A 115,343-nucleotide genomic window follows, 5' to 3' on the forward strand; every position below is an offset into this window, starting at 1 on the left:
GAAGTGGGGCGAATTATAGACTTCCAGAATCTGCCGTCAACCCCTAACTTAAGCTTTATTCAGATTTGAGCGTAATACGCGCAAATGCCTTCTTTCCGGCCTGGCAAACATGGGTCGCGCCCAGCACGTATATAAAGGTGCGATCAACAACCTCTCCATCTATACGCACACCGCCGGAATTCAGCAGATCACGGGCCACCGCCGAGTTCTTCACCAGCCCTGCCTTATTAAGGACAGCAGCAATCGGCATGTCTTCAGTAGCCGTCAGCTCGATCTCCGGCAGATCGTCCGGCAACTCGCCATCCTTCATACGATTGCCCGCTGCACGGTGAGCATTGGCCGCGGCCTCTTCACCATGGAAACGCGCAACGATCTCTTCGGCCAGCTTGATCTTGATGTCACGAGGATTGGCGCCCGCCTCGACATCAGCACGGAATGCGTTGATTTCATCCATGGAACGGAAGCTGAGCAATTCGAAGTAGCGCCACATCAGCGCATCCGGAATAGAGACCAGCTTGCCATACATGACACCCGGCGCTTCCTGGATACCGACGTAGTTGCCCAAGGACTTGGACATCTTCTTCACACCATCCAGACCTTCGAGCAGCGGCATCGTCAGAATGCATTGAGCCTCCTGACCATAACCGCGCTGCAGTTCACGCCCCATCAGCAGATTGAACTTCTGATCGGTACCGCCCAACTCGACATCCGCGCGCAAAGCGACCGAGTCATACCCTTGAACCAGCGGATAGAGGAACTCGTGAATAGCGATTGGCTGGTTGGTCGTGTAGCGCTTGTCGAAGTCATCACGCTCAAGCATGCGAGCCACGGTGTACTGCGAAGTCAGACGAATGAAGTCCGCCGGCCCCATCTGGTCCATCCAGGTGGAGTTGAACGCCACCTCGGTTTTGGCCGGATCAAGAATCTTGAAGACTTGAGTCTTGTAGGTCTCGGCATTCTCGAGAACCTGCTCGCGGGTGAGCGGAGGACGCGTTGCGCTCTTGCCGCTCGGATCACCGATCATCCCGGTGAAGTCACCTATAAGGAAGATCACCTGGTGACCCAGTTCCTGGAACTGGCGCAGCTTATTAATAAGCACGGTATGACCCAGGTGCAAATCCGGCGCGGTCGGATCGAAGCCTGCCTTAATACGCAGCGGCTGGCCACGCTTGAGCTTTTCGATCAGCTCGGACTCGACCAACAGTTCTTCCGCACCACGTTTAATCAGCGCTAGCTGCTCTTCAACCGACTTCATAACAGACCCGCAAGGCTCGAATTCAAAGGGGACCAACCATACAAGATCACGCGTCAAATACAAAGTTTGGCCGGCGCAATGACGCCAATCCGCTGGCAGAGTGACCGCGGACTTGCTTCAGAGATGATTTGGTTATATTTTATACAGTTATTTCATCTTCATCATGTCATTCATCTTTTCCAATTCATCTATTTCAAAGTCAAAAATTACCTATGACCAAAGAATCGTCTAAAGCGCCACCGCTTTACCCGAAGACCCACCTGCTCGCAGCAAGTGGCATCGCCGCTCTTCTGAGCCTGGCGCTTCTGGTATTCCCTTCCAGTGATGTAGAAGCCAAAAAGACGACGCTGAGTCTTGAGCTGGAAAGCCCTGCTGAACAACTGACACAAGATCAAGACGCTGCTGAAGCCGTTCAAGCCACAAATGAACCGGCAGCCTCCCCTTTCGCGCAGATCGAAAACAGCGCTGAAGAGCCACAGGAAACCGCCCAGGCCGAGCCTGTACCTGCCCCGGTCACCGAAGAAAAGAAGACCCCAAACCACAGGGAAGTGATCGTTTCCAAAGGCGACACACTTTCCACGCTGTTCGAGAAAGTAGGCCTCCCCGCCACTTCGGTGCATGAAGTCATGGCCAGTGACAAGCAGGCCAAGCAATTCAGCCAGCTCAAACGCGGCCAGAAACTCGAATTCGAACTGACCCCCGACGGCCAGCTGAGCAACCTGCACAGCAAGCTCAGCGACGTCGAAAGTATTACCCTGACCAAGAATGACAAGGGTTATACGTTCAAACGCATTACCGCCAAGCCAACCGTGCGCTCCGCCTACGTTCATGGCGTGATCAACAGCTCGCTATCGCAGTCTGCCGCGCGTGCCGGGCTGTCCCACAGCCTCACCATGGACATGGCCAGCGTGTTTGGCTATGACGTCGACTTCGCCCAGGATATCCGCCAGGGTGACGAGTTCGATGTGATCTACGAGCAGAAAGTCGTCAACGGCAAGGCTGTCGGCAACGGCCCGATCCTGTCCGCACGCTTCACCAACCGCGGCAAGACCTACACCGCCGTGCGTTACACCAACAAGCAAGGCAACAGCAGCTACTACACCGCCGACGGCAACAGCATGCGCAAGGCGTTTATCCGCACGCCAGTGGACTTCGCCCGCATCAGCTCGAAATTCTCCATGGGTCGCAAACACCCGATCCTGAACAAGATCCGCGCTCACAAAGGTGTCGATTACGCAGCTCCACGCGGCACGCCGATCAAAGCGGCCGGTGACGGCAAAGTGTTGTTGGCCGGTCGCCGGGGCGGTTACGGCAATACCGTGATTATCCAGCACGGCAACACCTACCGTACGCTGTACGGCCATATGCAAGGCTTTGCCAAAGGCATCAAGACTGGCGGCAGCGTCAAGCAAGGCCAGGTAATCGGTTATATCGGCACAACCGGGCTCTCCACCGGCCCACACTTGCACTATGAGTTCCAGGTCAATGGCGTGCACGTCGACCCACTGGGCCAGAAAGTTGCGATGGCCGACCCTATTTCCAAAGGGGAACGCGCACGCTTCCTTTCGCAGAGTCAGCCGCTGATGGCGCGCATGGACCAAGAGAAAGCCACCATGCTGGCTTCGAAGCGCTAAATCATGACGCTCTATATCGGTGTGATGTCCGGAACCAGCCTCGATGGCCTGGACATTGCGCTAATCGAGCTGACCCCGGCGATCAACCTGATCGCCACGCACTACACCCCCATGCCTGACTCCCTGCGCGCCGAGCTGCTTGGCTTGTGCGCCAGCGGCGCGGACGAGATTGCCCGCTCCGCCATCGCCCAGCAGAACTGGGTGAAACTGGCGGCTCAGGGTATTAACACTCTCCTCCGCCAACACAACCTGAAACCCGAAGACATTCGTGCGATTGGCAGCCACGGCCAGACCATTCGCCACGAACCGGCGCGCGGCTTCACGGTACAGATCGGCAACCCGGCCCTGCTGACCGAGTTGACCGGCATCACTGTGGTCAGCGACTTCCGCAGCCGTGATGTGGCCGCTGGCGGGCAAGGCGCGCCTTTGGTGCCGGCCTTTCACGAAGCGTTGTTTGATGAACGTGCCGGCAATCGTGCGGTGTTGAATGTCGGCGGATTCAGCAACCTCAGCCTGATCGAGCCCGGCAAACCAGTCGCCGGTTTCGACTGCGGCCCGGGCAACGTCCTGCTGGATGCCTGGATTCATCAGCAACGCGGCGACAATTTTGATCGTGACGGCCAATGGGCTGCCAGTGGCAAGGTTGAACCGGTTCTGCTGAATGAATTGCTGAGTGATCCATTCTTCGTAACCAAAGGCCCGAAAAGCACCGGCCGCGAAGTGTTCAACCTGCCATGGCTGACACAGCATCTCTCGAAGCTCCCGCCCTTCGCCGCGGAAGATGTGCAAGCAACCCTGCTCGAACTGACCGCACTGACCATCGTCGAGTCATTGCAGCACGCCCAATCGGACACGCAGGAACTGCTGGTCTGCGGTGGTGGCGCGCACAACGCCACGCTGATGAGCCGTCTGGCCGCCCTGCTGCCGAACGCGAGTGTCAGCAGCACTGCCGCTTACGGTGTGGACCCGGACTGGGTCGAAGCCATGGCCTTCGCTTGGCTGGCTCATTGCTGCCTGGAAGGCATCGCCGCCAACCGCCCGAGCGTCACCGGCGCCCGCGGCCTGCGCGTACTCGGCGCCATCTACCCGGCATAAACGCCGCACAGCAAAACGCCGCAAAGCCCTGAAGCCATGCGGCGCTTGATACTGCGGTGAAGCGCGATCAGATCGAGAACGAAGAGCCGCAACCACACGTGGTGCTCGCGTTCGGGTTCTTGATCACAAAACGCGAACCTTCCAGACCTTCCTGATAATCCACCTCGGCACCGGCCAGGTACTGGAAGCTCATCGGGTCTACGACCAGACTCACACCTTCGCGCTCGACAATGGTGTCGTCATCGGCCACTTCTTCATCGAAGGTGAAGCCGTACTGAAAACCTGAACAACCGCCGCCCGTAACGAATACGCGCAGCTTCAAGCGATCATTCCCCTCTTCATCGACCAGGCTCTTCACCTTGTGCGCGGCACCGTGGGTGAATTGCAAAGCGGTGGGGGTGAAGGATTCGACGCTCATGCTGACTATCTCCCGGCGTTACGCCGCCATAATGCGTGATGACGCGCATTATCCGCTTCTCCTAGAAAATCGGTCAACTATTGTTATGGTATAGCAATAAAACCGATTGCCGGTTCGAAATGCAAAAAGGCCCGTCAGACGGGCCTTTTTGCTGAGCGGGATAAAGCCTTACGGCAGCATGCCGGCGTGGGACAGGCCCAGGCGCTCATCCAGCCCGAACAGAATGTTCAGGTTCTGCACCGCTTGACCCGACGCACCCTTGACCAGGTTATCGATTACCGACAGCACCACCACCAGATCGCCGTCCTGCGGACGATGCACGGCGATACGACAAACGTTGGCACCGCGAACACTGCGGGTTTCCGGGTGGCTGCCCGCCGGCATCACGTCGACGAACGGCTCGTTGGCGTAGCGCTTTTCAAACAACGCCTGCAGATCCACCGAGCGATCCACGACGGTCGCATACAGCGTCGAATGAATGCCGCGAATCATTGGTGTCAGGTGCGGAACGAAGGTCAGACCGACGTCCTTGCCCGCTGCACGACGCAGACCCTGGCGGATTTCCGGCAAGTGACGGTGACCTTTGACGGAGTAGGCTTTCATGCTTTCCGACGTCTCGGCGTACAGCGAACCGACCGAAGCGCCACGACCGGCACCGCTGACACCGGACTTGCAGTCAGCAATCAAACGCGTGGTATCGGCCAGGCCGGCTTCCAGCAATGGCAGGAAACCCAATTGCGTCGCCGTTGGATAGCAACCCGGCACCGCGATCAGGCGCGCATCCTTGATTTGCTCGCGATTGACTTCCGGCAAACCGTAGACCGCCTCCTCCAGCAACTCCGGCGCGCCGTGAGGCTGGCCGTACCACTTGGCCCACTCGGCAGCGTCTTGCAGACGGAAGTCAGCCGACAGGTCGATGACCTTGGTCCCCGCCGCGAGCAACTCACCGGCCAGTGCATGAGCAACACCATGAGGCGTGGCGAAGAACACCACATCGCAAGCGCCCAGCGTCTTGATGTCCGGAACACTAAAGGCCAGGCCGTCGTAGTGGCCTCGCAGGTTCGGGTACATGTCGGCCACGGCCAGACCGGCCTCGGATCGGGAAGTGATCACAACCACTTCAGCTTGCGGATGCTGTGCCAACAGACGCAGCAGTTCGACACCGGTGTAACCCGTGCCGCCGACGATACCGACCTTGACCATAAACCTGCCCTCAACGAACCCACTGGAAAGCCGTCGATAATAGGGGCCGCGCGGCCCTGCGACAACCGCTTAGGTGACGTGTGGCGGCTCATGTGTCCCTTCTCGGGCATATCGCCCAACTTTTGGCGAGTGGCTTTTGTGGCCTGGCAAGGCCCCGCGACGAGTCATAGCTCGCTATGGCGAGGAGCGGCAACGCAGTCTGGCCGCAAAAGACGCCGTCAAAATTGAACAGTTATGTCCGAGACGGGACACTTTCTCTACTATTCGGGCTACCGTGAACCTGGGAATAACTAAAAATGCTTTATCTATGGCTCAAAGCGCTTCATATCGTCAGCATGGTCTGCTGGTTTGCCGGCCTGTTTTACCTGCCCCGTCTGTTCGTTTATCACGCCCAAAGCGAAGACACCGTCAGCAAGGAACGCTTCAGCCTCATGGAGCGCAAGCTGTACCGCGGCATCATGGGCCCGGCGATGATCGCTACCCTGATATTCGGCATTGCACTGATCTGGCTTAACCCGAGCCTCTTCAGTCAAGGCGCGTGGATTCACGCCAAGCTGACCCTGGTGGTGATCCTGATCGGCTACCACCACATGTGCGGCGCACAGTTGAAACGTTTTGCCCGTGGCGAAAACACCCGCAGCCATGTCTTTTATCGCTGGTTCAATGAAGTGCCGGTTCTGATATTGCTGGCTATCGTAATTCTGGTCGTCGTTCGGCCGTTCTAATAAGCACAACTCACCGGGGTACTTCCAATGTCGCTGCCCGCTTTGCTCGAACAACGCTTGCGTCTGCCGGTAGTGGCAGCGCCGATGTTTCTGATTTCCAATCCGCAATTGGTGCTCGCCTGCTGCCGTAACGGCGTCGTCGGCAGCTTTCCTGCGCTGAACCAGCGCGAGAGCAGCGGCTTCAAGGCCTGGCTGGAAGAGATCGAAGCAGGGTTGGCGACACTGGAGAACCCGGCGCCTTACGCGGTCAACCTGATCGTTCACAACACTAACCCACGGCTGCAAGCTGACCTTGCAATCTGCATCGAGCATAAAGTACCGATCGTGATTACCAGTCTCGGTGCAGTGAAAGAAGTAGTCGATGCCGTTCACAGCTATGGCGGACTGGTGTTCCATGACGTGACGACGCGGCGCCATGCCGAGAAAGCCGCCGAGGCCGGTGTGGACGGCTTGATCGCCGTGGCAGCGGGTGCCGGTGGACACGCTGGAACCTGGAGCCCGTTCTCACTGATTGCCGAGATTCGCCAGTTTTTCGACAAGACCCTGTTGCTGGCAGGCTGCCTTAACCACGGCCACGAGATCCTTGCTGCGCAATTGCTCGGCGCGGATCTGGCCTATTTCGGTACGCGATTTATCGGCACCACCGAAAGTCATGCGCCTGACGCCTACAAAGAGATGCTGCTGACGTCCAGAGCCGCAGACATCGTCCATACGCCGGCAGTGTCAGGCGTACCGGCGAGTTTCATGCGTCAAAGCCTGGAGGCTGCCGGTTTCGACATGGCGGCACTGCAAGGCAAGGGCGAAGTCGACTTCGGCTCCAAACTCAAGCCGATCAGCGATGAAGCCAAAGCCTGGAAAACCGTGTGGTCTGCGGGCCAGGGTGTCGGGGAAATCGATGATTTGCCGAGCGTCGATCAATTGGTCGCTCGACTTGACGCGGAATACCGCAAGGCTCTGGAACTGGCGGCCGAGCTGCCCAAACGCTGGCCACGATGAGATGAAAGTTTGGCCAGCCCGCCCCGGCTGGCCTTACAATCCACGCTTGAAACACACCCTATTACAAATTCTCGCGACAAGGATGCCTCGCAATGAGCGACAACCGTTTCAAGATCGTGTTCGACGGCGCTCTGCTGCCAGGCGTTGACGCCGCCAGCGCCAGAGAGAACCTGGCTAAACTCTACAACAGCCAAGTCGCAGCCGTCGAACGGCTATTCACTGGCAAGACGGTTACGCTCAAGAAAGACCTGTCGCACGCCGACGCGCAAACCTACCTTCAGGCGCTGACGAAAACCGGCATCGATGCTCGCATCGAAAGCGAATCGTCCATTGAGCTGAACCTGGACGAAGCCCACGAGCACAGGCCTGTCGCTAGCCAACCGGCATTTGCCGACCCCGCATCCCCTTACGCACCACCCCGAGCCACTGTCGGCGAAAGCCTGCCAGCGTATGCTCCACTCAAGCCATTCAGCGTTGAAGGCCGCATCGGTCGTTTGCGCTATCTCGCCTGGACGATGGTCCTGACGCTGGTCACCCTGGCCGTCGGTTCGGTATTGGCCATTTTCGCCTTCGCCATAATCAGCGCCGATTCGACCGCAGGCCTGATACTCGGTGGCCTGGTTGCGTTCATGCTGTTCATTGCCATGGCGGTCGTGAGCATTCAGATCAGTGTCCAGCGCCTGCACGACATCGGCTGGTCCGGCTGGCTCTGGTTGCTGAACCTCGTACCCTTCGTAGGCAGCTTCTTCCCGTTCGTGATCATGATCGCCCCGGGCACCAACATCGCCAATCGCTATGGCGCGCCGCCTCCACCCAACACCACGGCTGTCAAAGTGTTGTCTTCGTTGTGGGTGGTGTTGATCGCCATCGTATTGGTTGGCGCGCTGGCCGGAGGCCTTACGGCGATCCAGGAAGAGTATGAAACTGCTGCCGAAACCAGCTATGACAGCAGCTCGGTGATCACTGAAGAAGTGGAAGTCGAGCCGGCCGCAGAGGCTGAGCAGGCACCCGATTCTGCAGACGATGAAGCCGAATAAGCCCCGGTCCCTGTAGACTCTGCGAAAGAATGAACAGCGCTCCCCGCCCGTGACACCCGCGTCGCCGGCGCGGAGCTGCTGCGATGGAGAACTGCATGACCCGTTACGCTCTGATCACTGGCGCTTCCAGTGGGATCGGCCTGGCGATGGCCGAAGCGCTGGCCCGCCGAGGCCGCAGCCTGATTCTGGTGGCCCGACAACGTGATCAGCTGGAAAGTATTGCCATTGAACTGACCCAACGCTTTGGCGTGGAAGTGCTGTTCCGCGCCTGTGACCTCGGCGAACCGCTACGGCTGTCCGGGTTCTTGCTGGAACTGGAAGAAGGTGACCGGCAAATCGATTTGCTGGTCAACTGCGCCGGCATCGGCACCTGCGGACCCTTTCTGGCCCAGGACTGGATGACCGAGCAAGACCTGATCGAAGTGAACATCCTGGCCCTCACTCGCTTGTGCCATGCCATCGGGAACAGCATGGCCTTGCAGGGGGGCGGACAAATTCTGAACGTCGCTTCAATGGCGGCATTCCAACCCGGCCCGTGGATGAGTACGTACTACGCCAGCAAAGCCTATGTGCTGCATTTTTCCGAAGGGTTGCGCGTCGAACTGAAGAAATGTGCGGTCAAGGTCTCGGTGCTGTGCCCCGGCCCGACCCGTACCGGGTTCTTCCGTACCGCTCAACTGGACACCGGCAAACTGGCCGACAGCAACATGCTCATGAGTCCCGAAGAGGTTGCGCTGTATACGGTGCGCGCCCTGGAGAAAAATCGAGCGATCATCATTCCCGGTCGAGGCAATCGCTGGCGCGCCCTCCTGCCACGGCTGGGCTCTCGCTGGCTCAATCGGACAATCGCTGGCATGGTCAACAAGGCCTACTGCCCGCGCTGACCCGGCCTCAAGGTAAAAGGCTGGGCTCGGGGATAACCCATGAGTACACTCAAGCCAGCCCAAACAACGGAGAAAACAGCTGTGGATACTCTGTTCACCAAGATCATCAACCGGGAAATCCCGGCGAAGATCATTTACGAGGACGACCAGGTACTGGCCTTCCACGACATCGCCCCACAGGCACCGGTGCATTTTCTGGTCATTCCGAAAAAAGCGGTGCGCACCCTCAACGACCTCACCGAGGAAGACAAGGCTTTGGCCGGACATATTCTGTTCACCGCCCAGCGCCTGGCCCTGGAACTGGGCTGCGAAGAAGGTTTCCGTGTGGTCATGAACTGCAATGAACTGGGCGGGCAGACTGTCTACCACATTCATATGCATGTGCTGGGTCAGCGCCAGATGCACTGGCCGCCGGGCTGATTGCAAAAAGCTTCGAGGGAGTGGCCAGCCACTCCCGTATGACCCAGCGCAAACCTTCCCCGGCCGATTGGGTTAAACTGGCCGCCGAGATTCCTCCCGGAGGTCAGCATGACTACCCAGCGTCACTACTCGCCGATTGACCGTCTTCTGCTGCAAGCCGATGCCGCGATGCGAACGTTGCTGCCTTTCAGTGGCCAGCCATACCGTCCGTCGCCAGCCATCGTGCAGCCGGATGCGCAAATGAGTGACGAAGACACCCGCCACGTTGCTGGCTTGATGCGCATCAACCATACCGGTGAAGTCTGCGCCCAGGCGCTGTATCAGGGTCAGGCCCTGACCGCCAAGCTGCCGCACGTGCGGGCCGCCATGGAACATGCTGCCGAAGAAGAAATCGATCACCTGGTCTGGTGCGAGCAACGCATCCAGCAACTGGGCAGCCACACCAGCATTCTCAACCCGCTGTTCTACGGCATGTCGTTCGGGATTGGCGCAGTGGCCGGATTGATCAGCGACAAGGTCAGCCTGGGTTTTGTCGCCGCCACCGAGCATCAGGTGTGCAAACACTTGAACGAGCACCTCGAGCAATTGCCGGCGGAAGATGAAAAGTCCCGGGCCATTCTCGAGCAGATGCGGATTGATGAAGAACATCATGCCGAGAGTGCGCTGGATGCCGGAGGTTTTCGTTTTCCGGCGCCGGTGAAGTTCGGGATGAGTCTGTTGGCCAAGGTAATGACCAAGAGTACTTACCGGATCTGATCGATACGTTGCCTGACAGGGCCTCTTCGCGAGCAGGCTCGCTCCCACAAGGTTCTGTATTCCAGACATGAAAAAGGCGACTGCCGTGAGGAAGTCGCCTTTTTTGTGCTTGAAATCTTAGTTCGGCATGTTGCGCGCGTAGAAGATTTCCAGCATTTCGTGTTTCACACGGTCAGTCACCTGAGCACGCTGCTCGGAAGACAGGTTGCTGGTGGCATCGCCGAACAGGTAGTTATCCAGTTCGAAGTTCTTCAGCAACATTTTGGTGTGGAACAGGTTTTCCTGGTACACGTTCACGTCGGTCATCTGGTACGCGCCGCGGGTGTCTTCGGACAAGTAGTTCTGGATCGAGTTGATCTCGTGGTCGATGAAGTGCTTTTTGCCTTCCACGTCACGGGTGAAGCCGCGCACGCGATAATCCACGGTCACGATGTCCGAATCGAACTGGTGAATCAGGAAGTTGAGCGCTTTAAGCGGTGAAATCACGCCACAGGTCGACACGTCAATGTCCACACGGAATGTCGCAATGCCGTCGTCCGGGTGGATCTCCGGGTAGGTGTGCACCGTGATGTGGCTCTTGTCGAGATGGGCCAGGATAATCTCGGGCAACGGGCCCGGCGATTCTTCGATCTGGCTGTCGGTCGGGGTTACCGGCTCTTCAGAGATCAGAATCGTGACGCTGGCGCCCTGGGGTTCATAGTCCTGACTGGCAATGTTCAGGATGTTGGCACCAATGATATCGACAACTTCCGTGAGGATCTGCGTCAGGCGTTTCGCGTTGTACTCTTTATTGATGTACTCGACGTAAGCCTGTTGGTCTTGCGGGGTTTCCGCGTAGCAGATGTCATAGATGTTGAAGCTCAAGGTCTTTGTCAGGTTATTGAACCCGTGGAGCTTGAGTTTGCTTTTCACCGTTAAAAACTCTCTATGTATTGCGGCCCGGGCCGCGTGATCAAGCATGCCCGTCAGATGCGAACAACGCAGCTGCGTAGGACGGTTAACACCTCTTCGCGATGGCGATTTTGGTTGTCTGTTCGGGTTCGCAGCCTGTCGATGACGAGGCCGTTACCCTGAAAAAAGTGGCGCATTATGCAGACGTCAGCTTGGGATCGCCAGAGTCTGCACTGCTTTTATGATAGTTGAATGTCGATTCAACCGAGTTCGATGATTTCGTAGTCGTGGGTAATGGCCACGCCAGCCGCGCCCAGCATGATCGAAGCCGAGCAATACTTCTCCGCCGACAGCTCGATGGCGCGTTTGACCTGGGCTTCTTTCAGCCCCCGGCCCTTGACCACGAAGTGCATGTGGATCTTGGTGAAGACTTTCGGATCCTCGGTCGCGCGCTCGGCTTCGAGAAAGGCTTCACAGCTTTCGACGGCCTGACGGGACTTCTTGAGGATGCTGACCACATCGAAATTGCTGCAACCGCCGACACCCAGCAGAAGCATTTCCATCGGCCGGACACCCAGGTTGCGACCACCTGCATCGGGCGGACCGTCCATGACCACGACGTGTCCACTGCCGGATTCACCGAGGAACATGGCTTCGCCAGCCCATTGGATGCGTGCCTTCATCGCCAGACTCCACTGCATAAAAAAGGGTCGCCAGCTTAGCACAGGGCCCCGGACTGACAGTGCCTTGCATTTGTAGGGCATAACCTTCTGAACCGTAGGTAAATTCTCGAATATTGCAGGAAGTGTCTGTTAAGCTGGCGCCAATTCGCTGGCGCATGGCCAGCCTTTGCGCAGCCGTCGTCTGCGACTCATAAAAAAACCAAACACACCGTGAAGTCTTTTCGGGATACAACCATGGTTGCTATTGCCCCACCCCCCAAAATCAAGAACCTCGACAAGCTGTTGATGCATTGCCAGCGCCGTCGTTATGCGGCCAAGAGCAACATCATTTGTGCCGGTGATCGCTCGGAAACGCTGTTCTTCATCATCAAGGGTTCGGTCACGATCCTGATCGAGGATGACGACGGCCGCGAAATGATCATCGCCTACCTGAACTCCGGGGACTTTTTCGGTGAGTTGGGTCTGTTTGAACAAGCGGGGCTTGAGCAGGAACGCAGCGCTTGGGTACGCGCGAAGATCGAGTGTGAAGTCGCAGAAATCAGCTATGCAAAATTCCGCGAGCTGTCCCAGCAAGATCCAGACATTCTTTACGTGCTCAGCGGACAAATCGCACAGCGTCTGCGCAATACCACGCGCAAGGTCGGCGACCTGGCCTTCTTCGACGTAACCGGTCGTGTCGCCCGCTGTCTGCTGGAACTGTGCAAACAGCCGGATGCCATGACCCACCCGGACGGCATGCAGATCAAAGTGACCCGCCAGGAAATCGGCCGGATTGTCGGTTGTTCACGGGAGATGGTCGGTCGCGTGCTCAAGGATCTGGAAGAACGCAACCTGGTGGACGTCAAAGGCAAGACCATGGTGGTCTTCGGTACACGCTAAGCCTTGAACATGTCTGCCAGCAACTGGCGATAAAGCGCATCAAGCCGCCCGAGCGCATCGGGTGCGGCAAATTTCTCATGCAGGGCAATGTGGCTTTCGGCGCGAACCCGCTGCTCCAGGCCGCAGGCTTCATTGAAGCGATTGACTGCGGCGACCATCGACTCACGTTCGTTATCCAGCAACAACGCACCGTGTACCAACCCGACCGGACGCGTGCCGCCCTTGCTCTGGCGCCAGCGCTGGGCAGTGCCGACCATCTTGCGGCCGTCGAGGTTAACGTTGAAACGGCCATCGCAGAATGCGCCGTCGACTTCGCCCAAGGACGAAACGCCGCCCAGCTCATCCAGTAACTGACAGATCGGGTCGCAGAGTCGGCGGTAAGCGGTTTCGATTCGATTTTGATCGCCTTCGCTACGCGGGGGGCGTAGACAAGGGCAATATTGATGGTGGACGCCGATTGCGGCACTGGCTCGCCGCCGGTTTCACGTAACAGCACCGGCCAACCGGCGGCGGCTGAGACTTCGCAGGCCGCTTCGAAGCCGGGTAGACGATTCAGGCGTCGGGGCATGACCAGTGCGCGGTCGCCGGGTTGCCAGAACAGCAGACCAAACTCAACATCACCGGCACAGACTGACGCCAGCAGATCCTGTTCGGCCTGTAAGCCGGCTTCGACAGTCAAAGAGACGATTGAGGTCATAAGGTATTCCGTTGGACATGAAGTCTGTGGTGCTACTTATGCCGCCATCGCGAGCAAGCTCGCTCCCACAAGGAGTTTGCTGACACCGCAGATCCAATGTGGGAGCGAGCTTGCTCGCGATGGGGTCGACTCGGCCGGAGCCTGATCAGTCGAGGGTCGAACCGCTGACCGGACCGCCGCGCTCAGGAAAGAACAGGCGCTGCAGTTCAGTGCCCGGGCTTTCAGCGCGCATGAATGCCTCGCCCACCAGGAACGCGTACACGTCGCTGATTTCCATCAGTTCCACATCCGCCCGGTTGAGAATGCCGCTCTCAGTAATCACCAGGCGATCACGCGGGATGCGTGGCAACAGGTCGAGCGTGGTTTCCAGGCTGACATCGAAGGTGTGCAGGTTGCGGTTGTTCACGCCGACCAGTGGCGTGTCGAGGGTTTTCAAGGCCCGCTCCAGCTCGTTGCCATCATGGACTTCTACCAGCACATCAAGGCCGACGCTTTTGGCCACGGCCGCCAGCTCGGCCATTTTCACGTCGTCCAGTGCGGAGACGATCAACAACACGCAGTCAGCGCCCAAGGCACGGGCTTCGACGATCTGGTACGGGTCGATCATGAAATCCTTGCGGATCACTGGCAGGTTGCACGCTGCCCGCGCCTGCTGCAGATACGCATCGGCACCCTGGAAGTAATCGATATCGGTCAGCACCGACAAGCACGTCGCGCCGCCCTTCTCGTAGCTTTTGGCGATGTCGGCGGGAACGAAGTGCTCGCGGATCACGCCTTTGCTTGGCGACGCTTTCTTGATTTCGGCAATGACGGCCGGTTGTTTCGACTTGGCCTGAGCAATCAATGCCTGGGCAAAACCACGGGGTGCATCGGCCGCCTTGGCCAGACTTTCCAGCTCCGCCAGACTCACACGGGCGCTACGCTCGGCGACTTCCTGGACTTTGCGGGCCAGAATGTTTTCCAGAACCGTCGGTACACTCATCCCTCATTCTCCACTTTGAATACCGCGGTAAATGCACCCAACTCCTCAAGTTTTTCCCGTGCGAGGCCTGTGTGCAGCGCATCGTGCGCCAGGGCAACGCCTTCTTTCAAACTGGTCGCCAGGTCGGCGGCGTACAGCGCCGCACCGGCATTGAGCACAATCATCTCGGCGGCTTTCTGACCGCTCTCGGTCTTGCGCTTGCCCAAAGCATCGCGAATCAGCTCAAGGGACGCCGCCGGACTTTCCACTGCCAGGCCGTGCAGGCTCTGGCTCTTCATGCCCAAGTCTTCTGGCTCGACCCAATATTCGGTGATCTGGTCATTCTTCAGTTCTGCCACATAGGTTGGCGCCGCCAGGCTGAACTCGTCCAGGCCATCCTTCGAGTGCACCACCAGCACGTGCTTGCTGCCCAGACGTTGCAAGACTTCGGCCAGTGGCCGGCACAACGCCTGACTGAACACGCCCACCACCTGATGTTTCACGCCGGCCGGATTCGTAAGCGGGCCAAGCATGTTGAACAAGGTACGCAGGCCGAGATCCTTGCGCGGGCCGGCGGCGTGCTTCATGGCACTGTGATGGGTCTGGGCAAACATGAAACCGATGCCGACGTTATCGATGCAGCGAGCCACCTGCACCGGGGTCAGGTTCAGGTAGATCCCGGCCGCCTCCAGCAGATCGGCGCTGCCGCTTTTGCCCGACACCGCACGGTTACCGTGCTTGGCTACGGTGCAACCGGCTGCAGCGACTACGAAGGAGGAAGCCGTCGAGACGTTGAAAATGTTCGCACCATCACCGCCGGTGCCGACCACATCGACGACGCCGTCGAGGGTCTTGAGTTCGACCTTGTCCGCCAACTCGCGCATGACAGAGACCGCGCCGACGATCTCGTCGATGCTTTCGCTCTTCATGCGCATGGCCATCATGAACGCGCCGATCTGCGCATCCGTGCATTGCCCGGTCATGATTTCGCGCATCACATCGCGCATTTCATCGGTGCTGAGGTCGAGCTGATCGACGATACGGCTCAGGGCTGTCTTGATATTCATGAAAAGTCCTTAGCGCGTGCCGCCGGTTTGTTTGAGGAAGTTTGCGAACAGCTCGTGGCCCTGCTCGGTGAGGATAGACTCGGGGTGGAACTGCACACCCTCGATGTTCAATGTCTTGTGGCGCAAGCCCATGATCTCGTCGACCGAGCCGTCTTCGAGCTGGGTCCAGGCGGTCAGCTCCAGGCAATCGGGCAGGGTTTCGCGCTTGACGATCAGCGAGTGATAACGCGTCACCGTCAGCGGATGATTCAGGCCTTCGAACACGCCCTTGTCCTCGTGGAATACCGGGCTAGTCTTACCGTGCATGACTTGGCGGGCGCGGACTACATCACCGCCAAAGGCCTGGCCGATGGACTGGTGGCCGAGGCAGACGCCGAGAATCGGCAGCTTGCCGGCGAAATGCTTGATCACGTCGAGCGAGATGCCGGCTTCGGTCGGTGTGCAAGGACCGGGGGACACGACGATGCGCTCAGGGTTGAGGGCTTCTATGTCGGCAATGGTGAGTTCATCGTTGCGCACGACTTTGACCTGGGAGCCGAGCTCACCGAGGTACTGCACAACGTTGTAGGTAAAAGAGTCGTAGTTATCGATCATCAGCAACATGGCGTTTGGAACCTCTTGAATTCACTGACTTTTAATACAGCCTTCGAATGATTACCCGCAGCGTCCTGCGCTTTTTCAGTCGCCGGGTGCGCCAGCAAAGCGGTATGTCATACGGGTGAAGAAGGCAAAGCGGTACAGGTCCGGCGGGGCCGGCAAAAGAATTCAGGCGCGCCAACGCCAGCGGGCGTGTGCCTTGATGACTTGATCCAGAAGTTTGCTGATGATCAACACGGGGAAGGTCTCATTCATACGTCTCGGCACAGTAACTTAGCTGGGCAGAGCGTGCAATATGGCCGTGGCGACTGGCTGCGAAACAATCGAAGGGTTCGCGACCGATGGCAAAAGGCCGGAAGTTTTTGGTACTGTCGTTTCGTTCACTACAACAATAAATAAACGGACTTGCTCATGATCAAACAGACGTTGTTTGTACCGCTCGCAGGATGCTTGCTCGCCGCAGCCTGCGCCCAGGCGATCGCCGCGCCTAACCCTTACTCCAATTTCGTCGTCTTCGGCGACAGTCTCAACGATGCCGGGACCTTTGCCGACACGGGCGGGCCTGCCGGCTCGACCCAGCGCTATACCAACCGCACGGGGCCGGTTTACCTGGATGGCAACGGTGAAGTCCGCTCGCTCAACTCCACACAGATCCTGGGGGGAAACTGGGGTTCTCGGCGGATCAGACCGCCTCATCGTCCTCGGCGGTACGTGCCAGCAATGGCCAGCCCGATGGCAACAACTGGGCCGTCGGCGGTTATCGTACCGACCAGATTCTCGACTCGATCACCAGCACCTCCGCCACGGGTGATCGCACCCGGGCAGGCTACCTGCCGTCGAACAATTTCCGCGCCGACCCGAATGCGCTGTATTACATTTCGGGCGGTGGTAATGACTTCCTTCAGGGGCGCGTGACCAGCCTGCCCCAGGCCAGCGCTGCCGCCGATCGTCTGGTCAGCAGCGTGCAAACCCTGCAACAGGCCGGTGCTCGCTACATCATGGTCTGGCTGCTGCCGGACATCGGCTTTACCCCGGCCTTCAACGGCACCCCGTTGCAAGCGTTCACATCCCAGCTCAGTTCTCAGTTCAACACCGAACTGGTGAGCCAACTGCAAAACGTCAATGCCAACGTCATCCCGCTCAACATTCCGGTGCTGCTCAAAGAGACGTTTTCCAACCCGGCGCAGTTCGGCCTGGCCACCGACCAGAACCTGAGCGCCACCTGTTTCAGCGGCAGCAGCTGTACCGAAAACGCCCGTTACGGCATCAACAGTGCGACGCCGGACCCGACCAAGCTGATCTACAACGACTCGGTGCACCCGACCGAAGCCGGGCAGCGTCTGATTGCCGATTACGCTTACTCGCTGCTGGCCGCGCCATGGGAAGCCACCCTGTTGCCACAAATGGCCCAGGGTACGCTGCGCTCTCATCAGGATGAGTTGCGCAACCAATGGCTGGCCGATTGGGAAAACTGGCAAGGCGTGGGCCAATGGCGAGCGATTGTCGCCGGCGGCGGCCAGCACCAGGATTTCGACAGCCAGCGCAGTGGTGCCAGTGCTGACGGCAATGGCGCCAACCTCAACATCGGTGGCAGCTACCGACTGAATGACGCGTGGCGTGTAGGTTTGGCGGCGGGCTTCTACAACCAGAAGCTCGAAGCCGGCGACAACGATTCGGACTACAAGCTCAATACCTACATGGGCACGGCGTTCGCCCAGTACCAGCAGAATCGCTGGTGGGGTGACGCGGCCGTGACGGCCGGGCATCTGGATTACGACAGCCTCAAACGCAAATTCCAGCTGGGGGTCAATGAACGCGGGGAGAAAGGCGATACCGACGGCTACCTGGTGGCTTTCAGCGGTCGCGTGGGGTACGACATCGCGCCGATGGCGAGCAGCCCGTGGCACTTGTCGCCATTCGTGAGCGCTGATTTCGCCAAAGTTGAAGTCGACGGTTACTCGGAGAATGGCGCCGACTCCACTGCGCTGACATTCGACGACCAATCGCGCATTTCCCGGCGTCTCGGCCTTGGCCTCCAGGGTAAGTACCAGATCACCTCACAGACCCAGGTCTTCGGCGAACTGGCTCACGAGCGTGAGTACAACGACGATACCCAGAATGTGACCATGAACCTCAACAGCCTGCCGAACAACCGCTACACCCTGGCCGGCTATACCCCACAGACCAACCTGAACCGCCTGAACCTGGGCGTGAGCCACAACCTCACCAAGGACCTGGCTTTGCGGGCGAGTTATGACATTCGCAAGGATGATGACTTTACCCAGCAAGGCATTAACGTAGGCGTTGCGCTGGACTTCTAAACATCAGGCAAAAAAAACGCGGCGCCCTCACAGACGCCGCGTTTTTTTATGCTGAACACTTATTGTGGCGAGCGATCTTGCTCGCGCTCGGCTGCGAAGCAGTCGTCGATTGGGCCTGCTTCGCAGGCCAACGGGAGCAAGCTCCCTCGCCACAAAGGCTCACTCCCACAGATGTTGCGTGAACTCAGGCGTCCGGGGTTTGTTCGGCCAGGGCTACGGCGCGGAACATCGCGCGGCGCTTGTTCAGGGTTTCTTCCCATTCCAGCGCCGGCACCGAATCGGCGACGATGCCGCCGCCGGCCTGCACGTGCAGCTCGCCGTCCTTGATCACGGCCGTGCGGATCGCAATGGCGGTGTCCATGTTGCCGTTCCAGGCGAAGTAGCCCACCGCCCCGCCGTAGACGCCACGCTTGACCGGTTCCAGTTCGTCGATGATTTCCATCGCCCGAATCTTCGGCGCGCCCGACAACGTGCCCGCCGGCAAAATCGCCCGCAGCGCGTCCATCGCCGTCAGCCCGGCTTTCAATTGGCCAGTGACGTTGGAGACGATGTGCATCACGTTGGAATAACGCTCGATGACCATCTTCTCGGTGAGCTTCACCGAACCGATTTCCGAGACCCGGCCGGTGTCGTTGCGGCCCAGGTCGATCAGCATCAAGTGCTCGGCGATTTCCTTGTCGTCCGACAGCAGGTCTTTTTCCAGCGCCAGATCGGCCTCTTCGTTAGCCCCGCGTGGGCGAGTGCCGGCAATCGGGCGCACGGTGATCAGGTTGTCTTCGACCCGCACCAGCACTTCCGGCGAACTGCCGACGACGTGGAAGTCGCCGAAGTTGAAGAAATACATATAAGGCGTCGGGTTGAAGCAACGCAGCGCCCGGTACAGATCGATCGGCGCAGCCTTGAAGTCGATCGACATACGCTGCGACGGCACGACCTGCATGCAGTCACCGGCCAGGATGTATTCCTTGATGGTGTCGACGGCTTTTTCGTAATCGCCCTGGGTGAAACTCGAACGGAATACCGGGTCAGCCGACTGTTGCTTGCTGAAATCCAGGCCGCGGCGTGGGGTGATCGGCTGACGGAGTTTTTCCAGCAGCTCTTCCAGTCGCGCCTGGCCTTGCTCGAATGCATCGTCCTGCGACGGATCGGCGAGCACAATGGCGTGCATCTTCCCGGCGAGGTTGTCGAACACCACCACCGCGTCGGAGACCATCAGCAGAATGTCCGGCACGCCCAGCGGATCCGGGTTCGGGCATTTGCCCAGACGTTTCTCCACATAGCGCACGCAGTCGTAACCGAAGTAACCCACCAGACCGCCATTGAAGCGCGGCAGGCCGGGAATGGTTGGCACGTTGTAGCGGGCTTTGAATGCTTCGACGAAGGCCAGCGGATCTTCGGCTTCATGGCTTTCGATCTCGACGCCGTCGTGGGTCACGCTGACGTGATGACCATGAACCCGCAGCACGGTGCGGCACGGCAGGCCAATGATCGAATAACGGCCCCACTTCTCCCCGCCCTGCACCGATTCCAGCAGGTAGGAATTTGGCTCGTCGGCCAGTTTCAGGTAGATCGACAGCGGCGTGTCGAAGTCGGCCAGGGTTTCGCAGGCCAACGGGATACGGTTATAGCCGGCAGCGGCCAAACGCAGGAATTCTTCGCGGATCATGGGGTAGCCTCGTGGCTTGAGGTGCTAACAGTCAGGTATGCAAACGCGCCGGAAAGCCGGCCAGAATCGAGTCAGGCGCGCCAACGCCAGCGGGCCAGGGCCTTGATGACTTTCATCCAGAGTTTGCGAGTGACCACCACGATGGCGTTTCCAGAAGGGGATTGAGCAACGTCGGGCAACGTTATCTCAGCGGCTGGATCCAGGCAACCGGGAATTAGCTTGCGCAGATCGTCGATCACCAGCGCCGGCGACTCTTCCGAAATCGGCCGACCGTGGTTGTAACCGTAGCTGAGGGCCACGCACTTGACCCCTGCCGCTTTCGCCGCCAGCACATCGCTGCGTGAGTCGCCGACAAACAGCGACTGCGAGGCCGGGATGTTGGCCATTTTCATCACGAAAAACAGCGCGGCCGGGTCAGGTTTCTTCTGCGGCAAGGTGTCGCCGCCGATGATCCATTTGAAGTAACGGCCGATTTTCATCTGATCCAGCAGTGGCGCGACGAAGCGCTCCGGCTTATTGGTGATCAGCGCCATTTCGACACCCTGCTTGTGCAGCCATTTCAGGGTGTCACGCACGCCGGGATAGACCACGGTCAGATCATGGCTCTCGCTGTAAGCCTCCATGAAGATATCCAGCGCGCCCTCGGCTTCGCCATCGTCGACCGCCGAATGGTCGATGCCGCCGGCCAGCGCACGGCGGACCAGCACCGGCGCGCCATTGCCGACCCATTCACGCACCGACTCGATGCCGGCGGGTTGACGCCCCAGTTTGAGCAGCATGTTATCCACGGCCACAGCGAGGTCCGGGACCGAGTCGACCAGCGTGCCATCCAGATCGAACATCACCAGCCGTGGCAGACGCCCCGGAAACAGCTGCTCAAAGCCACTCATGGACGAGCCAACGCCAGTTCGGAACGCATCTTTTCAATCACCTCTTGGTAGTTCGGTGCATTGAAGATCGCCGAACCGGCGACGAAGGTGTCCGCGCCAGCCGCAGCGATTTCACGGATGTTGTTCACGTTGACGCCGCCGTCGATTTCCAGGCGGATGTCACGGCCGGAGGCATCGATCAGCGCGCGTGCTTCACGCAGCTTGTCGAGGGTGCCGGGAATGAACTTCTGCCCGCCAAAGCCCGGGTTGACGCTCATCAGCAGAATCATGTCGACCTTGTCCATCACGTACTTGAGTACGTCCAGCGGCGTCGCCGGGTTGAACACCAGGCCGGACTTGCAGCCGCCCTCGCGGATCAGTTGCAGGGAACGGTCGACGTGCTGCGTGGCTTCGGGGTGGAAGGTGATGTAGGTCGCGCCGGCCTCGATGAAGTCACCGACAATGCGGTCCACCGGGCTGACCATCAGGTGCGCGTCAATCGGCGCGGTCACCCCGTATTTGCGCAGCGCGGCGCAAACCATCGGGCCGATGGTCAGGTTCGGTACGTAGTGGTTGTCCATGACATCGAAGTGCACGAAGTCGGCGCCGGCGGCCAGGACGTTGTCCACTTCTTCACCCAGGCGGGCGAAGTCGGCGGAGAGAATCGACGGAGCAATGACGAAGGGCTGCATGACGCACCTTTTTTGAGCAGAATCACGATGGCGCGCATTGTATACCTCATGCTTTGACGCGCGCGACGTGGCCGCGATGATCAGTACGCCGCTCGGTAGATCTTCTCGATATCGACGGCGCTCAATTTACGTGGATTGTTGCGCATCAGGCGCTCGATCCCCGCCGCTTCCACGGCCATGGCCGGGATCGCATCCTCCGGCACACCGAAACTGCGCAGCCCTGGCGGAATCTCTACCGCCGCGCACAATGCGGTCATTGCCTCGACGGCTTTGTCCGCTGCTTCGTTGGCGCTCAGATGGACAGTCCTCACCCCATGGCTTCGGCAATATCCTGCATACGCTCGACGCAGGCCATCTTGTTCCACGTCATGACATACGGCAGCAGCAAGGCGTTGCTGACGCCATGAGCGATGTTGAAACGCCCGCCCAGCGGATACGCCAGCGCATGCACCGCGCCGACCCCGGCATTACCGAAGGCCATGCCGGCCATCAGGCTGGCGGTGGCCATGTCTTCGCGGGCTTGCAGGTTGGACGGGTTGGCGTAGGCCTTGGGCAGCGCTTTGGCGATCAGCTTGATGGCGCCGATGGCCAGGGCATCGGTGATCGGCGAGGCGTTGACCGACAGGTAGGATTCGATGGCATGCACCAGCGCGTCGACACCACTGGCGGCGGTGACGCTGCGTGGGCAGGTCAGGGTCATTTGCGGACTGACCAGCGCCACGTCCGGCAATAGGTAGTCGCTGACAATCCCTTTCTTCAATTGCGCGACCTTGTCGGAGAGGATCGCCACATTGGTCACCTCCGAACCGGTGCCGGCCGTGGTCGGGATGGCGATCAGCGGCGGACCTTTGCGCGGTACCTGATCCACACCAAACAGATCCTCCAGCGCACCGTGGTAACCGGCGTAGGCCGCGACGCTTTTGGCGATGTCGATGGCGCTGCCGCCGCCGAGGCCAATCAGACCGTCATGCCCGCCCTCGCGGTAAACCCGCATGCAGTCTTCGACGATGGCGATTTCCGGGTCTGGCAGCACACGGTCGAAAATTTCGTAGGATCGATCGCCCAACTGCGCCAGCGCCAGCTCGACCGTGCCGGACTTGACCAGCGCCGCGTCGGTGACGATCAGCGGGTTGTCGATATCCAGGCGGGTGAGTTCGGCGGCCAACTGCTCAATGGCACCTGCGCCGGTGATCAGTTTGTGAGCGATCTTGAAAGAGGAAAGACTCATCGTGCGCAGCCTCTTATAAATAGGGGAGCTGGGCACAATAGTAGCTGGGGATTGGGGTTTGTCTGCTATTCAGGTTGTGAATGACCCAACATCCCGAAACACCTTGAACTCCTGTGGGAGCGAGCCTGCTGGCGATAGCGGAGTATCAGTCGACATCAAGATTGAATGTCAGTCCGTCATCGCGAGCAGGCTCGCCCCCACAGGGGATGGTGTGTGGGTTTAGACCTGGGCAGTGCGCAGTTTTTCGCTGCGGCCACGCAGCCACTCGAGGGTCAGCAACAGGATCACCGAGAAGGCGATCAGCAGGGTTGCTGCAGCGGCAATCGTCGGGCTGAGGTTTTCGCGGATACCGCTGAACATCTGCCGAGGCAACGTCGCTTGTTCGGGACCGGCGAGGAACAGCGTCACCACCACTTCATCGAACGACGTCGCGAAGGCAAACAGCGCACCCGAGATCACACCCGGCGCAATCAGCGGCAACGTCACCCGGCGGAACGCCGTCAGCGGCGAAGCTCCCAGACTGGCAGCGGCGCGCACCAGGTTATGGTTGAACCCCTGCAAGGTCGCCGAAACAGTAATGATCACGAACGGCACGCCCAGCACCGCATGCACCACGATCAGCGAGAAGAAGCTGTTGCCCAGGCCCAACGGCGCAAAGAACAGGTAGCTCGCCACACCGATGATCACTACCGGCACCACCATCGGCGAAATCACCAGGGCCATGACCAGCGCCTTGCCCGGGAAATCACCCCGAGTCAGGCCAATCGCCGCCAGCGTTCCGAAGATCATCGCCAGCACCGTCGCCGCCGGAGCGACGATGATGCTGTTCCTCAATGCCCGCATCCATTCCGCCGAGGCGAAGAAGTCCTGGTACCAGTGCAGCGAGAAGCCTTGCAGCGGATAGACCAGGAAACTGCCCGAGTTGAACGACAGCGGAATGATCACCAGCACCGGCAGAATCAGGAACAACAGAATCAAGCCGCAGAGAATCCGCAAGCTGTAGAACCACACCCGCTCAATGGGCGACATATAAGGACTCAGCATTTCATTCTCCCCTTAGCTCAGGCGCAGGCGACTGGCGCCCACCAGCCAGCTGTAAATCAGATAAAGCACCACGGTCGCCAACAGCAGCAGCCCACCGAGTGCGGTCGCCATGCCCCAGTTGATGCTGGTGTTGGTGTAGAAGGCGACGAAGTAGCTGACCATCTGATCGTTCGGGCTGCCCAGCAACGCCGGGGTGATGTAGTAGCCGATGGCGAGGATGAACACCAACAGGCAACCGGCGCCGACACCGGCATAGGTCTGCGGGAAGTACACCCGCCAGAAACTGGCGAACGGGTGGCAGCCGAGGGAAATCGCGGCGCGCATGTAGGTCGGCGAAATGCCTTTCATCACGCTGTAGATCGGCAGAATCATGAACGGCAGCAGGATGTGCACCATGGAGATGTAAACGCCTGTGCGGTTGAACACCAACTCCAGCGGTTTATCGATGATGCCCAGCGCCATCAGGCCGCTGTTGATCAAGCCACCCGATTGCAGTAACACGATCCACGCGGCCACCCGGACCAGGATCGAGGTCCAGAAAGGCAACAACACCAGAATCATCAGCAGATTACTTTGGCGTGACGGCAGGTTCGCCAGCAAGTAAGCCAAGGGATATGCCAGCAACAAGCAGATCACGGTGATGATCAGGCCCATCCAGAACGTGCGGGCGAAGATGTCGAGGTAGATCGCCTGGTCAGGCGTGGCCGGTGCGATTTCGCCGAGGTCGTCGATGCGATGATCGACAGCCGCCAGCAAATAGTACGGTGTGATGTTGCTGGTATTGCGGCGCACCGCTTGCCAATAGGCCGGGTCGCCCCAGCGTTCGTCGAGGCCTTCCAGCGCTTCTTTATAAGAGGCCGGTTCAGAGGCGAACGGCAAGGCGCGGGCGGTTTTGGTCAGCAGGCTGCGGTAGCCGGCCAACTCCATGTTCAAGCGCTTGGACAAGTCGCCCAGGGTCTGATTCTTGCGCGCTTCAGCGAGGTCTTCGCTGACCGCTTTGTACACCGGCTCGGCGGGCAGGCCGCGGCCGTCCCAACTGGCGATGGCCGCCACAGTGCGCGGCATGCCGCCGACCACTTCTGGGTTACCAACGCTTTTGTAGAGCAGCGCCACGATCGGCACCAGGAACACCAGCAACAGAAACAGCACCAGGGGCGCGATCAAGGCCTGGGCCTTCCAGCGGTTGATCCGCTCGGCGTGCTTGAGCCGCTGCTTCAAGGTGGGGTCAGTGCCCGCGTTCAGGGGAATGGCGGTGGCCATGGCGTACTCCGGAAATCTTTGATCGTTGCAGAGGCAGGCAAGCCACCTCTGTTCCTGATAACTACATATCACCCCTGTAGGAGCGAGGCTTGCCCGCGAAAACGTCAGCACATTCAACATTAATGCTGACTGACACGCCGCCTTCGCGGGCAAGCCTCGCTCCTACAGGGGACTGATCGTTCCCACGCTCTGCGTCACAGGGACGCGGAGCGTCCCGGGCGGCATTCCCACGCACAGCGTGGGAACGATCATCCGCAGAACCGTCGTCCTGTGTGACTTGCTTATTTGGCAGCCCAGGAATTGAAGCGCTGCTCCAGTTGCTCGCCGTTGTCAGCCCAGAAGCTGACGTCGATCTGCACCTGGTTGGCGATGTTTTCCGGGGTGGTCGGCATGTCTTTCAGGACATCCTTGGCCAACAACGGTACGGCTTGAATGTTGGCCGGGCCGTAAGCGATGTTTTCCGAGTAGGTCTTCTGCTGCTGCGGCGCCACCGAGAACGCGATGAATTTCTTCGCCGCTTCGGCGCGCTTGGCGTCCAGACCTTTCGGGATAGCCCATGCGTCGAAGTCGTAGATACCGCCGTTCCACACGACTTTCAGGTTGCTTTCTTTCTGCACGGCGGCGATCCGGCCGTTGTAGGCCGAGCTCATGACCACGTCACCGGACGCGAGGTATTGCGGCGGTTGTGCGCCGGCTTCCCACCACTGAATGCTTGGCTTGAGCTCATCGAGCTTCTTGAATGCGCGGTCCTGACCGTCTTTGCCGGCCAGCACTTTGTAGACGTCTTTCGGCGCAACGCCGTCGGCCATCAGCGCGAATTCCAGGGTGTACTTGGCGCCTTTACGCAGGCCGCGCTTGCCCGGGAATTTCTTGGTGTCCCAGAAATCCACCCAGCTGGTCGGTGCCGAGGCCAGTTTGTCGGCGTTGTAGGCCAACACGGTCGACCACACGAAGAAACCTACGCCGCAAGGCTGGATCGCGCCCTTGACGTAATCTTCGGATTTGCCGAACAGCGCAGGATCAAGTTGCTCGAACATGTCTTCGTCGCAACCGCGAGACAGTTCTGGCGACTCAACTTCCACCAGGTCCCAGGACACGCTCTTGGTGTCGACCATGGCTTTGACCTTGGCCATCTCACCGTTGTATTCGCCAGCCACGATCTTGCCGTTGCCTGCCGCTTCCCACGGTGCGTAGAAGGCCTTGACCTGCGCCGCCTTGTTCGCCCCGCCAAAGGACACCACGGTCAAATCCGGGCCCGCCGCCATCGCGTGTGCCGCACCGATCATGCCCATGACCAAAGCGGTGAATTTCAGGGATCTCAACATTTATTGTTCTCTCCACGTGCAGGGTTGGTGTTGGTGTAGCCGGGGCGATCAGTTCGCCTCTAGAAGGGGGTCGAGCGCGCGAACGTGTTCGACCTGCCAGCCAAGCGGTACCACGTCGCCGACAGCCAGCGCGGGATCGAGCTCGGCAATCGGTTGTTTCACGAAGAAGTCGGTCTTGCCGCAGACTTCCAGGCGAACCCGGACGTGGTCGCCCAGGTAGATGAATTCCGCCACACGCCCTGAGAAGCGGTTGACGCAGGATTCGCTGGAGCCGTTGAGGCTTACGCGTTCCGGGCGAATCGACAGCGTGACCGGTTCGCCGGTTTTGCCGACGTTGACCGCCAGGGCTTCAACCTTTTCACCGCGGCCGAGCTCGACGATGCAGCGGTCGCCGGTCTGGCTGTGCAAGCGGCCGTTGAGGCGGTTGTTCTCGCCGATGAAATTGGCGACGAAGGTGTTTTTCGGCTCTTCATAGAGGGTGCGCGGCGCGGCGATCTGCTGGATCTCGCCCTGATGGAACACCGCCACGCGGTCGGACATGGTCAGGGCTTCGCCCTGGTCGTGAGTCACGTAGACCACGGTCACGCCGAGGCGCTGGTGCAGGTGTTTGATTTCCATCTGCATGTGTTCACGCAGTTGTTTGTCCAGTGCGCCGAGGGGTTCGTCCATCAGCACCAGTTGCGGTTCGAACACCAATGCGCGGGCCAGGGCCACACGCTGTTGCTGACCGCCGGACAGTTGTGCCGGGTAGCGCTGGGCGAAGGCGTCGAGCTGAACCATGCTTAGCACACGCTTGACCCGGTCACTGACATCGCTCTTGTTCAAGCCGCGCACGGTCAGCGGGAACGCCAGGTTCTCGGCGACGGTCATGTGCGGGAACAACGCGTAGTTCTGGAACACCATGCCGATGTCCCGCTTGTGCGGCGGTACGTTGTTGATGGAGCGTCCGGCCAGCTGGATTTCGCCGGCGGTGGGTGTTTCGAAACCGGCGAGCATCATCAGGCTGGTGGTCTTGCCGGAGCCGGAAGGCCCGAGCAAGGTGAGGAACTCGCCTTTGCGAATCTCCAGGTTGAGGTCTTTGACGATCAGGTTCTCGCCGTCGTAGCTTTTTTGCACTCCACGAAAGCTGACCAGAATGTCACTGGCCCCTGCGTTTGAATCGACCTGGCTCATACCCACACCTTTTTTGTTGATGACTGCTGTGGACTAAGCCTAGTGGACGCTGCCGACCGCGCAAATCGGGGCGCAGGAGAGAATCGCCTCAGCGGGATGGAAGGTTGGGTGTAGGGATTGCCCTACAAGGATGGCGCGTTTTGGCAAACGCAGCGGCAAGTGGTCAGCTAAGGGCCGTAAGGACGGGCAAAAGCAGGTTTGCGGTGTGTCGCAAATGGATATGACGACGAGATTCCTGTAGGAGCGAGGCTTGCCCGCGAAGGCGCTGGCGCTAAAAGCTTCGCGGGCAAGCCTCGCGCCTACAGGGGATCGCATTCAGATCTAGAGGAGTTTGTGTTCCATCGCGTACTTCACCAGTTCCGCCAGTGAGGTGATGTTGAGCTTTTGCATCAGCCGCGCCTTATGGGTGCTGATGGTTTTGCTGCTCAGGGCCAGTTGCTGGGCGATATCGTTAACGTTGGCGCCCTGGGCCAGGCGTTCGAACACCGAGAACTCACGCTCCGAGAGCAATGAGTGCAACGGCCGCGAATCGGTCAGGCCGACTTCGAAGACCATGCGGTCCGCCAGGTCCGGGTCAATGTAGCGACCGCCCGCCGCGACCTTGCGGATCGCTGTCAGCAACAGCGCCGGATCGCTGTCCTTGGTCGCATAACCCGCGGCGCCGACCTTTAATGCCCGGGCAGCCATTTGTGCCTCGTCGTGCATCGACAACACCAGGATGGCCGGCGGATTGTTCAACGCACGAATCCTTGGAATCGCTTCCAGGCCATTGACGCCAGGCATGGAGATGTCCAGCAACACCACTTCGCAGGGCACATGCCGCAAGGTTTCGAGCAACTGCTCGCCATTGCTCGCCTCCCCTACCACCAGCAAGTCCTTGGCCAGGCCAATCAACTGCTTGATGCCTTCACGGACGATGGTGTGGTCTTCGGCTACCAGTACACGGATCACAGTCTTCTCCATTCTTTTTATGTAAGAGCCAAGATCATTCTCGGGCAAGCTCGCTCCTAAAGTGGACTGCGGGGTTATCAGCTATCTGCGCACCTGCCCGAATCCCTGTGGGAGCGAGCCTGCTCGCGATGACGAAAGCAAAGTCACCACGAAGACTTCAGCCCTCATCCACCGGCACTCGCACACTCAACGTGGTGCCCTCGCCCGGCTCACTCTCCAGCGACAACCGCCCGCCCATGATCAACACCCGCTCACGCATGCCGACCACACCGAAGGACGTTGCCCTGCCCGTGGCGGGGACAAATCCTACGCCATCATCGCTCACCGTCAGACACAACTCGTCACCTTCCAGCGTCAATGTCAGTTCGACAGTATGCGCCTGGGCATGCCGCATGACATTGGTCAGCGCTTCTTGAAGGATTCGGAACAGCCCAATGGCCTTGGCATCACTGAGCACCGGCAGGTTCTCCGGCACCTGCACCAGACATGGAATCTGCGTGCGCGCCTCGAAGCGCCGGGCCTGCCACTCGATCGCCGAGGCGATCCCGGCATCGAGAATCGGTGGTCGCAGCGCGGTCGCCACATCGCGCACCAGCTGGAACAGCTGCGCAATCAGGCGTTTCATGCTGTTCAAGCGCTCGTTCAGACCAGGGTCGAGCTGGGCGTAGGCCAATTCGCACATGGAGGTTTCCAGCTTCAGTACGGTGAGCATCTGACCCAGTTCATCGTGAACTTCCCGGGCGATGCGCGCTTTTTCCTCTTCCCGTACGCTCTCCAGGTGAGCCGACAGCTCACGCAGTTGCTCACGGGAACTGGCCAGTTCCAGCTCGATGCGCTTGCTCTCGCTGATGTCCCAAACAATCCCGTCCCAGACATAGGCGCCATCTTCGAGCCGACGAGTGATGGCCTTGATCTCGGCCCAGCGCTGCTCGCCCGAACGAGTAAGAATCCGCCCCTGCCACGACCAGTCACTGTCGGTGTCCAGCGCATGGTCCTGAGTCTGGTGATAGCTGGCCTTGTCGTCCGGATGCACCAGGCTGCGCAGGCCTTTGTCACGGTGGGCCAGGGTCGCCGGCGAATAACCCGACAGGCTCTCGCTGCCTTCGCTGATGTAGGCAAAGTCGATCTGCCCTGTCACCGGCGCCCGCTCAAGGCGGAAGACCAATCCCGGAACGTTGGCCGCAATCCCCTGCAACCGCGCTTCGCTTTCCTGCAACGCCGCCAGGGCGCGACGACGTTCGGTGACGTCGTTGAGGTAGACCACCAGGTATTCACCACCACGAAAGCGCATAAAGCTCAACGAAACATCGGTCGGCAGGATGCTGCCATCCGCTCGCACACAGTTGGTTTCGAAACTTTGCGGCCCTTCTTCGCTGGCCCGGGCACGCTTCCACAGGTTCAGCCAGCGGTCCATGTGCAGGCCCGGCTCAAAGTCGATCAGCGGCCGATCCATGATGCCGCCGACCGGATACCCGAGCATGGTTTCGGCCGCGCGGTTGGCGTAGCGCACGTGGCTGTCCCAATTGACCCAGAGGATGCCGACGGTGCTCTGATCGATGGAAAATTGCGTGAGGCGCAACGCCTCTTCGCTGGCCTCGCGCAGGGCGATGTCCTCGCGCGCCTCCAATAGTCGCTGTTCCAGACTGTGCTGCTGGCGGCGCTGCCAGAACACGATGGCCATGCTGCTCAACATCAACACCGCCATCAACAGGCTGAGGTTTTGCCAGAAGCCCGGAGTCTCGGTCAGGCGCGGGTATTTGGGTTGCAGCCATTGGTTGTGCAGCTGCTCCAGGTCCTTGGCCGGGATCGCCCGCAGCGCGCTTTCGACGATGCCGGCCAGTTCCGGTTGATCCCGCCGCGTGGCTACTCGCAGCAATTGCGGCAAGCCGATGTCACCCACCACGACCAGCCCGGCAAATTCAGGCTCGACGGACAGCCGCCCCAATTGCGCTTCATCGACCACGGCATAACCGGCCTGCTGACTCAGCAACAATTGCAATGCCTGGCGCTCGGTCGGTACGCCTTGCAGGTTCAGGTGGGGATAGTTGCCGCGCAGATAATCAGCCGTCGCACTGGGCATGCGCACAGCGACGCGGGTTTGGCTGTCGAGTTTTTCCAGCTCCACGGCACCGGTGCTTTTCTGGTCACTGACCACCAGTTGCGGCACCCGCATGTAGGGGTCGGAGAATTGCCAGAACCGCAGGCCGGCGGGGGTTTGGGTCAGCCCGGGAGCGATGTCGATTTCACCCTCGCGCGCGGCGGCTTCCAGTTGCGCAAGGTCGGGGAAATTACGCCAGCTCAGCTCGACCTTGAGCGCTTTGGCCAGCCATTTCATCAACTCGACGTTGACCCCCGACAGGCGCTGCAAGCGGCGATCGTATTGCGCGTAAGGCGCCTGCAGCACCAGCCCGACACGCAATTCTCCGTGCGCTGCCAGCCACTGTTGTTGCTGGAGCGACAGGGGCGCGACGTGCGTCGGTGGCGCGGAAGCCGCCCAACTCATCAAGGGAAACCACAAACAGCCGATAACCCACAGGCAGCGAAAACGCATCATCGAAGTCTCACACACTGACAAATACTGACCAACCCATTAGGCTGCCGGAATAACTTCTGGCCTGGAATATCCGATGCCCCCTGTCTACCGCCTGGCATTGCCAGCATTGTGCCTGTCGCTGATCCTGCCTTGCGCCTTTTCCGTCGAGGCGGCCGACCCGGCACCTGCCGCTGCGGAAAAACCCGCAGAAGAAAAACCGGTCGAACGCCAGCCACTGCTTGAGCGTAGTCAGGAAGAAGCGACAGCACTTGAGCGACAAATCCCCGCGCAGGAACAGCAACAGCTGCAAGCCGGCACCGACACCTTTCTTGCGCTGTGGAAACCGGCCAACACCGCCGAGCCCAAAGGCGCGGTGATTATCATCCCAGGCGCAGGTGAAACCGTTGACTGGCCGCAAGCAATCAGCCCGTTGCGTAACAAATTGCCCGACGCGAAGTGGAGCAGCCTGAGTATCACCTTGCCGGACGTGCAAAGCGACGCCATTGCACCACGCGTCATGGAAATGCCGCCAACGCTCAAGGCGCCGGAAACCGGCAGCAAGGACTCGACCACGGCAGCTCCCATTGAGCAAGCGGCAGGTGGTGAAGCGGAAGTTGCCGACAAGGCCATCGCCGAAACCACTGAGGAACAGTCAAAGGCCGCCGCCGAACGCATCTTTGCTCGAATTGATGCGGCCATTGCGTATGCCGAACAGCAAAGCGCTCGCAGCATCGTGGTGTTGGGCCATGGCACAGGTGCTTATTGGGCCGCGCGTTATTTGAGCGAGAAGCAGCCGTCGCAAGTGGAAAAATTTGTGATGGTCGCGGCACAGACGCCTGCCGCGGCGAAACCCGAACTGGTCGAACTGACGCCGACACTGAAGCTGCCGACGGCAGATATCTTCTACATGGATAAGCCGCTGGATCGCAACGCAGCACTGGCACGGATGCAGGCCAGCAAGCGCTTGAAGTCTTCAGCGTTCAGCCAGGTGTCGCTCAAGGCGTTGCCCGGTGACGCCAAGGCCGAGCAAGAGCAACTGGTGCGCCGGGTGCGCGGGTGGTTGAATCCGCAGAAGGCGGCGGACTGAAAGACCGCGTCGCCCCCATCGCGAGCAAGCCTAGCTCTTACAGGTTCTGTGCTGTATGACGCGAAACCTGTAGGAGCGAGGCTTGCCCGCGAAGACGGTATCCCTGGCGACACGAATCTTTCCAGCTACCGAAAATCCCGCCGCTCACGAATCAACGTATAAGCCGTATGCAGTTCGCGAGTCTTGTCCGTCGCCTCACGCACCTGCAACGCCGTCGCACCGCTGCCGGCAATCTTGTCCGGATGATGGCGACTGAGCAGGCGTCGATAGGCACGCTTGATCTGCGCCGGCTCGCTGGTCGCCGACACCCCCAACAGCTGCAAGGCATCCTGATAAGTCAGGGTGCTGCTGACCTGCGGGCGCTTGTGCTGATCGTAGTCAGCCGCCAGCGCCAGTACTTGTTGCGGCGTCCAGCCCAGCCACTTGCCCCACAGGGCCAGCAATTCACGTTCATTGTTCCCCGCACGCCCATCGGCCCAAACCATGCGCCAACAGGCGCGCAATACGCCTTCCGCGGCGTGGGGCTGAGCACTCAAGCGCCGCAGATACCCGCGCAACCGGTCACGGCCCGACTTGCCGCGATTGAACGCGGCAATAGCACGACGCTGCGCCGATTCGGTCATTTCCAGCGCACGCATTTCCTGGCGAGCCTGCTGGATGTGACCATCCACCACGCGTCCATCGCTCTTGGCCAACCGCCCCAGCAACACGAACAACAGTTCATCGTTGCGCAGCATCGGACGACCGCCGAGCTTTTCACGCAAATGCCCCCAGCTTTGCAGGTGCAAGCGCCGATCCAGCGCCTGTCCCAGCAAAGCACCGAGCATGGCCCCCGGAATGCTGGCTATGGCAAAGCCCGCTCCGGCTCCAATCAGAGTCCCTGGCCACAGCATCTCAGCGTCTCGCTTCTATCAGGGTTTCAACTTCAGCCAGGCGTTCATGCGTGCCGACATCCACCCAGTATCCGCTCAGGCGTTCGCCGGTAACCTGTCCATCCGCCATCGCTTTGCGCAGCAACGGCGCCAGTTTGAAGGCGCCGGCCGAGCAACCGTCGAACAGTTGCGGATGCAGCACGGCAATACCGCTGTAGGTCAGGGTGTCGGCGTCAGGCTGACCGTCGCGCACTTGCCCGTCGACCAGCGTGAAATCGCCGGTAGGGTGATGGGCTGGATTATCCGCCAGCACCAGGTGCGCCAACCCGGCGATGGGTTGATGCAGCACGCTGAAGTCGTAGTCAGTCCAGATGTCACCATTGACCACCAGGAATGCTTCATCGCCCAGCAGAGGCAATGCGCGGAAGATACCGCCGCCGGTTTCCAGTGGCTCCCCTTCCGGTGAGTACTGAATACGCAGGCCGTATTGCGAGCCGTCACCCAAGTAGCTTTCGATCTGCTGACCGAGCCAGGCGTGGTTGATCACAATCTCGGTAAACCCGGCGTTTGCCAGGGCTTTCAAGTGGTACTCGATCAGAGGCACGCCGCCAGCACGAACCAGCGGTTTGGGTGTGGTCAGGGTCAGCGGGCGCATGCGCTCGCCTTTGCCGGCCGCCAGAATCATCGCCTTCATGCAGGGGCTCCAGCACGCAGGCTCAGCAGCAACACATCCAGCTCGGCCAGCTCAGGACGGCGGGCGATCACTGCATCTATATAAGCAAAGAAGCGCGGCACATCGGCCAGGTAGCGCGGCTTGCCGTCGCGATGACAGATGCGGGCGAAAATGCCGATCACTTTCAGATGACGCTGCACGCCCATCAGGTCGCTGGCGCGCAGGAAGTCTTCAAAATCAGGCTGCACGGGAATGCCGAGCGCACCCGCTTGCTGCCAGTAATTTTCCAGCCAGGCTTGTACACGCTCCTCGGGCCAACTGAGGAAAGCGTCCTTGAACAGGCAAGTGACGTCATAGGTCACCGGGCCGTAGACCGCGTCCTGGAAATCCAGCACGCCGGGGTTCGGCTCGCTGAGCATCAGGTTGCGAGGCATATAGTCGCGATGCACCAGCACTTTAGGCTGGGCCAGGGCGCTGTCGATCAGCAGCTCAGTCACGTGCTGCCAGAGCGTTTGCTGCGCCGAGTCGAATTCGATGCCCAACTCGCGCTTCACGTACCACTCGGGGAACAGCTCCAGCTCACGACGCAGCAAAGCCACGTCGTAACTCGGCAACGGCGCGACCATCGGCAATTGCTGGAAAGCCAGCAATGCTTGCAGGGCATCCTTGAACAAATCGTCGGCGTTTTCGCTATCAATTACGTCCAGATAAGTCTTGTTGCCCAGGTCATTGAGCAAAAGAAATCCGCGTTCGAGGTCTTCGGCATAAATTTTCGGCACATTTATTCCGGACTTCGCCAACAAAAAAGCGATATCCACGAAGGGTTTGCAGTTTTCCTGGGGCGGTGGCGCGTCCATCACGACGAAACTTCTGCCTTCGCCTTCCCACCGGAAATAGCGCCGAAAACTCGCGTCACTACTGGCCGCGGTCAATGTGGCCGGGGGTACGACGCCCCAGCCCTGTTCTGCAAAGAGGATAGCCAACTGCTCATCGAGCCAAACTTTCAGGTGTTGCAAACGTACATCTTGGTCAGGCATTGCAAGGGTCTCCGACGGCGCTAGCCGTCAAGCGGGTCATGCTTTATTATCCAGCATCTTTTTCAGACCATCGAGAGGCGTGCGGCCCACACCGCGGGCAGATGGCACGCAGGAAGCCCGGACTAATAAGATGGCATTGAAATCCCCCGCGTTTCGTAAAAAATTTCCGTTGTTGGTTACCGGCAGTCTGCTGGCCCTGCAACCCCTAGCCACTTCTTTCGTGGTCGCCGCGGAACAGTATGACTGCTCAGTCTCTGCTTCGGGTGCCTGGGACTGTGCGCCAAAAGCGCCAGCGGCGGCATTGCCTCCGCGTCCCGTCCATGACGGCAGCGCAGTTTCCGCCACCGGCGAACCTGCGTCCGAAAGTGGCACCAGTGAAGACACTGGCGCCAAGCCTGTGCTGGTTACCGAGTCCAAAGGCCGCGGCCTGAAGTCGCGTAGTGCAGACTACAGTCACCTCGACTGGGTTCCGCGCGAGAACCTCACGGCAGCGCAACTGGCAGAGACCGGTCCTTACTGCTCTGGTTCCTATATCGAACCGATTCGTCCTGGCATGAATGACAAGACGAATAAAAGTGACGCTCCAACCTTTATCGGCGCGAAAGCCTCCCGCTATAAGCAGGAAGAGCAAGTCGCGACCCTGGCCGGTGACGTCGTCATGCGCCAGGGCAGCATGCAGGTTGAAGCCGACGAAGCGAATCTTTACCAGGCCGAGAGCCGTGGCGAACTGAGCGGCAACGTGCGCATTCGCGACAACGGCGCACTGATCGTGGGCGACCACGCCGACGTGCAGCTCGATACCGGTGAAGCCAAGGTCGATAACGCCGAATACGTGATGCACAAATCCCGTATCCGCGGTAACGCGCTGTACGCCAAACGTGCCGAAAACGCGATCATCCGCCTCAAGGATGGTACGTACACCACGTGCGAACCGAACAGCAACGCCTGGCAGCTCAAGGGCAACAACATCACCTTGAACCCGGCGACCGGCTTCGGTACCGCGACCAACGTGACACTGCGGGTCAAGGACATTCCTGTCCTGTACACGCCGTACATCTATTTCCCGATCGATGACCGTCGCCAGTCCGGCTTCCTGCCGCCGACTATCGGCACGGGCAGCGATACCGGCTTCATGCTGGTCACACCGTATTACTTCAACCTGGCACCGAACTACGATGCCACGTTGTATCCGCGCTACATGAGCAAGCGCGGCTTGTTGATGGAAGGCGAGTTCCGCTACCTGACCCCGTCCAGCGAAGGTCAGTTCGGTGCTGCGTACCTCAACGACGAAGATACCGATCGCAGCAAGCAGACCGACTACCAGAAAAACCGCTACATGTATAACTGGCAGCACAAGGGTGGTCTGGATTCGCGGGTCCTCACGCAGGTTGATTACACTAAGATCAGCGATCCGTATTACTTTCAAGACTTGCAGACTGATCAGATTGGTATAAAAAGCGCCGATTATGTTAACCAGCAAGGCTCCGTCACTTACCGTGGCGATAGTTACTACGCTCAACTGAATGCACAGGCCTATCAGCTTGCAACGGTGTCGAACATTACACCGTATAACCGCTTGCCACAGATTACGTTTGCGGGCCGGCTACCAACTCAACCGGCCGGCCTGAACTTTGATTACCAGACCGAGCTGGTACGGTTTGATCGCGACTTGAAAAACGGCACTTTCACCGACGAAGACGGGAACGTGACTCCGCGCCTAGACACGAACGTTGTTGGCTTGGCACGCGCTACAGGTGATCGTCTCAACCTTGCGCCAGCCGTCAGTCTGCCTCTGAACTGGACTTACGGCTTCCTGAAGCCGACGCTCAAGTACCAGTACACCCAATACAGCCTGGATCTGGACAACAGGGGCAAAACCTTTGTTTCCAACCAGACCGCAGAACAGGACAGGCTACTCGGAAAGTTTGACAGCAATCAGAACCGTGGCGTGCCGATCGCCAGTGTCGACAGCGGGCTTTACTTCGATCGCAATACGCAATGGTTTGGCAAGAACTACCGTCAGACTCTCGAACCGCGCCTGTTCTATCTGTACGTACCAGAGACCGATCAGGAAGACATTCCGGTATTTGATACCAGCGAATACACCTTCAACTATGCGTCGCTCTTCCGTGATAACCGTTTCTCCGGCTCCGACCGCGTCGGTGACGAGAACAAACTGTCGTTGGGCGTGACCAGCCGCTGGATCGAAGACAACGGCTTCGAACGTCAACGCATCAGTGTCGGCCAGGCCTTGTACTTCAAGGACCGCGAAGTTCAGTTGCCGGGTATCGATGCAAAGACCCGCGACGATGCGCACTCCAACGTGTCGCCTTATGCGCTGGAATACGAATACCGCTGGAACCGCGATTGGCGCACCACGGCCGATTACAACTGGGACCCGGACAGCCGCAGCCCTCGCTCGGGCAGCGCGATGTTCCACTACCAGCCTGAGGACAACCCGAACAAGGTCATCAACGCCGGTTATCGCTATCGCAATGACCAGGTCCGTTACGACCAGAACAGCGGTAAATGGTCGGTGGGCGGTGGTGATTACGGCACCCCAGGCCAACCTGGCTACGTGAAGGACTACTACAAAATCCAACAGCACGACTTCTCGGTGATCTGGCCAATCGTGCCGCAATGGAACGCCATCAGCCGCTGGCAGTATGACTACAACCGCAACCGTACCCTGGAAGCCTTCGGTGGTTTCGAGTACGACAACTGCTGCTGGAAACTGCGCCTGATCAACCGTTACTGGGTTTCCTATGACGAGTTCAGTCAAGATGCCCCGCAAAACGAAAAAGGCGACCACGGCGTCTTCCTACAAATCGTTCTGAAAGGTCTCGGCGGCCTCACCGGCGCCAAAGTAGAGAGCTTCCTCGACAAAGGCATCCAAGGTTATCGTGAACGTGAAGACCAAGCTTTCTGATTGTCTGCGCCCGCTAGTGCTGGGCGCGCTGTTCCTGGGTACTGCGGCGAACGCCGCGGTACAGTCCATCGATAAAGTGGTGGCCATTGTCGACAACGACGTGGTCATGCAAAGCCAACTGGACCAGCGTGTTCACGAAGTTCAGCAAACCATCGCCAAACGCGGTTCTGCGGTTCCGCCGGCCGGCGTGCTGGATCAGCAGGTGCTTGAGCGTCTGATCGTCGAAAACCTGCAATTGCAGATCGGCGAGCGTTCCGGCATCCGCATTACCGATGAAGAACTGAACCAGGCTGTCGGCACCATTGCCCAGCGCAATAACATGTCGATTGATCAGTTCCGTGCTGCCCTGACTCGTGACGGCCTCTCTTATGAGGACGCACGGGACCAGATTCGTCGCGAAATGATCATCAGCCGAGTGCGCCAGCGTCGTGTGGCCGAGCGCATTCAAGTGTCTGAACAGGAAGTGAAGAACTTCCTCGCTTCCGACCTCGGCAAAATGCAGCTGTCCGAAGAATTCCGTCTGGCCAACATCCTGATTCCTACGCCGGAAAGCGCCAACTCCGATGCAATTCAGAATGCAGCCAAGCAAGCGGACGCGGTTTACCAGCAACTCAAGCAAGGCGCTGACTTCGGTCAGTTGGCAATTGCCAAATCCGCCAGCGAAACCGCACTGGAAGGCGGCGACATGGGCTGGCGTAAAGCCGCTCAACTGCCACCTCCGTTCGATCGCATGTTGAGCACCATGACCGTTGGCGACATTACCCAGCCAATGCGCACGCCGGGGGGCTTCATCATCCTGAAGATCCTCGACAAGCGTGGCGGTGAGACCCAGACCCGTGACGAAGTGCACGTGCGTCACATCCTGGTCAAGCCGAGCCCGATTCGTGACGAAGCAAAAACCAAAGCCCTGGCTGAATCGCTCTACACCCGAATCGAAGCAGGCGAAGATTTCGGCGAACTGGCGAAAAGCTTCTCGGAAGACCCGGGTTCCGCCCTCAACGGTGGCGACCTGAACTGGATCGACCCGAACGCATTGGTGCCCGAGTTCCGCGAAGTGATGGCCAAGACCCCGCAAGGTCAACTGTCCAAGCCGTTCCAGACTCAATACGGCTGGCACGTTCTGGAAGTCCTTGGCCGCCGCGCCACCGACAGCACGACCCAGGCCCGTGAGCAGCAGGCGATGACCGTACTGCGTAACCGCAAATACGACGAAGAGCTGCAAACCTGGCTGCGTCAGATCCGTGACGAAGCGTATGTAGAGATCAAACTCCCTGGTGCAGACCAGGCAGCGCAGTGAAACCCAAGCGTTTCGCGCTGACACCCGGCGAACCGGCCGGCATAGGTCCTGACCTGTGCCTGCTGCTCGCCTCGCAAGCCCAGCCACATCCCCTGATTGCCATAACCAGCCGCGACCTGCTCCTTGAGCGGGCCGCGCAGCTGGGTGTGGTCGTCGATTTGCTGCCGGTAACACCGGACAGTTGGCCGGATGCCCCGGCACCCGCCAACAGCCTGTATGTCTGGGATACCCCGCTCAATGCACCGGTCATCGCCGGGCAACTGGACAAGGCCAATGCGGCTTTCGTTCTGGAAACCCTGACCCGTGCGGGCCAAGGCTGCCTCGACGGGCATTTCGCCGGCATGATCACCGCCCCCGTGCACAAGGGCGTGATCAATGAATCGGGCATTGCCTTCTCCGGGCACACCGAATTTCTCGCTGACCTGACCCATACCGCACAAGTGGTGATGATGCTTGCCACCCGCGGCTTGCGCGTGGCGCTGGTCACCACTCACCTGCCCCTTCGGGAGATTGCCGATGCAATCACCCCGGAGCGTCTGGAACGGGTCACACGCATTCTGTACTCCGACCTGCAACAAAAGTTCGGCATCGCCCGGCCACGCATCCTGGTCTGCGGGCTAAACCCGCACGCCGGTGAAGGCGGACATCTGGGCCATGAAGAAATCGACATCATCGAACCTACATTAGAGCGCCTGCGCGGCGAGGGCATGGACCTTCGCGGCCCCCTGCCCGCCGACACTCTGTTTACCCCCAAATATCTGGAGCACTGCGACGCGGTGCTGGCGATGTACCACGACCAGGGCCTGCCTGTGCTGAAATACAAAGGCTTCGGCGCGGCAGTCAACGTGACCCTGGGCTTGCCGATCATCCGCACATCGGTCGACCACGGCACTGCCCTGGATCTGGCCGGCAGCGGCAACATCGACACCGGCAGCCTGCAAGTCGCCCTGGAAACCGCCTACCAGATGGCCGAGACCCGTATATGACCGAGCATTACCAACACCGGGCGCGCAAGCGTTTCGGCCAGAACTTCCTGCACGATGCCGGCGTTATCGACCGCATCCTGCGCTCCATCCACGCCAAGCCTGAAGACCGCCTGCTGGAAATCGGCCCGGGCCAGGGTGCGTTGACCCAAGGCCTGCTGGGCAGTGGCGCGCAACTGGACGTGGTGGAACTGGACAAAGACCTGATCCCGATCCTCAATCAGCAGTTCGCTGGCAAGAGCAACTTCAACCTGCATCAGGGCGACGCGTTGAAGTTCGATTTCAACAGCCTGAACGCAGCACCGGGCAGCCTTCGGGTCGTCGGCAACCTGCCGTACAACATCTCTACGCCGCTGATTTTTCACTTGCTGCACAACGCCAGCCTGATTCGCGACATGCACTTCATGCTGCAAAAGGAAGTGGTCCAGCGTATGGCGGCGGGCCCTGGTGGCGGTGACTGGGGTCGTCTGTCGATCATGGTTCAGTATCACTGCCGGGTTGAGCATCTGTTCAACGTTGGCCCGGGTGCGTTCAATCCGCCACCGAAAGTCGATTCGGCCATCGTGCGCCTGGTGCCTCACGCGGTGCTGCCGCACCCGGCCAAGGATCACAAGCTGCTGGAGCGTGTTGTGCGCGAAGCCTTCAACCAGCGCCGCAAAACCCTGCGCAATACCCTCAAGTTGCTGCTGAGCAACGACGAAATCACGGCAGCCGGTGTCGACGGCAGCCTTCGTCCAGAGCAGCTCGACCTTGCCGCCTTCGTGCGCCTTGCCGACAAGCTCAGCGAACAAGTCCTGGCTACCCCCGCCGTCGACTGACAGCCGACGAGCGTTATCGGGTAGGACACCAGCGCCCATGTCTGGTTTACTACCCGATACTTGGCCTAGACTGAGCTCCATCAGCTACGCCCCGCGTCCCGCTTCGCTTTTAAGGCCTCTTGCATGTCCGATCCTCGTTATCAGGTCGACGTCAGCGTCGTCACCCGCTATCTGGCAGAACAATCGCAACCCGAGCACAACCGCTTCGCCTTTGCCTACACCATTACCGTGCACAACAATGGCAAGCTACCGGCCAAACTGCTGTCTCGGCACTGGGTCATCACCGATGGCGACGGGCATGTCGAAGAGGTTCGCGGTGCGGGCGTTGTCGGCCAACAACCGTTGATCGAACCAGGCAAGAGCCATACCTACAGCAGCGGCACCGTCATGACCTCCAAGGTCGGTACGATGCAGGGTACTTATGAAATGATCGCCGACGACGGCAAACACTTTGACGCCGTTATCGCGCCATTCCGCCTGGCGGTGCCCGGAGCCCTGCACTGATGGCGACGTATGCCGTCGGAGACCTTCAAGGCTGCCTTGAAGCCCTGCAATGCCTGCTCAAAAAAGTCGCTTTCGACCCTGCAAAGGATCGCCTGTGGCTGGTGGGCGATCTGGTCAACCGTGGCCCGCAGTCGCTGGAAACCCTGCGTTTTCTCTACAGCATCCGCGAATCGCTGGTGTGCGTGCTAGGCAACCATGACCTGCACCTGCTGGCCGCCGGTAAGAACATCGAACGCCTGAAGAAAACCGATACCCTACGCGAAATTATCGAAGCCCCCGATTGCGCCGAGCTGCTGGAATGGCTACGCCAGCAAAAACTCATGCATTACGACGAACAACGTAACGTTGCGCTGGTGCATGCCGGTATTCCCCCGCAATGGTCGCTGCGCAAAGCACTGAAGTACGCCGCCGAGGTCGAGACGGCGCTACGCGACGACAATCTGCTGCCGCCCTACCTCGACGGCATGTACGGCAACGATCCGGCGAAATGGGACAGCGACCTCAGAGGCGTCACGCGCCTTCGGGTGATCACCAACTATTTCACCCGCATGCGTTTCTGTACGGCCGAAGGCAAGCTGGACCTCAAGAGCAAGGAAGGCCTGGGCACTGCGCCACCCGGCTACAAACCCTGGTTCCAGCACAAGGAACGCAAGACCAAAGGCGTGAAAATCATTTTCGGGCACTGGGCCGCGCTTGAAGGCCAGTGCAACGAACCGGGCATCTCTGCGCTCGACACGGGTTGCGTCTGGGGCGGTGCCCTGACGATGATGAACGTCGACAGCGGCGAACGCCTGTCCTGCAAATGCGACGAGCATGGCCATGCCGCCGCGCCGCCAGTCGCCCCACGAACTAGCGAACAAACGCCAGCCAGCGCCCAGCGCTAGACTGCGCTTTCAGCCGAGCCACAGGAGCCCGCCATGAGCGAATTCAAACGTATCCCCCCAGAACAGGCACAGGCCCTGCGCGCACAAGGCGCCGTGGTGGTCGATGTCCGTGACCCCGCGACCTATGCCGCCCTGCACATCAGCGGCTCGAAGCATCTGGACAATCATTCCCTGCATGCCTTCATTCAGGCGGCCGATCTGGACGCACCGACCGTGGTGGTCTGCTATCACGGCAATTCCAGCCAGGGCGCCGCCGCATACCTGATCAGCCAGGGCTTTTCCGACGTGTACAGCATGGATGGCGGTTTTGAGCTGTGGCGTACGACTTATCCTGCGGAAACGGCGCAAGGCACTTCCGAATAATTTTTTTGTAACGTGCAAGCCCCGTCCCCTGTGGGCTCGCGCGGTGGCAGACGAACGGTCTGCCACAACTAATTACGTATCTCGCCTTTACCTCCTGAATAAGCAACTATCCTTAAGCGCAGGCCATCCAAAACAGGGGAGAGCCGGTACACCGGCGCGCGGGTCATCGGGAGTAGCTTTCGAGGTCGTCAGCTTCGAAAGAGTTCTGGGGGGTAAACAGCGACTGCATATCCGGTTGCTGCCAGCATCGACTGAATGATCCGGCGTCGGCTCCACGTATCGAGCGAGGTGACGTCATGAGTATCTTTAGCCACTTCCAACAACGCTTCGAGTCCACACGCCAGGAAGAACTCTCGCTGCAAGAGTATCTTGAGCTGTGCAAACAGGACCGCAGCGCCTACGCCTCCGCCGCCGAGCGTCTATTGCTGGCCATCGGAGAACCGGAGCTGCTCGACACCTCGACCAACTCGAGACTGTCGCGAATCTTTTCCAACAAGGTGATCCGCCGCTATCCGGCCTTTGAAGACTTCCACGGGATGGAAGAATGCATAGACCAGATCGTGTCGTATTTCCGCCATGCCGCTCAGGGCCTGGAAGAGAAGAAACAAATCCTCTATCTGCTCGGCCCCGTCGGTGGCGGTAAATCGTCCCTGGCCGAGAAGCTCAAACAACTGATCGAGAAAGTGCCCTTCTACGCCATCAAGGGCTCGCCGGTATTCGAGTCGCCGCTGGGTCTGTTCAACGCCACTGAAGATGGTGCGATCCTCGAAGAAGACTTCGGCATTCCGCGGCGCTACCTCAATACCATCATGTCTCCATGGGCCACCAAGCGCCTGGCCGAATTCGGCGGCGACATCAGCCAGTTCCGCGTGGTGAAACTCTATCCGTCGATCCTCAACCAGATCGCGGTGGCCAAAACCGAACCGGGCGATGAAAACAACCAGGACATCTCGGCGCTGGTGGGCAAGGTCGACATCCGCAAACTGGAGGAATACCCACAGAACGACGCTGATGCCTACAGCTATTCAGGCGCGCTGTGCCGGGCCAACCAGGGCCTGATGGAATTCGTCGAAATGTTCAAGGCGCCAATCAAGGTGCTGCACCCATTGCTGACCGCCACCCAGGAAGGCAACTACAACAGTACCGAAGGCCTCGGGGCGATTCCGTTTACCGGGATCCTGCTGGCTCACTCCAACGAGTCGGAATGGCACACCTTCCGCAACAACAAGAACAACGAAGCCTTCATCGACCGGATCTATATCGTCAAAGTGCCGTACTGCCTGCGGGTCAGCGACGAGGTGAAGATCTACGACAAGCTTCTGTTCAACAGCTCTCTGGCCAAGGCGCATTGCGCACCCGACACCCTGAAAATGCTCGCCCAGTTCACCGTGCTCTCACGCCTCAAGGAGCCGGAAAACTCCAACATCTATTCCAAGATGCGCGTGTATGACGGCGAGAACCTCAAAGACACGGATCCGAAAGCCAAGTCGATCCAGGAATACCGCGACAACGCCGGTGTCGACGAAGGCATGAACGGTCTGTCGACCCGGTTTGCGTTCAAGATCCTGTCCAAGGTCTTCAACTTTGATCCGCACGAAATCGCCGCCAACCCGGTGCATTTGCTCTATGTGCTGGAGCAACAGATCGAACAGGAACAATTCCAGGCCGAGACCCGTGAACGCTATCTGCGCTTCCTCAAGGAGTACCTGGCACCGCGTTATATCGAATTCATCGGCAAGGAGATCCAGACTGCCTACCTCGAGTCTTACAGCGAGTACGGCCAGAACATCTTCGATCGTTACGTGCTGTACGCAGACTTCTGGATCCAGGACCAGGAATACCGAGATCCGGAAACCGGCGAAATCCTCAACCGCGTCGCGCTGAACGAAGAGCTTGAGAAAATAGAAAAACCGGCCGGCATCAGCAATCCGAAGGATTTCCGCAACGAAATCGTCAACTTCGTCTTGCGCGCCCGGGCCAACAACAATGGCAAGAACCCGACCTGGCTCAGCTACGAAAAACTGCGGGTGGTCATCGAGAAGAAAATGTTCTCCAACACCGAGGACCTCCTGCCTGTCATCAGCTTCAATGCCAAGGCCAGCAAAGAGGACCAGCAGAAGCACAACGACTTCGTCACACGGATGGTCGAGCGGGGCTACACCGACAAACAGGTACGACTGCTGTCCGAGTGGTACCTGCGGGTCCGGAAATCGCAATGACGCAGCGGCAAGCCATAAGCTACAAGCGGCAAGAAAAAGCGCTTAAGCCCTGATATCCGGGCAGCTTCTACTTGCAGCTTGTAGCTCACAACTTGAAGCCGCCCGGAGGGGCCTATGAGCTATGTGATCGACCGACGTCTCAATGGCAAGAACAAGAGCACGGTGAACCGTCAGCGGTTTCTGCGGCGTTATCGTGATCACATCAAAAAGGCCGTCGAAGAGGCGGTCAGTCGGCGTTCCATTACCGATATGGAACACGGCGAACAGATCAGCATTCCCGGCCGCGACATCGACGAGCCGGTGCTTCACCATGGACGTGGTGGCAAGCAGACCGTCGTGCACCCCGGCAACAAGGAATTCACCAGCGGCGAACACATTGCCCGTCCGCCAGGCGGTGGTGGCGGCAGAGGCCCAGGCAAGGCGGGCAACTCGGGCGAAGGGATGGACGAGTTTGTCTTCCAGATCACCCAGGAGGAATTCCTCGAATTCATGTTCGAGGACCTCGAACTGCCGAACCTGGTCAAGCGCAACCTGACCGGCACCGACACCTTCAAGACCGTGCGCGCGGGTATCAGCAACGAAGGTAACCCGTCGCGAATCAACATCATCCGTACCCTGCGCTCGGCCCATGCCCGGCGAATCGCCCTGTCTGGCAGCAGCCGGGCAAAGTTACGGGAAGCCAAAGAAGAACTGCTGCGACTCAAGCGGGATGAACCGGATAACTTCGGCGATATTCAGGAGATCGAAGCAGAAATCGAAAAACTCAGTGCGCGCATCCATCGCGTTCCCTTTCTCGATACCTTCGACCTCAAGTACAACTTGCTCATCAAGCAGCCGAACCCCAGCTCCAAGGCGGTGATGTTCTGCCTGATGGACGTGTCCGGCTCAATGACCCAGGCGACCAAAGACATCGCCAAGCGCTTTTTCATCCTGCTGTACCTGTTTCTCAAGCGTAACTACGACAAGATCGACGTCGTCTTCATTCGCCACCACACCAGCGCCCGCGAAGTGGATGAGGAAGAGTTCTTCTACTCCCGGGAAACCGGCGGCACCATCGTCTCCAGCGCCTTGAAACTGATGCAGGAAATCATGGCCGAGCGTTATCCGAGCAATGAGTGGAACATCTACGCGGCCCAAGCCTCCGACGGTGACAACTGGAACGACGATTCGCCGATCTGCCGCGACATTCTGATCAACCAGATCATGCCGTTCGTGCAGTACTACACTTACGTTGAGATTACCCCGCGCGAACACCAGGCTTTGTGGTTCGAATACGAACGCATCGCTGAAGCCTTCTCTGACACTTTTGCCCAGCAGCAACTGGTCTCGGCCGGGGATATCTACCCGGTCTTCCGTGAACTCTTCCAGCGCAGGTTAGTGACATGACCGCCAAAGAGCAGAAGCGCCAACCCATTTCCACCGGCTCAGAATGGACATTCGAGCTGATCCAGGCCTATGACAAAGAAATCAGTCGCCTGGCGGCTCGTTATGCCCTGGATACGTACCCTAACCAGATCGAAGTGATCACCGCCGAGCAGATGATGGATGCCTACGCCTCCGTCGGCATGCCACTGGGTTATCACCATTGGTCCTATGGCAAACACTTCCTCAGCACCGAGAAGTCCTACAGCCGTGGGCAGATGGGGCTGGCCTACGAGATTGTGATTAACTCAGACCCATGCATCGCCTATCTGATGGAAGAAAACACCATCTGTATGCAGGCCCTGGTGGTCGCTCATGCCTGCTATGGCCACAACAGCTTCTTCAAGGGCAATTACCTGTTCCGCACCTGGACCGACGCCAGCTCGATCATCGATTACCTGGTTTTCGCCAAGCAGTACATCATGCAATGCGAAGAACGCCACGGCATCGATGCGGTGGAGGACCTGCTGGATTCCTGCCATGCGCTGATGAACTACGGGGTCGACCGCTACAAACGCCCGTATCCGATCTCGGCTGAAGAGGAACGCCGCCGGCAGAAGGATCGGGAAGAGCACTTGCAGAAACAGATCAACGATTTGTGGCGGACCATTCCAAAAGGGGCCGACAAGTACAGCGACAAGGACAACGCGCGCTTCCCCGCCGAACCTCAGGAAAACATCCTGTACTTCATCGAAAAACACGCGCCGCTGCTGGAGCCCTGGCAGCGGGAAATCGTGCGCATCGTGCGCAAGATCGCCCAATATTTCTACCCGCAACGCCAGACCCAGGTCATGAACGAAGGCTGGGCCACGTTCTGGCACTACACGCTGATGAACGACCTGTATGACGAAGGCCTCGTTACCGACGGCTTCATGATGGAGTTTCTGACGTCCCACACCAGCGTGGTCTACCAACCCGGCTTCGACAGCCCCTACTACAACGGTATCAACCCCTACACCTTGGGTTTTGCCATGTACCGGGACATCCGCCGCATGTGTGAACACCCTACCGAGGAAGATTACCGCTGGTTCCCTGAGATAGCCGGTACCGACTGGCTGTCGAGCATCAAGTTCGCCATGAGCAGCTTCAAGGACGAAAGCTTCATCCTGCAGTACCTGTCACCGCAGGTGATCCGCGACCTGAAGTTGTTCAGCATTCTCGATGACGACCAAAAGGACGACCTGCTGGTCCCGGCCATTCACGATGAAGGTGGCTACCGCACCATTCGCGAAACACTGGCCGCGCAGTACAACCTGGGTAATCGAGAGCCCAACATTCAGATCTACAGCATCGACCGGCGTGGCGACCGCTCCCTGACCTTGCGTCACCAGCAGCACGACCGCAAACCGCTGGGCGAGTCCACCGAGGAAGTGCTCAAGCACCTGCACCGGCTGTGGGGCTTCGACATTCACCTGGAAACGCTGCAAGGCGACCAGGTCATGAAAGTTCACCATGTGCCGCCCAGAAGCGAGCACAGCGAGGGGGATTACGGCCGGCTGGACTTGGCTGTCATTCATCTTTGATCCTGTTTCTGCCTCCGGAATTTCGACGCAAAGGTTATTCTGTCGAGCTAACGGAGGTTTTTTATGCGGATTTATAAAGTCGGCGGCGCGGTACGCGATCGCCTGCTGGGCAAACCTGTCACCGATATCGACTGGGTCGTGGTCGGTGCCACCACTAAAGAAATGCTCGCCCAGGGTTATCGCCCCGTGGGTGCTGACTTTCCGGTATTTCTTCACCCCAAGAGCGGTGAGGAATACGCCCTCGCCCGTACCGAACGCAAAAGCGGACGTGGTTACGGCGGTTTCACCTTTCATGCCAGCCCCGAAGTCACCCTCGAAGAAGACCTGATCCGTCGCGACCTGACAATCAACGCCATGGCCGAAGATGATCAGCAGAATCTGACCGATCCTTACCACGGCCAGCACGATCTCGAAGCCCGAGTGCTTCGTCACGTTTCCCCCGCGTTTGCCGAAGATCCGCTCCGTGTCCTGCGCGTTGCCCGCTTCGCAGCCCGATACGCAGGACTGGGCTTCACCGTTGCGCCTGAAACTTTGGAGCTGATGCGCCAACTCAGCGAATCAGGTGAACTGAAGGCGTTGACGGCGGAACGCAGCTGGAAAGAGATTTCCCGTGCACTGATGGAAGATCAGCCACGGGTGTTCATTGAGGTGCTGCGTGAATGTGGCGCGCTCAAAGTGTTAATGCCGGAAGTTGATGCTCTGTTCGGCGTGCCGCAACCGGCAGCCCATCACCCTGAGATAGACACGGGGGTGCACACCCTGAGCGTCCTTGAGCAAGCGGCGCAGCACAAACAGCCGCTGACCGTGCGCTGGGCATGCCTGCTGCATGATCTGGGCAAAGGGCTCACGCCCGTGGAAGAATGGCCACGCCACATTGCCCATGAGCACACGGGCCTGAAGCTGATCAAAGCGGTGAATGAACGGTTCAAGGCACCGAAAGATTGTCAGGAATTGGCATTGCTGGTGGGTCAGTACCACACCCACGGCCACCGCGCCCTGGAGCTGAAACCCTCGACGTTACTGGACCTGCTGCAGAGTTTTGACGTTTACCGTCGGCCGCAGCGGTTTGAAGAGTTCATTGCGGCGTGCGAGATGGACGCCCGCGGCCGCAAAGGGCTGGAGCAGAGAAGTTACCCACAGGCGGATTATTTACGCGGAGCGGCGACTGCGGCGCGGAACGTGGCGGTACAGCCGTTGCTGGAGAAGGGATTCAAGGGGCCGGAGCTGGGTGAGGCGATCAAGCGTGAGCGACTAAAAGCGCTGAAGGCCTACAAAGAGGCGGCGTCTGCCTGAAAAGCTTCGCGGGCAAGCCTCGCGCCTGCAAGATCCAAGTCGTTTGCGATGGGGCGAACGACGCAAAACTTGCAGGAGCGAGGCTTGCCCGCGAAGGCATCATCCGCCTCACAACAAATTCGAAGGTGTCAGCTGTTCACCGCGCCACTCAAACGCCACCGGCGCCAACACCTGATCAATCTGCGCCTCACGCCACAACGTCGCAAAGCTTTTGCCTACCCCCGGATGCACTCTGTCCGGCGCAATCAGGGACAACGGCCATAGCACAAAGGCATTTTTCAGAATCTCTGCCCGCGGCAGGATCAATCCATCGAAATTGCCCACCAGATCGCCGAACAGCAGCACGTCGATATCCAGCGGCAAACCCTTGCGGTCGGGCGCGTACCGGCCATTGTCCGCCTCGATGAATTTCAATCGACGGTCCAGCTCCATCAGCGGCAAATCGGTGTAAGCCGACACCACGAAATTGAAGAACGGGCCGCTCTTGATCCCCACTGGCTGGCTTTCGAACACCGCCGAGCAACGGATATCCACCAGGAAGCCTGCCAGGGCTTCCAGGCCCGCCTGCAAATGGGTTTCGCGCTCGATATTGCTACCGAGCCCGAGATACACCTGAGTCAGCGACATCCGCGCTCGATCTCCACGCCCACACCACCAGTGGCCGCCGGGACGGCGCCAGGCTTGGTCAGTTTGAGGCGCATCCAGGTGATCTTGAATTCGCCCATCAACACTTCAACCAGACGCTCGGCAAAGGTCTCGACCAGTTGGAACTGTGCCTGCTCGGCAAAGGCCTGGATGCGCGACGAAACGCTCGCGTAATCGAGCGCCAGGGTCAGGTCATCGCCTGCCGCTGCCGGGCGATTGTCCCAGGCGAAGCTCAGATCAAGTCGCAGGCACTGTCGGATGCCTCGTTCCCAGTCGTAGGCACCAATCACGGTGTCGACTTCCAGGCCCTCGATAAACACTCTGTCCAAGCACTTTTCTCCGCTGCACGACAAGGGCGCAATGCGCCGTTAGAATCAGGGCGTCCTCGCCCGGAATAGTTAGCATGTTTTGGTTACTGGCGACCCTCGCCTACCTGCTCGGCTCTCTGTCCTTCGCCATTTTGCTCAGCCGCCTGACCGGTAACCCCGATCCGCGAATGAGTGGCTCGGGCAATGCCGGCGCCACCAACATGTTGCGCCTGGCCGGCAAGAAACTCGCCATCCTGACCCTGATCGGCGACCTCTGCAAAGGCCTGTTGCCGGTGTTGATCGCCGGTGTTGCGGGTCTTTCGCTGCAAGAACAGGCCTGGATCGGCGTCTGTGCCGTCATCGGCCACCTGTTCCCGCTGTACTTTCGCTTTCGCGGTGGCAAGGGTGTCGCCACCGCGGCAGGAATGCTCCTGGGCCTGTATCCGCCAGCTGCATTGCTGGCGGTTTGCGCCTGGTTGCTGACGTTCTACCTGACCCGCACCAGCTCCCTCGCCGCATTGATCGCCACGCCGCTGACCCTACCGCTGCTGGCCTGGCAAGCACCTGCGGCATTGCTACCCATGAGCGCACTCACGGGGCTGATCGTCTGGCGTCATCGCGGCAATCTACGCGACCTGTTTGCCGGGCGCGAACGGCATTTTTAAATACTGGACATGAGCCCCGCTCATCACAGCGCCGACAGTTGCTCCATCGGCCAGCGCGCCTGCACGCTGATCGCCAGGCTTTCGTGCTGGCCGGCCTGCAAGCGCTGGCAACCGGCAAACGCAATCATCGCGCCGTTGTCGGTGCAGAACTCCGGACGGGCATAAAACACGTCGCCCTTCATGTCGCCGAGCATCTTTTCCAGGGAGGTGCGCAGCGCCTTGTTGGCGCTGACGCCCCCAGCGATCACCAGACGCTTCATGCCCGCTTGTTTCAGGGCGCGCTTGCACTTGATGGTCAAAGTCTCCACCACGGCCTGCTGGAACGCCAGCGAGATGTCGCAACGGGCTTGCTCGCTGTCGTCCCCGGCGCTGACGCTCTGCTGCCAAGTGTTCAGGGCGAAGGTTTTCAAGCCACTGAAGCTGAACGCCAGGCCCGGGCGGTCGCACATGGGACGCGGAAAAGTGAAACGTCCTGAAACGCCCCGCTCCGCCAGCTTGGCGATTTCCGGACCGCCCGGATAATTGAGGCCCATCATCTTCGCGGTCTTGTCGAATGCTTCACCGGCGGCGTCATCGAGGGTCTCGCCCAAGAGCGTGTAGTGACCGATACCGTCGACCTGAACCAGCTGCGTATGACCACCCGACACCAACAAAGCGACGAACGGGAATTGTGGCGGCTGCGGCTCCAGCATCGGCGCCAGCAAGTGGCCTTCCATGTGGTGCACACCCAAGGCCGGAATGCCCCAGGCAAAGGCCAGCGCCTGAGCGCAAGAGGCGCCCACCAGCAAGGCGCCGACCAGGCCAGGACCCGCGGTATAAGCGATGGCATCGATCTCGGTCGGCACACAGTCAGCTTCGGCCAACACCTGACGAATCAAGGGCAGCATGCGCTTGACGTGGTCGCGCGAGGCCAGCTCCGGCACTACACCGCCATAGGCGCGGTGCAGGTCGATCTGACTGAACAGCGCGTCGGCCAGCAGGCCGCGCTCACTGTCATATAATGCGACACCGGTTTCGTCGCAGGAGGTTTCTAATCCCAGTACTAGCATGGGTTTGCGCCTTGTTTAGGCTGAATTCGAAGGCGCGCATAATAGTCGCCATGGGATGCCCCGACTAGCGGTTTTCGATCAGAGGCTTTGCATTCCGGTCGATGAGGAGTTAACATCCGCAACCCTTAAAAACCGACGTCTTCAAGTGCTCTTTTGCCGCGAGGATGTTGACCCCGGTAATGAATGAAGGTAGCTCTGGATGCCAGCCGTCAAAGTAAAAGAGAACGAACCCTTCGACGTAGCTCTGCGTCGTTTCAAGCGCTCCTGCGAAAAAGCCGGTGTACTGGCTGAAGTTCGTAGCCGCGAATTCTACGAGAAGCCTACTTCTGAGCGTAAGCGCAAAGCAGCAGCCGCTGTTAAGCGTCACGCGAAGAAAGTTCAGCGCGAACAGCGCCGCGCCGTTCGTCTGTACTAATACACAGACGTTCGTAGCAAGCTTCTGCCAAGCCCGGCCCTCAGCCGGGCTAATGGCATTTGCGGAAAACGCTTGATGCTTCACCGTCAAAGCCGCAGACGCGACCGAGACAAACCTGCTTCGCAGCGTCAGACCTGGCTCTTTTGCCAGCGGTGCACGTCTTTTCTGACGAGCCTTCCAAGGCTACTGACGAGCACACCCACTGATTCCTCTTACGACGATCAGCCCAAGGCACCTTCTTGCGTGCCCGCTTATGAGCTATCCGAGGCCCTCGACTGGCCGCAGCGGATTTCAGCGAAATACTTTCATATAGTCGAATACTGATTGGTACTAACGTCAGTGGATTTTCGGCAGATACACTTCCCGACAGCGATTACGCAGACGACACCGGTCGAGCCGCACATTTTGCGCGCCTCAAACAACGACCCGCGTTCGGCCGCTCATCGTTTTGGGTCCATTTCAGCGCAGATGACGAGAACGCCATGGCCGGGCTAATTCCCCAGAGCTTCATTGACGACCTTCTGAACCGCACCGACATCGTCGATGTGGTCAGCTCGCGCCTGCAAATGAAAAAGGCCGGTAAAAACTACACCGCCTGCTGCCCTTTTCATAAAGAAAAAACCCCGTCCTTCAGCGTCAGCCCCGACAAGCAGTTCTATTACTGCTTCGGCTGCGGCGCGGGCGGCAACGCCCTCGGCTTCATGATGGACCACGACAACCTGGATTTCGTCCAGGCTGTCGAAGAACTGGCCAAAGCCGCGGGCATGGAAATCCCCCGCGAAGAAAGCGGTCGACCGCACAAACCGCGGCAACCGACTGATTCGCCGCTGTACCCGCTGCTGACTGCAGCCGCCGACTTCTACCGGCAAGCCCTGAAAAGCCATCCATCGCGCAAAGCGGCTGTGGATTATTTGAAAGGTCGCGGGCTGACCGGCGAAATCGCCCGGGACTTCGGCCTCGGCTTCGCGCCGCCCGGCTGGGACAATCTGTTCAAGCACTTGAGCAGCGACACCCTGCAACAAAAAGCCATGGTCGACGCCGGCCTGCTGATCGAGAACGCCGAAACCGGCAAACGCTATGACCGCTTTCGCGATCGCGTGATGTTCCCGATCCGCGACAGCCGCGGACGCATCATTGCTTTCGGCGGCAGGGTATTGGGCGACGACAAGCCGAAATACCTGAACTCACCGGAAACCCCCGTATTCCATAAAGGCCAGGAACTCTACGGCCTTTATGAAGCACGCAAGAACAACCGCAACCTCGACGAAATCATCGTCGTCGAAGGCTACATGGACGTCATTGCCCTCGCCCAACAAGGCTTGCGCAATGCCGTCGCGACCCTGGGCACCGCCACCAGCGAAGAACACTTGAAGCGGCTGTTTCGCGTCGTGCCGAACGTGCTTTTTTGCTTCGACGGCGACCAGGCCGGCCGCAACGCTGCGTGGCGCGCACTGGAAGCTGCCCTGCCGTGCCTGCAAGACGGGCGGCGCGCGCGCTTTCTGTTCCTGCCCGAAGGTGAAGACCCCGACACGCTGGTCCGCTCCGAAGGCACTGACGCTTTCCGCGCGCGAATCAACCAGCACGCCCAGCCGTTGGCGGATTATTTCTTTCAGCAACTGACCGAGGAATCGGACCCGCGCTCGCTCGAAGGCAAGGCCCACATGGCCACCCTCGCCGCGCCGCTGATCGACAAGGTCCCTGGCGCCAACCTGCGCATCTTGATGCGTCAGCGCCTGACCGAAATTACCGGCCTCAGCGGTGAAGCCGTGAGCCAACTGGTTCAAAGCGCACCTCAAGATGCGCCGCCTGCATACGACCCGGGCGTCGATTACGACGCCATGCCGGATTACAGCGACTACCATCAGCCGCAGGCACAAGAGATGTATGTGCCGCAGCAGGAATGGACGCCGAAGAAACCCGGAGCGGGCGGCAAGAAGTGGGACAAGAAGCCCTGGGACAAAAACGGCAAGCGAGGCGGCGATCGCGATCAACCGAGCGCCCCGCGCACACCGATTGCTGTGGAAGCCCCAACCCTGATCGCACTTCGCACGCTCATTCATCACCCCGATCTGGCTAGCAAGGTCGAAACCGCCAACCACTTCGCCAATGAGAGCAATACCTACGCCCAGTTGCTGGTAGCGCTGATCGAGGCCGTGCAAAAAAACCCTAAGCTAAACTCTATTCAGTTGATGGCCCGCTGGCACGGGACTGAACAGGGGCGTCTGCTCAAGGCTTTGGCGGAAAAGGAATGGCTGATTGACGGTGATAACCTTGAACAACAGTTTTTAGACACCATTACTAGGCTATCGGCAAGTCAACACACGGATAGCCTGGAAGTACTTATCAGGAAAGCAAGGCAGCCAGGATTGACCGCGGAGGAAGCAAATCAGATCGCAAATCAGATGCGCGACCTATTAAAACGCAATATGGCTGTATCAACCCCGACCTCAACTGGCGCGTGAGGTCATAGCTCAGGTATAATCCTCGGCTTGTTTTTTGCCCGCCAAGACCTTCAGTGGATAGGGTGTTATGTCCGGAAAAGCGCAACAGCAGTCTCGTATCAAAGAGTTGATCACACTTGGTCGTGAGCAGGGTTACCTGACTTACGCGGAGGTCAACGACCACCTGCCGGAGGATATTTCAGATCCGGAACAGGTGGAAGACATCATCCGCATGATTAACGACATGGGGATCAACGTATTCGAGGTTGCGCCAGATAAGGATTCCCTTATGCTGGCCGACGCCGATACTGACGAAGCCGCGGCCGAAGAGGCAGCAGCAGCGTTGGCAGCGGTCGAGACCGACATTGGTCGTACCACCGACCCAGTGCGCATGTACATGCGCGAAATGGGTACGGTAGAGCTCCTCACTCGTGAAGGCGAAATCGAAATCGCCAAACGTATTGAAGAGGGTATCCGTGAAGTGATGGGCGCAATCGCGCACTTCCCTGGTACGGTTGACCACATTCTCTCCGAGTACACTCGCGTTACCACCGAAGGTGGCCGCCTATCCGACGTCCTGAGCGGTTATATCGACCCGGACGACGGCATTGCGCCGCCTGCTGCCGAAGTGCCGCCGCCTGTCGATCCGAAAGCCGTTAAAGCGGACGACGATACCGACGACGAAGAAGCTGAAGCCAGCACCGACGACGAAGAAGAAGCCGAAAGCGGTCCGGATCCGGTCATCGCAGCACAGCGTTTTGGCGCTGTCTCCGATCAGATGGAAATCACCCGCAAGGCGCTGAAAAAGCACGGTCGTGGCAACAAGCTGGCAATCGCCGAGCTGGTGCTGCTGGCTGAGTTGTTCATGCCGATCAAACTGGTTCCGAAGCAATTCGAAGGCCTGGTCGAGCGTGTTCGCAGTGCCCTGGATCGTCTGCGTCAGCAAGAGCGCGCGATCATGCAACTTTGCGTTCGTGATGCCCGCATGCCGCGTGCCGACTTCCTGCGCCAGTTCCCGGGCAACGAAGTTGACGAAAGCTGGACCGATGCACTGGCCAAAGGCAAAAGCAAATACGCTGAAGCCATTGGCCGCCTGCAACCGGACATCATTCGTTGCCAGCAAAAGCTGACCGCGCTGCAAACCGAAACCGGTTTGACGATCGCCGAGATCAAGGACATCAACCGTCGCATGTCGATCGGTGAGGCCAAGGCCCGCCGCGCGAAGAAAGAGATGGTTGAAGCGAACTTGCGTCTGGTGATCTCCATCGCCAAGAAATACACCAACCGTGGCCTGCAATTCCTCGATCTGATCCAGGAAGGCAACATCGGTTTGATGAAAGCGGTAGACAAGTTCGAATACCGCCGCGGCTACAAATTCTCGACTTATGCCACCTGGTGGATCCGTCAGGCGATCACTCGCTCGATCGCCGACCAGGCCCGCACCATCCGTATTCCGGTGCACATGATCGAGACGATCAACAAGCTCAACCGCATTTCCCGGCAGATGTTGCAGGAAATGGGTCGCGAACCGACCCCGGAAGAGCTGGGCGAACGCATGGAAATGCCTGAGGACAAGATCCGCAAGGTATTGAAGATCGCTAAAGAGCCGATCTCCATGGAAACCCCGATCGGTGATGACGAAGACTCCCATCTGGGTGACTTCATCGAAGACTCGACCATGCAGTCGCCAATCGATGTCGCCACTGTTGAGAGCCTTAAAGAAGCGACTCGCGAAGTGCTGTCCGGCCTCACTGCCCGTGAAGCCAAGGTTCTGCGCATGCGCTTCGGTATCGACATGAATACCGACCACACCCTTGAGGAGGTTGGTAAGCAGTTCGACGTGACCCGTGAACGGATTCGTCAGATCGAAGCCAAGGCGCTGCGCAAGCTGCGCCACCCGACGAGAAGCGAGCATTTGCGCTCCTTCCTCGACGAGTGATCACAGAACCCCCGGCCCAGGCCGGGGGTTTTGCTTTCTACAGATAAAATCCCCCGTACCTCCCCCCGCCGAATTGCCCGTCTACACTCGAAACATTCCCCGAGCCATAACGAGACCGTTATGCCCAGACTGCCGACCGTGCTTTTTTTGCTGTCGCTGATGACCTGGACCGCAACGGCTGGCGCGCTGACTCTGACCGACGAAGAACGTAGCTGGCTGGCGGCTCACCCGGACTTGCGCCTGGGTGTCGACGCGTCCTGGCCGCCGTTCGAATTTCGTGACGACCAGGGCCGCTATCAGGGCCTGGCGGCGGACTACATCAACGTGATCCGTCAACGGCTGGCCGTCAAACTGACGCCCATCGAACCGATCAGCTGGACCGAAGTCCTGCAGCAGGCCAAGCAAGGCAAGCTGGACGTCTTGCCGGGCATCATGTCGACCCCGGAGCGCCAGTCGTACCTGTCATTCACTCGTCCCTACCTGGACTTTCCGATTGTCATCCTCGCCCATGTCGGAGGCCCCCAACCGCGCAAGCTCGAAGAGCTCTACGGGCTGAAGATCGCTGTGGTGGAAAACTATGCGCCCCATGAGCTGTTGCGCACGCACCACCCCGACCTGAATCTGGTGGCGATGCCCAATGTCAGCTCAGCCTTGCAGGCGTTGGCCACCGATGAAGTGGATGCGGTCGTGGGCGATCTCGCCTCCAGCGTCTGGAGCCTGCGTCAGCTCAAGCTCGACGGCCTGTATGTCAGCGGCGAAACGCCCTATCGCTATCAATTGGCGATGGCAGTGCCCCCGACAACAAGATACTGGTCGGGATTCTGGACAAAGTCCTGGCGGACATGACTTCAAGTGAAATCAGCGCCATTCAGGAACACTGGGTGGGCAATGTACTGGATCACCGAACCTTCTGGTCCGACTTGCTGGTTTACGGCCTGCCCGGATTGCTGTTTCTGATGATCACGCTGGCCGTGGTCATCCGGATTAACCGCCGGTTGAGTTCGGAAATCGCCCGGCGGGTCGACCTCGAACAAGAGCTGCGCAGCAGTGAATACCATTACCGCGGGCTGGTGGAGAGCCTTTCCGCAATTGCCTGGGAAGCACGGATCAGCGATTTCACCTACAGCTACGTGTCTCCGCATGCCGAAGAACTGCTTGGCTATCCCCTGTCCCATTGGCTCATTCCGGGGTTCTGGCGCAACATCATCCACCCTGCGGACCTGACCCGGGCCCAGACATTCTGCGATCACGAAGTGCTGGCCGGGCGCGATCATAGCGTCGATTACCGCGTTATCACCGCCGACGGCCGCTGCCTGTGGGTGCGCGATATCGTCAGCCTTATCGAGCATGGCCATGAGCCGGTTATGCGCGGATTGATGATCGACATCAGCGACGCCAAGCGCACGGAAGAAGCGTTGAGACTCTCCGAGCAAAAATTCGCCTCCGTGTTTCAGCAATGCCCGGACATCCTGGTGATTGCGCGGCTGTCCGACGGCTGCCTGCTCGAAGTCAACAACGCGTTCGAAGAACAAATTGGTCTCAAGGCCGAAGATGTCATTGGCCAGACCGCCACCGACCTCAACATCTGGGGCATCCCCGGCGTCGGGCCGGGCCTGCTGCAGCGCCTGCAAGCCGGCAGCATCCGCAACCTGGAGATGCCTTTTCGACGCAGCAATGGCCAGGTGTTTACCGGTCTGATTTCCGCCGAGCCCTTCGACCTCGATACGACCCCTGCGCTGGTCGTCGTGGTGCGCGATATCAGTCAGCTCAAGGAAACCCAGCAGCAACTGCAAACCTCCGAAGAAAAATTCGCCAAGGCCTTCCACGCCTCACCGGACGGCTTGTTGCTGTCGCGGCAGAGCGACGGGTTGCTAATGGAGGTCAATGAGGGTTTCAGCCGCATCACAGGCTTCAACAGCGCGATGTCCGTGGATCGCTCAGCCCTGGAGCTGGGGATCTGGGTCAATCTCAATGAACGCAAACAGATGCTCGACTTGCTGCACCGGGATGGCTTCGTTCGCGACTTCAGTTGCCACATCCGCCGCAGTGACGGGCAGATCCGCCTTTGCGAGGTTTCAAGCCGTCCGCTGCCGATCGGCGACGAAGACTGCATGCTGACCATCGCCCGGGACATCACCGAGCGGCACCTGATGCAGGAGAAACTGCAACAGGCCGCCACAGTGTTCGAGAGCACCGCCGAGGGCGTGTTGATCACTGACACCCAACAGCACATCAGCGCGGTCAACCGAGCGTTCACCGAGATCACCGGTTACAGCGAGAGCGAAGCACTCGGCCACACCCCTCGCTTGCTCGCCTCGGGGCTTCACGACAGCGCGTTCTATGCGGCGATGTGGCATCAGCTGACGGACGAAGGTCACTGGCAAGGCGAGATTTCCAACCGACGCAAGAATGGCGAGCTCTACCCGAGCTGGCTGACCATCAGCGCCGTGCGTAACCGGGAAAAATTCATCACCCACTTCGTGGCGGTGTTCGCGGACATTTCCAGCCTCAAACACGCGCAGGCCAAACTCGACTACCAAGCGCACCACGATCCGCTGACCGGCCTGCCAAACCGCACGCTGTTCGAGAGCCGACTGCTGACCGCACTCAATACCCAACAGGAAAACGGTGGCCAGGGCGCGGTGCTATTCCTCGACCTGGATCGCTTTAAACACATCAACGACAGCCTTGGCCATCCGGTGGGCGACCTGCTGCTCAAAGGCATTGCCGTGCGCCTCAAAGAGCAGCTGCGCGACATCGATACCGTCGCGCGCCTGGGGGGCGACGAATTCATCATCCTGCTGCCCGGCCTGCAACAATCCAGTGACGCCGACAACATTGCCACCAAACTGCTCAATTGCTTCGCCGCCCCTTTTCAGGCCGGCGAGCACGAGTTTTTCATCAGCGCCAGCATCGGCACCAGCCTGTACCCCAAGGACGGCTGCGATGTCGCCACGCTGGTCAAAAACGCCGATGCGGCGATGTATCGCTCCAAGGCCAAGGGCCGCAACCGGGTGGAAAGCTACACCCGCGACCTCACCGCCCAGGCCAGCGAACGCGTGGCGCTGGAACATGAATTGCGCCGCGCCATCGAGCGCAATGAGCTGTTTCTCTATTACCAACCGAAAATCAGCCTCGCCGACCATCGACTCGTCGGCGCCGAAGCGCTCATCCGCTGGCAACATCCGACCTTCGGCTCGGTGCCGCCGGAACACTTCATTCCCTTGGCGGAAGAAAACGGCATGATCCTGCAAATCGGCGACTGGGTGCTGGAGACAGCCTGCCGACAGATGAACGAGTGGAATCAGGTCTACGAGTGCCTCGGTCCCCTCTCCGTCAATCTCGCAGGTGCTCAATTGCGTCAGCCGAACCTGCTCGGACGGATCGAGCAACTGCTCAAAGACAACGGCCTGGCGCCCGGTTTACTGCAACTGGAAATTACCGAAAACTTCATCATGAGCCAGGCCGAAGAAGCACTGGCGGTGCTGCACCAACTCAAACACCTGGGCGTGCAATTGGCCATCGACGACTTCGGGACCGGCTACTCGTCTCTGAGCTACCTCAAGCGTCTGCCACTGGACATCCTCAAGATCGACCAGTCCTTCGTCCGCGGCCTGCCTGACGATCCCCACGATGCAGCGATTGTTCGCGCCATCATTGCCCTGGGGCGCAGCATGCAATTCACCGTCATTGCGGAGGGCGTCGAGACCCTCGCACAGCAACAATTCCTCGCCGAAGAAGGCTGTGAACAGATCCAGGGCTACATCGTCAGCCTGCCGCTTCCCCCCGACGAATTCGCCGCGACGTTTCTTCGTATAGCCGTATCGGATTTTTCGGATAGCACAGCCGAGAAACCATCGCTATAATCCGCGGCCTACTGAGGGCCTATAGCTCAGTTGGTTAGAGCAGAGGACTCATAATCCTTTGGTCCACGGTTCAAGTCCGTGTGGGCCCACCATACTCAAAGCCGCGCATTGCGCGGCTTTCGCGTTTTCGGGTGGACCACCACAGATACAGTCCTATGGTCCAAGGGTACAGATTAGGTACAGTGCTGGTTCGCCAGCCGCCTAGGAGCACCCTCTCATGGCAACTCTCGTCAAAACTCCTTCCGGCACCTGGAAGGCTCTGATTCGTAAAACTGGCTGGCCCACCGTCGCCAAAACCTTCCGCACCAAGCGTGATGCGGAGGACTGGTCTCGGCGCACCGAAGACGAAATGGTCAGAGGTGCGTACATCCAGCGCAGCGGCTCTGAGCGCACGACGCTGGAAGCAGCCCTCAAGCGCTACCTGAGCGACATTACCCCCACCAAGAAGCCCACCACTCAGCGTGGCGAAACCTCGAAAGCCAAGAAGCTCATCGAGCACCTGGGCAAGTACTCATTGGCTGCCCTCTCCGCCGAAATCATCGCTGGCTATCGCGACAAGCGTCTGAACGAACCCAGCCGCAATGGGAACATCAGCAACAACACCGTGCGTCTCGAACTTGCGCTATTGAGCCACCTGTACACGGTAGCGATTCAGGAATGGGGTTTGGGTCTGACGTTCAACCCAGTGCTGAACATCCGCAAGCCGAGCCCTGGGGATGGTCGTGACCGAAGATTATCGCCGGCGGAAGAACGCCTTCTGCTCGCGGCCGTGAATCGACATAGCAACCCTATGTTGGGCTGGATTGTTTGCATCGCTCTGGAAACGGGTATGCGCTCGTCAGAGATCTCATCCCTACGGCGACCCCAAGTGGATCTGGCAAAGCGTGTAATACGTCTCTCAGACACGAAGAACGACGGCTCCCGAACCGTTCCACTGAGCAAGCGCGCCACTGAAGTATTCAAAGCTGCGATGGATAACCCGGTGCGACCAATCGACTGCAATCTGGTGTTTTTCGGTGAGCCTGGAAAGGACGGGAAGCGTCGGCCGTATACCTTCACCAAAATTTGGGGTCAGCTGAAGAAGAAGCTCGATCTACCTGACTTCAGATTTCACGACCTGCGTCACGAAGCAGTGAGTCGGCTTGTCGAAGGCGGACTGTCCGACCAGGAGGTATCAGCTATCAGTGGGCATAAATCGATGCAGATGCTTAAGCGTTACACACACCTGCGAGCCGAAGACCTCGTCAGTAAACTGGACAAAATAACGAGACCTGGCGCTGAAGCTTACTAATTTAAGACGGGGGATTTTGGCCACGTCCCCCCTCACCTCCGGAGCTTTTCTGTATGCGAAATTGCACTCCACTTGACCACCTGACTGCAGACCAGCACGCTTCGTGACCATGAGCGGCGGAGAGCTGCGCATTGCTGCCGGTCGTGACCGGCAGAAATCGACCCATTGCAGACGGTGGCGACGCCAATAAAGCGGCCCCGTTCACCTCGGACCGCCCTCTCGCCGCTGATGAGCCTGCGGCCGAACGCTGGACCCCGCTCGAGCTGAGCCAGCTCTTCCTACAGCGCCTAGGCCGTGTTGAGTGACCCCCCAAATGCTGAACAACCCTGGACTCTCTCCGCTGGAAGAGCTCGGCCTTGGCCTGAAGAGCGAGGCGATCAAGGCGGTTAGTGAGCGGGTCCTAGCCTAGCAGTATCAGCTCTTGCTTGCCAAAAGGCGAAGTTCCTCCTATACCACAGTTGGGTGAAATAGTCCGAATGCCACGGTCTGCTTGCTGGCTTCGGACATACTCGCGGAGTCGAACTTACTTACCACCCCTTTGCATTGGCCGGGACAGGCAAGGAGTCGCTTGGATTAAGGTTCGATCGTAACTGCGCCTGGAGGTTTACGATGCAAATAATCGAACGTGAGTTCAGTGTCGGCGAATTTCGGCGCATTGCGCTTGAAGAGGCAAAGCGTCAGCTCACGCGAGCGCGCGAAGATGCCGAGCGAGCGGCCGCAGGTGGCTTTGTGCGCCGAGTGCCGCCGCCAATTCTTAAGTTGTCGTCCCTCGACGAATTCGCTGCCGACATCACTGCATTAGCGCAGGAGACGGCAGAGAAGTTTCCCGATCTGACGGCACTAGTTCAGAAAACGGAAAGTCTCACACTAGTCCTGCTACGCGCAGACTCCGCAGAGGTGTTGCTTGACACGTACAGGAGATTGCTCACGACTTATCGACTGATAAGTGATGAGCCCAGCAAACCGGACGCGTTTTCGCTGTACACGAGGAATGGCGTTATCGTTTTGGCTTCAGAAGCATTGGCAGACGATCCCGACGGCGCCCCGTCCTGGGCAGTGGAGTCGGACCGTGCCGATCAAACCTTCGTCGCGCGGGTCTCCAATCTCATCGCCGCTAGCCGTCGCGCGGGAAGAGCCTTATCGCAGGATGAACACTCTGCGGTGCTTGGCGCATACCGGCTGCTCGACAAAGGAGCGCGAGTCCCCTCGGCATACCGCGGCATTGGCCTCTACGGCTTTCGTCAACACCAAACCAATCTCTCAATCGCTAATCCAGGTGATGGGCACATTACGGTGACGTGCGCCTCGTCCCAGCTTTTGGACGGTGTTTTCATCCATGTCGAACACATCGACCGGGATGGCGAGCGAGATCGCGAAAAGCTCGAACCATATCGATTACCGGCCTCGATCAACACCGCACGCGTTCGTCTTCACGCCGGATCCTCGGCGGCATGTACAGCGTACGTAGGGCGTCCAGTATTCGAGAGCGGTGATGTCAAGCGCGACATGCTGAAGTCAGTGCATATGACGGCCAGCGCTTGTACCGCGATGTTTGCCAATGGCATCGCTGACTGCAAAATCGGCATCGAGCGGATGAAGGCGAGCGAAGCAGTGGCATTCATGCGCGCCGTCGCCGGCAATGTCGTGCGCGATCAGACACGCCAATATCTTTCCGGCGCTTTCAATATCAACCTGCCTCAGATCGACGATCGGGGTGACCAGCTCAAGACAATTACAGACCGGTTAGAGATCGCGCGCTTGGGCATTGAGCTTGCGGTCGAGGGCAGGTTCGAAAAAGTTGCTTGGGATGGATCGTCGAACCTGGAGCCCAGTGTCCCAATCGTCGAGCAGATGCCCTACGAGCAATTGCTTGAACTTGTCCACATCGCTCACGAGCGCGGCCTAGAGACTTATGTCTCCGCCGGTTTACAGCCTCACCATATGCAGGCGTGCGTGCATGTCGGCGTAGATGGCGTAGGCATTGGCACCAGCCTCCATGACTACAATCCCGCTTCTGGTCTGCGCGGCCAGCTTAAGGCCGAACGCGTGCGTGAAGTTCTGACTGTGCGCGACGCGGCAGCTGCCGACTCCCTGGGCCGGGGCGCGCGACTCTTGGCCCGCATGGATCGATTGTTTTTCGAAGGCACATTGCCTATCGCCCTCGAAGCGCAGCGGCAAAACCTCTTCCAAGCCATGCTCGCGCGTGACGAAGTTTTGATCGCATCTATTGCTGACGATGTTGGTGAACCGTCACCAGTTGAGCCAGGGCATGATCATCCGGTCATGGAACAAGCCAAGCGTGTTTTGGCGAGTTCGCGGACTCAGACCGTCGGCAGCGAACGTGACAAAGCCTGGCCGCAATTCGTCGAGTCCGTACGTGAGCTGGTTGACCGGCAAGACATTCAGCAACTCTATGAGACATTGCCATGACTGAGATTGGTAAGCGCGGCGTCTACGAGGGCACGGATAAGGAAGGGCATCACTGGAGCTTTCCGAGGCACGTGGACCCTGCCATCGATGGGACGAAATTGGCGGAACATCATCAGCCCATTTTCGACGTCCGCGCGAACAATGACAGTGTGCCGGTCGCCGAATTTGACGTCATCATAGAGGCGGCGGTTCCGCCGGACGTTCTGCGGCGTATTGAGCGGACAATTGAGTCCGGCAAGCTGCTCGCGGCGCGCGGTTTGGCGGATACACCGCCAATCAGTGAGACCGACTGGCGCCGCGGCATGATTCTGTCGTGGTCGCATGCGCGCGATCTCGTCGTCGTGCACGATGCTTTGGGTCATCCCCGTGATGTCAAGGGACATGACGTCGACGAAGTTGTGCTGGCCAAGCATCTTCAGACGCTGCTCGCTGACGCCTCGGGCGTCGACCAATGGTATCGCGATTATGTCAACTCGCTTGATGAGGGCGCGTGGGTCAATGTTGGGTTCTTCAACCCACACATATCCGCCAGCCTTTACAAATGGGGCGATGACAAAAGCGGTGTCCAGAATGCGATGGACGCACACCGTCTAGCTGCGCACCATCAGGGCAGTACGGAACATCCCCTACATTGGGTGGAGCGGGCCGTGAACTTCGTTGTGCATCATATTCCGCGTGAGCATTTGGGCATCCGCCACGAACCGCGTGGCAACTGGTCTGATCTTGAAAGGCGGCTTGCTGAGGATCCAGCCATCAAGAATGCAACTATTGGCAAGGTTATCGCGCGCGATGCTGCCAAGCTATTCGAGCTGCTGGAGCAGGAGGGGAAGGTCATTCCCTGGCAACTGCTGAAACTGTCGCACGACACCGTAACGCCATCGATGATCGAGCACGCGCATTTGCTGGTTCTAGCGACTAGGCAGAACACCGCAGCGAAGGACGTCGAAGAGCTGGAACCACGCCGGCTGGAGAATGCGCATGCATTATTGCGGCGGCTACCGCTGGAGATAGAGGCGGCCAAACGCGAGGGGCAGCACGCGCTAGCAGCGCAATACCAAACTTGGCTTGCCGAACATGGCTGACTTGGAGGCGGAAAAGGCACGCGCCGCCAAGAGAGCGGTGGAAGAGGTCCGTGACGGCATGCTCATTGGCCTAGGCACGGGATCGACTGCCGCCTACGCCATTCGTGAATTGGGTGCGCGCGTCAAGGCGGGACTGAAGATAGACGTGGTGGCTACCTCAACGGCCGCTGACAAACTTGCGCGCGAGGCTGGACTCGCCCCACTCGATTTCGGTGGCGTGGCGAGGGTCGACATTACCATCGACGGTGCAGATCGCATTAATCCGAATCTAGAGGCGATCAAGGGCGGTGGCGGAGCGCTGCTGCGCGAGAAAATCGTCGGCGCGGCGTCAGATCGCCTGATAATCATCGTCGATTCGAGCAAGCCGGTTGAGTTGCTGGGCGGATTTCCGTTACCGCTCGAAGTGCTGCCTTTCGCTCATGCATGGGTTACGCGGGCGATCACCGATATAGGGGCTAAAGTGCGATTGCGCCGCCAAGGCAATGGTGAGCCTTTCCTGACCGATCAGGGCAACCTCATCCTTGATGTCGATTTGGGGGAAATCGAGGCGCCAGTTGCATTGGCCAATCAGCTAGATCTGATACCCGGCATTATTGAGCACGGACTTTTTGTGTCAGAAATCGACTGCGCCATCATCGGGCGCGGCGATCAGGTGGACATCGTTTACAAGTCAGACTGCAGGGGCAAGTCATGAAAAGAGAACGCGAGAAACTACCATTTCAGCCAATCCGCTCTGAACTTTACACGTCCACCGAGCTTTCCCAGGGATTTGATCCAAAGGATCCAGAGTGCATGATGCGCATGGCGGATTTTCAGACCTTCAACTATTTCGTCAAAGAAGGCCGCGCGACGCCATCGGATCCGTACGCCGGCATGATGGAGGCGCTACACGACAACTCGATCCTGCAATCGATGTTCGACTTCCTGACGGGGCGAGATCGTGTCGCGGCAATCATGGGCGGTCACCGCGAACAACGCGGCTCATCCGTCTACCGGGCCGTGGTCGCACTCGCAAAGCGACTGACTGAAGAGGGTTTCCTCATGGCCAGCGGCGGCGGCCCTGGCGCCATGGAGGCGACGCACCTTGGCGCGCTAATGGCGGGGAAAGAATCAGGTGAGGTCGAAGACGCGATTGGATTACTCATGACGCAGCCGACGCTCCCGCTCAACGCTAGCGACGTTGTGAAAGTGCTACCTGATGGGAGTATCTCCGTTGACAAAACCATTCTCGCCGCGCTTCACAAATGGTCCGCGCCTGCACACGAACTGATGGCGAGAATCGCTAAACCAGGAGAGAGTTTGGCGGTGCCGACTTGGCACTACGGCCATGAACCGGTGACGCCGCTGGCCAGTCATGCCGCCAAGTATTTCCAGAACAGTGTAAGAGAGGATGTGCTGCTGCTGCTCGCTGCACAGGGCATCATTTTCGCGGAAGGCCGTGCGGGTACGGTGCAAGAAATCTTCCAGGACGCGGCGCAGAATTACTATCCCGCGCCAGATGCTGGCTTTAGCCCAATGATCTTCTTCAACCACAACGAGTTTTGGACTAAAACCCTCCCGGTGAAGCCTTTGCTGGAGGGGCTTTTTATATTGGGCAAGCGCGACAAGGAGTTCGCGGCCAGCTCTCTTTTCACCGAAGATCTCGACGAGATAGTGAAGTTCCTCACCGACCGAGTTCCAAATTCAAAGGTGCTGTTCGATGAGCGCGCGCGTCAATTGGGTATGCGGGCACTTCAGTTACAAGCCGTCTAAAACTAAACACGAAAGCGATCATCCCATCGGGAGGGGATCATGAAAAGCTACCGGGTCGCAAGCTTCAATGTCGAAAATCTCCTGCATCCCGGCGTCTACTACACCGGCAGAGATGATTCCGCGCCATATGACGGCGCGCTGTTTGATCAGAAGATCAGATGGATCGGCTCGATTCTAGACGAAGCGCGCGCCGATCTCGTGGGCTTTCAGGAGGTATTCAGCTATGAGGCTATTAAGTCCGCTGTCGCGGCTTCACGTCATCTGAACGGCGCTATGATCGTGGCGCCCGGAATAGAGGCGGGCGAGAACATTAGGCCGCGCGCAGCTGGCGGGATGGAGGCGTCAGGACCGAACCTCGCATTGGCGAGCAGATTCCCCGTGCTTTCCGCCGAAGCTATCACTGATTTTCCGGCTACCGTGAATCTCACGATTCCGTTGGAGCTTAATGGGGTCGTCAAATCGGAGACGAAGCTAAACGTTCATCGTTTCGAGCGACCAATCTTGAAAGCGCGAGTCACTCTGCCGGGTGGCGTCAATGCTACCGTTCTCGTTGCGCATCTGAAGTCCAAGCGGCCGAAGTTTCTTGAAGGTGAGAACCCGGCGGATCCAGTGGTGCAGGCGCTTGGACGCATTCGTTCGCTGATTGTGCGTAGTATGGAAGCGGTTGCGCTTCGCGCCATCGTCGTCAATATCCTCGACAACCTGGATGGTGAGGTAGGCGAGCCACTCATCCTGTTCGGTGATCTAAACGACGATGTGAGCTCCGTGACTACACAGACAGTCGCCGGCGAAGAGCCAGCTCAGTTTCTTCGGCCGGAGATCAGGCGCAGAGATTGGGACATTCAGCTCTATAGTGTGCACGACCTGCAGGAGGCCCTCAGCTATCGCGATGTCAGCTACACCCACATCTATAATGGTCGCCATGAATTGCTCGACCACATATTCGTCAGCCAAGAGTTCGTGCGCCAGTTCCCGCAGCGGCTTGCTATAGTCGCCAATACCCGTATTTTCAATGATCATCTGCTCGACAAAAAGTGGGTGGTCGAAAATGATCGCCCGTCGATCATAATCGACGGGAAGCGAATGTGGTTGCCCTCTCTACGCTCCGATCATGGCGTACCGGTGACGGAAATTGAGATCGTCGCCCCCCTATCGACCCAAGGCGAACAGACCAAAGGGTGAAGGCGGCTGCTTGCAGGCTACCATCGTAAATATACTTGGCCACTGCCGCCACATAGGTGAACCGCCCCTGAATTTGTAAATACTCAGTGACTGCTTCTGGCCGATTCTGTTGAAAAAGTAGCTCCCCTGGCTGGCCTCCGGCAAAATCTCCGCATTGGCCAGCAGGGAAGCACGCAACATGATGGGACAGTTATCGAGTGGGCAGGAGCGGCTGTTTTACTCGTTCAACCTTGAAGATCACATTCCAGCCACTCACCTTCTGCGCAGCATTGATCGGTGTCTTGATCTGAGCGACCTGCGCCATTACCTCGCCGATTTCTATAGCCCGATTGGGCGTCCGTCGATTGATCCTGAACTGATGATCCGCATGCTGATCGTCGGCTACTGCTATGGCATCCGCTCCGAACGGCGGTTGTGCGAAGAGGCCCATTTGAACCTGGCGTATCGCTGGTTCTGCCGGTTGAGCCTTGAAGATGAAGTCCCCAACCACTCGACCTTTTCCAAAAATCGACACGGCCGTTTTCGGGACAGTGATCTGTTTCGCTGGTTGTTCAATGAAGTGCTGCGTCGCTGCATGGACGCCGGTCTGGTCAAGGGCGAAGGCTTTGCCGTGGACGCCAGCATTATCAAAGCGGATGCGAGTCGGCAGCGCGGCGTACCGGGTGGTGAACCGGTCAACTGGAGCGATCCGGTTCTGAGCACCCGCGCCGTGCGTGAGTACCTTGAGGCACTTGATGAAGAGGCTTTGGCCGAAACGCTGCCGAAGCGCCTGTCGCTGACGGATCCTCAAGCCCGCTGGACCGCTGCTCCAGGAGGCCCAGCTTTCTACGCTTACTCCACGAATTATCTGATCGATACCGAGCACGGCGTGATCATGGATGTGGAACCCACACCGGCTCATCGAACCGCAGAAGTCGAGAGCACCAAGACGATGATCGAACGGGTCGAAGCGCAGTTCGACATCAAGCCGGAGCGCCTCATTGGCGATACTGCTTACGGTACAGCGCCGATGCTGGCCTGGATGGTGGAGGAAAAAGACATCGAGCCGCATGTGCCGGTGTGGGACAAAACCGAGCGCAAGAACGACAGTTTTTCGAGCAACGATTTCCACTGGAATGAAGAGGCTGAGGAATACCGCTGCCCGGCCGGCAACCCATTGCGCAGCGAATGGCGAGCCTTCAAGAATGAGCGTTCACACGTCACCAAAGCCAACACCATTATCTTCCGATCCCGGCAGACCGACTGCGCTACGTGTCCGATGAAAGCCAAGTGCTGCCCGAACACAGCGTTCCGCAAGATCGCTCGCAGCGTCCATGAAGCCGCTCGCGATGTGGCTCGGCGCATTGCAGCAACGCCGGTATATCAGCGCTCTCGCCACGAACGTAAAAAGGTCGAAATGTTGTTTGCCCACCTCAAGCGCATCCTGAAATTGGATCGCCTGCGGCTACGTGGCATGAGTGGCGCGACGGATGAATTCACGCTGGCCGCTGCGGTGCAGAACCTGCGACGGCTGGCCAAATTTTCATCTCAAGGGCCACCAGTCACGGGATAGGTGCGCCTGCACCAAGCAAAAAACCTCAAATTAACCCAATAACAGAGCAGCAAAGGTCACCGAAGGGCCGAAAAACCACTCAATGTGGTGAGTCGGTTCTCCGGTGGTGGTCGTGCCTGAGTTCAGGCGATCTGAAAATCCGACTTTTTCAACAGAATCGGCCGTTCTCTGCCGGTCGTCGCTGCGGCGTGTGTTGGTAAAGTCGAATGCAACCGGTTAGTCGCCACGGATGCAATTGACTGGTCAGTGGCAATGCAAATGGGTGGTCAAGTCTATGCAGATGCGCACTGTAAACGTAAAATGTGTGCAGAGCCGCCTATAAAAAGGCGGCTTTTTTTGTGTCTAAAATCGCTGATCTGAACTTTTCCGAACCGTACCAGTTCACACTTCTGTCACAGCAGATCGTGTCACCGAAAGCTAGCTGGCTAAGTTGATTTCTGTCGCCTCCACTCCATCAACATAGGCGCGAATGCCATAGCGAAAACCGCACAAAGTAACCCGTTTGCAGCATCAGCAAACCCGGGGAGCTCCAATATACTGTCGACTAGCTTGGCAGCCAAACACAGAGCCAACAGGCTACTTGGCCATCGAGCATATCGAAGTGCTTCGAACCTTAGATTATCCAGCATCAAAAGGTTGAGACGGATGCTTTTATTCTCAGGTACAGGTGCCGGAACCAAATCAATAAGCTCACTTAGATCCAGGGTTCGATCAGTCTCTCTAATCGTTTCCTGTATTTTGTGCAGTCGACGTTGGTAAACGGTGTCTCTCACCAAGTCTTCAGACGGAAGGGCCGTCAGTTGATGCCATCGGAAGGATGCCACACCGTATTCCCGCAACAGTGCTACCGAAGTATAGGGTCGCTGGAGTACTTGCAGGTATCGCCCGTCTAGCAGAGCTAACCACTCATCCTGCCGCCTTGCTGGCTCTATGAGCTGAATTCGTTTGGCAGCAGGATAATTCTGCTCATCAACCCAGGCAGCAATCGGTTTATTCCCATGCGTACGCATGAACGCAACACGATGCTTACCTTCATGCGCGGTCAATATGCCCAAGGGCTTGTACCAGGTGTAAAGAGCCTTGTTGGACCATGTAAAGTTCGTCGAGTAGCTCTCAATCCTATCCGCTATCTCCTTTTCAGGAACGTCTTTAGGCTTCCCCTTGATGCTCGCGCCAAGGACATAGCGAGGATCAACAAGGGCTTTGAATCGCGCCGACTGCGATTCCTCCCAGTCGAGAAAAGGCACCACAATGCGTAGAAATGAATGCCCCCAAAAAGCGCAGGTACCACTACTGTCCATCCAGTCGTTTTGATACTCCTGCTCAAAATAATACCGGGAGCTCATATCCATCGAGAACTTGATGGTGCACAACGCCCGTGAGGCTCCCATCATCCGATCAGAGACCTCAAGGGACAGAACCTCTACCTTGTCAGCCATTTCGCTCACTTGCACACTCCCTGCTGCAACCAGAATTAGATAAGGGAACAACAATGTCGCAAGACGACGAACTATTCCACGTGCAGTTGGGCATAGACCATCCTAACTACCAAAGCGTCGCCCTCCGCCGCAGGCCTGGCTACGTAAACTACGAGGTGGTAGAGGTTGATGCAGAAAAGCTGATCTACTACTCCAACCAGGACATACGGGGCTATGTACTCGCACCAGTAGAAGATTGGCAACCCGGCAAGCGAGAAGGGATTTTTAATTTTTTGGCACCATCTGGGCCACGGGAGCAGCCCGTCGAAATGCCAGTCATCTCATTCAACGAGCGAGATGTCGTTCAATACGAACGAAAATGGCGTTTTTTTAAAAAGGCCGTCGTTCACCGTCTGAAATACATCGCTTACACAAACGGTCGCCATCGCACGCGATATCTGTATTTTGCCGGAGCAAAGCGGATACCTGTGATGTGCCATATTTCGGAGGTTGATTTATTGAAGGCCCACTGCGCGACCTAGATCCACTGCCGGTTTAGATTTTACAGAAACAAGCCACTAAGAAACCGCACTGCTCCGATCCTTTCTGAGCAGTGTGAGCATAAAAAAAACCATTTTTTACTAAAAAAGATGAAACTAACTAAAAGCCCTTGATCTACCGGGAGTTTTCGCAATTACAAAAAACCAAGATATACCATGCTGGTAGCTATATGGTGACGCACCGAATACCAAAGCTATCTATCCTGGACAATTCGTGTCACCACCAAGTTTGACAGCAACCAACTTACGCTCATAATCGTCTAACTACTCCACACATATGCAGATTACCGAGCGTTACTCAATCCGCATCAACACAGGTGAAACCATGATGAATGCTGAAGCGTATTTGGTTGAAAAATTTGGCGCACTAATGCGACTGTCTGATATAGCCGAGTTGCTCGGACGCCCAACAGACAGCGTTAGGGTTTCACTCTACTCGGACACCGACCTATCGAGAAAACTTAAACCCACCATGATACGGATCGGCCGCCGCATCTACTTCCGTACGCAGCAAGTCAATGTGGCACTACAGCTTGAAGCGCCAAAAGATGAAGAACACGTTCAATAATACTGACCTGAGGGAGATTTACTATGGGTCGGCAACGAACGATCAACGACAAGAAATTTTGGAACTCGCCCAAAATGGCTGGGCGCACTCAAGAGGACCGAGCAACTCTCGTCTATCTTTTAACATGCACGTCTAGCAACATTATTGGTAGTTACTCTATCGTTCCAAGGATTGCCGCGGCGGAGATGGGGTGGGACACGGAGTCTCAATTCATGCCGGTACTGAAACGCCTCTGTGACTCCGGATTCATAAAGTACGACGCGGAAACCAGCTTTGTGTGGGTTCGTATTTGGTGGGAGCATAACTCCCCTAAAATGGCTCTAGCACCCACGCTACGTCAAAAGTCCATCAAGCAAATCAGAGAAATGCCTGCGCACTGGATATCTGACTACCTGGGCGACATAGTGGAAAGACTGCAGGACTCCGACGAGTATCGTGAAATGCTAATCCGCGAATTCCAAGCGTCGGGTCAAAGCGGCGACAAGGAAGATAGCCCCATCTTTGACGCTACCGATGGGGTATCGATACCCCATCGGCGGCCCATAGGCAGACCAGCGGATGACTATGCATCTCAGATCAATGGAGAAAACACCACAGCTTCCAACTGCCCTGTAACCGAGGCTAGTCGACGAGGAAATCCAGACGACCAACGCTACGAAAATAGGGTTCCGATACCCTATCTATCCCATATACCTAGGGGGCTGGTAACTATAACCCTAACAATAACTATAAAAATAACACTACAACAACAGACCGTTCTCAAAGCCAAAGCGGCAACACCCTGATATTCCCTCGTGAAATGTCTCAGGCGGAGCAGGCATCAATAGCTGAAGCTCTGTTACAGGTTTCAAATGCAGACGCGCAGAAATTGCTAGACGAGATGGCGGCTGCAATTGCTTCCAAAAAAGTAAAAACAACCATTACTCAATTATTTCACGGACTTTTAAAAATTTACCATCAGGGAAAACTTCAACCTAGCAGTGGCGCAATGACCATTGCAGCAAAAAGATCGCAAAACGGCGAAGTTGGACAAGAAGCAATAGCAATTTTAAAAAGAAAGATGCTAATCAATTAAACAACGGAGTCACGACAATGCAGCTACAATTCAAGGAACTTGAAAACTATTGCGACAGCTTGGAGCACTCAGGCAGCATCCAGGTCATTTTGCTCGCGCATTATGCAAAAGGCTTCGCCCTGACTGTATCGGACGGCACAATCGAACATCCAGTAACGGATGAGCAAAACCATCCATATTGGTTTAGAACTGTCGAGATGGCACTGGATGAGCTTGCCAATATCCCCTACATATCAGACAAAATAATGATAGACCGCAAATACTGGTCATAAGCTCTACGCTGTAAAGGAGAAGCCGACTCATCAAGATTATTGAACGCAGTAAATTTAATACCCTAAGAATGCTTCGGCGTACTGGGTGCTGGGACTGAAAAGAAAGTCCCTGACAGGTGGGAACAGTAGCTCGATAGAAAGAGCCACCAGACAAGCAGCGGAAAGACGCGCCGATAGACCACATCCCAAGGACGCCACCAAGGTGTACTGGATACGGGCCTTAAATAAGCCCTGACTGGCGGGAACAGTAGCTCGATAAAAAGAGTCGCCGGACAAGCTGGAAAGACAGCCTGCGTTCGCCCTACACCTAAAAGGAGCGACACAATGATTTCCTACATCCACCTTCCGATTCTAGCCTTCTGCTCTTTTCTTCTCATTTTCATGCACCGATTCTGGGTTTGCGTTGATCGTATGGGTCACATGAAAGAGGTGTCTCGACGCGCACCATCGCTGGTCCAGCGCGATATTTTGGCCGCTGTATTTGCGATGGTGCCTTTTGCGATGGCAGTCATGGATTGGTTTGAAATAACAATGCCGCGTCAGGCGGCTCCCATCCCTCCCCTCTTTTGCGTCCTCCTATCGATTGGTTGCGTGTGCACCTGTTTGGGCATCCTGCAGAACACTCTTGATCGCCTGGCAGGTAGCTGGTCGGGAACGAGAGAAAGCGCCCTTCGCACAGTCGCAGCACTACGAATCATTGAAGCGGCGGAGCTCGCCTACGCAATGCACTTCATCCAACAGACCGAAGCGAAAGCGGCAAGCGCTGAACGGATCATCAACGCCAACCAACGCGAGGTGCGCAAATGAAAAGCCTATCGACTTTTCTGCTGATTGCGGCGTCGCTCCTTGCTGGCTGCAACGAACAAGAACCCGTTCAAACCGCCGATTGGTACAAGGCCAACACAACAGAGCGCTTGGCGATGTTGGAGAGGTGCAAAGCCAACCCCGGCGAGTTCTCTGCCACCCCGAATTGCATCAATGCATCGGCGGCAGCGAACTCAATAATCTTAGGGAACCGCGGCTACAAACAGCGCGAGCCAATCAATTTTTCTTCGCAGGAAAAATAGGATGACCACCAGAACGGGAATCTTTGAATGGATTGGCGGGAGCATGGATCAAACCCTCCAAACCTTCATCCGCCTCACATCTAGCCACGTCATTGATGACTTCACGCTGACCGTAACGCTCGGCGGAACGCTGTATCTGACCATGATGGGTTACATGATGATCACCGGTACGATTGAGCAACCAGCGTCCCATTTTTTAAAGACGTGCGGCAAATTCCTGCTTATTAGCGGATTGGCAATGAATGCCGGGACGTACATGTCGTGGGTAGTTGAGGCAATGCGCGGCCTAGAGACCGGGGTTGCCTCTGCTTTTTCAGCCACTGGCGACTCAACCGCCTCAACGTCTGTTTTTCAGGTGGTTGATAAAGCTATGTCCGATGGCTGGGCAATAGGAGCCGACATGATATCGAGGATGGGAGCTCGTCAATGGAACGAAATCGGAATGATGTTTTTTGATTTGTTAAACGCCGTGATCGTATACGCAGCGACACTCATCATTGCGGTTCCAGCAGGTGCAATGATCATCGTCGCAAAGGGAATGCTGTCGATCATGCTTGGAATCGGGCCAGTCTTCATCATGATGCTGTTGTTTGGGCAGTTCACGTCCAAGTGGTTCGATAGCTGGTTCGCCCAGGTCATCACTTACATCATGCAAATCGCGCTGGTCGTCACAGTCCTAAGCTTCGGGATCAAGTTTTTCTCCTCGTTAACTGCTGACATCTTGGCAACCCCGGCCGATTACCCGATATCCACGTTTCTGGAGCTTCTAGTTGTGACAGTCGTCGTGCTTTACATGATGCAGCAAGCCAATGCCGTTGCTGGCAGTCTTGCAGGGGGCATATCCAGCGCTGGGCTCACCCTACGCGGAATCGCAAGTGGTGCCGCCTCACCGATCACCAAAGGGCTTAACCGTCAGTCCACGCGCCGCGACATGCAGTCAGGGCAAATGGTCACTGCTGGACGTTTGAACCACCTTGCGGCCGGCAACACGGCTTGGAACCCAGCATACCGACAGCACGTCATGCAGAACATGGGGAAAAACTGGGGGGACGCTACAGGAGGCAAAGTAAATCGGTAGCCATTGACGCGCCGCTCATCAGACCTCGCTCGGCGGGGTCTTTTGTTGAGTACCTTCAACGGCTATAGCGTATGACGGGTCAAGGGGTTGGTGCGGCCCGCAGATGCGAAGCAGCGAGGACTCGGCCCCTTGACGCGGCAGTAGCGTCCAATGCTCCGTCATGGGTGCAGGGGATCAAGGCCGAAGGCCTCCCCTGCACCCTTGACGACAGAGGGCGACTCGCTCCCTTCCCGCTCGCGGGAAGGGCGGGGGATGGGCAACTTTAATAAATCGTTAACTTATTGAATTTTAGCGTTTAACTGCAAAAACAAGACAATTTCAGCGTTTGCCTTAATCGACTCGCCAAGAGCTGCAAAACGTCAAACCTGAGTTTTCACCGAAAGGCTCAATGCGATGGAACCGAGTGAAATACGATCTCTGGTAACTCCGCGCTCCACTTGGGCAACCCCTTCGGTTGCATCCCGTGTCCGAACTTGCCGGACTGGCTGCGGGGCAGGCACGGCGGGCAGAGCCCTTGACCTACCCCTAGCGATAGGCTGAGCGCTTCCTGTGGAGTCAAGGGTGCGGCTACGCCCGTCATCCTCACCCGTTCGGTGCTCGCCTTCGGCTCCGCTCCGCATGCGGCTTCCGGTGCCGCCCTTGACACCACATTCAGCAAAAACCTTGGTACTTTGATCAATGCACGCTTTCACATGTGCGAGTACCTCCATCACGTTCGTGGTTTACAAGGCGTGCTTGCGCGCAACCAGGAATGCTTCAAACCTGAATTCCTTGTTCATGAACAAGACTTCTCAAAAACTCGTCAGGAAAAAGCATGACTTCAGAAAATCATAAAACCACTCAACAGCAAGACAACGCTGTCCCCTCAGCCGGGATTGACCAGCGCAAGGAACACCAGATATCGGAGTCCGAGCAGAGCAAACGGAAGGAAATCGTGGACTTTGCCAACGCCTCAGTAAATCTGTCTGGACTTGAAGTCACTGAGGGTATGAAACGCCTCGGCGAGCGCTACATCAGCGGCGAAATTGATCTGGAGGAATTTCTAGCGATCTCGCAGCAAGAGAATGCTTCTGCCCTATCAAAGTGAGATCAGCGCCAGGCCACCGAAGCTTGAACATCTTGAGCCTCATGCCCACCAGAGGAAATCTGGTGCAAGAACAGCTCTTCCCGCTAGACAAAACCCACTAAACGACGCCTCCCCCCCTGCGGATGCCCTCCACGTCGAATCAAGAAAAGCTTGTTCATGAACAAGAACTCAAGCGAGTGGAGATCTAGCGCAGGATAGGCTTTCACCGGAAAGCTGTATCACACAACGCCATCACTACGAATTTCCTTGTTCATGAACAAATTTGAAAGACAGTGGAGCACTAGTGCAGGATAGGCTAACCGCCGGTAAACTACCCCGGTAGTTTTAGATTGCCCCTGCCGGGGCCTCACTCTTTGGGGGCGTTAGTCACGCATGGAGAAAGCGAAGGTGTCGAAGTCGGCCCAATACCTGGACGTGTACTTGGGCGCGCTCAAAGCGCCATGGGCCGATTACTGCAAGGCTCTCGGCAAAAAGCCCGGCGTGGCTATCAAAGAAGCCATCGAGCAGCAGTTGGCGAAGGCCGCCGCAAACCCGCAGCCGAAGATTTATCAGCAGAAACACGAAGCCGCCCCAGCCGAACCCAAGGTGCGCTTTGAGATCCTGCTGACACCATCCGAAAAGGCGGCTCTTACAGAGCGCGCCGAGGTCGAACGATGCTCACAGCGTCGTTGGATCATCGACGCAATTAGGGCTGGACTGACAAATGAACCGCAGTTCGGTATGAGCGAAATCGAGGCATTGGGCGAATCCAATTACCAGCTGCTCGCTATAGGTCGAAATTTGAATCAGATCGCGAGAAAGTTGAATGAAGGTGACCTCGATCCTATTCAGACAGAATTAATAGAAGGGCTTCGCTCGATAATAGACAGGCACACGCATGTCGTGAGCACCGCTATCCGAGCCAGCTTGGAACGCTGGGATCTTGAGTGACAACTACAAGATGTCATCGCTAGCCTAGAAAGTTCGATCGGCGAAATCAGCCCGCGACCTTGGCGACAAATCTCGGCGCCGGCGCCAGCGATTCTGTCGCCAGTTATGGCTAACTGGTAGTGACAGCCGAGGCAGCGGCCGGGGTTGTAACGGATTGAAGCCCAGTGGTCGCTACTAGAAATTAAGGTCGCTAGAAGCATTTCGAGTAGCCTCTACAAGCTGAGATCTCGAGCGACGTAAGGGCTCTAACGGGGTAGCAGATCGATGGATAGACTCTCATCCGAACGTCGAAGCTGGGTAATGAGTCGTGTGAAATCGAAGCATACGAGACCCGAGCTAGTTGTAAGGCGCTTGGTGTTTGGCATGGGTTACCGTTATCGCCTGCACGACAAAAAACTCCAAGGACACCCGGATCTTGTCTTCCCTGGTAGAAAGAAAGTGATCTTCGTGAATGGCTGCTTTTGGCACGGCCATCTTGGGTGTCGTTTGGGGAAGCTTCCAAAAACGCGGGTAGAGTTCTGGGAGGAGAAAATCCAGCGGAACCGTGCGAGAGACATACAAAACGTCGCAGAGCTCGAGGCCAGCGGTTGGAGAGTACTCACCGTCTGGCAATGTGAATTAAAGAACAGTGAAATGCTGGCAAGCAGGTTAAGTGAGTTTATCGAAGGCAAGTAAAACAAGACCGATAGGCACCGCTTTTCACCGGTACTGGCGATCTATCGCTGGGATTCGATGTCGCAGCAGCCGATGTCTAGTCATGTCGTAGCTGTAGGAAGAGGCTAGCTAACTGCTCCAAGGCGATGTTAATCACTTTTTCCACATTGGCCAGTCGCATGTAGTCTCAGAGCTGACTCCTTGTCGATACGGTCCAGCTGAGTCGTCCACCAAGAGATAGCTTCATCTAACAGTGTTCTGCCATCCTCCCCTTCATAGGGGCCACTCCACATCGGCCGATAAATGTTCTCTCCGATCAGAGCTTGTTGCTCGAAATACTCGCCAGTGACTGAGTTCTGCATTTTTGCCAACACAGGGATCGGCCCTTCCGACATACCGAACTCATATTCCTTAAGGATGCTATTCCGCTCCTGTTCAATGAAGTCGCGAAAAATGGCGTCATTGTCATTGTCAGTTTTCCATCTGCGGTGCAGCTCGTTCGCTATGTCGCGAACTACGGTCACTGCCGCACCATCGACCTTCGTCAACACATGGCCGACAGCTCGCACCAGCACCACAGCTGTCACCCAATAAAGACGCCACTCTGTCCGACCGACTTCATCCTCAAGTTTCGCACGGACCGCCACAACGTCACTGAGAACCCTTCTGGCGTGTACTGTGAAAATCATAGGCGTCCTCTCAAAACGTCTCTATCAGGCAGGTGGCAGGTGGGGCCAAGCATAGATAATTGCACGGCATACGCGGATAGGAAGCTCGATCCATGGGTAGCATCACAAGACGACCACCACATAACATTACATATTTACGAGACTTCAGACATCCGTTTAGCCGCTCAGACACCGAATCCGTTGCACGTTCCCAGCAGTTCTCTAGAATGGTCGGATTTTGAAACCCTAGGATAGAGATGCAGGACTTCAATGCCGACCCGGGGAGTGACGCTCGGGGAATCCCCGTCGCTCAGACCGAAAATGGTGCCCACGAGCAAGCGTTGTTGCCAGCTCCAACCATCAAAGGTATCGACCTTTTCTCAGGAGCAGGTGGTTTTTCGTTGGGCGCAATCCGAGCAGGAGTCGACATAGCGGGCGCTCTAGAACTGAATAAAAAAGCAGCGCTTACATACTCCAATAATATTTTTCGTCCTGACGGCTCTCCAGTCCCTGTCATAAATGGCGATATTTTGCCCATCAGTCCAGCAGAAGCACTGGCTCACTGGAATTTGGAGCCTGGCGCTTGTGACATAATTATTGGGGGGCCGCCATGCCAAGGCTTCTCAAGTCATCGAATCAAAGACAGTGGGGTGGACGACCCTCGCAATATGCTGCTTTGCCGGTACTTTGATTATGTAAAAAAAATTAGACCTCGTGTTTTCCTAGTAGAGAATGTTCCAGGCTTATTGTGGGCTAGACATGCAGACTACTTAGAGCAGTTCTATGAAATGGGTAAAAAAGCAAAGTACGAAATATACCCCCGATAGTTCTGAACGCTTGCGACTTTGGCGTCCCTCAAAATAGAAAACGTGTATTCATACTTGGTGTCGACAAGAAAAGACCCATCGATATTGAATGGCCTCCAAAGGAGACGCATGTTTCTCCCTCAACACCGGATGATATACGTAAGGGCCGTCCGTCGTGGAAACCCGCGAGTGAAGTATTTTTTCCTGCACCAGAGAATGATCCGAATGATATCAACATGAATCATTCCGAAGCATTAATCGACCTGTTCAAAAAAACCCCTATAAATGGCGGAAGTCGCTCTGACTCTGGACGAGTCTTGAAATGCCACGAAGGCTATAAGGGACATAATGATGTTTACGGTCGAATAGATCCATTAAAGCCTGGCCCTACGATGACGACAGCTTGTATTAACCCATCGAAAGGTCGCTTTGTGCATCCTACCGCCAATCACGGAATAACATTGAGACAGGCTGCACGATTGCAGACCTTCCCTGAGAACTTTGTCTTTAGTGGTGGCTTGATTTCAGGCGGCGAGCAAATTGGAAACGCAGTCCCAGTGCTTCTGGCCGAAGTGATACTCAAAAAAATAGTTAAAGCACTAAAATAATAAAATTTCATAGAGTGAGCTGATTAAAAACCAGCTCACTTCAGCCATTTACCTCTTTGGAAAGCTGACAAAATCCACACCAATTCTTGATCGCTGATGCCCAGACTCAGCTAAAAATTTGTTGGCGTAGTCAGATCGCAATAGAGCAATAGATTCAAAATCCATAGTAAGCATAGCAGGATTATTATCTTCTCCCTTCCCGATAACAAAACCAGAGAACATTGAGGCGTTAATTACACCATCGCCCGCCAAAAACAATGTCTCCATTTTCATCTTTCTTGTTACGTCATCGGCCACTTCTAAAACAAGAGGGGCATCATCAACAAATACAAAAATGTCTCGCCCCTGAGTCGCTGTTTCCAACCGCTTTCGCAAGCCATTTACTGGCGTCAATCTCACAGCATTTATTGGCCTATAAGGGTGCAACTCCCCATCCCAGCCTAAAGAGTTTTGGCCAGGCACTAAATCGCAAGCAGGCGAAGCACATAACCAATAACTTGTGACATCCCCTTTGCTTGCTCTAAAAACAACACCCGTAGTAATTACACCCTGAGTATAACTATCAGAACAAAGATGTTCATTCAGAGCATGATATATATGCTCTTCAGATGTGCCCCCTGCTCCTGCCATGTCGGAAGCCAATCGCACCGCTGCAACGTCCGATGGCGGAAACAATCGAACACCAAAACCTACTACGCTCTCATCTACCAACCTGATCAGCCGTTCAAAAAGCCTGCCATATAACTCTTGAGTATAACGCGCTCGTGCTTCATCGCTAGTTGCCGACAAAATTCTAAGCAACCAACCTGCCTGACGACGCGGGGTATCTAGCACTTTAGCATCAGCATTAGTTCCAACTTTTTCCAGTGCAGCTCTCGCATGTACCATTAGAACCCTTAGTGGTGAAGGATTCCAAGAAACCAGAGCATTTTGCAAGTGATCAACTAGCACCGTTACGGGCTCTACCTTATTAACTATAACTGCAAATAAGTTACCCTCAGCCACCCACATAGGCCTATCAGCATCAAAGCTAACCTCCACCCTGCTACCGATTCTCCGTCCACCTGATACCTCCGGAGGAAGCACACCAAGCAGATAGTCCTCACACAAATAATTCACTGCGCTATGAAGTAACGTCCGATCAATATTTTTGTCTAATAGAATTCGCGTGAGATTACTCGAGCTCGCTCCAGGTTTTTTCGAGCATAAAAAATTCTGAACAACCTCGACGTTACATGCATCTTTAACCTCCCTTAAGTCTCCGGGCTCAAGATCATCAAAAAACTCCTCTACCAACTCTCTTTTTTCAGCTGTTAATACACAGCCAGCCCCGAGACTGAACGCAATATCTCTAGCAACATCAGCCGGAGTGGCCGCTGTATAGACAATCACCAAATTAAAATGATTAGAGGACGCAAGAGATTGAAGAACACCAAGGGCTTTTGTAGGATCTTCCGGCTTACTAGACTCCAGATGAAAATCTAAAACCAACAAATCCGACTGATTTAAATGTTTATCACGCTCAAAAGTCTCTGCAACAACAACGGCATTATCCACATCACAAAGCCATCCTCGACTTCGGCAAAAACTAAATAAGCTTCCAGCCTTGGCATAATCATAGTTTGTTGTTCCTTCCTGAGTAGACATTTGGGCATAGGTCGGAAATTCATCATCTAAAACAAGAGCAAAACGAATTGGATCAATGAAAGCTTCTTTCAATAATTCTGGCGACATGTTAGGCATCGAATCCATTCCGCAAGGTAATTACAAAGTTTGCGCCAGGTAGCAGCTTCCAAGGTTTGTCGTTGCTGTATTTTATCGAATGCCCTCCTGAAGCAAGAGTTTGCCGGCACAAATACAATCCAACCCCTCGACCACGAATGCGCCTAGTAAAAAAAAGCTCAAACAGATTCCCTACATCTTCAGAATCAATTCCAGGCCCGGTATCACTTACGACTATAGATCCATCGACAACATCAAGCTGTATTATTTTATCACCGTCGTTTGGCAACCAATAGAGAGAGTTATTTATCAGATTTATGAATACTGGGAAGATCCTTGATGGAAACTCATAAAACCCTGCCCCTCTAAAAGATGCAGATACTTTTAACTCAATTTTCCTTTCCAAAAATATTGACCCAAAAAACACTAAAAGATACTCTTCGATACTCCCGCCAGTAATTTTTTGGCGGATATCGTTGCCAGATATCTGCATCTGAGACAAAAATCTCAAACGCTCTACTAGCTCTTGCCTGGCCCAATTAGCCTCAGCAAACTCTTTAGTGCCCTTTATACTTTCTGGAAATCTGTCCAGACTCGTCTGGAGCCGACGATCTAAGACATGTAATTCATGGCTCAATATCTCCACACTTATACCAACCTGCGCCAAACTTTGAATCTGTTCTAACCGATTTTCAAGCGTTTCACTTCGTGCACCTGCATAAGCAAAAGCACCATCTAAATCTATTCCATTTGATAGCTGCAGCAGACTTCTGTGATAGGGCTCGTATACATCGGAGAACCTATTGGTTAATTTTTCACGAACTTCATCCATTTCAGCTAAAACCGATCCGAGCGGCGATCTTCCTGACTCAACATCGAACAGCAGTGGAGATACTTCCTTATAAAATTCTTTTTGATCGTCCTGAATTTTATTGTTAATGCGTGCCTGCTCGAGAACCAACAACTCCGTTATTCCCCGACGCCAACGTGCAAGCTGATCACTTAACGCACTTTGATTGCTTGCCAATCGAGATTTTGCGACATCAATAGCTGGCTTCGCGTTTAACCTTTCCGTTTCTGACGCCCATTTCACTTTGACATCATCAACGATCATCGCCATTAACGCGAACTGATCTCTGTATTCTCTATAGCGCTCCTCAAACTTGCCTAAGTTTTTAGGCTTTGGAGGCAACTTCAAATTCGATCTTAAGCTTTGCAATTCATTAACACGCGACGAAAGCTGCCACAGAGCATCAATATCTTGCTGCTCGAATATTAACTCTAAGTCTTTTGCTAACTCTTCGACCTTTTGAACCGCCGAAGCAAGTTCTGGAAGTTGCTTCTTAACAGAATTCCTAAAGCCTACGAGCTGGCTGCTTCTAGCGAGCTTTGCCTTATTAGCAGCAGCATCATTCTCTGCTTCTACTCCGGGTAATAGATCTTTGCGTACAGGGGCATCCGTACCAAAATATCGACGAGCAGTTACCTTTAATAAATCAACTATAAGGGATTGGATTGCTCTACTTGCTGCATTATCTATCAGTCCCTCTCTGCCTGCTTTATCCCTAAGATTCGGATTTCCCGCACGAGTAATCGCGATACGTCCAAAAATCCTACGACTTGCCCAAAACTCTCGTCCAGCGTGAAACTGACGACGCTCTTCAATTTTAAAAAAGTCACTTTCAGGCCGTCCATAGGGCATGACTCTGAGGCCGTCTCGATAAATGTTAAGCCCTGAATGACTTTCTGCCCGTTCTGCAACTTTGGCATGAACTGCTTCTGACAATGAACTCGAGCGCGCGATCGGTTCATACGCTCCTAAACAGAATGAAAATGAGCCGACTTTATCTTTATAAGCTGTAGGCATCGGATGGGAAGGAGCGATTTCCACATTCCCGATGCTCCTTCCGAAAACCATGACTCGCCCGCGAAATATTCCATACTCGTCCATCTCACCGATCAAACTGTGATCTAGACTTTGCAGATACTCCAGACCGAATCCTTCCTCTCTGCCTACTACAACGTTTTTGCCCTCCCGTGAGTGCACCACAACACTATAGTCTAGAACTTCCTGGTCTTTTTTATAAGGATCGGAGAAGCCAGACAGCGTCCTAATCATTGACGCCCGAACCGACGTCGACTCATCCGATATATCATTAGGTCCTTCTGTAACCCACGTTGATAGCGCCGAATTAAGTTCAGAAATAATTATCGCAGTCCCTGACCGTTTTGTTTCGGCCCATACACCCCATTCTTTCAAATAGACCGACGTATCTATTTTAATATCAGCTGCAGTTCTTATCTGATCAGAAGGGGCCTCATCAACTAAATCTCTGGTCTGAATTAGATTATCAAACTCTTTCCAGGCAGACGTTAAACGCTTACGCCTCTCGTCATCAGATTCCGATCCAGTCAAATTCTCGATTATTGATGCCTGCATACCCGGAATTAAGGCTGCGAGCTCAGAGGCGCTATCAAACTCGACTATAGGTAGTTTTACATCTTGTAGTAATAAATATGGATTTTCGAAAAGCCGCCAATCTATCAAGCACGCCACGAACGAGTTATCTAGTTGTTTAGAAACTATTAAAGCAGTGGAGCCTAATGCCGCTACAGACAAACGCCCAATCCCTTTCTGACCTTGCTTAGGCCGCTCTGGTAATCCTTGCCTTAGCTCTTTCGGCACAGAGTCATTTCCAGCTTTAGACTCCGTCCCCACTACTAACCACTTTTCAAGAAATTGCTTCCTGGTCATTCCATGACCATCATCCATAATCACCGCGATAGGTATCTCAGCACTGTGAATGTGCAGAGATACCTCGTGAGCGTAAGCGTCGTAAGCATTTTTCCATAGCTCGCTTACGGCTGTAGGGACATCGGCAATTTGCTCACGCCCCAAATGGTCGATGGTCCGAGCCCTTGTTTGGAACGCAACGGAGTCCTTCATATTTTCACTCTATTTTTTCCATTTTTACCGAAGTCGGGGCCATCCTGACGAGGAACACGAAACCCTGATGCATTCCGATAGATTTGCGCCCTACGCCTTTTGACAGGTGTTTCGCTGGTAGCTTCGATGACTCATACTCCTCCCGGTCGAACTGACTACGACCGTGCTTCTGTCAAGGTCATGGCTTGAGCGTGAAGCTAGCAAATCCCCTTGGCACAGGTACAGTTAAAGTACACTGCGTAGCTTCGACTGCTTACGCTAAATTTCTCTAAATTACTGTATTTGAAGGATTTTAACTTTATTTCCTTTCGCCATCTTTACTCAAAAACTGCTAGCTTTCTCTAGGTTCACAATTTAAGTTGGAAACTCATAATCCTTTGGTCCACGGTTCAAATCCGTGTGGGCCCACCAAACAAGAAAGCCGCGCTGATGCGCGGCTTTCTTTTGATTTAACGAATCACGTCAATAGTGCTATCGAAGCGACTGACCGGATGAGATTGAGCGCTTCCCAGCGGCGAAAGCCGTAACTGCGCAACGCGGTTCGCAAGTGGTGTCCGGATCTGCTTTACCAAATCGAAGAAGACGCCTATGGCGTCTTTTTTCGTTTCTGCCCTAGCAATACAGCCCTGCTCATAATCCTTTGGTCCACGATTCCTCCGTGTGGACCCACCAAACACGAAAGCCGCGCAAATGCGCGGCTTTTTTTCTGCGACTAACGTTTGGCCTAAGAGATCAGACCAGCCGAACCACCAAGGCAACAGCAACAATAGTCACGAGCGCCAGCGCGGCACCGAGTCCAAACGGCAGTAGGATTGCTCGGGTCGCGATGGGGGATGGGCTACGCATGTCTTCGGCCAAGGCGGCCACGTCACGGTGTAACTGTTCAATGCTGGCTTGAATCGTAGGAGGTGTGGACATACTGCGTCTTCCTGCAGGGATCACGGGTCACGCCTAATGCGCTAACCCTTGTTAGATAAGGTGGGCTGCCAAGCGGTAAAACTCAAGCACCTCCGATCATTGGTCGCTTCCGTGTGTTAGGGATTTTAAAGCTTGGACCACAATCCGACGGCGGCGACAACGGCGGTCACTAGACCGGCGCCTACTGCGAACGGATACCAAAAAGCCTCCTGCCTAAGCTTGCTTTCTTCCGCCATAAACTTGCGGGTTTCAGCAATGAATCTCCGGATTTCGACTTGAAGCTTATCGAGCTCCAGATTTTTGCGGTCATTTTGTAGCATCAGTCATCCTGTCGGGGCTCGGGTCGCGTCCTGTGCGCTGCTCCGCGGCGGGACATGCGTTTTTCCTGTCTGCCGTCTAGGTTATATTTTGCGCTGACGTGAGGTTATCGGATGACGTCTGCCAAGGTTGTAGGCAAACTCCGAGAATTGCGTAATGGGTGCGTTTGGGCACTTTGCCGCCTTGTTGGCGTTCTCTTCGACGGGATACTCTCCGGACGTCGCTGCAAATGCAGTGATCGGGTGTGGTAACCCGGCTAGACAAAGTGCAGCAGTGCTCCCATCACGGTTTCATGTGTTTTTACACCTGTAATCCTGAGTTATGGCGGCTGTGCGTGGGAGACCTTCGGGTCTGCCGGTTTCTTTGCTCTCCCGGTTTACCACCCTGCGTACATCTGCCACCCATTCGTGTGGTAACGAATGCGGCAGCTCCTCGTTTTAAGGAGCGAAACAATGAGCAAAACCAATTCGTCTGCACCGTCAGACCTGAAAACCATCGGTTTCACCCCACTCATCTACTGCTCGGATCAGGCGTTGTTTAACGTCCGCGCCGGCGTCCCCATCGTTGATGCATTGTCACAAGCCTCCGATCTGCTGTTCAACGCCCAAGGCCGGAATCGCCCGCACCACCCCCATCAGCTCAAGCCCCTCCCTCGTCAACACGCCCTCATACGTATCCGCCGCCCTGCCCCATTGCTCCACGATACTCATGCCATCCACCAACGCCTCGCCCAACCCAATAATCGTATCGGCCAACTGCTCAACGATTGTTTGAGTCCGTAACCACAGGCGATCCGTAATCTCTTTCAGCTCGGCGGTTACGCGATCAGGCGAAGCCGGATCCGTATCGGGGTAGGTGATGTTGCGCAGCAAGTGCCGTAACTCCCTGATTTTTGCGTAGTCCTGTTCTGCCCCAAGTTCTCCCCTCAGGATGGCGGCCGCTTTCGGCTTATCGACGCGTTTGCCGGGCGAACGCTTTGAAGCCAATGACTGCGCCATGGCGCCCGCAAAGAGCACCATCATCCGGGCTTGCAGATGCTCCTTCATTGCCTCAATCGTCGTAATCGAACGCGCCAAGGTGATGGAAGCGCCCGCTTGATGCCTCAAATCCATGGTCACTGTCAGGCTCACATCACCCGTTTCAAATCCCAGGGCTCGGGCAACGACGTAGTGACCCATTTCGTGATGGGCAATCTGCACTGCGTGATCCCGGACAGCGGGAGGCATGTTCTTCGTCATTTTTATCACCTCGCATCCTTCGATTTCTCATTCGACTATGACTGACGGCTGGTGTCCATCCTGTCTTCCGCGCGCCATCTGACGTTCTCAGACCTCCGCTTCACCAACCGTGCTGTAACATGCCAAGCCACTGATTTGTGTTGCCGGAGACGACCCTTGCCTGATACCCGACCGCCCGTTCTTGACGAAATCGACCGCCAACTGATCGCGGCCTTGCAGATCAACGCCCGTGAAAGCGTGGCCATGCTCGCTCGCCAGTTGGGGGTCGCACGGACCACGGTGACTTCACGTCTGGCACGGCTGGAAAAGGCCAAAGTCATCACCGGTTACGGCGTGCGTCTGGGTCAACGGGTGGTGGATGGCGGCTTGCAGGCGTATGTCGGGATCACGGTGCAACCGCGCTCGGGCAAGGAGGTGCTGCGCCGGCTCAGTGCCATGGCCCAGGTGCAGCAGTTGTGTGCGGTGAGTGGCGAGTTTGACTACGTGGCATGGCTTCGCACGGAATCGCCGGAGCAGCTGGATCAGTTGCTGGATCAGATTGGCAGTGTGGATGGGGTGGAGAAGACGACGACTTCGATCATCTTGAGCAGCAAGATTGATCGGGGGCAGCCGGTTTGATTTGCAGCGTCTCGAGGGCCTCATCGCGAGCAGGCTCGCTTCCACATTGGTCAATGTGTAGTAGTTTGTCGTCATAGTGACAAAAAATTAGCAGAACGACGACACATTGCGTCTTATTAACGTGTTCTACGCTCTCTAGAATGGCTGCCATCTTTTCCTATACTCAGATGCGCATTCCGCGTCGGGTCGCCAGTAAGGTCAGTCATGAACAAGAACAATCGCCATCCTGCAGACGGTAAAAAACCAGTCACCATTTTCGGCCCGGACTTTCCTTTCGGCTTTGACGACTGGATCGAACACCCGGCCGGCCTGGGCAGCATTCCGGCACACAATCATGGTGCCGAAGTGGCGATTGTTGGCGCAGGTATCGCCGGTCTGGTGGCAGCTTATGAGCTGATGAAACTGGGCCTCAAACCCGTCGTCTACGAAGCTTCGAAAATGGGTGGCCGTCTGCGTTCCCAAGCGTTCAACGGGACCGATGGCATCGTCGCCGAACTGGGCGGCATGCGCTTTCCGGTGTCGTCCACGGCGTTTTACCACTATGTCGACAAGCTCGGTCTCGAGACCAAACCCTTTCCCAATCCGCTGACGCCAGCCTCTGGCAGCACCGTGATCGACCTGGAAGGCAAAACCCATTACGCACAGAAACTGGCAGATCTTCCTGCACTATTCCAGGAAGTGGCTGACGCTTGGGCAGATGCACTGGAGGCTGGCTCGCAGTTCGCCGATATCCAGCAAGCGATCCGCGACCGCGATGTGCCACGCCTCAAAGAGCTGTGGAACACCCTGGTTCCGCTGTGGGATGACCGAACCTTCTACGACTTCGTCGCTACCTCCGAAGCCTTCGCCAAGCTCTCATTCCATCACCGCGAAGTGTTCGGCCAGGTCGGTTTCGGTACCGGCGGCTGGGATTCGGACTTCCCGAACTCGATGCTGGAAATCTTCCGCGTCGTGATGACCAACTGCGACGATCACCAACATCTGGTCGTCGGCGGCGTCGAACAAGTGCCGCAAGGCATCTGGCGTCATGTGCCGGAACGTTGCGTGCACTGGCCCGAAGGCACCAGCCTCAAGTCGCTGCACAGAGGCGCGCCACGCTCCGGGGTTAAAAAAATCGCTCACGCCCCGGACGGCCGTTTTGCGGTCACCGATAACAACGGCGACACCCGCGAATACGCGGCGGTACTGACCACCTGCCAGAGCTGGCTGCTGACCACCCAGATCGAATGCGACGAAACCCTGTTCTCGCAAAAGATGTGGATGGCCCTCGACCGCACCCGCTACATGCAATCGTCGAAAACCTTTGTGATGGTCGACCGGCCATTCTGGAAGGACAAGGATCCGGAAACGGGCCGCGACCTGATGAGCATGACCCTCACCGATCGCCTGACCCGCGGCACCTACCTCTTCGACAACGGCGACGACAAGCCGGGGGTGATTTGCCTGTCGTACTCGTGGATGAGCGACGCACTGAAAATGCTGCCGCACCCGGTGGAAAAACGCGTGAAGCTGGCGTTGGACGCATTGAAAAAGATCTACCCGAAAGTCGACATTGCCGCGCGCATCATCGGCGATCCGATCACCGTGTCATGGGAAGCCGACCCGCACTTCCTCGGTGCTTTCAAGGGCGCCCTGCCCGGCCACTACCGCTACAACCAGCGGATGTATGCGCACTTCATGCAGGACGACATGCCGGCCGAGCAACGCGGGATCTTCATCGCAGGCGACGACGTTTCATGGACGCCGGCGTGGGTTGAAGGCGCGGTGCAGACCTCGCTCAACGCGGTCTGGGGCATCATGAAACACTTCGGCGGTGAAACTCACGCCGAGAACCCGGGTCCAGGTGATGTGTTCAACGAGATCGGTCCGATCGCCCTGCCCGAGTAAAAGGAGTTCCAAATGCGCGTAGCCCTTTACCAATGTCCGCCGCAGCCCCTGGATGTCGCCGGCAATCTGCAACGCCTGCATCAACTGGCGCTGGAGGCCAAGGGCGCTGACTTGCTGGTGCTGCCGGAGATGTTCCTGACCGGCTACAACATCGGCATCGATGCCGTCAGCGTGCTAGCGGAGGTGCACAACGGTGAATCGGCGCAGCAGATCGCGCGCATTGCCAAGACCGCCGGGATTGCCATTTTGTATGGCTATCCCGAGCGCACCGAGGACGGGCAGATCTACAACGCCGTGCAGTTGATCGACGCCAACGGCGAGCGCCTGTGCAACTACCGCAAGACTCACCTGTTCGGCGACCTCGATCACTCGATGTTCAGCGCCGGGCAGGATGATTTCCCCTTGGTGGAACTCAACGGCTGGAAGCTCGGCTTTTTGATCTGTTACGACCTGGAGTTCCCGGAAAACGCCCGTCGCCTGGCCTTGGCCGGTGCCGAGTTGATCCTGGTGCCGACGGCGAACATGGTTCCCTTTGACTTCGTTGCCGATGTCACCGTCCGCGCCCGCGCCTTCGAAAACCAGTGTTATGTGGCATATGCCAACTATTGCGGGCAGGAAGGTGAGATCAACTATTGCGGCCAGAGCAGCATCGCTGCACCGGATGGCAGCCGCATCGCCCAGGCGGGCCTGGATGAAGCACTGATTGTCGGTGAGCTGGATCGTCAGTTAATGGTCGAATCCCGTGCCGCCAATCGCTACTTGGTCGATCGCCGTCCTGAGCTTTACGGCGACCTTAACAAGCGCTGATCCATCGTAATCCGCTAGCATTAGCGCTTCTCTGTCCTGGAAGTGCTCATGCCTGCGCTGAATCATCCCCGCCCCCACACTGAAACCCTGGCCAATGGCCTGCGGGTGACGCTGCGTCATGCTCCCGATTTGAAGCGCTGCGCCGCGGCGTTGCGGGTTTTCGCAGGCAGTCATGACGTGCCGCTCGCATGGCCCGGCCTCGCGCACTTTCTTGAGCATTTGTTGTTTCTGGGGACGGAGCGCTTTCCCGCAGGGCAAGGGCTGATGGCCTACGTGCAAGGTCATGGCGGCCAGGTCAACGCACGCACCAGCGAACGCACCACCGACTTCTTTTTCGAACTGCCGCCTCAGGCGTTTAGCGGTGGGCTGGAGCGTCTGTCAGACATGCTCGCTCATCCGCGTATGAATCCGGACGATCAGCGGCGGGAACGGGAAGTGCTGCACGCCGAATTTGTCGCCTGGTCCCGGGATGCCACGGCTCAACAGCAGTTCGCGCTGTTCGACGGGCTGTCGACGGCTCACCCGCTACGGGCGTTTCATGCGGGCAACCGTTACAGCCTGCCGGTGCCGCAGCCGGAGTTTCAGCAAGCGTTGAGGGATTTCTATCAGCGGTTTTATCGGACCGGGCAGATGACGTTGAGCCTGGCCGGACCGCAGAGTCTCGATGAGTTGAGGGCAATGGCTCAGCACTTTGGCGATCTTCTCGCCGTAGGGGAAAAGGTTGCGCAAGAAGCACCTGCACCGCTTATGGACTCTTCCGACAATAGTTATCAACAGGCTGGCGAACGTCGGCTCGATCTACTGTTCGCGTTCGAAGCGTTGCCCGACTCATCCCGCGAGGCATTAACGTTCCTGTGCCATTGGCTGAACGCCGCTAAACCTGGCGGTCTGCTGGCTGAATTGCGCGAGCAAGGGCTGGCGGACAGCCTGAAAGCCGCGCCGCTGTATCAGTTCGCCGGCCAAGCCTTGCTGCACATTGAATTCACCACAACTGAACCGGGGAACGCGATCCGCGAACGGCTTGTGGATTGGCTGGGCTTTTTTGCCTCTCACCAGAACTGGACCGAGTTGCGCCAAGAGTACGCCGCCCTGCTCGACCGTCAGCAACACGTCAGCGGTGCCCTGCAACTGGCGCGACTGGACAGTGAGCAGCTTGAAGCCGGTTTATCCGGACAAGGCGTCATAGCGCTCAAGGACATCCTGAAAAAAATCGGCGCTGTGGATAACTTCTCCGGCGAATGGCAATTACCAGCGCCAAACCCGTTTTTACGCACAGAAGCACCAGCGACCAATGCCGGATTGATTCGCGGCCAGACCAGCAAACACCGCGGCCTGCGGACGTTTGCCCAGGATCGCTCGCGCAGCCGTCGCGAAAACTCGCCGATGCAGTTCAGTCAGGCGTTGCCGGACAACACGGATGAGGGCGCGATTTATCTGCGCTGGCGACTGCAGGCCAAACCTCATCCCCGTGTTCAATCGAACCTGGAAAATCGCCTGCAACCCTTGCGTGAAGATGCCCGCCAGGCGGGGGTCGAGTTTTCCTTCAGTGCATCAGGCAATGAATGGCTGCTGAAGATGACAGGCCTGCAGGAGCCCATGCCGACCGTCCTCGAACATGTGCTGAAAGAGCTGACAAAACCCGATGTCGGTTTCCCACAGGAAGAACCGCCAAGCATGCCGTTGATACCGATCAGACAGCTGCTGAAAATGCTTCCCGAGCATTCACTTGAGCGCACCGCTGAAAGTGATGACGTGCAGCAGCTCTGGGCGAGCGCACGCTGGCAAGGTCTGGCGATGGGCCTGTCGGCGCAGACGCAAGCAGCGATGGGCCTGGCACTTAGCCGCGTGCCCGGTGCTGCGGACGATCAGCCGTCGCCGCCCGCCTCGATAAACGCGCTGCATCTGTGGAGCGCGCTCGACACCGGTTCCAGCGAACACGCGCTATTGCTGTTTTGCCCGCCGGCCACGCAAGACATCACCGACGAAGCCGCGTGGCGTTTGCTCGCTCACCTGTGCCAGACGCCGTTCTATCAGCGCCTGCGGGTTGAACTGCAATTGGGTTATGCCGTGTTCAGCGGCCTGCGTCAGTTCCATGGGCAGACCGGGCTGCTGTTCGGCGTTCAATCACCGAGCGTTGCCCCTCAGGATCTGCTGGAACACATAGAGCGTTTCTTGAACGAAATGCCCGCACTGATTGAAGGCGTCGATGATGCGACCTTCATTGCCCAGCGCCAGGCCTTGGCCGATCAATTCCACGCCACCGCACTGCCCCACGCTCAGGCGGCCGAACTACTCTGGCAGGGCAAACTGGCGGGCCACTCGTCGGATTATCTGGAGCGATTGCCTGAAGCGATCCTGCTGATCGACCGCAACGCATTGAAAGAAGCAGTCCGGCGACTGAATCAGGCCGAAGGTGGCTGGCGCTGTCTGGCCAGCAGCGCCTGCGCGACAGCACCTTGGCAAGCGGCAAAATGATCATTACCGACGCTGCAATTAGCTTTCTCAAAGATTCGCGGCCAATCGCTCTGTAATTTTGAGTAACATAGCCACCTAACTATCTGAACATCTCCGACTGGAGGTGGACTATATGTATAGGTCTCAACTGTCTCATCACCTGAAGGAGCGCTCCCATGTCCTGGTCCAAACCTGCTTACACCGACCTGCGTATCGGCTTTGAAGTCACCATGTACTTTGCAAGCCGCTAAGGTCTGCCGTTGTAATGATGTGCAACGCCTCGGTTTACCGGGGCGTTTTTATTTTCAGCGTTGAAATGGAGCGCCCATGTTTGTCCAGATTCTAGGTTCCGCCGCCGGCGGCGGTTTCCCCCAGTGGAACTGCAACTGCGTGAACTGCGCCGGTTTTCGCAACGGCAGCCTGAACGCCAAGGCGCGTACCCAGTCGTCCATCGCGATTTCCGATGACGGCGTGAACTGGATCCTGTGCAACGCTTCGCCGGACATCCGCGTCCAGCTGCAAGGCTTCACCCCGCTGCAACCGGGCCGCGCCCTGCGCGATACCGGCATCAGCGCAATCATCCTGATGGACAGCCAGATCGATCACACCACCGGTCTGCTCAGCCTGCGCGAAGGTTGCCCGCATCAGGTCTGGTGCACCGACATGGTCCATGAAGACTTGAGCACCGGTTTCCCCCTGTTCACCATGCTCAAGCATTGGAATGGCGGGCTGAACTGGAACCGCATTGAACTCGACCGCAGTTTTACCATCCCGGCCTGCCCAAGCCTGCTCTTCACCCCGCTGCCCCTGCGCAGTGCCGCACCGCCCTACTCGCCCCACCGCTTCGACCCGCACCCGGGCGACAACATTGGCCTGATCGTCGAAGACCTGAACACCGGCGGCAAACTGTTCTACGCGCCGGGCCTGGGCAAAGTCGATGCGCCGCTGCTGGACATCATGGCCGCCAGCGATTGCCTGCTGGTGGACGGCACGATGTGGGATGACGACGAAATGCAGCGCCGTGGCGTCGGCACGCGCACTGGACGGGAGATGGGCCATCTGGCGCAAAATGGCCCCGGCGGCATGCTCGAAGTGCTGGAACAGTTGCCCAAGCAGCGCAAAGTGCTTATCCACATCAACAACACCAATCCGATTCTCGATGAAGATTCGCCGGAGCGTGCCGAGTTGGCTCGGCGCAAGGTTGAAGTGGCGTATGACGGCATGAGTATTGTGTTGTAGCGGATGGCCTCTTCGCGGGCAAGCCTCGCTCCTACAATGATCGCGTGCCCCTGTAGGAGCGAGGTTTGCCCGCAAAGGCGTCGGACCAGACACCAGAGAATCCACCGGTCATACCCGGAGAACCGCAATGACTGACACCCCAATGTCCCCCGCCGAATTCGAAGCAGCCTTGCGCGCCAAGGGCGCCTATTACCACATCTATCACCCGTACCACGTGGCGATGTATGAAGGCCGGGCGACCCGCGAGCAGATCCAGGGTTGGGTCGCCAATCGCTTCTACTATCAGGTGAACATCCCCTGAAGGACGCTGCGATCCTCGCCAACTGCCCGGATCGCGAGATCCGTCGCGAGTGGATTCAGCGCCTGCTCGACCATGACGGCGCCCCCGGCGAAGACGGCGGCATCGAAGCGTGGCTGCGTCTGGGCCAGGCCGTCGGCCTCGACCCGAATCAGCTGCGCTCGCAGGAACTGGTCTTGCCCGGCGTACGTTTCGCCGTGGACGCCTACGTAAACTTCGCCCGCCGGGCCAGTTGGCAGGAAGCCGCCAGCAGCTCGCTGACCGAGTTGTTCGCGCCGCAGATCCACCAATCGCGCCTCGACAGCTGGCCGCAGCATTACCCGTGGATCGACCCGACGGGCTACGAGTATTTCCGCACCCGTCTCGGCCAGGCGCGCCGTGACGTGGAACACGGTCTGGCGATCACTTTGCAGCACTACACGACGCGTGAAGGCCAAGAGCGCATGCTGCAAATTCTCCAGTTCAAACTGGACATCCTTTGGAGCATGCTCGATGCCATGAGCATGGCCTACGAACTGAACCGCCCGCCGTATCACAGCGTGACCGACCAGCGGGTCTGGCATAAAGGAATCACCCTATGAGTTTCGATCGCAGCAAGACCCCGACGTGGCGTCAGGGCTACCGCTATCAGTACGAACCGGCGCAGAAAGGCCACGTCCTGCTGTACCCGGAAGGCATGATCAAACTCAACGACAGCGCTGCGCTGATTGGCGGTTTGATAGATGGCCAGCGTGACGTAGCGGCGATCATCGCCGAACTGGACGCGAAGTTCCCCGACGTGCCCGAGCTCGCTGAGGACATCGAGCAGTTCATGGAGGTTGCCCGTGCTCAGCACTGGATCGAACTTGCCTGATTCCGTGTCAGGCACGTTACCGCCAAAACCTGAAATCGGCCTGCCGCTGTGGCTGCTGGCCGAGCTGACGTACCGCTGTCCGCTGCAATGTCCATACTGCTCCAACCCGCTGGACTTCGCCGAACAAGGCAAAGAACTGAGCACCGAGCAGTGGATCAAAGTGTTCCGCGAAGCCCGGGAAATGGGTGCCGCACAGCTGGGCTTTTCCGGCGGTGAGCCGCTGGTGCGCCAGGACCTTGCCGAGTTGATCGCCGAGGCGCGCAAGTTGGGTTTCTACACCAACCTCATCACGTCCGGCATTGGCCTCACCGAGCAGAAAATCAGCGACTTCAAGAAAGCCGGCCTTGATCACATCCAGATCAGTTTCCAGGCCAGCGACGAACAAGTGAATAACTTGTTGGCTGGTTCGAAAAAGGCCTTCGCGCAGAAGCTGGAAATGGCTCGTGCGGTGAAAGCCCACGGCTACCCGATGGTGCTGAACTTCGTGACCCATCGGCACAACATCGACAAGATCGACCGGATCATCGAGCTGTGCATCGCCCTTGAAGCGGACTTTGTCGAACTCGCCACCTGCCAGTTTTACGGTTGGGCACAGCTCAATCGGGTCGGCCTGTTGCCGACCAAAGAACAATTGGTTCGCGCCGAACGCATCACCAACGAATACCGCGCCAAACTGGAAGCCGAAGGTCATCCGTGCAAGCTGATTTTCGTCACGCCGGACTACTACGAAGAACGCCCGAAAGCCTGCATGAACGGCTGGGGCAGCATCTTTCTTACAGTCACGCCGGACGGAACCGCACTGCCGTGTCACGGTGCCCGACAGATGCCGGTGCAGTTTCCGAACGTGCGCGATCACAGCATGCAGCACATCTGGTACGACTCGTTCGGCTTCAACCGCTTCCGCGGTTACGACTGGATGCCCGAGCCATGCCGCTCCTGCGACGAGAAAGAAAAAGACTTCGGCGGCTGCCGCTGCCAGGCGTTCATGCTCACGGGTGACGCCAGCAATGCCGACCCGGTGTGCAGCAAGTCGGAGCATCATGGCGTGATTCTCAAGGCCCGCGAAGAAGCCGAACACGCGACCCAGACCATCGAACAACTGGCCTTTCGCAATGAACGAAACTCACGCCTCATCGCTAAAAGCTGAACCCTTCAGCGCTTCCCGGGCCGTCGCGGCCGGTATCGACTTCGCCGAGCTGTTAGTCGGCCAGCATGGCCTGTTCTGGAACGAATACCGTCCCGAAGATGCCGCCTGCAGGATCTGGCATTGGCGCGACGGCCAGGCCCGTTGCCTGACGCCAACGGGTTTCAGCGTGCGCAGTCGGGTGTACGAATATGGCGGTGGCGCGTTTTGTCTGACGGATGATGGGATTGTTTTCGTCAACGAAGCAGACCAGCAACTCTATCGGCAATCGTTGGCGGGCGAGACGCCTGAGGTGCTGACCTCCGGGGAATGCCGTTACGGCGATCTGCAGTTTGCCAACGGACAGGTTTTGGCGGTTGAAGAGAACCGGGATCGGCATCGTCTGGTGGCGATTGATGTGGCTGACGGCCAGCGTCATCTGCTGGCCGAAGGCGCCGATTTCTATGCCGCGCCGACGCTGAGTCCGGACTCGCAAAGATTGGCGTGGATTGAATGGAGCCGCCCGGATCAGCCATGGACCGCCACTCGCTTGATGGTTGCCGAGCGCCAGAATGATGGGAGCTTCGCTCAACCGCGTTGTGTGGCGGGCGATGGTGCGCAGGAGTCACTGCAACAACCGCGTTTCGACAGCAACGGCCACCTGTTTTGCCTGACGGATCGCGGCGGCTACTGGCAGCCTTGGGCGGAGTCCGCAGACGGCCTGAGCCAGCTGCCGAGTGCCGCCGCTGACCATGGGCCGGCGCCGTGGCAGCTGGGGGGCAGCACCTGGTTGCCGCTGGGCGAAAGCAGCTACTTGGCCAGTTGGACCGAAGGCGGGTTCGGCAAACTGGGAATCTGCGGTGACGCCGCTGAAGATTTCACCGGTGATTACAGCCGTTTTCGTCATCTCGCACTGGATGAGCAATTCATCTATTGCATCGCGGCATCGCCGGTCAGTTCGTCGGCGGTGATCGCAATCGAGCGCGATACCCGCCAGGTCAAAATCATCGCCGGCGGGATCGCACCGTTGCCCGCCGAGCGCATCAGCGTCCCGCGAACCTTGCGCTACCCGAGCGGTTCGGGCGAGGCCCACGGCTTCTTCTATCCGCCAATGACCGGCGAGGCGAAACCGCCGCTGGTGGTGTTCATCCACGGCGGCCCGACCTCGGCCTGCTACCCGATGCTTGATCCACGCATTCAGTACTGGGCGCAACGCGGCTTCGCCGTGGCCGATCTCAACTACCGCGGCAGCAGTGGCTATGGCCGGGCGTATCGCCAGGCGCTGCATTTGAGTTGGGGTGACGTGGATGTCGAAGATGCCTGCGCGGTGGTCGCTTATCTTGCCGATCGCGGCTTGATCGACGGCGACAAAGCGTTTATTCGCGGCGGCAGTGCTGGCGGTTACACCACGCTGTGTGCGTTGGCCTTTCACAACGTCTTCCGCGCAGGCGCCAGCCTTTACGGTGTCAGCGATCCCGTGGCACTGGGCCGCGCGACCCACAAGTTCGAAGGCGATTATCTGGATTGGCTGATTGGCGATCCGGTTGAGGATGCCGAACGATACGCCGCGCGCACTCCGCTGCTGCATGCGAGCAACATCAGTGTTCCGATGATTTTCTTTCAGGGCGAACTGGACGCCGTGGTGGTGCCGCAACAGACCCGCGACATGGTCAAGGCGCTACAAGACAACGGCATTCTGGTTGAAGCGCATTACTACGCGGACGAACGTCATGGCTTTCGCAAGGCGGGGAACCAGGCCCATGCGCTGGAGCAGGAGTGGTTGTTTTATCGGCGGGTGATCGAACTCGCAAGCTGAAACCGCGTCGCGCCCTTCGCGGGCGAGCCTCGCTCCTACAGATACGGTGTTATCCCCGTAGGAGCGAGGCTTGCCGCGAAAGCGATCTATCTGACGCCGCAGAACTCAGCGCTTGGCGATGATGTACACCGCATGCACGATCCCCGGAATGTAACCGCACAACGTCAGCAAAATATTCAGCCAGAAAGCGCCGGCGAAACCGACTTGCAGAAACACACCCAGTGGTGGCAACAGAATGGCAATGATGATGCGAATGAAATCCATGGGGCAGCTCCTGATGTGAAGTGAACTCGTGTGAGCCCTACTGCTAATCGACACGCGCCGTTCGTCAGGGTTCAGTAGGAACCTGGCGCAATAGCGAAACCTCATGAATCGCAGGCAAAAAAACGCCCCACGCGAAAGAATCAAACGTGGGGCGATGCGTTATTACCGCGAGACGGTTCTGGAATTCGTGCGGGAAAAGTCTGATCAGACCGCAATCCCCTTGCGGCACTGCAGTTGTGCGGTGCGTACGCGGGAAAAGGCGCGGGACAGGCGCAGGATCATTTCGTCGATGTTGGCGTTGCTGACCGTGAGCGCCGGGGTAAAGCGCAGGCAATCGGGTTGTGGGGCGTTGAGCACCAAGCCTTCGGACAACGCGGCTTTGACCACGGCTTCAGCGGAATCGTCGGACAGGGTCAGTCCCCAGAGCAGCCCTTGCCCGCGCAACTCGCCGTGACCATAGCGATAGGACAAACGACTCAAGGCTTCGCGCAGGTGCTGACCGGTTTCAACCACATGATCGAGAAAAGCCTTGTCCTGAATCGTGTTCAACACCGCAAGACCGGCAGCGGTCATCAGCGCATTGCCATGATGAGCGCCCGACAGGTCGCCCACCTCGAAACAACAGGCCTTGCCCCGCGCCAACAACGCAGCCAATGGCACACCACCGCCAAGCCCTTCGCCGAGGACGACGATATCTGCCCGAACACCGTGGACCTGTTCGGCAAGCAACGTGCCGCAGCGACCGAGGCCGGTGTGCACGTCGTCGAGGATCAACAAAATGCCCAGCTCCCGACACAGGCGTTCGACACCCTTGAGGTAATGCGCGGTGGCCGGAATCACCCCGGCTTCGTTTTGGATCGGTTCGAGCAGGATGGCCACGGTCCGGGCATCGACCGCCGCGTGCATCGCCGCCAGATCATTGAAGGGAACGGGGTGAAAGTCCGACGGTGAAATCGTCCCGGGACTACGGCCATGGCAGCCGTTGCTGGCCACGATGATCCGTGAGGCCCCGCTGCGATGCAGTCGACCCCATTGACGTGCCAGTTGAATCGCGGCCTCACGGGCTTCGGTGCCGCTGTTGAGCAGGTACGCCTGATCACTGCCGGTGCTATTGCAGAGCCGCTCGGCAAGGTTGAGCATGCCGCGGTTATGCAGTGCGAAACCCGGGTTGATCAGCGATTGAGCCTGTTCTGATATCGCATTGACCAGCACCGAAGGGCTGTGGCCCAGGCTGTTGGCGCCGCCACCCTGCGAGAAATCCAGGTAAGCGCGGTCATCGCTGTCCCACAGCCAGGAGCCTTGGCCGCGGACAAAAATCTGCTTCGGCCGCTCGACACTGGGCATCAGGCACTCGCGGGAAAGGTTGTCGCGTCTGGACGCTTGGGAAGTGTCTACGACCAAGTCGTCGAGGCTCGGTGGAGTGCGACGCAAGTTGAACAGATTCATCCGCAAAAGCCTCGCTTGAGGTTTTTTGCCTTACCTATGCAAACACCATCAACGTAAACGGTATTCATCGTGCGCTCTGGCCCTGTAAGCCTTGTGAATGCGGTTAGACTAGGCCCAGACAAGGCGTTGAGCCATTTCGATTTCCCAGCATTTTCGATAAGCGCACCTTATGGATTTCAAGCAACTGCGTTATTTCGTCGCGGTCTATGAAGAAGGCCACGTCGGCCGGGCGGCCGAGCGACTGTCAATCTCCCAGCCGGCGCTGTCCCAGCAGATCCGCCAGCTCGAGCAAAACCTCGATGTAAGCCTGTTCGAACGCAGCAGCAAACGCCTGCTACCCACTCTGGCCGCCCATACTTTGTACAACCACGCCCTACCCTTGCTTGATGGCCTGCAACGGGCCCGCGAGGCATTGGGCAACTTCAAGGGTCAGGCGCTGCGCACCTTGGCCATTGGCGTGTTGCAGACGGTTCACACCAGTCTGGTGCCGCAGATGCTCGAACGCGTGCGCAAGGCGCAACCGCATCTGGTGGTGCAGATCTATGAATTGACTGGCCTGGAAATCGAGCGGCGGCTGCTCAATGGTTCCCTCGACATCGGCATCAGCTACCTGCCGCCCCGACAGCCGGGGTTGCACGGCGTCATGCTGTACGAAGATGAACTGACCCTGGTGATCCCGGCGGACCATCCGTTGCGCGAGTTCAAGAAAGTCTCGATGAGTCAGGCCGCCGAGTTGCCCATGCTGTTGCTGGGTGAAGAGTTTCAAGTGCGGCAGATCTGGCAGACACAACTGGCCAATCTGGGACGACGGCCGCAGGTGCAGGCGGAACTGAACAATATGGCGGGGATTCTCGACAGTCTGCCCCACACCCGGCTGGCCACCGTGCTGCCCGGGCGCTCGCAAAAGGCGCTGGGCAACAATGAATTGCTCTGGAAACCGCTGACCGAGCCCCGAGTGCCGCTGAAAGTCGGATTGGTGTGTCGGGATGTGCAGCGGCAACAAGCCTCGCTGGCCCTATTGCGCACGCTGTTGGAAGAAGTGATGAACGGGCCAGACGACCGTTTGAACAGCTCGACTGCGCTCGACGGGCCGCGCTGAATACTTTTCTGCGGGCAAAAGAAAACCCCGCCGAAGCGGGGCTTTGCAGACTGTTTCCCTGACATCCATTTCACTCCGCCGTCCTGGCAGAATCCTACGTGTCCGTGTTGTTGCTTTGCGCTTCCTGCGCGACGTCCATGTGAAGTAGATTAGCTCTGGATCCAATCTTCGCCTATGGGAGAACAGCAGCACGTCATGTAAGAGAATGCTTACATGACGCTATCGGGTCAGAACTGTCCGGCGTCCAGCAGGAACAGCGACTCGCTCCCCGCCTTCACCGACGCACTCAACGAGTGAATACGCGGCAGCAGACGGGCGAAATAGAACCGCGCCGTGCCCAGCTTGCTCGCGTAGAAATCATCCTGCGCTTCTTTGCCGAAGGCCGCCTTGGCCATCAGGGCCCACATGTAGGCGTAAGCCACGTAACCGAAGGTTTGCAGGTACTCGACCGACGCCGCGCCGATTTCGTTCGGGTTGTTTTTCGCCCGGTCCAGCAACCACAAAGTCAGCTCGTCGAGGGTGGTGACGGCTTCGTTCAGCGGCTTGGTGAACTCCGCGAGATCAGCGCTGGCGGTGGCGGTGAAATGACGAATCTCATCCGCGAACAGGTTGTAGAACGCCCCGCCCGTGCCGACGATCTTGCGTCCTACGAGGTCAAGCGCCTGAATGCCGTTGGTGCCTTCGTAGATCTGGGTGATGCGCACGTCGCGAACCAGTTGTTCCTGACCCCACTCACGGATGTAACCGTGGCCGCCAAAAACCTGCTGGCCGTGCACGGTGGTTTCCAGACCGAGGTCGGTCAGGAACGCCTTGGCTACTGGCGTCAGCAGAGCGACCAGATCTTCCGCGCGTTTGCGAACAGTCGCGTCTTCGCTGAACTTGGCCGTGTCCAGTTGCATGGCCACGTAAGTGGAGAACGCACGACCGCCTTCGTTCGAGGCTTTCATGGTCAGCAGCATGCGACGCACGTCCGGATGGACGATGATCGGGTCAGCGACCTTGTCCTTGTTCTGCGCGCCGGTCGGCGAACGGCTTTGCAGACGGTCGCGGGCGTATTCGACGGCGTTCTGGTAGGAGCGTTCGCCGGTGGCCAGGCCCTGGATACCGACGCCCAGACGCTCGTAGTTCATCATGGTGAACATCGCTGCCAAGCCTTTGTTCGGTTCGCCGACCAGGTAACCCACTGCTTCGTCGAAGTTCATCACGCACGTCGCGGAGGCCTGGATGCCCATCTTGTGTTCGATCGAACCGCAGTTCGCCGGGTTACGCGCGCCCAGGCTGCCATCGGCATTGACCATGAACTTCGGTACCAGGAACAGCGAAATGCCTTTCGGCCCCGCCGGGGCGTCCGGCAGTTTGGCCAGCACCAGGTGAATGATGTTCTCGGTCAGGTCGTGCTCGCCACCGGTGATGAAGATCTTGGTGCCGCTGACCTTGTAGGAACCGTCGGCCTGAGGCTCGGCCTTGGTGCGGATAATCCCCAGGTCTGTACCGGCGTGCGGTTCGGTCAGGCACATGGAACCGGCCCAGACGCCGGCATACATGTTCGGCAGATACGCAGCTTTCAGTTCTTCACTGGCGTGGGCGTTGATCGACAGGCAGGCACCGGCGGTCAGCATCGGGTACAGACCGAACGACAGGCTGGCGGAGTTGACCATTTCTTCGACTTGCGCCGACACGGCCTTGGGCATGCCCATGCCGCCGTAGGTCGGATCGCCACCGACACCGACCCAACCGCCTTCAGCGTAAGTCTGATAAGCCTGTGGGAAACCGGCTGGCGTGGTGACGGCACCGTCCGCCCAATGGCAACCTTCTTCGTCAGCTGCACGGCTCAGGGGCGCGATGCTTTTGCTGGTGACCTTGCCGGCTTCTTCGAGAATGGCTTCGACGGTTTCAGCATCAACGGTTTCGGCCAGCGCAGGCAGCTGCGCCCAGAGTTTGGCGACCTCGAAGACTTCATTGAGGACGAAGCGCATATCGCGCAGGGGCGCTTTGTAGTCAGCCATGGCAAACCTCGCAAGATCTAAACAGGTGATTCGTGGGAATGATGTTTTCGTTGGGCTCGAGTGTAACCCAACAACTTTTGCGACACATAGGGTCAGGCCGTGACCGTTTTGTAATTTTTAGTCAGCAGCATTTCAGCTGAGCAGTTCTCGTCTGGCAGAACGCATTCGCGGGCAAGCCTCGCTCCTACAGGTCGGGGTCACGCATATCCCGTGAACGACACTGACCTGTAGGAGCGAGGCTTGCCCGCGAAGCTTTTAACAATCGTCAGAGCGCAAACAACTCCGCCGGCAACTTCATCAAACAATCACTCCCCGCTTCGATAGCCGCCCGATGAGCGGCAGTACGCGGCAGCAAACGCTTGAAGTAGAACTCGCTGGTTGCCAGTTTGCCTCGGCAGTAATCCGCATCACCGCTGCCAGCGTCGAGTTGCGCCTGGGCCACCAGCGCCATGCGCAACCACAGATAGCCGAGGATGATGTAACCGCTGTACATCAAGTAATCCACCGACGCCGCACCGACTTCGTCCGGATTCTTCATTGCGGCCATGCCAACCTTGGCGGTCAACTCGCCCCACTGTTGATTCAGTCCATTGAGTTGAGCCACATAGCTGGCCAGTTGTGGATGCTCGGCATTCGCCGCGCAGAATTTGTGGACGATTTTGGTGAAGCCACGCAGCAATTTGCCCTGACTGCCGAGCACTTTGCGCCCGAGCAAATCCAGCGCCTGAATGCCGTTGGTGCCTTCGTAGATCGGCGCGATCCGGCAGTCGCGAACCAACTGCTCCATGCCCCATTCACGGATAAAGCCGTGACCGCCAAACACCTGCATACCGTGGTTGGTGACCTCCAGACCGGTGTCAGTCATGAAGGCTTTGCAGATCGGCGTCAGGAAGGCCAACAGGTCTTCGGCGTCCTGACGCGCCGTTTCATCCGGGCTCAGGTGTGCGACGTCCACCAGCTGCGCGGTGAAATAGGTCAGCGCGCGGTTGCCTTCGTTGAAGGCTTTCATGGTCAGCAACATCCGGCGCACGTCAGGATGAACGATGATCGGATCGGCGGCTTTGTCCGGTGCTTTCGCGCCAGTCAGCGCGCGCATTTGCAAGCGATCGTTGGCGTACTTGATGGCACCCTGGAAACTCGCCTCACCCAGACACAACCCCTGCATGCCAGTGCCGAGCCGTGCGTGGTTCATCATGGTGAACATGCAGTTCAGGCCCTTGTTCGGCTCGCCGATCAAGAAGCCCTTGGCTTCGTCGAAGTTCAGCACGCAGGTCGCCGAGGCCTTGATGCCCATTTTGTGTTCGATCGAGCCGCAGGAGACGCCGTTGCGCTCGCCGGCTTCACCCTCGGCATCGGGTAGGAATTTGGGCACGATGAACAGGGAAATACCCTTGGTGCCTGCCGGAGCATCCGGCAGTTTCGCCAACACCAGATGAATGATGTTGTCGCTCATGTCGTGTTCGCCGGCCGAGATGAAGATCTTGCTGCCGGAAATCGCGTAGCTGCCGTCGGCTGAAGGCACGGCGCGGGTTTTGATGATGCCCAGGTCAGTGCCGCAATGCGCCTCGGTCAGGCACATGGTGCCGGTCCATTGGCCAGCCGTCAGTTTGCTCAGGTAGGTGTTCTTCTGATCTTCGGTGCCGTGGGCGTGGATGGCCGACATCGCCCCGTGGGTCAGGCCGGGGTACATGCCCCACGAGGTATTGCTGGAGCCAACCATCTCACTGATGACCAGGCCCAGAGAACTTGGCAAACCCTGGCCGCCATACGCCGGATCAGCTGCCAGACCGTGCCAGCCACCTTCCACGTACTGTGCGAAAGCCTGCTTGAAGCCTGTAGGCGTTGTCACCACACCGTTGTCGAAATGGCAGCCTTCTTCGTCACCGCTGCGATTCAACGGTGCGAGAACGTTCTCACAGAATTTCGCGCCTTCTTCGAGGATCGCATTGACCATGTCCGGGCTCGCGTCGGTGGCGCCCAGCCCGGCGTAGGTGGTGTGGAAGTCGAAGACGTGGTCGATCAGAAAGCGCATGTCGCGCAGGGGAGCTTTGTATTCGGGCATGGTCGTTTCTCCGTCAGCAGATCGTTCAAACCTACTGCCGCCCACCCGGCCTCACAATCACAGTCCAGACGCTGAATGCGCCATCATCACTCAACCCGCAGCGGCGTCCATGCGCACCGCGCCACGGCGAGCCTGACCGAATGCCACCACGCAATTTCGCCCGGCGCCCTTGGCGCTGTAGAGCGCTTCGTCCGCGGACTTGAGTACTTTTTCGGGGGTGCGCTGCTCTTGTCGTTCGGCCACGCCGATGCTGACAGTGACCGACACACTGGTAGCGCCCGAACCTGCACGTTTCTGGCGACCTTGCTGGTCGTCCTGAGGACGGCTGTCCTGATTGCGCAACTGAATGTTGTAGGTGGCGATGGATTCGCGGATGACTTCCAGGTGCGGCATGCACTCTTCGAGGGTCTTGCCCGCGAACACCAGGGCAAATTCCTCACCGCCGTAGCGATATGCCCTACCGCCTCCTCCGATTTTCGACAGCTTACTGGCGACCAGTCTCAAGACCTGATCGCCGACATCGTGACCATGGGTGTCGTTGAATTTCTTGAAGTGATCGACGTCGCTCATGGCCAGCACGTAATTGCGCCCCAGCCGCTGCATCCGCTCGTTCAAGGCGCGACGACCCGGCAGGCCAGTGAGCTCGTCGCGGAAGGCCATTTGATAGGCCTCGTGGGCGACCGCGGCGGCAATCATTAGCATCACCTGACTGCACATGATGTTCAGGGTGAACGGCAGGATGAAAGTTTTCGGCAACGCCCAGAACAACCCGACCAACCCCACCAGTTGTGCGGCGTGCAAGGGTCTGGGGTTACGCCAGTATTGCCAGCTCAGCAGCAGGAACGAGGCGATGAACACGGGATAGGACAACTGGATCAAGCTCATCCAGGCGCCATGCAGCGCTGGCCAGCGGATTTCCGACAGCCACATCAACAAGGCCTGGGGATAACTTTGCTCCAGCCCGAGCGCGACACTGCCAACAGCGAGCAATACCGCGAAGCGCGCCACCATGTCCTGAAACAAGTGGGTGCGTTCCTGCCATGCGGCGAACACGCCGAACAACAGCGGCAGCAATAGGCAACACAGGTGGAACACCACTGCTGCATCTTCACGGACCTTGCCGTTGTCGCGGTAATAGTCGGTCTGGGTGTCGAGCAGAAAGTAGGCGATGTACACCGTCACCATCAGAAACAGTTCGCGCTGACGTCGGTAAACCGCGCAATACGCACCACCGAGTAACAGCACCAGGGTCGGCAACACGTTGAACAGCGAAGTGAAAAAGACGTTGAGGTCCTTGATGTAAGCGGCCGCAAGCCCCGCAAGCAAAAGCAGTAACGACGGTAGGAAATGGCTGATACGTACAGCGGAAGAACGCGGCAAGGGTAAAGCTCCGACCGTCATGACAATAGATGGCATTGTGCCCACCTACTGTAACGGCAGAAATGCCGACTTACTGAGTCGATTGTCAGGTTTTTTTAGCGAGTGTTTCAGTGGCCGCAGACCGAATTGGCAGTGACTGGCTCCCATCAAAGATCGCGGGCGAGCTTTTACTTTCACCAGGAACAAAAAAGCCGCTACCCCGGAAGGGATAGCGGCTTTATGAAGAACTGCGTTGAGGCTTAGTAGCCCAGTGCGAAGTCTTCTTCTTTCATGTCCATCAAGTTGTTGGCACCCGACAGCATGGTTGCAACATGAGTGCGGGTACGCGGCAAGATGCGCTGGAAGTAGAAGCGCGCAGTCTGCAGCTTGGCGGTGTAGAACGCCTCTTCGGAAGTGCCGGCAGCCAGTTTCTCGGCAGCCAGACGCGCCATGTCAGCCCAGAAGTAGGCCAGGCAGGCGTAACCGGAGTACATCAGGTAGTCCACCGACGCCGCGCCGACTTCTTCGCGGTCCTTCATGGCCGCCATACCGACCTTCATGGTCAGCTCGCCCCATTCTTTGTTCAGTGCAGCCAATGGGTCGACGAACTCTTTGACCGCTTCGTTGCCTTCGTTGGTCTGGCAGAACTTGTGGACGATCTTGGTGAAGCCTTTGAGGGCTTCGCCTTGAGTCATCAGCACTTTACGACCCAGCAGGTCGAGTGCCTGGATACCGGTGGTGCCTTCGTACAGCATCGAAATGCGGCTGTCGCGAACGTTCTGCTCCATGCCCCACTCGGCGATGAAGCCGTGGCCACCGTAGATTTGCACGCCGTGGTTGGCAGACTCAAAACCGACTTCAGTCATGAAGGCTTTGGCGATTGGCGTCATGAACGCCAGCAGTGCGTCGGCTTTCTTCTTCTCTTCTTCGTCTACGCCGTATTTGACGATGTCGACTTGCTTGGCGGTGAAGTAAACCATCGCGCGGTTGCCTTCGGCGAACGCTTTCATGGTCAACAACATGCGACGTACATCAGGGTGAACGATGATCGGATCAGCGGCTTTTTCCGGCGCTTTCGGGCCAGTCAGCGAGCGCATTTGCAGACGATCGCGAGCGTATTTCAGACCGCCCTGGAAGCCGATCTCGGCGTGGGCCAGGCCTTGCAGCGCGGTGCCCAGACGAGCGGTGTTCATAAAGGTGAACATGCAGTTCAGGCCTTTGTTCGCCGGGCCGATCAGGTAACCGGTGGCTGCGTCGAAGTTCATCACGCAAGTGGCGTTGCCGTGGATACCCATCTTGTGTTCCAGGGAACCACAGGTCACGGCGTTGCGGGCGCCGATCGTACCGTCTGCGTTCGGCATGAACTTCGGCACGATGAACAGCGAAATGCCTTTGGTGCCAGCCGGCGCATCCGGCAGGCGAGCCAGCACGATGTGGACGATGTTGTCGGCCATGTCGTGTTCACCGGCCGAGATGAAGATTTTGGTGCCGGAGACTTTGTAGGAACCGTCGGCTTGAGGTTCAGCCTTGGTGCGCAGCATGCCCAGGTCGGTGCCGCAGTGCGGTTCGGTCAGGCACATGGTGCCGGTCCATTCACCGGACACCAGCTTGGTCAGGTAAGCCTCTTGCTGCTCAGGCGTACCGTGCTCGGAAATGGTGTTCATCGCGCCGTGCGACAGGCCTGGGTACATGCCCCACGACCAGTTGGCTTCGCCAACCATTTCGCTGACGGCCAGACCCAGAGACTCCGGCAGGCCCTGGCCGCCGTGCTCTACGTCGTGGGCCAGGCTTGGCCAGCCGCCTTCAACGAATTGCTTGTAGGCTTCTTTGAAGCCAGTCGGGGTTTTAACGCCGGACTCGCTCCAGGTGCAGCCTTCGGTGTCACCCACGCGGTTCAGCGGAGCCAGCACCTGCTCACAAAACTTGGCGCCTTCTTCGAGAATGGCGCTAACCATGTCTGGAGTTGCGTCTGCGCAAGCCGGAAGGCTCTGATAGTGCGCTTCGTAGCCGAGCAGTTCGTCACGAACGAAGCGAATATCACGCAAGGGGGCCTTGTAGTCAGGCATAGCGATAAACCTCTGCTGATGTAACCGGGAATGAACGACCGTGTTGATTTGTTGTGACGGTCAAACAGTTGTTTGAAACATACGTTTACGCCCAAATCTTGTCAAGCGCCGATCTTTTGCCGTTCGTCATCACGCGCACAAATGCCGGGCACGCAGCCGCGCCGCCGCCGTTGACAACGCAACAGGCCATGCAGGAAAGATTAGTTGAGGGAGAAGGACTTACGCACAAAAACGCCGCGAATAGTCGCGGCGTTGGCAGGACGGGTTCAGCGAGGGTCAAGCGTAGGTATCAATCAACGTTCCAAGCATTTCGTCGGACGCCTTGGCGACTTTCACGCCGGCCTCCACCTGAAACTTGCCCTGGACCATCTCGACCATATTGCTGGCCAGGTCCGATTGCTGGCTGCGGTCAACCGAACGCAGGCGGTCTACCTGAACCTCGGAAGACTGGCTTGTCACCGAACGCTCGAGGGTACTGCTGGCGATCTGGCCGGAAGCCTGATCGACACGGTTCTGCCCTGTCTGAATAGTGCTCAGACCGGCATAAAAAGCGGTGTTTCCTGAGATTTCCATGGGAGAACTCGTCCTAAATAGGAACAACAGCGGCCATTGAAACAGACCTGATGGCAAAAGGCCCGACAAAAACACTAATGGCACAGTGCCTTGTCATAGGCAAAATCTCAATCCAGCAGATCCAGTTGCAGGTGTTCCGCCACCGCTTCTGCGGTGACCGATTTGAGTTTTGGCACTCGTCCAAGACAAGGCGCGGGAATGCGCTCGGCGAGGGTCGCGAGGTTCTCTTCCAGGCGCGAGGTCTTCGGATCGATGATATTGGCCACCCACCCCGCCAGCTGCAAACCGTCCTGGGCAATCGCCTCGGCGGTCAGCAGCGCATGATTGATGCAACCCAGGCGCACGCCGACCACCAGGATCACCGGCAGGCCCAGCGCCATTGCCAGATCCGACAGATTGTCCTGATCCGCCAACGGCACGCGCCAGCCGCCGGCGCCTTCGATCAAGGTGAAATCGGCCTGCATGTCGAGAATCGCGAGCATCGGCGTCAACAGTGATTGCACCGTGAGCGCCACGCCCGCCTCCCGCGCGGCCAGGTGCGGAGCAATCGGCGGTTCGAACGCCACCGGGTTGACCTGTGCATAAGTCAGCGGCAACGAGCACTCGGCCAGCAACGCCAGCGCATCGGAATTACGCAAACCCTTGGGCGTCACATCACAGCCGGAAGCGACCGGCTTGCCCGCCGCCGTACTCATGCCCGCCGACCGCGCAGCATGCAACAGGCCGGCAGCAATGGTGGTCTTGCCGACATCAGTGTCCGTGCCGGTAATGAAATAAGCAGCGCTCATATGGGTTTCTCCAACACGGCGTAGACCACTTGATAAGTCGCCGGCAATCCTTCGGCCTGACGAAACTGCTCATAAGCCTCGACCAAGCCAAGGATCCGCGCCCGACCGGTCAAACCGCCCGGCCGACCGGGGTTCAAGTTGTGTGCGCCCAACGCCTTGAGTTCATGCGTCAGGCTGCGCACGTCCGGGTAATGCAACACATGAGGACGGGTCTCCAGACTGACAATCCGCAAGCCACTGGTCGCGCACAGCTGTTGATAAATACCGAACTCGCGGAAGCGATTGACGTGCACCATGCCATCCACTTGACGCCAGCTGTCACGCAACTCAAACAGCGTCCCTACACAAAGACTAGCAAACGCGAATACCCCGCCCGGCTTGAGTGCCCGAAACGCCTCACTGAGCACCGATTCGAAATCCGCGCACCACTGCACCGCCAGGCTGGAGAAGATCAGATCACAGGTCGAATCCTGCAACGGCAACCGTTCTGCATCCCCGGCGATGAAATGGGTGGCGCCGCCTAATGGTCGGGCGTGTTTGAGCATGCCCTCGGCGATGTCCATTGCCAGTCCGTTGCCCGAAAAAAAGCGCTCGCCCAATGCCCGGCTGAAATGCCCGGTACCGCAGCCCAGATCCAGCCAGACACCCGGCACAAAATCACCGGGCAAACGGCTCAACAACTGGCTGCCGACATCGCGCTGCAATTCGGCCACGCTGTCGTAGCTCGACGCCGCGCGGGAGAAGGAGGCCGCCACCTGGCGCTTGTCAGGCAAGCCGCCGGGTAGATTGGGGAAAGATAAATCAGTCATCACCGGACTCGTGCAAAAAGGCCTGGATCGCCCCCGCCACACCGTGGGGGTCTTCCAGTAGAAACGCATGGCTGGCCTGTTCGATCAGGCCGATTTCGACATCCGGCAGCAAGGCCAGCAACTCGCTCGCTGCCTCGGCCGGGACCAGACCGTCGAGACCGGCGAACAAATGCAGTTGCGGACCACGAAATGCCTGCAAGGCTTGACGGGTATCTAGTTGGGCGAGCACTTCCAGACCGCTCATCAGCACTGCTTCAGAGGTGTGCGGCGCCCCACCGAGCAACAACCGCGACAGCCCGCGAGGATCTTCCGAGCCTTGGGCGCAAAGGAGTGAAAAGCGCTTCAACGTCATTCGCGGATCGGCCTTGCAACCGGCGAGAAACGCGTCGAAGGTTTCGCCAGCCATCGCGCTCGGCCATTGCTCATGGGCGACAAAAGAAGGATTGCTCGCCAGGGTCAGCAAGCCACAGCAACGATCACCACGACGCGCCGCCAGCTCAGACGCAAGCATGCCACCGAGGGACCAGCCACCGAGCCAGGTGTCTTGCGGGATCGTCGAATCCAGTTCATCGAGCCACTCTTCAATATCGCTCGATTCCAGTTCCGGCAACGGCTCGATCTCTACCCGCAGATGCTCATCCAGCCCCTGCAAGGCGGCCGCTAAAGGCTCCAGCGGTGAAATGCCGAGGCCCCAGCCGGGCAGCAGAATCAGTCGATCACGCATGGCTTGGCTCCGGTCCCAGTAATTGAAAACAATCGGCCAGTCCATTCAACAATAGCTGCACCTGCGCTTCGCTGTGGGCGGCGGTCAGGGTCACGCGCAGACGGGCGCTGCCGGCGGGCACGGTGGGCGGACGAATCGCCGTGACCATCAGCCCGCGCTCGCGCAGCATCTGCGACAGTCGCATCGCACGCCCGGCATCGCCGATCATGATCGGCTGGATAGGCGTGAAGCTGTCCATCAACTCCAGGCCGATCTGCTCGGCGCCATGGCGGAACTGGCGGGTCAGCGTCTTCAGATGCTCGCGTCGCCAATGTTCAGTGCGCAGCAGCTCAAGGCTTTTCAGCGTCGCGCAAGCCAGGGCCGGTGGCTGGCTGGTGGTGTAGATATAGGGGCGGGCAAACTGGATCAGGCTTTCGATCAGTTCTTCGCTGCCGGCCACAAAGGCTCCTGCCGTGCCGAATGCCTTGCCGAGGGTGCCGACCAGCACCGGCACGTCTTCCTGACTCAGGCCGAAATGCTCGACAATCCCGCCGCCGTTGGCGCCCAGCGGGCCGAAGCCATGGGCGTCATCGACCATCAGCCACGCGCCCTTAGCCTTGGCTTCCCGGGCCAACGCCGGCAAGTCGGCAATATCGCCGTCCATGCTGAACACGCCGTCGGTGACCACCAGTGTATTGCCGGTAGCCTTCTCCAGCCGCTTGGCCAGGCTGACCGCGTCGTTGTGCAGATAGCGATTGAAACGCGCGCCGGACAACAAACCGGCATCCAGCAACGAGGCATGATTGAGGCGGTCTTCCAGCACCGTATCACCCTGCCCGATCAACGCGGTGACCGCGCCGAGGTTGGCCATGTAACCGGTGGTGAACAGCAGCGCACGCGGGCGACCGGTCAGGTCGGCCAACGCTTCTTCCAGCTCATGATGCGGCGTGCTGTGGCCAATGACCAAATGCGACGCCCCGCCACCGACACCCCAACGAGCAGCACCGGCGCGCCAGGCTTCGATCACTTGCGGATGATTGGCCAGGCCCAGGTAATCGTTGTTGCAGAACGCCAGCAATGGCTGACCGTCGACCACCACTTCCGGGCCTTGAGGGCTTTCGAGCAGGGGGCGCTGGCGGTAGAGGTTTTCGGCACGACGGGCAGCAAGGCGTGCGGCGAGATCGAAAGACATGCAGGCCTCGTGGATCAGAATTCAGTAGCGATCGCAGTACCTGTGGGAGCGAGCCTGCTCGCGAAAGCTATCGAACAACCAACATTTATGTTGAGTGTGAATGCCTCTTCGCGAGCAGGCTCGCTCCTACAGGGTTTTGCATTCCTTCAGAAGGATCAGTGGAGCGTCAAACAGCCGCGTTATAGAACTGCTCGCTGCTCTTCTGCTCAACCAACGCTTGTTCGATCGCGGCCTGATGCACTTCGTCCGCGTGCTCTTCGCGCGCTTCCGGCAGGATCCCCAGGCGCGAGAACAGTTGCATGTCCTTGTCGGCCTGCGGGTTGGCGGTGGTCAGCAGTTTTTCGCCGTAGAAAATCGAGTTGGCACCGGCGAAGAACGCCAGGGCCTGCATCTGCTCGTTCATCGCTTCGCGGCCAGCGGACAGACGCACGTGGGATTGCGGCATCAGGATGCGCGCGACGGCGAGCATGCGGATGAAGTCGAACGGGTCGATGTCCTCGGCGTTTTCCAGCGGCGTACCGGCGACTTTCACCAGCATGTTGATTGGCACCGACTCTGGATGCTCGGGCAGGTTGGCCAGCTGGATCAGCAGATTGGCGCGGTCATCGAGGGACTCGCCCATGCCGAGGATGCCGCCGGAGCAGATCTTCATCCCCGATTCACGCACGTAAGCCAGGGTTTGCAGGCGCTCGCTGTAAGTGCGGGTGGTGATGATGCTGCCGTAGAACTCCGGCGAGGTGTCGAGGTTGTGGTTGTAGTAATCAAGGCCGGCGTCGGCCAGCGCAACGGTCTGGTCCTGATCCAGGCGACCCAGGGTCATGCAAGTTTCCAGGCCCATGGCTTTCACGCCTTTGACCATTTCCAGCACGTAAGGCATGTCTTTGGCCGACGGGTGTTTCCACGCCGCGCCCATGCAGAAACGGGTCGAACCGATGGCCTTGGCGCGAGCGGCCTCTTCGAGGACCTTCTGCACTTCCATCAGCTTTTCTTTTTCCAGGCCCGTGTTGTAGTGACCGGACTGCGGACAATATTTGCAATCTTCCGGGCAGGCGCCGGTCTTGATCGACAGCAGGGTGGAAACCTGGACGCGGTTGGCGTCGAAATGCGCGCGGTGCACCGTTTGCGCCTGGAACAACAGGTCGTTGAATGGCTGAACGAAGAGTGCTTTGACTTCGGCCAAAGACCAGTCATGACGCAGGGTGGCAGAGGTGCTGGCGCTCATGGGCGTTTCCTTGTTTATGCTTGGCAAGCGACTGGGGAAGGGAATACCCACAGACGCGACACGGATGTTCGGCATATTTAAGGAAGAGTGATGCGCTGTCAACCACGATACGTTGGACCGGTTTACATCTGGTTAAATAATAACCAACACTGTTTGCTCTGCAGTGAAGCCACCGAGGACGTCAGGCCGATCTGCATGGCCTGTGAAACCGACCTGCCCTGGCTGGGCGATCACTGCCAGACCTGCGCGCTGCCGTTGCCTGCGTCAGGCCTGACGTGTGGCCCATGTTTAAAACTGCCGCCGGCTTTCGAGCGGGTCGCCGCGCCCTGGACGTACAGCTTTCCGGTGGACACATTGATCACGCGCTTCAAGCACAGCGCCAAGTGGCCGTTTGGCCGCCTGCTCGGCGAACTTCTCGCGCAGTTCCTGCAACATCGCTTCGATGAGGACCTTAATCGGCCCGACGTTCTGGTCCCCGTTCCGCTGGCTGCAAAACGCCTGCGTCAACGGGGTTTCAACCAGGCTGCGATGCTCGCCCACTGGCTCAGTAGTAGCCTCGACATCCCTTGCGATGAACAACTGCTGCTGAGGATTCAGGACACCAGCGCGCAACAGGACCTGAATGCCGACGCTCGCAAAAAGAACCTGCGCAATGCGTTTGCCCTGACGGCCGATGCGCCGGTCAAAGGGCGGCACCTGGCAATTGTGGACGACGTGCTGACCACCGGCGCCACGGCTCAGGCCCTGGCTCGCCTGTTGATGGACGCGGGCGCGGCTCGGGTAGATGTTTATTGCCTGGCCCGCACGCCCAAACCCGGCGACGCAGCCTGACGTAACGCCATGCACAAAACCAGTGGGAGCGAGCCTGCTCGCGATGCGGTGTATCAGACACATCAATGGTGACTGTGATGGCCGCATCGCGAGCAAGCTCGCTCCCACAAGGA

General features: G+C 57.8%; 96 protein-coding genes, 1 tRNA gene and 6 pseudogenes. 60 read left to right on the forward strand and 43 right to left on the reverse strand.

Going from position 1 to position 115,343, the window contains the following annotated elements:
- Positions 1 to 55: 55 nt before the first annotated feature.
- Positions 56 to 1,255, reverse strand: a complete 1,200-nt coding sequence (gene tyrS, locus HP062_RS17775; RefSeq protein WP_010467228.1) for a tyrosine--tRNA ligase — start codon at positions 1,253 to 1,255, stop codon at positions 56 to 58.
- 212 nt (positions 1,256 to 1,467) lie between these two features.
- On the opposite strand from tyrS, the gene HP062_RS17780 reads away from it, so the two are divergent.
- Both HP062_RS17780 and HP062_RS17785 read left to right on the forward strand, forming a co-directional pair.
- Positions 1,468 to 2,889 (forward strand): peptidoglycan DD-metalloendopeptidase family protein, encoded by a 1,422-nt coding sequence (locus tag HP062_RS17780; protein ID WP_172791798.1) that lies wholly within the window; start codon positions 1,468 to 1,470, stop codon positions 2,887 to 2,889.
- Between the two features lie 3 nt (positions 2,890 to 2,892).
- Positions 2,893 to 3,984, forward strand: coding sequence for an anhydro-N-acetylmuramic acid kinase (locus HP062_RS17785; protein WP_172791799.1), 1,092 nt, complete (start codon positions 2,893 to 2,895; stop codon positions 3,982 to 3,984).
- Positions 3,985 to 4,051: 67 nt separating this feature from the next.
- On the opposite strand, the gene erpA is transcribed toward HP062_RS17785, so the two are convergent.
- Both erpA and argC read right to left on the reverse strand, forming a co-directional pair.
- Positions 4,052 to 4,402, reverse strand: a complete 351-nt coding sequence (gene erpA, locus HP062_RS17790) for an iron-sulfur cluster insertion protein ErpA (protein WP_007947969.1) — start codon at positions 4,400 to 4,402, stop codon at positions 4,052 to 4,054.
- A gap of 168 nt (positions 4,403 to 4,570) precedes the next feature.
- Positions 4,571 to 5,605 (reverse strand): N-acetyl-gamma-glutamyl-phosphate reductase, encoded by a 1,035-nt coding sequence (argC, locus tag HP062_RS17795; protein WP_010467224.1) that lies wholly within the window; start codon positions 5,603 to 5,605, stop codon positions 4,571 to 4,573.
- A 296-nt stretch (positions 5,606 to 5,901) separates the two neighbouring features.
- Here argC and hemJ point away from each other — a divergent pair, with 296 nt between their 5' ends.
- From hemJ to coq7, 6 genes are all read left to right on the forward strand, one after another.
- Positions 5,902 to 6,330, forward strand: a complete 429-nt coding sequence (gene hemJ, locus HP062_RS17800) for a protoporphyrinogen oxidase HemJ (RefSeq protein WP_172791800.1) — start codon at positions 5,902 to 5,904, stop codon at positions 6,328 to 6,330.
- 27 nt (positions 6,331 to 6,357) lie between these two features.
- A complete protein-coding gene (locus HP062_RS17805; protein WP_010467219.1) occupies positions 6,358 to 7,326 on the forward strand; it encodes a nitronate monooxygenase family protein in 969 nt (322 codons plus the stop codon).
- A gap of 92 nt (positions 7,327 to 7,418) precedes the next feature.
- Entirely contained in the window at positions 7,419 to 8,363 is a 945-nt protein-coding gene (locus HP062_RS17810) for a DUF805 domain-containing protein (RefSeq protein WP_077747324.1), read from the forward strand.
- A gap of 95 nt (positions 8,364 to 8,458) precedes the next feature.
- Positions 8,459 to 9,247 carry an SDR family oxidoreductase gene (locus tag HP062_RS17815; RefSeq protein WP_010467216.1) on the forward strand — a complete coding sequence of 263 codons (789 nt, stop codon included), beginning with the start codon at positions 8,459 to 8,461 and terminating at the stop codon, positions 9,245 to 9,247.
- Positions 9,248 to 9,328: 81 nt separating this feature from the next.
- Positions 9,329 to 9,667 (forward strand): histidine triad nucleotide-binding protein, encoded by a 339-nt coding sequence (locus HP062_RS17820; RefSeq protein ID WP_010467214.1) that lies wholly within the window; start codon positions 9,329 to 9,331, stop codon positions 9,665 to 9,667.
- A gap of 108 nt (positions 9,668 to 9,775) precedes the next feature.
- Positions 9,776 to 10,423 carry a 2-polyprenyl-3-methyl-6-methoxy-1,4-benzoquinone monooxygenase gene (gene coq7 / locus HP062_RS17825; RefSeq protein ID WP_010467212.1) on the forward strand — a complete coding sequence of 216 codons (648 nt, stop codon included), beginning with the start codon at positions 9,776 to 9,778 and terminating at the stop codon, positions 10,421 to 10,423.
- A gap of 117 nt (positions 10,424 to 10,540) precedes the next feature.
- Here the strand turns inward: coq7 and speD are convergent, their stop codons facing one another.
- A complete protein-coding gene (speD, locus tag HP062_RS17830; protein WP_010467209.1) occupies positions 10,541 to 11,335 on the reverse strand; it encodes an adenosylmethionine decarboxylase in 795 nt (264 codons plus the stop codon).
- 239 nt (positions 11,336 to 11,574) lie between these two features.
- The gene (locus HP062_RS17835; RefSeq protein ID WP_007941657.1) at positions 11,575 to 11,997 is read right to left on the reverse strand and encodes an OsmC family protein; all 423 of its coding nucleotides are present in this window, start codon (positions 11,995 to 11,997) and stop codon (positions 11,575 to 11,577) included.
- Positions 11,998 to 12,231: 234 nt separating this feature from the next.
- Here HP062_RS17835 and crp point away from each other — a divergent pair, with 234 nt between their 5' ends.
- Positions 12,232 to 12,876 (forward strand): cAMP-activated global transcriptional regulator CRP, encoded by a 645-nt coding sequence (crp, locus tag HP062_RS17840; RefSeq protein ID WP_172791801.1) that lies wholly within the window; start codon positions 12,232 to 12,234, stop codon positions 12,874 to 12,876.
- Here crp and HP062_RS17845 read toward each other — a convergent pair.
- From HP062_RS17845 to HP062_RS17860, 4 genes and pseudogenes are all read right to left on the reverse strand, one after another.
- Positions 12,873 to 13,573, reverse strand: a pseudogene (locus HP062_RS17845) (biotin/lipoate A/B protein ligase family protein). The gene crp and the pseudogene HP062_RS17845 overlap by 4 nt on opposite strands.
- Before the next feature lie 145 nt (positions 13,574 to 13,718).
- Positions 13,719 to 14,555: an indole-3-glycerol phosphate synthase TrpC gene (gene trpC, locus HP062_RS17850; RefSeq protein WP_010467200.1), complete on the reverse strand. Its 837-nt coding sequence runs from the start codon at positions 14,553 to 14,555 to the stop codon at positions 13,719 to 13,721.
- Positions 14,552 to 15,601 (reverse strand): anthranilate phosphoribosyltransferase, encoded by a 1,050-nt coding sequence (gene trpD, locus HP062_RS17855; RefSeq protein ID WP_010467198.1) that lies wholly within the window; start codon positions 15,599 to 15,601, stop codon positions 14,552 to 14,554. The genes trpC and trpD overlap by 4 nt, the downstream gene beginning before the upstream one ends.
- Before the next feature lie 9 nt (positions 15,602 to 15,610).
- Positions 15,611 to 16,204, reverse strand: a complete 594-nt coding sequence (locus tag HP062_RS17860; protein WP_010467196.1) for an aminodeoxychorismate/anthranilate synthase component II — start codon at positions 16,202 to 16,204, stop codon at positions 15,611 to 15,613.
- A 405-nt stretch (positions 16,205 to 16,609) separates the two neighbouring features.
- Here HP062_RS17860 and estP point away from each other — a divergent pair.
- Positions 16,610 to 18,519, forward strand: a pseudogene (estP, locus tag HP062_RS17865) (esterase EstP).
- Positions 18,520 to 18,703: 184 nt separating this feature from the next.
- Here estP and trpE read toward each other — a convergent pair.
- The 10 genes and pseudogenes from trpE to HP062_RS17915 all read right to left on the reverse strand — a co-directional run bounded on the left by trpE (position 18,704) and on the right by HP062_RS17915 (position 31,281).
- Positions 18,704 to 20,185: an anthranilate synthase component I gene (gene trpE, locus HP062_RS17870; protein ID WP_172791802.1), complete on the reverse strand. Its 1,482-nt coding sequence runs from the start codon at positions 20,183 to 20,185 to the stop codon at positions 18,704 to 18,706.
- Positions 20,186 to 20,256: 71 nt separating this feature from the next.
- Positions 20,257 to 21,075, reverse strand: a complete 819-nt coding sequence (locus HP062_RS17875; RefSeq protein WP_077747320.1) for a phosphoglycolate phosphatase — start codon at positions 21,073 to 21,075, stop codon at positions 20,257 to 20,259.
- Positions 21,072 to 21,746 carry a ribulose-phosphate 3-epimerase gene (gene rpe / locus HP062_RS17880; protein ID WP_008035979.1) on the reverse strand — a complete coding sequence of 225 codons (675 nt, stop codon included), beginning with the start codon at positions 21,744 to 21,746 and terminating at the stop codon, positions 21,072 to 21,074. The genes HP062_RS17875 and rpe overlap by 4 nt, the downstream gene beginning before the upstream one ends.
- Positions 21,747 to 21,826: 80 nt before the next feature.
- Positions 21,827 to 22,974, reverse strand: a pseudogene (locus tag HP062_RS17885) (iron-containing alcohol dehydrogenase).
- A 219-nt stretch (positions 22,975 to 23,193) separates the two neighbouring features.
- Positions 23,194 to 24,018, reverse strand: coding sequence for an ABC transporter permease (locus HP062_RS17890; RefSeq protein WP_010467184.1), 825 nt, complete (start codon positions 24,016 to 24,018; stop codon positions 23,194 to 23,196).
- A gap of 12 nt (positions 24,019 to 24,030) precedes the next feature.
- Complete coding sequence (locus tag HP062_RS17895; RefSeq protein ID WP_172791803.1) at positions 24,031 to 25,278, reverse strand: ABC transporter permease; 1,248 nt, start codon at positions 25,276 to 25,278, stop codon at positions 24,031 to 24,033.
- A 281-nt stretch (positions 25,279 to 25,559) separates the two neighbouring features.
- Entirely contained in the window at positions 25,560 to 26,603 is a 1,044-nt protein-coding gene (locus HP062_RS17900; RefSeq protein ID WP_010467181.1) for an ABC transporter substrate-binding protein, read from the reverse strand.
- Between the two features lie 48 nt (positions 26,604 to 26,651).
- Positions 26,652 to 27,776, reverse strand: coding sequence for an ABC transporter ATP-binding protein (locus HP062_RS17905; protein WP_010467179.1), 1,125 nt, complete (start codon positions 27,774 to 27,776; stop codon positions 26,652 to 26,654).
- A gap of 321 nt (positions 27,777 to 28,097) precedes the next feature.
- The gene (locus HP062_RS17910; protein WP_154501908.1) at positions 28,098 to 28,739 is read right to left on the reverse strand and encodes a response regulator transcription factor; all 642 of its coding nucleotides are present in this window, start codon (positions 28,737 to 28,739) and stop codon (positions 28,098 to 28,100) included.
- Between the two features lie 145 nt (positions 28,740 to 28,884).
- The gene (locus HP062_RS17915) at positions 28,885 to 31,281 is read right to left on the reverse strand and encodes a PAS domain S-box protein (protein WP_172791804.1); all 2,397 of its coding nucleotides are present in this window, start codon (positions 31,279 to 31,281) and stop codon (positions 28,885 to 28,887) included.
- A gap of 73 nt (positions 31,282 to 31,354) precedes the next feature.
- On the opposite strand from HP062_RS17915, the gene HP062_RS17920 reads away from it, so the two are divergent.
- Positions 31,355 to 32,347: an alpha/beta hydrolase family protein gene (locus tag HP062_RS17920; RefSeq protein WP_172791805.1), complete on the forward strand. Its 993-nt coding sequence runs from the start codon at positions 31,355 to 31,357 to the stop codon at positions 32,345 to 32,347.
- A gap of 125 nt (positions 32,348 to 32,472) precedes the next feature.
- Here the strand turns inward: HP062_RS17920 and HP062_RS17925 are convergent, their stop codons facing one another.
- From HP062_RS17925 to HP062_RS17935, 3 genes are read right to left on the reverse strand one after another with little or no spacing between them, the layout of a single operon-like run.
- Positions 32,473 to 33,240, reverse strand: a complete 768-nt coding sequence (locus HP062_RS17925; RefSeq protein ID WP_077747316.1) for a TerB family tellurite resistance protein — start codon at positions 33,238 to 33,240, stop codon at positions 32,473 to 32,475.
- Position 33,241: 1 nt separating this feature from the next.
- Positions 33,242 to 33,913: an N-acetylmuramate alpha-1-phosphate uridylyltransferase MurU gene (gene murU / locus HP062_RS17930; RefSeq protein WP_145309968.1), complete on the reverse strand. Its 672-nt coding sequence runs from the start codon at positions 33,911 to 33,913 to the stop codon at positions 33,242 to 33,244.
- Complete coding sequence (locus HP062_RS17935; protein ID WP_145309966.1) at positions 33,910 to 34,929, reverse strand: aminoglycoside phosphotransferase family protein; 1,020 nt, start codon at positions 34,927 to 34,929, stop codon at positions 33,910 to 33,912. The genes murU and HP062_RS17935 overlap by 4 nt, the downstream gene beginning before the upstream one ends.
- A 130-nt stretch (positions 34,930 to 35,059) precedes the next feature.
- Between HP062_RS17935 and HP062_RS17940 the strand changes: the two genes are divergently transcribed.
- The 11 genes from HP062_RS17940 (at position 35,060) to HP062_RS17990 (ending at position 49,164) form a co-directional block, all read left to right on the forward strand.
- The gene (locus HP062_RS17940) at positions 35,060 to 37,858 is read left to right on the forward strand and encodes an LPS-assembly protein LptD (RefSeq protein WP_145309964.1); all 2,799 of its coding nucleotides are present in this window, start codon (positions 35,060 to 35,062) and stop codon (positions 37,856 to 37,858) included.
- On the forward strand, positions 37,839 to 39,155 hold the full coding sequence (gene surA, locus HP062_RS17945) for a peptidylprolyl isomerase SurA (RefSeq protein ID WP_010467166.1): 1,317 nt from the start codon (positions 37,839 to 37,841) through the stop codon (positions 39,153 to 39,155). Before HP062_RS17940 ends, surA begins: the two co-directional genes overlap by 20 nt.
- Entirely contained in the window at positions 39,152 to 40,141 is a 990-nt protein-coding gene (pdxA, locus tag HP062_RS17950; protein WP_172791806.1) for a 4-hydroxythreonine-4-phosphate dehydrogenase PdxA, read from the forward strand. The genes surA and pdxA overlap by 4 nt, the downstream gene beginning before the upstream one ends.
- Positions 40,138 to 40,956 (forward strand): 16S rRNA (adenine(1518)-N(6)/adenine(1519)-N(6))-dimethyltransferase RsmA, encoded by an 819-nt coding sequence (rsmA, locus tag HP062_RS17955; RefSeq protein WP_010467164.1) that lies wholly within the window; start codon positions 40,138 to 40,140, stop codon positions 40,954 to 40,956. Before pdxA ends, rsmA begins: the two co-directional genes overlap by 4 nt.
- Before the next feature lie 123 nt (positions 40,957 to 41,079).
- On the forward strand, positions 41,080 to 41,460 hold the full coding sequence (apaG, locus tag HP062_RS17960) for a Co2+/Mg2+ efflux protein ApaG (protein WP_145309962.1): 381 nt from the start codon (positions 41,080 to 41,082) through the stop codon (positions 41,458 to 41,460).
- On the forward strand, positions 41,460 to 42,344 hold the full coding sequence (locus tag HP062_RS17965; RefSeq protein WP_010467162.1) for a symmetrical bis(5'-nucleosyl)-tetraphosphatase: 885 nt from the start codon (positions 41,460 to 41,462) through the stop codon (positions 42,342 to 42,344). Before apaG ends, HP062_RS17965 begins: the two co-directional genes overlap by 1 nt.
- 33 nt (positions 42,345 to 42,377) lie before the next feature.
- On the forward strand, positions 42,378 to 42,707 hold the full coding sequence (gene glpE / locus HP062_RS17970; RefSeq protein ID WP_077747310.1) for a thiosulfate sulfurtransferase GlpE: 330 nt from the start codon (positions 42,378 to 42,380) through the stop codon (positions 42,705 to 42,707).
- Between the two features lie 296 nt (positions 42,708 to 43,003).
- Positions 43,004 to 44,926: a PrkA family serine protein kinase gene (locus HP062_RS17975; protein WP_010467160.1), complete on the forward strand. Its 1,923-nt coding sequence runs from the start codon at positions 43,004 to 43,006 to the stop codon at positions 44,924 to 44,926.
- 114 nt (positions 44,927 to 45,040) lie between these two features.
- Complete coding sequence (locus tag HP062_RS17980; RefSeq protein WP_010467159.1) at positions 45,041 to 46,312, forward strand: YeaH/YhbH family protein; 1,272 nt, start codon at positions 45,041 to 45,043, stop codon at positions 46,310 to 46,312.
- The gene (locus tag HP062_RS17985; protein WP_077747309.1) at positions 46,309 to 47,871 is read left to right on the forward strand and encodes a SpoVR family protein; all 1,563 of its coding nucleotides are present in this window, start codon (positions 46,309 to 46,311) and stop codon (positions 47,869 to 47,871) included. Before HP062_RS17980 ends, HP062_RS17985 begins: the two co-directional genes overlap by 4 nt.
- Positions 47,872 to 47,934: 63 nt before the next feature.
- Entirely contained in the window at positions 47,935 to 49,164 is a 1,230-nt protein-coding gene (locus tag HP062_RS17990) for a multifunctional CCA addition/repair protein (RefSeq protein WP_172791807.1), read from the forward strand.
- A 108-nt stretch (positions 49,165 to 49,272) separates the two neighbouring features.
- Here the strand turns inward: HP062_RS17990 and folK are convergent, their stop codons facing one another.
- Together folK and folB are read right to left on the reverse strand one after the other, a co-directional pair.
- Positions 49,273 to 49,791: a 2-amino-4-hydroxy-6-hydroxymethyldihydropteridine diphosphokinase gene (gene folK, locus HP062_RS17995; RefSeq protein WP_010467156.1), complete on the reverse strand. Its 519-nt coding sequence runs from the start codon at positions 49,789 to 49,791 to the stop codon at positions 49,273 to 49,275.
- The gene (folB, locus tag HP062_RS18000; protein ID WP_172791808.1) at positions 49,782 to 50,138 is read right to left on the reverse strand and encodes a dihydroneopterin aldolase; all 357 of its coding nucleotides are present in this window, start codon (positions 50,136 to 50,138) and stop codon (positions 49,782 to 49,784) included. Before folB ends, folK begins: the two co-directional genes overlap by 10 nt.
- A gap of 74 nt (positions 50,139 to 50,212) precedes the next feature.
- On the opposite strand from folB, the gene plsY reads away from it, so the two are divergent.
- A complete protein-coding gene (gene plsY / locus HP062_RS18005) occupies positions 50,213 to 50,782 on the forward strand; it encodes a glycerol-3-phosphate 1-O-acyltransferase PlsY (RefSeq protein WP_077747307.1) in 570 nt (189 codons plus the stop codon).
- A 23-nt stretch (positions 50,783 to 50,805) separates the two neighbouring features.
- Here plsY and tsaD read toward each other — a convergent pair whose 3' ends face one another.
- Positions 50,806 to 51,831, reverse strand: a complete 1,026-nt coding sequence (tsaD, locus tag HP062_RS18010) for a tRNA (adenosine(37)-N6)-threonylcarbamoyltransferase complex transferase subunit TsaD (RefSeq protein ID WP_010467153.1) — start codon at positions 51,829 to 51,831, stop codon at positions 50,806 to 50,808.
- A 199-nt stretch (positions 51,832 to 52,030) separates the two neighbouring features.
- Here tsaD and rpsU point away from each other — a divergent pair, with 199 nt between their 5' ends.
- The 12 genes and pseudogenes from rpsU (at position 52,031) to HP062_RS18070 (ending at position 69,781) form a co-directional block, all read left to right on the forward strand.
- Entirely contained in the window at positions 52,031 to 52,246 is a 216-nt protein-coding gene (gene rpsU / locus HP062_RS18015; protein WP_002551877.1) for a 30S ribosomal protein S21, read from the forward strand.
- Between the two features lie 482 nt (positions 52,247 to 52,728).
- Positions 52,729 to 54,708, forward strand: coding sequence for a DNA primase (gene dnaG / locus HP062_RS18020; RefSeq protein ID WP_010467152.1), 1,980 nt, complete (start codon positions 52,729 to 52,731; stop codon positions 54,706 to 54,708).
- A gap of 67 nt (positions 54,709 to 54,775) precedes the next feature.
- Positions 54,776 to 56,626: an RNA polymerase sigma factor RpoD gene (rpoD, locus tag HP062_RS18025; protein WP_077747306.1), complete on the forward strand. Its 1,851-nt coding sequence runs from the start codon at positions 54,776 to 54,778 to the stop codon at positions 56,624 to 56,626.
- 120 nt (positions 56,627 to 56,746) lie between these two features.
- Positions 56,747 to 60,492, forward strand: a pseudogene (locus HP062_RS18030) (EAL domain-containing protein).
- Positions 60,493 to 60,507: 15 nt separating this feature from the next.
- A tRNA-Ile gene (locus tag HP062_RS18035) sits at positions 60,508 to 60,584 on the forward strand.
- A gap of 125 nt (positions 60,585 to 60,709) precedes the next feature.
- Entirely contained in the window at positions 60,710 to 61,783 is a 1,074-nt protein-coding gene (locus HP062_RS18040) for a site-specific integrase (protein ID WP_172791809.1), read from the forward strand.
- A 609-nt stretch (positions 61,784 to 62,392) separates the two neighbouring features.
- A complete protein-coding gene (locus tag HP062_RS18045; RefSeq protein ID WP_172791810.1) occupies positions 62,393 to 64,213 on the forward strand; it encodes a hypothetical protein in 1,821 nt (606 codons plus the stop codon).
- Entirely contained in the window at positions 64,210 to 65,295 is a 1,086-nt protein-coding gene (locus HP062_RS18050) for a hypothetical protein (RefSeq protein ID WP_172791811.1), read from the forward strand. The genes HP062_RS18045 and HP062_RS18050 overlap by 4 nt, the downstream gene beginning before the upstream one ends.
- Positions 65,288 to 65,989, forward strand: coding sequence for a ribose-5-phosphate isomerase RpiA (gene rpiA, locus HP062_RS18055; protein ID WP_172791812.1), 702 nt, complete (start codon positions 65,288 to 65,290; stop codon positions 65,987 to 65,989). Before HP062_RS18050 ends, rpiA begins: the two co-directional genes overlap by 8 nt.
- On the forward strand, positions 65,986 to 67,047 hold the full coding sequence (locus HP062_RS18060) for an LOG family protein (RefSeq protein ID WP_172791813.1): 1,062 nt from the start codon (positions 65,986 to 65,988) through the stop codon (positions 67,045 to 67,047). The genes rpiA and HP062_RS18060 overlap by 4 nt, the downstream gene beginning before the upstream one ends.
- A 39-nt stretch (positions 67,048 to 67,086) precedes the next feature.
- Complete coding sequence (locus HP062_RS18065; RefSeq protein WP_218585107.1) at positions 67,087 to 68,229, forward strand: endonuclease/exonuclease/phosphatase family protein; 1,143 nt, start codon at positions 67,087 to 67,089, stop codon at positions 68,227 to 68,229.
- 178 nt (positions 68,230 to 68,407) lie between these two features.
- Positions 68,408 to 69,781, forward strand: a complete 1,374-nt coding sequence (locus HP062_RS18070; protein ID WP_172791814.1) for a transposase — start codon at positions 68,408 to 68,410, stop codon at positions 69,779 to 69,781.
- A 425-nt stretch (positions 69,782 to 70,206) separates the two neighbouring features.
- Here the strand turns inward: HP062_RS18070 and HP062_RS18075 are convergent, their stop codons facing one another.
- Entirely contained in the window at positions 70,207 to 71,229 is a 1,023-nt protein-coding gene (locus HP062_RS18075; RefSeq protein ID WP_172791815.1) for a hypothetical protein, read from the reverse strand.
- 44 nt (positions 71,230 to 71,273) lie between these two features.
- Between HP062_RS18075 and HP062_RS18080 the strand changes: the two genes are divergently transcribed.
- The 10 genes from HP062_RS18080 (at position 71,274) to HP062_RS18125 (ending at position 78,511) form a co-directional block, all read left to right on the forward strand.
- Entirely contained in the window at positions 71,274 to 71,741 is a 468-nt protein-coding gene (locus HP062_RS18080) for a hypothetical protein (protein WP_172791816.1), read from the forward strand.
- Between the two features lie 343 nt (positions 71,742 to 72,084).
- Positions 72,085 to 72,327, forward strand: coding sequence for a plasmid-related protein (locus tag HP062_RS18085; protein WP_306163352.1), 243 nt, complete (start codon positions 72,085 to 72,087; stop codon positions 72,325 to 72,327).
- A 799-nt stretch (positions 72,328 to 73,126) separates the two neighbouring features.
- Entirely contained in the window at positions 73,127 to 73,402 is a 276-nt protein-coding gene (locus HP062_RS18090; protein WP_172791817.1) for a hypothetical protein, read from the forward strand.
- 17 nt (positions 73,403 to 73,419) lie between these two features.
- Positions 73,420 to 73,674: a hypothetical protein gene (locus HP062_RS18095; RefSeq protein WP_172791818.1), complete on the forward strand. Its 255-nt coding sequence runs from the start codon at positions 73,420 to 73,422 to the stop codon at positions 73,672 to 73,674.
- A gap of 324 nt (positions 73,675 to 73,998) precedes the next feature.
- On the forward strand, positions 73,999 to 74,481 hold the full coding sequence (locus HP062_RS18100) for a hypothetical protein (RefSeq protein ID WP_172791819.1): 483 nt from the start codon (positions 73,999 to 74,001) through the stop codon (positions 74,479 to 74,481).
- Positions 74,478 to 74,741, forward strand: a complete 264-nt coding sequence (locus HP062_RS18105) for an EexN family lipoprotein (RefSeq protein ID WP_172791820.1) — start codon at positions 74,478 to 74,480, stop codon at positions 74,739 to 74,741. Before HP062_RS18100 ends, HP062_RS18105 begins: the two co-directional genes overlap by 4 nt.
- 1 nt (position 74,742) lies before the next feature.
- Positions 74,743 to 75,819, forward strand: a complete 1,077-nt coding sequence (locus tag HP062_RS18110) for a type IV secretion system protein (RefSeq protein WP_172791821.1) — start codon at positions 74,743 to 74,745, stop codon at positions 75,817 to 75,819.
- Between the two features lie 814 nt (positions 75,820 to 76,633).
- Complete coding sequence (locus HP062_RS18115) at positions 76,634 to 76,906, forward strand: antitoxin VbhA family protein (protein WP_172791822.1); 273 nt, start codon at positions 76,634 to 76,636, stop codon at positions 76,904 to 76,906.
- Positions 76,907 to 77,278: 372 nt separating this feature from the next.
- Positions 77,279 to 77,836: a plasmid mobilization relaxosome protein MobC gene (locus tag HP062_RS18120; RefSeq protein WP_172791823.1), complete on the forward strand. Its 558-nt coding sequence runs from the start codon at positions 77,279 to 77,281 to the stop codon at positions 77,834 to 77,836.
- Between the two features lie 300 nt (positions 77,837 to 78,136).
- Positions 78,137 to 78,511, forward strand: a complete 375-nt coding sequence (locus HP062_RS18125) for a very short patch repair endonuclease (protein WP_256665839.1) — start codon at positions 78,137 to 78,139, stop codon at positions 78,509 to 78,511.
- A gap of 128 nt (positions 78,512 to 78,639) precedes the next feature.
- Here HP062_RS18125 and HP062_RS18130 read toward each other — a convergent pair whose 3' ends face one another.
- Positions 78,640 to 79,179, reverse strand: a complete 540-nt coding sequence (locus HP062_RS18130; RefSeq protein WP_172791825.1) for a hypothetical protein — start codon at positions 79,177 to 79,179, stop codon at positions 78,640 to 78,642.
- Between the two features lie 236 nt (positions 79,180 to 79,415).
- Here HP062_RS18130 and HP062_RS31145 point away from each other — a divergent pair, with 236 nt between their 5' ends.
- Together HP062_RS31145 and HP062_RS31150 are read left to right on the forward strand one after the other, a co-directional pair.
- Entirely contained in the window at positions 79,416 to 79,985 is a 570-nt protein-coding gene (locus tag HP062_RS31145; RefSeq protein ID WP_256665840.1) for a DNA cytosine methyltransferase, read from the forward strand.
- A 50-nt stretch (positions 79,986 to 80,035) separates the two neighbouring features.
- A complete protein-coding gene (locus HP062_RS31150; protein ID WP_256666183.1) occupies positions 80,036 to 80,572 on the forward strand; it encodes a DNA cytosine methyltransferase in 537 nt (178 codons plus the stop codon).
- A gap of 48 nt (positions 80,573 to 80,620) precedes the next feature.
- On the opposite strand, the gene HP062_RS18140 is transcribed toward HP062_RS31150, so the two are convergent.
- The 3 genes from HP062_RS18140 to HP062_RS18150 form a co-directional block, all read right to left on the reverse strand.
- Complete coding sequence (locus HP062_RS18140) at positions 80,621 to 82,315, reverse strand: response regulator receiver domain (protein ID WP_172791826.1); 1,695 nt, start codon at positions 82,313 to 82,315, stop codon at positions 80,621 to 80,623.
- Complete coding sequence (locus HP062_RS18145; RefSeq protein WP_172791827.1) at positions 82,308 to 85,241, reverse strand: ATP-binding protein; 2,934 nt, start codon at positions 85,239 to 85,241, stop codon at positions 82,308 to 82,310. The genes HP062_RS18140 and HP062_RS18145 overlap by 8 nt, the downstream gene beginning before the upstream one ends.
- A gap of 1,043 nt (positions 85,242 to 86,284) precedes the next feature.
- On the reverse strand, positions 86,285 to 86,479 hold the full coding sequence (locus tag HP062_RS18150; RefSeq protein WP_109635340.1) for a hypothetical protein: 195 nt from the start codon (positions 86,477 to 86,479) through the stop codon (positions 86,285 to 86,287).
- 450 nt (positions 86,480 to 86,929) lie between these two features.
- Between HP062_RS18150 and HP062_RS31155 the strand changes: the two are divergent.
- Positions 86,930 to 87,085, forward strand: a pseudogene (locus HP062_RS31155) (DUF3077 domain-containing protein); the annotation flags it as partial.
- Here the strand turns inward: HP062_RS31155 and HP062_RS31160 are convergent.
- On the reverse strand, positions 87,053 to 87,715 hold the full coding sequence (locus tag HP062_RS31160) for a peptidase M41 (RefSeq protein ID WP_256665841.1): 663 nt from the start codon (positions 87,713 to 87,715) through the stop codon (positions 87,053 to 87,055). The pseudogene HP062_RS31155 and the gene HP062_RS31160 sit on opposite strands and share 33 nt — an antisense overlap.
- A gap of 156 nt (positions 87,716 to 87,871) precedes the next feature.
- On the opposite strand from HP062_RS31160, the gene HP062_RS18160 reads away from it, so the two are divergent.
- The 10 genes and pseudogenes from HP062_RS18160 (at position 87,872) to HP062_RS18205 (ending at position 98,810) form a co-directional block, all read left to right on the forward strand.
- Complete coding sequence (locus HP062_RS18160) at positions 87,872 to 88,333, forward strand: Lrp/AsnC family transcriptional regulator (RefSeq protein WP_010467145.1); 462 nt, start codon at positions 87,872 to 87,874, stop codon at positions 88,331 to 88,333.
- Positions 88,334 to 88,537: 204 nt separating this feature from the next.
- A complete protein-coding gene (locus HP062_RS18165) occupies positions 88,538 to 90,220 on the forward strand; it encodes an NAD(P)/FAD-dependent oxidoreductase (RefSeq protein WP_010467144.1) in 1,683 nt (560 codons plus the stop codon).
- 12 nt (positions 90,221 to 90,232) lie between these two features.
- A complete protein-coding gene (locus tag HP062_RS18170; RefSeq protein ID WP_083375632.1) occupies positions 90,233 to 91,027 on the forward strand; it encodes a carbon-nitrogen hydrolase family protein in 795 nt (264 codons plus the stop codon).
- Positions 91,028 to 91,075: 48 nt separating this feature from the next.
- The gene (pqqF, locus tag HP062_RS18175; RefSeq protein WP_172791829.1) at positions 91,076 to 93,502 is read left to right on the forward strand and encodes a pyrroloquinoline quinone biosynthesis protein PqqF; all 2,427 of its coding nucleotides are present in this window, start codon (positions 91,076 to 91,078) and stop codon (positions 93,500 to 93,502) included.
- Between the two features lie 155 nt (positions 93,503 to 93,657).
- Positions 93,658 to 93,732, forward strand: coding sequence for a pyrroloquinoline quinone precursor peptide PqqA (gene pqqA, locus HP062_RS18180; RefSeq protein ID WP_009045898.1), 75 nt, complete (start codon positions 93,658 to 93,660; stop codon positions 93,730 to 93,732).
- Between the two features lie 76 nt (positions 93,733 to 93,808).
- Positions 93,809 to 94,720 (forward strand): pyrroloquinoline quinone biosynthesis protein PqqB, encoded by a 912-nt coding sequence (gene pqqB / locus HP062_RS18185; RefSeq protein ID WP_010467139.1) that lies wholly within the window; start codon positions 93,809 to 93,811, stop codon positions 94,718 to 94,720.
- Positions 94,721 to 94,847: 127 nt separating this feature from the next.
- A pseudogene (pqqC, locus tag HP062_RS18190) lies at positions 94,848 to 95,599 on the forward strand (pyrroloquinoline-quinone synthase PqqC).
- The gene (gene pqqD, locus HP062_RS18195; RefSeq protein WP_010467137.1) at positions 95,596 to 95,871 is read left to right on the forward strand and encodes a pyrroloquinoline quinone biosynthesis peptide chaperone PqqD; all 276 of its coding nucleotides are present in this window, start codon (positions 95,596 to 95,598) and stop codon (positions 95,869 to 95,871) included. Before pqqC ends, pqqD begins: the two are co-directional and overlap by 4 nt.
- A gap of 4 nt (positions 95,872 to 95,875) precedes the next feature.
- Positions 95,876 to 97,018, forward strand: coding sequence for a pyrroloquinoline quinone biosynthesis protein PqqE (gene pqqE, locus HP062_RS18200; protein WP_167362294.1), 1,143 nt, complete (start codon positions 95,876 to 95,878; stop codon positions 97,016 to 97,018).
- Positions 96,984 to 98,810, forward strand: coding sequence for a S9 family peptidase (locus HP062_RS18205; RefSeq protein ID WP_172791830.1), 1,827 nt, complete (start codon positions 96,984 to 96,986; stop codon positions 98,808 to 98,810). The genes pqqE and HP062_RS18205 overlap by 35 nt, the downstream gene beginning before the upstream one ends.
- 105 nt (positions 98,811 to 98,915) lie before the next feature.
- Here HP062_RS18205 and HP062_RS18210 read toward each other — a convergent pair whose 3' ends face one another.
- Both HP062_RS18210 and HP062_RS18215 read right to left on the reverse strand, forming a co-directional pair.
- Positions 98,916 to 99,074 (reverse strand): YqaE/Pmp3 family membrane protein, encoded by a 159-nt coding sequence (locus tag HP062_RS18210; protein WP_007904205.1) that lies wholly within the window; start codon positions 99,072 to 99,074, stop codon positions 98,916 to 98,918.
- Positions 99,075 to 99,278: 204 nt separating this feature from the next.
- Positions 99,279 to 100,520, reverse strand: coding sequence for an aspartate aminotransferase family protein (locus tag HP062_RS18215; protein ID WP_172791831.1), 1,242 nt, complete (start codon positions 100,518 to 100,520; stop codon positions 99,279 to 99,281).
- Between the two features lie 169 nt (positions 100,521 to 100,689).
- Between HP062_RS18215 and HP062_RS18220 the strand changes: the two genes are divergently transcribed.
- On the forward strand, positions 100,690 to 101,619 hold the full coding sequence (locus tag HP062_RS18220; RefSeq protein ID WP_010467132.1) for a LysR family transcriptional regulator: 930 nt from the start codon (positions 100,690 to 100,692) through the stop codon (positions 101,617 to 101,619).
- Between the two features lie 227 nt (positions 101,620 to 101,846).
- On the opposite strand, the gene HP062_RS18225 is transcribed toward HP062_RS18220, so the two are convergent.
- From HP062_RS18225 to bioB, 10 genes are all read right to left on the reverse strand, one after another.
- The gene (locus HP062_RS18225; RefSeq protein WP_102595098.1) at positions 101,847 to 103,625 is read right to left on the reverse strand and encodes an acyl-CoA dehydrogenase C-terminal domain-containing protein; all 1,779 of its coding nucleotides are present in this window, start codon (positions 103,623 to 103,625) and stop codon (positions 101,847 to 101,849) included.
- Between the two features lie 265 nt (positions 103,626 to 103,890).
- Positions 103,891 to 105,687, reverse strand: coding sequence for an acyl-CoA dehydrogenase C-terminal domain-containing protein (locus HP062_RS18230; RefSeq protein WP_172791832.1), 1,797 nt, complete (start codon positions 105,685 to 105,687; stop codon positions 103,891 to 103,893).
- Positions 105,688 to 105,777: 90 nt separating this feature from the next.
- Positions 105,778 to 107,067: a GGDEF domain-containing protein gene (locus tag HP062_RS18235; protein ID WP_172791833.1), complete on the reverse strand. Its 1,290-nt coding sequence runs from the start codon at positions 107,065 to 107,067 to the stop codon at positions 105,778 to 105,780.
- A gap of 239 nt (positions 107,068 to 107,306) precedes the next feature.
- Complete coding sequence (locus HP062_RS18240; RefSeq protein WP_172791834.1) at positions 107,307 to 109,112, reverse strand: phenylacyl-CoA dehydrogenase; 1,806 nt, start codon at positions 109,110 to 109,112, stop codon at positions 107,307 to 107,309.
- A 276-nt stretch (positions 109,113 to 109,388) separates the two neighbouring features.
- Positions 109,389 to 109,685 (reverse strand): pyrroloquinoline quinone biosynthesis protein PqqE, encoded by a 297-nt coding sequence (locus HP062_RS18245; RefSeq protein WP_172791835.1) that lies wholly within the window; start codon positions 109,683 to 109,685, stop codon positions 109,389 to 109,391.
- Positions 109,686 to 109,792: 107 nt separating this feature from the next.
- Positions 109,793 to 110,473 carry a dethiobiotin synthase gene (gene bioD, locus HP062_RS18250; protein ID WP_010467119.1) on the reverse strand — a complete coding sequence of 227 codons (681 nt, stop codon included), beginning with the start codon at positions 110,471 to 110,473 and terminating at the stop codon, positions 109,793 to 109,795.
- Positions 110,470 to 111,282, reverse strand: a complete 813-nt coding sequence (bioC, locus tag HP062_RS18255; protein WP_077747295.1) for a malonyl-ACP O-methyltransferase BioC — start codon at positions 111,280 to 111,282, stop codon at positions 110,470 to 110,472. Before bioC ends, bioD begins: the two co-directional genes overlap by 4 nt.
- Entirely contained in the window at positions 111,275 to 112,006 is a 732-nt protein-coding gene (locus tag HP062_RS18260; protein WP_010467117.1) for an alpha/beta fold hydrolase, read from the reverse strand. Before HP062_RS18260 ends, bioC begins: the two co-directional genes overlap by 8 nt.
- A complete protein-coding gene (bioF, locus tag HP062_RS18265) occupies positions 111,999 to 113,177 on the reverse strand; it encodes an 8-amino-7-oxononanoate synthase (RefSeq protein WP_172791836.1) in 1,179 nt (392 codons plus the stop codon). The genes HP062_RS18260 and bioF overlap by 8 nt, the downstream gene beginning before the upstream one ends.
- A gap of 166 nt (positions 113,178 to 113,343) precedes the next feature.
- Positions 113,344 to 114,399 (reverse strand): biotin synthase BioB, encoded by a 1,056-nt coding sequence (gene bioB, locus HP062_RS18270; protein WP_010467114.1) that lies wholly within the window; start codon positions 114,397 to 114,399, stop codon positions 113,344 to 113,346.
- Between the two features lie 90 nt (positions 114,400 to 114,489).
- On the opposite strand from bioB, the gene HP062_RS18275 reads away from it, so the two are divergent.
- Positions 114,490 to 115,230 (forward strand): ComF family protein, encoded by a 741-nt coding sequence (locus HP062_RS18275; RefSeq protein WP_042932511.1) that lies wholly within the window; start codon positions 114,490 to 114,492, stop codon positions 115,228 to 115,230.
- Positions 115,231 to 115,343 lie beyond the last annotated feature (113 nt).

It is taken from the genome of Pseudomonas sp. B14-6, assembly GCF_013260315.1.
In the GTDB taxonomy this organism is placed as follows: Bacteria; Pseudomonadota; Gammaproteobacteria; order Pseudomonadales; family Pseudomonadaceae; genus Aquipseudomonas; species Aquipseudomonas mandelii.

What these genes read in the sequence shown, in the direction of transcription:
- rpsU (WP_002551877.1), top strand. Translation starts at nt 52,031, where the DNA reads ATGCCAGCCGTCAAAGTAAAAGAGAACGAACCCTTCGACGTAGCTCTG.
- HP062_RS17780 (WP_172791798.1), top strand. Translation starts at nt 1,468, where the DNA reads ATGACCAAAGAATCGTCTAAAGCGCCACCGCTTTACCCGAAGACCCAC.
- HP062_RS18070 (WP_172791814.1), top strand. Translation starts at nt 68,408, where the DNA reads ATGATGGGACAGTTATCGAGTGGGCAGGAGCGGCTGTTTTACTCGTTC.
- HP062_RS17835 (WP_007941657.1), bottom strand. Translation starts at nt 11,997, where the DNA reads ATGAAGGCACGCATCCAATGGGCTGGCGAAGCCATGTTCCTCGGTGAA.
- rpiA (WP_172791812.1), top strand. Translation starts at nt 65,288, where the DNA reads ATGGCTGACTTGGAGGCGGAAAAGGCACGCGCCGCCAAGAGAGCGGTG.
- murU (WP_145309968.1), bottom strand. Translation starts at nt 33,913, where the DNA reads ATGAAGGCGATGATTCTGGCGGCCGGCAAAGGCGAGCGCATGCGCCCG.
- HP062_RS18210 (WP_007904205.1), bottom strand. Translation starts at nt 99,074, where the DNA reads ATGGATTTCATTCGCATCATCATTGCCATTCTGTTGCCACCACTGGGT.
- HP062_RS17990 (WP_172791807.1), top strand. Translation starts at nt 47,935, where the DNA reads ATGCGGATTTATAAAGTCGGCGGCGCGGTACGCGATCGCCTGCTGGGC.
- dnaG (WP_010467152.1), top strand. Translation starts at nt 52,729, where the DNA reads ATGGCCGGGCTAATTCCCCAGAGCTTCATTGACGACCTTCTGAACCGC.
- HP062_RS18165 (WP_010467144.1), top strand. Translation starts at nt 88,538, where the DNA reads ATGAACAAGAACAATCGCCATCCTGCAGACGGTAAAAAACCAGTCACC.
- HP062_RS17940 (WP_145309964.1), top strand. Translation starts at nt 35,060, where the DNA reads ATGGCATTGAAATCCCCCGCGTTTCGTAAAAAATTTCCGTTGTTGGTT.
- HP062_RS18215 (WP_172791831.1), bottom strand. Translation starts at nt 100,520, where the DNA reads ATGAATCTGTTCAACTTGCGTCGCACTCCACCGAGCCTCGACGACTTG.
- HP062_RS17975 (WP_010467160.1), top strand. Translation starts at nt 43,004, where the DNA reads ATGAGTATCTTTAGCCACTTCCAACAACGCTTCGAGTCCACACGCCAG.
- HP062_RS18060 (WP_172791813.1), top strand. Translation starts at nt 65,986, where the DNA reads ATGAAAAGAGAACGCGAGAAACTACCATTTCAGCCAATCCGCTCTGAA.
- HP062_RS18045 (WP_172791810.1), top strand. Translation starts at nt 62,393, where the DNA reads ATGCAAATAATCGAACGTGAGTTCAGTGTCGGCGAATTTCGGCGCATT.
- HP062_RS17895 (WP_172791803.1), bottom strand. Translation starts at nt 25,278, where the DNA reads ATGGCCACCGCCATTCCCCTGAACGCGGGCACTGACCCCACCTTGAAG.
- HP062_RS18085 (WP_306163352.1), top strand. Translation starts at nt 72,085, where the DNA reads ATGATGAATGCTGAAGCGTATTTGGTTGAAAAATTTGGCGCACTAATG.
- HP062_RS18240 (WP_172791834.1), bottom strand. Translation starts at nt 109,112, where the DNA reads ATGCCTGACTACAAGGCCCCCTTGCGTGATATTCGCTTCGTTCGTGAC.
- HP062_RS18095 (WP_172791818.1), top strand. Translation starts at nt 73,420, where the DNA reads ATGCAGCTACAATTCAAGGAACTTGAAAACTATTGCGACAGCTTGGAG.
- trpC (WP_010467200.1), bottom strand. Translation starts at nt 14,555, where the DNA reads ATGAGTGTACCGACGGTTCTGGAAAACATTCTGGCCCGCAAAGTCCAG.
- trpE (WP_172791802.1), bottom strand. Translation starts at nt 20,185, where the DNA reads ATGATCCGCGAAGAATTCCTGCGTTTGGCCGCTGCCGGCTATAACCGT.
- HP062_RS17905 (WP_010467179.1), bottom strand. Translation starts at nt 27,776, where the DNA reads ATGAGCCAGGTCGATTCAAACGCAGGGGCCAGTGACATTCTGGTCAGC.
- crp (WP_172791801.1), top strand. Translation starts at nt 12,232, where the DNA reads ATGGTTGCTATTGCCCCACCCCCCAAAATCAAGAACCTCGACAAGCTG.
- bioB (WP_010467114.1), bottom strand. Translation starts at nt 114,399, where the DNA reads ATGAGCGCCAGCACCTCTGCCACCCTGCGTCATGACTGGTCTTTGGCC.
- HP062_RS18225 (WP_102595098.1), bottom strand. Translation starts at nt 103,625, where the DNA reads ATGGCTGACTACAAAGCGCCCCTGCGCGATATGCGCTTCGTCCTCAAT.
- apaG (WP_145309962.1), top strand. Translation starts at nt 41,080, where the DNA reads ATGTCCGATCCTCGTTATCAGGTCGACGTCAGCGTCGTCACCCGCTAT.
- rsmA (WP_010467164.1), top strand. Translation starts at nt 40,138, where the DNA reads ATGACCGAGCATTACCAACACCGGGCGCGCAAGCGTTTCGGCCAGAAC.
- HP062_RS18110 (WP_172791821.1), top strand. Translation starts at nt 74,743, where the DNA reads ATGACCACCAGAACGGGAATCTTTGAATGGATTGGCGGGAGCATGGAT.
- HP062_RS18205 (WP_172791830.1), top strand. Translation starts at nt 96,984, where the DNA reads ATGAACGAAACTCACGCCTCATCGCTAAAAGCTGAACCCTTCAGCGCT.
- bioF (WP_172791836.1), bottom strand. Translation starts at nt 113,177, where the DNA reads ATGTCTTTCGATCTCGCCGCACGCCTTGCTGCCCGTCGTGCCGAAAAC.
- HP062_RS18105 (WP_172791820.1), top strand. Translation starts at nt 74,478, where the DNA reads ATGAAAAGCCTATCGACTTTTCTGCTGATTGCGGCGTCGCTCCTTGCT.
- HP062_RS17910 (WP_154501908.1), bottom strand. Translation starts at nt 28,739, where the DNA reads ATGGAGAAGACTGTGATCCGTGTACTGGTAGCCGAAGACCACACCATC.
- coq7 (WP_010467212.1), top strand. Translation starts at nt 9,776, where the DNA reads ATGACTACCCAGCGTCACTACTCGCCGATTGACCGTCTTCTGCTGCAA.
- HP062_RS17810 (WP_077747324.1), top strand. Translation starts at nt 7,419, where the DNA reads ATGAGCGACAACCGTTTCAAGATCGTGTTCGACGGCGCTCTGCTGCCA.
- HP062_RS18220 (WP_010467132.1), top strand. Translation starts at nt 100,690, where the DNA reads ATGGATTTCAAGCAACTGCGTTATTTCGTCGCGGTCTATGAAGAAGGC.
- glpE (WP_077747310.1), top strand. Translation starts at nt 42,378, where the DNA reads ATGAGCGAATTCAAACGTATCCCCCCAGAACAGGCACAGGCCCTGCGC.
- HP062_RS18275 (WP_042932511.1), top strand. Translation starts at nt 114,490, where the DNA reads ATGCGCTGTCAACCACGATACGTTGGACCGGTTTACATCTGGTTAAAT.
- HP062_RS18140 (WP_172791826.1), bottom strand. Translation starts at nt 82,315, where the DNA reads ATGCCTAACATGTCGCCAGAATTATTGAAAGAAGCTTTCATTGATCCA.
- rpe (WP_008035979.1), bottom strand. Translation starts at nt 21,746, where the DNA reads ATGCAGCCCTTCGTCATTGCTCCGTCGATTCTCTCCGCCGACTTCGCC.
- HP062_RS17915 (WP_172791804.1), bottom strand. Translation starts at nt 31,281, where the DNA reads ATGATGCGTTTTCGCTGCCTGTGGGTTATCGGCTGTTTGTGGTTTCCC.
- hemJ (WP_172791800.1), top strand. Translation starts at nt 5,902, where the DNA reads ATGCTTTATCTATGGCTCAAAGCGCTTCATATCGTCAGCATGGTCTGC.
- HP062_RS18230 (WP_172791832.1), bottom strand. Translation starts at nt 105,687, where the DNA reads ATGCCCGAATACAAAGCTCCCCTGCGCGACATGCGCTTTCTGATCGAC.
- HP062_RS18145 (WP_172791827.1), bottom strand. Translation starts at nt 85,241, where the DNA reads ATGAAGGACTCCGTTGCGTTCCAAACAAGGGCTCGGACCATCGACCAT.
- HP062_RS18245 (WP_172791835.1), bottom strand. Translation starts at nt 109,685, where the DNA reads ATGGAAATCTCAGGAAACACCGCTTTTTATGCCGGTCTGAGCACTATT.
- HP062_RS17860 (WP_010467196.1), bottom strand. Translation starts at nt 16,204, where the DNA reads ATGTTGCTGATGATCGATAACTACGACTCTTTTACCTACAACGTTGTG.
- HP062_RS17935 (WP_145309966.1), bottom strand. Translation starts at nt 34,929, where the DNA reads ATGCCTGACCAAGATGTACGTTTGCAACACCTGAAAGTTTGGCTCGAT.
- erpA (WP_007947969.1), bottom strand. Translation starts at nt 4,402, where the DNA reads ATGAGCGTCGAATCCTTCACCCCCACCGCTTTGCAATTCACCCACGGT.
- HP062_RS18040 (WP_172791809.1), top strand. Translation starts at nt 60,710, where the DNA reads ATGGCAACTCTCGTCAAAACTCCTTCCGGCACCTGGAAGGCTCTGATT.
- folK (WP_010467156.1), bottom strand. Translation starts at nt 49,791, where the DNA reads ATGTCGCTGACTCAGGTGTATCTCGGGCTCGGTAGCAATATCGAGCGC.
- pqqF (WP_172791829.1), top strand. Translation starts at nt 91,076, where the DNA reads ATGCCTGCGCTGAATCATCCCCGCCCCCACACTGAAACCCTGGCCAAT.
- HP062_RS17980 (WP_010467159.1), top strand. Translation starts at nt 45,041, where the DNA reads ATGAGCTATGTGATCGACCGACGTCTCAATGGCAAGAACAAGAGCACG.
- HP062_RS17925 (WP_077747316.1), bottom strand. Translation starts at nt 33,240, where the DNA reads ATGCTGTGGCCAGGGACTCTGATTGGAGCCGGAGCGGGCTTTGCCATA.
- tsaD (WP_010467153.1), bottom strand. Translation starts at nt 51,831, where the DNA reads ATGCTAGTACTGGGATTAGAAACCTCCTGCGACGAAACCGGTGTCGCA.
- HP062_RS18130 (WP_172791825.1), bottom strand. Translation starts at nt 79,179, where the DNA reads ATGATTTTCACAGTACACGCCAGAAGGGTTCTCAGTGACGTTGTGGCG.
- HP062_RS17965 (WP_010467162.1), top strand. Translation starts at nt 41,460, where the DNA reads ATGGCGACGTATGCCGTCGGAGACCTTCAAGGCTGCCTTGAAGCCCTG.
- HP062_RS18150 (WP_109635340.1), bottom strand. Translation starts at nt 86,479, where the DNA reads ATGCTACAAAATGACCGCAAAAATCTGGAGCTCGATAAGCTTCAAGTC.
- HP062_RS18080 (WP_172791816.1), top strand. Translation starts at nt 71,274, where the DNA reads ATGTCGCAAGACGACGAACTATTCCACGTGCAGTTGGGCATAGACCAT.
- plsY (WP_077747307.1), top strand. Translation starts at nt 50,213, where the DNA reads ATGTTTTGGTTACTGGCGACCCTCGCCTACCTGCTCGGCTCTCTGTCC.
- HP062_RS17985 (WP_077747309.1), top strand. Translation starts at nt 46,309, where the DNA reads ATGACCGCCAAAGAGCAGAAGCGCCAACCCATTTCCACCGGCTCAGAA.
- HP062_RS31160 (WP_256665841.1), bottom strand. Translation starts at nt 87,715, where the DNA reads ATGACGAAGAACATGCCTCCCGCTGTCCGGGATCACGCAGTGCAGATT.
- HP062_RS18065 (WP_218585107.1), top strand. Translation starts at nt 67,087, where the DNA reads ATGAAAAGCTACCGGGTCGCAAGCTTCAATGTCGAAAATCTCCTGCAT.
- HP062_RS17815 (WP_010467216.1), top strand. Translation starts at nt 8,459, where the DNA reads ATGACCCGTTACGCTCTGATCACTGGCGCTTCCAGTGGGATCGGCCTG.
- HP062_RS17900 (WP_010467181.1), bottom strand. Translation starts at nt 26,603, where the DNA reads ATGTTGAGATCCCTGAAATTCACCGCTTTGGTCATGGGCATGATCGGT.
- HP062_RS18260 (WP_010467117.1), bottom strand. Translation starts at nt 112,006, where the DNA reads ATGCGTGATCGACTGATTCTGCTGCCCGGCTGGGGCCTCGGCATTTCA.
- HP062_RS17805 (WP_010467219.1), top strand. Translation starts at nt 6,358, where the DNA reads ATGTCGCTGCCCGCTTTGCTCGAACAACGCTTGCGTCTGCCGGTAGTG.
- HP062_RS18090 (WP_172791817.1), top strand. Translation starts at nt 73,127, where the DNA reads ATGTCTCAGGCGGAGCAGGCATCAATAGCTGAAGCTCTGTTACAGGTT.
- HP062_RS17920 (WP_172791805.1), top strand. Translation starts at nt 31,355, where the DNA reads ATGCCCCCTGTCTACCGCCTGGCATTGCCAGCATTGTGCCTGTCGCTG.
- rpoD (WP_077747306.1), top strand. Translation starts at nt 54,776, where the DNA reads ATGTCCGGAAAAGCGCAACAGCAGTCTCGTATCAAAGAGTTGATCACA.
- argC (WP_010467224.1), bottom strand. Translation starts at nt 5,605, where the DNA reads ATGGTCAAGGTCGGTATCGTCGGCGGCACGGGTTACACCGGTGTCGAA.
- bioD (WP_010467119.1), bottom strand. Translation starts at nt 110,473, where the DNA reads ATGAGCGCTGCTTATTTCATTACCGGCACGGACACTGATGTCGGCAAG.
- bioC (WP_077747295.1), bottom strand. Translation starts at nt 111,282, where the DNA reads ATGACTGATTTATCTTTCCCCAATCTACCCGGCGGCTTGCCTGACAAG.
- HP062_RS18125 (WP_256665839.1), top strand. Translation starts at nt 78,137, where the DNA reads ATGAGTCGTGTGAAATCGAAGCATACGAGACCCGAGCTAGTTGTAAGG.
- trpD (WP_010467198.1), bottom strand. Translation starts at nt 15,601, where the DNA reads ATGAATATCAAGACAGCCCTGAGCCGTATCGTCGATCAGCTCGACCTC.
- pqqB (WP_010467139.1), top strand. Translation starts at nt 93,809, where the DNA reads ATGTTTGTCCAGATTCTAGGTTCCGCCGCCGGCGGCGGTTTCCCCCAG.
- HP062_RS18050 (WP_172791811.1), top strand. Translation starts at nt 64,210, where the DNA reads ATGACTGAGATTGGTAAGCGCGGCGTCTACGAGGGCACGGATAAGGAA.
- HP062_RS18120 (WP_172791823.1), top strand. Translation starts at nt 77,279, where the DNA reads ATGGAGAAAGCGAAGGTGTCGAAGTCGGCCCAATACCTGGACGTGTAC.
- HP062_RS17875 (WP_077747320.1), bottom strand. Translation starts at nt 21,075, where the DNA reads ATGAGTGGCTTTGAGCAGCTGTTTCCGGGGCGTCTGCCACGGCTGGTG.
- tyrS (WP_010467228.1), bottom strand. Translation starts at nt 1,255, where the DNA reads ATGAAGTCGGTTGAAGAGCAGCTAGCGCTGATTAAACGTGGTGCGGAA.
- HP062_RS17785 (WP_172791799.1), top strand. Translation starts at nt 2,893, where the DNA reads ATGACGCTCTATATCGGTGTGATGTCCGGAACCAGCCTCGATGGCCTG.
- HP062_RS17890 (WP_010467184.1), bottom strand. Translation starts at nt 24,018, where the DNA reads ATGCTGAGTCCTTATATGTCGCCCATTGAGCGGGTGTGGTTCTACAGC.
- HP062_RS18115 (WP_172791822.1), top strand. Translation starts at nt 76,634, where the DNA reads ATGACTTCAGAAAATCATAAAACCACTCAACAGCAAGACAACGCTGTC.
- HP062_RS18170 (WP_083375632.1), top strand. Translation starts at nt 90,233, where the DNA reads ATGCGCGTAGCCCTTTACCAATGTCCGCCGCAGCCCCTGGATGTCGCC.
- HP062_RS18100 (WP_172791819.1), top strand. Translation starts at nt 73,999, where the DNA reads ATGATTTCCTACATCCACCTTCCGATTCTAGCCTTCTGCTCTTTTCTT.
- pqqD (WP_010467137.1), top strand. Translation starts at nt 95,596, where the DNA reads ATGAGTTTCGATCGCAGCAAGACCCCGACGTGGCGTCAGGGCTACCGC.
- HP062_RS31145 (WP_256665840.1), top strand. Translation starts at nt 79,416, where the DNA reads ATGCAGGACTTCAATGCCGACCCGGGGAGTGACGCTCGGGGAATCCCC.